Genomic DNA, 113,166 nt, shown 5'->3' with positions numbered 1-113,166 from the left:
GTCGATGCGATCTTGATATTTCCTCCATTGCTCTCGTCGCCGCGCCACGTCAGGACGATCGCGTTCGCCAGCCTCCACGCTTTTTTTTGAAGCTGAGCTTCTCGGCATGAACGAATTCCCAGACCGAACGGTAGTCGACTTTCAACCCGCGTTCGGCGAGCTCGGCCACCAGCCCTCTTAAGGTGAAGTCGCTCGCTCTGATTCGCTGTTGCAGCCACGTGGCATGCTCACCCGAGATCGCCTTGGGCTTATGGCCGCCCATCTGGCCAGGTTCGATGCTGCCTGTCTCCTTCTCAAGCCTGGCCCAATTGATCGCTGTGCTGATCGCGACCCCAAACTGCTTGGCCGCCTTATTGCGAGACATCCCGCCCTTGATCGCGGCGACAACCCGCTTTCGAAGGTCCAGAGAATATGGTGCGCCCATCCGTGCTGGCCTCCTTCCCAGCCAACACGGTGAATCAGAAACACGCTGATTTGGGAATCCCAAATCGATTCAGGCTATTCTCATCCCGCTTTAGGGCGTGTGGATCAGCCGGCTGGCTTCGACGAGCACGGCGACCGCAAGCGCCAGCAGGCCGAGCCGGCGCCAGGACCCGCGCGGCAGCAGCGCGACCAGCAGCAGATAGACCATCGCCGCCCACAGCACCGAGCCGCCATATTTGACGACAAAGCCGGGCAGGCCGAGGCCGCGTCCGAAAAAGCGCAAGGCGAGGCCGAGCGCGATCACCAGCAGCACGGCGCCGAGCGCAAAAGCCGGCGCGGCGGCGCGTGTCAGCGACGATCCCGGCCAATGCCAGCGTCATGCGTGCGCCGCGCCCCGGCAATGCGCCCTCGAACTGTGGGATATCGGGTTTTCCGATTGACTTGCCACGACCGATGCTCAACACCGCCCATCAACTACCAAATCCTGCAATGCTCCGGGGAGGAGATCGATGAGTTCGTCCGCCAGCACGCCGGCCGCGCCGGGCCGTTCCGACATCGAGAGCTCGACCATCCGCGCCATCTCCTGGCGGCTCATTCCGTTCCTGGTGCTCGCTTATTTCTTCTCCTATCTCGACCGCGTCAATCTCGGCTTCGCCGCGCTGACCATGAATGCCGAGCTGAAATTCTCGCCGCTGGTGTTCGCCTGGGGCGCCGGCATCTTCTTCATCGGCTATTTCATCTTCGAGGTGCCGAGCAATCTGGCGCTGGAGAAGTTCGGTGCGAGCCGCTGGATCGCGCGCATCATGGTGACCTGGGGCATCATCTCGGCGCTGATGGCGCTGGTCTCGGGCCCGTGGAGCTTTTATGTGCTGCGCTTCCTGCTCGGCGTCGCCGAGGCCGGCTTCTTTCCGGGCATCATCCTCTATCTCACCTACTGGTACCCGGCGCAGTATCGCGCGCGCTTTCTCGCCGCCTTCGCCGTCGCCGTTCCCGTCTCGACGGTGATCGGCGCGCCCGTCTCGGGGCTGCTGCTCGGCATGCACGGCCTGCTGGGGCTGCAGGGCTGGCAGTGGCTGTTCATCATCGAAGGCCTTCCGTCGATCCTGCTCGGCGTCGTCACCTGGTTCTATCTGACCGACCGGCCGGAGCATGCGAACTGGCTGTCGGCGGAGCAGAAGGCCTGGCTCGCCACGCGGCTCGAGGCCGAGACGGCAGCGAAGCAGGCGGCGGGACACATGACGCTCGGCGAGGCGCTGTCGTCGCCCAAGGTGATCGTGCTCAGCCTGATCTATTTCGGCTTCGTCGGCGCGCTCTACGGCATGCAGTTCTGGCTGCCGCAGATCGTCAAGGCGTTTGGCCTGACCAATGTGCAGACCGGCTTCGTCACCGCGATTCCTTACGCGTTCGGTACCGTCGCGATGATCCTGTGGGCGCGGCATTCGGATGCGACGCGCGAGCGCGTGGTCCATGTCGGCGCGCCGCTGATCCTGATCGCGGTGGCGCTGGCCGCATCCAGCATGATCGGCGATCCGACGCTGACCATGGTCGCGCTGACCGTGGCGGCGATCGGCGTGTTCTGCGTGTTCGGTGTGTTCTGGACCTTGCCGACGGCGTGGCTGTCGGGCACCGCCGCGGCCGGCGCCATCGCGCTGATCAACTCGATCGGCAATCTCGCCGGCTTCGGCGGCCCCTATCTGGTGGGCTGGATCAAGGACACGACCGGCTCGACAACGCACGGGCTGCTCGCGCTGTCGGTGCTGCCGCTGATCGCCGGGCTGCTGGTGTTCTTCGGCCGTCACGAGAGCAAGGTCGAGTTCGCCGGGCAGGCCCCGGCGGAGTGAGGCGGGCCCCGAGGCTGCCTGGAGGCGGCCAGCCGGGCCGCGGAGCATGCCAATGATCGCATGTGCTGGGGCCCAGCGGCCGTTGCGGCCGGCTCTCCCATGACCAACTGCGCAACGATTGAGCAGCTGCGGCAACATGTCTTAACGTTCACGAAGTCATGATTGCTGATGATTATTGACAATCGTCACTCGACAATCGACACTCCTTCGCAACAGCAGCAAGGGGTTATATGATGCTCGTTGATCAGGTTTTCTCTAGCTTTTCCAAGCTGTTGAGTGGCGTGGCGCTGGCCGCGATGGCGGTCTCGCTCGCCGGCTGTGACGAAACGGTCGCCCAGAAAGCCGAGCCGATCCGGCCGGTTCTGGTCGCGTCGGTTCATTACGAGGCCGAAACACCGGAGCGCAGCTTCGTGGGCACCATCCGGCCGCGGCGGATCGAGGCCGATATCGGCTTCCGCGTGGCTGGCAAGGTCGCCAGGCGCCTGGTCGAGGTCGGCCAGACCGTGGAGGTCGGCCAGCCCTTGGCCACGCTCGACGAAGTTGATCTCAAGCTGCAGGCCGAGCAGGCCGAGGCCGAATTCCGCGCCGCCACCGGCGTGCTGGCACAGGCTTCCGCTGCCGAGACCCGCGCCAAGGAGCTCCGCATCAAGGGCTGGACCACGGATGCGCAGATGGATCAGGCCAAGGCGTCCGCCGACGAAGCGCGCGCGCGGCTGAACCGGGCCGAGCGCTCGGTCGAATTGACCCGCAATTCGCTGTCCTATGCAACGCTGGTCGCGGATGCGCGTGGCGTGGTGACCGCCAGCATGATCGAGCCGGGCATGGTGGTCGCCGCCGGTCAGGCTGCCATCCGGGTCGCGCGCTTCGCCGAGAAGGAAGCCGTCGTCGCCATCCCGGAGACCCTGCTCGATCGCGCCAAGAACGGGGTCGCGACCGCGTCGCTGTGGTCCGAGGCGGGCAAGACCTACACGGCGCGGCTGCGCGAGATCGCCCCGGCCGCCGATCCCGCGACGCGCACCTATCTCGCCAAATTCTCGCTGCCGGAAGCGACAGATAATGTCTCGCTCGGCATGACCGCAACGCTCACGCTGTCTGATCCCGCCACCACGCGCGTGGCGCGGCTGCCGCTGTCGGCGCTGTTCAGCGACGGCCGCGATCCCTCCCTCTACGTGGTCAACGACAAGGGCGAGGTCACGCTGAAGCCGGTCAAGGTGAAGGCCTATGACAGCAAGGACGTGCTCGTCACGTCAGGCGTCGACGAAGGCGAGAAGGTGGTCGCGCTCGGCGTCCAGAAGATCGATCCCGCGCAGAAGGTGCGCGTCGTCTCTGCGCTGACGTTCTAGCCGATTGCCGCTCCGGGGTAGATGCTCCGCATCTCCCCGGAATGAAGGAAGTAGCTGTCGTCATTGCGAGGAGCAAAGCGACGAAGCAATCCAGACTGCGTCTGCGGAAAGTGTCCTGGATTGCTTCGCTTCGCTCGCAATGACGATCACTGAGAGTGGACTGGACTAGCGATTTTGGATCATCGGGAGCGTGCCATGAAGCGGTTCAACCTGTCGGCCTGGGCGGTCAGTCATCCGCCACTGGTGCTGTTCCTGATCGTGGCGCTCGGCCTGTTCGGGTTCATCTCCTATGAGCGTCTCGGGCGCGCGGAGGATCCGTCCTTCACCGTCAAGGTGGTCAACGTCTCGATGATCTGGCCCGGCGCGACGGCGGCGGAAATGCAGAGCCAGGTCGCGGATCCCATCGAGAAGAAGCTGCAGGAGCTGCCTTATTTCGAGAAGGTGGAGACCTATTCCAAGCCCGCCTTCGCCGCGATGCAGATCACCTTCCGCGACTCGACGCCGCCGAAGGAGGTGCCCTATCTGTTCTACCTCGTCCGCAGGAAGCTCGCGGATGTGCAGGCCTCGCTGCCCTCGGGCGTGCTCGGGCCGTTCGTCAATGACGAGTTTTCCGACGTCGATTCCATCCTGTTCATGATGACCGGCGACGGCGCCGACTACGCCCAGCTGAAGAAGGTCGCCGAAGGCCTGCGCCAGCGCCTGTTGAAGGTCAACGGCGTCACCAAGGTCAATCTCTACGGCACCCAGGACGAGCGCATCTATGTCGAGTTCAGCCATGCCAAGCTGGCGACGCTCGGTCTCACCCCCCAGGCGCTGTTCGACTCGCTCGCCAAGCAGAACAATGTGACGCCGGCCGGCACGGTCGAGACCTCGTCTCAGCGCGTGCCGCTGCGCGTCACCGGGGCGCTCGACGGCGCCAAGGCCGTGGCCGAGACGCCGGTCGAGAGCAATGGCCGCGTGTTCCGGCTCGGCGACATCGCCACCGTCACGCATGGCTTCGTCGATCCGCCGACCTACAAGGTGCATCAGGAGGGCAAGCCGGCGCTCGGCCTCGGTGTCGTCACCGCCAAAGGCGCCAACATCCTCGAACTGGGCAAGGACGTTCACGCCGCCTCCGATGATTTCATGAAGGCGGTGCCGCAGGGCATCGAGCTGAAGCAGATCGCCGATCAGCCCAAGGTGGTCGAGACCGCCGTCGGCGAATTCGTGCATTCCTTTGTCGAGGCGCTGGTCATCGTGCTGTTCGTGTCGTTCCTCGCGCTCGGCTGGCGCACCGGCATCGTGGTGGCGCTATCGGTACCGCTGGTGCTCGGCATCGTCTTCATCGTGATGAGCGCGATGGGGCTCGATCTGCACCGTATCTCGCTCGGCGCGCTGATCATCGCCCTCGGCCTCCTGGTGGACGACGCGATCATCGCGGTCGAGATGATGGTGGTGAAGATGGAGCAGGGCTGGGACCGAGTCCGCGCCGCATCGTTCGCATGGGAGTCCACTGCCTTCCCGATGCTCACGGGAACGCTGGTCACCGCCGCCGGCTTCCTGCCGATCGGCTTCGCCAATTCGGCGGTCGGTGAATACACGGGAAGCATCTTCTGGATCGTCGCCATCTCGCTGGTGGCATCCTGGTTTGTCGCTGTCATCTTCACTCCTTATATCGGCGTGAAGCTGCTGCCGGACATGAAGGCCCATCCTGGTCACGATGAGCATGCGGTCTACGACACCCGCATGTATCGCGGCCTGCGCGCCGTCGTGCGCTGGTGCGTCACGCATCGCATCACCACCGTGGCCGCGACCGTCGGCGTGTTCGTGGCCTCGATCGTCGCCTTCGGCCATGTCCAGCAGCAGTTCTTCCCGCTGTCGGAGCGGCCCGAGCTGTTCCTGCAGCTGCGGCTGCCGGAGGGCACCGCCTTCAACGTCACCGAGAAGGCCGCGCGCAAGGCCGAGGGGTTCTTGAAGGACGACAAGGACATCGAGACCTTCACCTCCTATGTCGGCCAGGGCTCGCCGCGGTTCTGGCTCGGCCTCAATCCGCAACTGCCGAACGAGGCGTTTGCCGAGATCGTGATCGTCGCCAAGGACGTCGCTGCGCGCGAGCGGATCAAGGCCAGGATCGAGGCCGCCGCTGCCAATGGCGAGATCAACGAGGCGCGGGTGCGCGTCGATCGCTTCAACTTCGGCCCGCCCGTCGGCTTCCCCGTGCAGTTCCGGGTGATCGGTCCCGACACCGCCAAGGTTCGCGAGATCGCCTATCAGGTGCGCGATGTCATGCGCCAGAATGCCAATGTGCGGGACCCGCAACTCGACTGGAACGAGCAGTCGCCCTATTTGAAGCTGGTCGTCGACCAGGACCGCGCCCGCGCGATCGGTCTGACGCCGCAGGACGTGTCGCAGTCGCTGGCGATGCTGATCTCGGGCGTGCAGGTGACCACCATCCGCGACGGCATCGAGAAGGTCGGCGTGATCGCGCGGGCCGTGCCGTCCGAGCGGCTCGACCTCGCGGGCGTCGGCGATCTCACCATCACCTCGCGCAACGGCGTCGCCGTGCCGCTGCAGCAGATCGCCAAGATCGAATATTCGCATGAGGAGCCGATCCTGCGGCGGCGCAACCGCGACATGGCGATCACAGTGCGGTCCGACGTCGCCGACGGCGTGCAGGCGCCCGACGTCACCAACCAGATCTGGCCGAAGCTCGCCGAGATTCGCAGTCATCTCGATCCAGCCTACCGCATCGAGATGGGCGGCGCGATCGAGGAGTCGGCCAAGGGCAATGCGTCGATCTTCGTGCTGTTTCCGCTGATGGCCATTGTCATGCTGACCCTGCTGATGATCCAGTTGCAGAGCTTTTCGCGCCTGTTGCTGGTGTTCCTGACGGCACCGCTCGGCATCATCGGCGCATCGTTTGGGCTCAACGTCGCCAGTGCGCCGTTCGGTTTCGTGGCGCTGCTCGGGCTGATCGCGTTGGCCGGGATGATCATGCGCAACACCGTGATCCTGGTCGACCAGATCGAAACCGACGTGGCCTCGGGCCTGACCCGGCGCGAGGCGATCATCGAGGCCACGGTGCGGCGTGCGCGTCCGGTGGTGCTGACCGCGCTGGCCGCGATCCTGGCGATGATCCCGCTGTCGCGTTCCGCGTTCTGGGGGCCGATGGCCATCACCATCATGGGCGGCTTGTTTGTTGCAACCTTCCTCACGCTGCTGTACTTGCCGGGCCTCTATGCCCTATGGTTCCGCAAGAGCCTCGACGAGCGTGGGGCAGCTGCGCGGGATCATTCTGCAGCGCAGCACGTTGATGGACCGGCCCCGGAGCTTCCCATCGCCCAGGCGGCTGAATAAGGACCGACAAGATCGCGAGCATCATGACGCTGGTTTCCGAACATATCGAGCCCGATACGCGCGAACGCATCCTCGTCGTTGCCGAGCGCCTGTTTCGGCAGATCGGCTACCAGAAGACCACTGTCGCCGACATCGCCAAGGAGCTCCGCATGAGCCCGGCGAATGTCTACCGCTTCTTCGACTCCAAGAAGGCCATTCATGAGGGTGTTGCGCGCACGCTGATGAGCCAGGTCGAGGCAGCGGCTCTCGTGATCGCCGATCGGCTCGGCCCGGCCGCACCGCGGCTGCGCGAAATGCTCGGGACCATCCATCGCATGAATACCGAGCGCTATGTCGGTGATTCCAAGCTGCACGAGATGGTCATGGTGGCGATGGAGCAGAGCTGGGAGGTCTGCGAGGCGCATATGCTGCGGATCACCGAGATCATCGGCCGGGTGATCGGGCAGGGCGCCGCGTCGGGCGAGTTCGCGGTCCGCGAGCTGGAGCTGGCGGCAAAATGTGCAACGACGGCCATGATGCGCTTCTTTCATCCTCAGATGATCGCGCAATGTGCGACAAAACCGGGTCCGACGATCGACGAGATGATCGATTTCGTGCTGGCGGGGCTTGGTTCGAAGGACGCCGCAAGCTAAGTTCTGCGTCATTGCGAGCGAAGCGAGGCCATTCAGGATGGCGTTCGCAGCCTGGATCCTTCGTCGCTTGCACTCCTCGCGATGGCGGAAGGGACGGCTGCGTGACTGAACGGGACCTGCATTTCTACGAACCGAAGAACGGCCACGGCCTCAGGCACGATCCCTTCAACGCCATCATCGCACCACGCCCGATCGGCTGGATCTCGTCGCGCGATCCGGACGGTCACGTCAATCTCGCGCCCTACAGCTTCTTCAACGCCTTTAACTACACGCCGCCGATCATCGGCTTTTCGTCGACCAACATGAAGGACTCGACCGCCAATATCCGGGACACCGGCGAGTTCGTCTGGAATCTGGTGACACGCGATCTCGCCACCCAGATGAACGCGACGGCCGCCCATGTTGCGCGCGATGTCGACGAGTTCAAGCTGGCCGGCGTCACGCCGCTGCCGTGCAAATTCGTCAATGTGCCGCGCGTCGGCGAGAGTCCGGTCGCCTTCGAGTGCAAAGTGACGCAGATCGTTCAGCTGCAGGGCGCCGACGGCGCCAAGACCGAAGCCTGGATGACGTTCGGCGAGGTTGTCGGCGTGCACATCGACAAGTCCCTGATCAAGGATGGCGTCTACCAGACCGCGCTCGCGCATCCGATCGTACGCGCTGGCCGTCGCGGCGATTATTTCGAGATCAAGGACGAAGACATGTTCGAGATGATCCGGCCGGACTGACGCCGTCATCGGCGCGCTGCATCCCGACTGAAGTGGAGACCACCTGACGTGACCGAAGCGACCGTCCATGCCGCGTTGTCTGCGCCGACCGAGCCGCGCGGCGATCTCTGCATCCGTACCTTGGCGATGCCGGCCGACACCAACGCCAATGGCGACATCTTCGGCGGCTGGCTGCTCAGCCAGATGGACGTGGGCGGCGGCGTGTTCGCGGCCAAGATCGCGAAGTCCCGCACCGTCACGGTCGCGATCGAGGCGATGAACTTTCGCAAGGCGGTCTATGTCGGCGACCTCGTCTCGGTCTATGCGCATCTGGTCCGCGTCGGGCGCACCTCGCTGACGGTGCGCCTGGAGGCCTGGGTGCTGCGCCGCAGGGAAGAGCAGCCGATCCTGATGACCGACGGCAACTTCACCTACGTCTCGATCGATGATGACGGCCGGCCGCAGCCGGTCAAGCGCGACGGCGCGGCGACGTCGGCTCAGACATGATCCGGAAAGTGGAAACCGGCTTTCCGAAAAGATCATCATCGCGGCGTGCGGCCAATTGACCGAAGCAGCAGCCGCTGTTTCGGCCGGGTGCGTTGCGAGATCATTCAGTCAACAGTCGTTGTCACGAACCGGGCGTCGATCAAACATAGGATCGACAGAATCGCCTGTTGAATTCCGCGTCATGGACCTCCGCTACGGAGCATCGCAGGAACATTCCTGGTCGGGCTCCGTTATACGCCCCGGAATGAACGACGGGATTTCGCAATGTCCGACACCTATATCATCGAGGTCAGCTCCCAGGCGGCGGGGATCGTCGTGCGGGATCGCGGCGGCTTCCGTTTCTTTGCGGCGTCGCACCGTTTCAATGCGCTCGAGGGCCAGGTGTTTCGCAACGCGCGCGAGGCCGAGCGCGCCGCGATTCGTCTCGTCAGCGGCGAGTTGAGCGCGGCCGCCTGACCTGTCGCGTGACGGGCGCGTCAGTCTTCCGCTGACGACTCGTAGGGAATGCCGCGTTGCACATGCGTCAAGCCGTCATTGCTGCAGTGCGCTTGAACGCCTCGCCGATTGACCCTTGACTCGATCACCATCACCATGGTGCAGCTTGTCCTGAAAGCTTGCCATGGCCGTTCTCTCCCAGCGCCAGACCGACATTCTCAACATCGCGCGCGCCTCCGGCCGCGTCATGGTGGAAGATCTCGCGCGCCGTTTCGAAGTCTCGGCGCAGACGATTCGCAAGGATCTGAACGATCTCTGCGAGCAGCGCGCGCTGACGCGCATCCATGGCGGCGCCATCATCGCGTCGGGGGTCGAGAACCTCGCTTATGAAGCGCGGCGCTTCGTCGCGGCGGACGAGAAGAAGGCGATCGGGACGGTTGCTGCGGCGCGCATTCCCAACGGCTCGTCGCTCTTCATCAACATCGGCACCACCACTGAGGAGGTGGCGAGCGCGCTGTCGTCGCATCAGGATCTGCTGGTCATCACCAACAATCTGAATGTCGCGATGCTGCTCTATCCGCATCCGCGCATCGAGGTGATCGTGGCTGGCGGCACAGTGCGGCGCTCGGATGGTGGCGTGGTCGGCTCGACGGCGACGCAACTGATTGGCCAGTTCAAGGTCGACTACGCGATCATCGGCGCCTCGGCGATCGACGAGGAGGGCGCGCTGCTCGACTTCGACTATCGCGAGGTGCAGGTGGCGCAGGCCATCATCGCCAATGCGCGCAGCGTGATGCTGGTGGCGGATTCCACCAAGCTGCATCGCAGTGCCCCGGTGCGCATCGCCCATCTCAGCCAGATCCAGACCTTCGTCACCGATCGTCCGTTGCCCGATGGGCTCGCCAGCCTCTGCCACAGCCGCGGCATCGAGGTGGTCTCGGCGATGCCGGCCGACGAGGCGGAGGAGGCCGCAGACGCGGCCGAAACAGCCAACCCGGCGGCACTCCGCCGCGCCTGACCCCCGCGCTGATTCCGCTGATTCCACAGGCTGTTTGGGCCGAGATTGGGCACGTTATGCCCAATCTCGGCCCAATATGCGTTTTTCGATTTGCTTTCACTTTCGTTTGTGTTTAACTCGAAAGCGAAAGTGAAATCGCCGCGGTCAAGGCGATTGACGGGGGATGCGTCTGTTGGAGCGGATCTACGACCTCGCCATTGTCGGAGGCGGCGTGAATGGCTGCGGCATCGCGCGCGATGCGGCCGGACGCGGAAATTCCGTTTTTCTGTGTGAGATGAACGATCTGGCGAGCGGAACCTCGTCCTGGTCGACCAAGCTCGTGCACGGCGGCTTACGCTATCTCGAATATTACGAATTCCGCCTGGTGCGCGAGGCGCTGATCGAGCGCGAGATCCTCTGGCAGATCGCGCCCCACATCATCCGCCCGCTGCGTTTCGTGCTGCCGCATCATTCCGGCCTGCGCCCGGCCTGGCTGCTGCGGCTCGGCCTGTTCCTCTACGACCATCTCGGCGGCCGCAAGCTGCTGCCTCCGACACGCTCGGTGAATCTGCGCAGCGATGAGGTCGGCCGTCCGCTGATCGCCGGACGCTATTCCACCGGTTTCGAATATTCCGACTGCTTTGTCGACGATGCGCGTCTGGTCGTGCTGACCGCGCGCGATGCTGCCGACCGCGGGGCCGTCATCCGCACGCGCACGCGGGCGACCGCGATCCGGCAGGACGGCAGCAACTGGCTTGTCACAACCGAGAACACCCAGACCGGCGAGCGCGAGACCATCAAGGCGCGTGCGCTGGTCAATGCCGCCGGCCCGTGGGTGGAGCAGGTGCTTTCGACCGGCGCCGGTGTCAATGCAAAAGCGAAAGTGCGCCTGGTGCAGGGCTCGCATATCGTGGTGCGCAAGCTCTACAATCACGACCGCGCCTACATCTTCCAGAATGCCGACGGCCGCATCATCTTCGCGATTCCGTACCAGCAGGATTTCACGCTGATCGGCACCACCGATCGCGACTATCAGGGCGATCCGGCCAAGGTGAAGGCGACCGACGAGGAGATCGCCTATCTCTGCGCCGCGCTCGGCGAGTACATCGCCAAGCCGGTGGCGCCGGCTGACGTGGTGTGGAGCTATTCCGGCGTGCGCCCGCTGTATGACGACGGCGCCAGCGAGGCCAAGGCGGCGACGCGCGACTACGTGTTCGAGCTCGATACGCCCGGCGGCCTGCCGCTGCTCTCGATCTATGGTGGCAAGATCACCACCTACCGGCGACTGTCGGAAGAGGCGCTGGAGCGCCTGGCGCCGTATCTGAAGGGCGCGAAGGCGGACGAAGGCTGGACCGGCAAGGCCGCGCTGCCCGGCGGCGACATGCAGGTGCAGGCCGTCGCCACGTTGGTCGCCGATCTCAGCAAGACCTATCCGTTCCTTTCGGATGCACATGCGAAGCGCATCGCGCATGCCTATGGTACGCGGGCTAAGACCATGCTCGCGGGTGCGACATCTTTGGCCGATCTCGGCCAGGACTTCGGTGGCACCTTGACGGAGCGCGAAGTCAGGTACCTGATGACGAATGAGTGGGCGTTGACGGCCGAGGACATTGTGTGGCGGCGATCGAAGCTGGGGTTGCGAATGTCGGCGGCTGAGATCGCAGCGCTCGATGCGTGGATCACAGCCCACCGCGAGCGCACTGCCGTGACGGCGCGTGAAGCCGGGGGACGCGCATGAGCGTCACGCTCGATCACGTCTCCCGGGTCGTCGACGGCGTCACGACCATTCGAGACGTTGCGCTGACCCTGGAGCGCGGCACGCTGAGCGTGCTGCTCGGCCCGACTCTGTCCGGCAAGACCTCGATCATGCGTTTGCTCGCCGGGCTCGACAAGCCGACCACCGGCCGCGTGCTGGTCGACGGCAAGGACGTCACCGGGGCCGACGTGCGGCAGCGCTCGGTCGCGATGGTCTATCAGCAGTTCATCAACTATCCCTCGCTCACGGTGTACGAGAACATCGCCTCGCCGCTGCGCGTGCAGGGCAAGCCGCGCGAGGAGATCGAGAAGCGCGTGGCCGAGGCCGCGAGGCTGCTGCGGCTCGAGCCCTATCTGAAGCGCACCCCGCTGCAGCTCTCCGGCGGCCAGCAGCAGCGTACCGCGATCGCCCGCGCGCTGGTGAAGGGCGCCGATCTCGTGCTGCTCGACGAGCCGCTGGCCAATCTCGACTACAAGCTGCGCGAGGAGCTGCGCGCCGAGCTGCCGCGCATCTTCGAGGCGTCGGGGGCGATCTTCGTCTATGCGACCACTGAGCCGTCGGAGGCGCTGCTCCTGGGCGGCCGCACCGTGTGCATGTGGGAAGGTCAGGCGCTGCAGGCCGGCGATACCGCCAACGTCTACCGCCGTCCGGACACGTTGCGCGTCGGGCAGGTGTTCTCCGATCCGCCGATGAATGTCGTCGAGATCCAGAAGCGCGGCGACAGCGTGCATTATGCTGGCGGCGTCAAGGCGCCAGCGGCCGGCCTCTATGCCGATCTGCCGGAGGGCTCCTATCGCGTCGGCTTCCGGCCGCATCAGCTCGGACTGGCCAAGGGCGACGGCAGCCATGGCCGTCATGCCTTTCCAGCGACCGTCTCGGTCACCGAGATCACGGGATCGGAGAGCTTCGTGCATCTGACCCGCGACGGCATGAACTGGGTCGCCGTGCTGCACGGCGTCCATGAATACGAGCCCGGCGAGATTCTCGATGCCGTGCTCGATCCCGCCAATATCTTCGTGTTCGACGCCGGCGACCGCCTGGTCGCGGCACCCAGCAGCCTGTGAGGGAGATGCCGCATGGCCCGCATTGACCTCGTCGATCTCGCGCAATCCTATCACGGCAACGACGCCGACATCGAAAGCTTCGCGCTGAAGCCGGTGACGATGACCTGGCGGCAGGGCGGCGCCTACGCGCTGCTCGGTCCGTCCGGTTGCGGCAAGACCACGCTGTTGAACCTGATCTCCGGGATCCTGACGCCATCGCGCGGCAAGATCCTGTTCGACGGCACCGACATCACCCACCGCACCACCCGCGAGCGCAACATCGCCCAGGTGTTTCAATTCCCGGTGATCTACGACACCATGACGGTCGGCGAGAATCTCGCATTTCCGCTGAAGAACCGCGGCGTGCCCAAAGCCGAGATCGACAAGCGCGTCGCCGAGATCGCGCGGTTGCTCGATCTGACGCCGGACCTCAACCGCAAGGCGACGCGGCTTACCGCGGACGCCAAGCAGAAGATCTCGCTCGGCCGCGGGCTGGTGCGCTCGGATGTCGCCGCCGTGCTGTTCGACGAGCCGCTGACGGTGATCGATCCCGAGCTGAAATGGCAGCTGCGCTCGAAGCTCAAGGCGCTGCATCGCGAGCTCGATTTGACGATGATCTACGTCACGCACGACCAGACCGAGGCGCTGACCTTCGCCGACACGGTCGTCGTGATGCATGACGGCCGCGTCGTGCAGAGCGGTACGCCGGCCGAGCTGTTCGACAAGCCGGCGCACACGTTCGTCGGCTATTTCATCGGCTCGCCCGGCATGAACATTCTCGCCGCCGAGGTGAAGGGCCGTGAGGCCCGCATTGCCGGTCACACGCTGTCGCTGGCACGCAGCTATGATGCGCTGCCGGCCGGCGCCAAGATCGAGATCGGGGTGCGGCCGGAATTCGTCGATGTCGCAGAGCCGGGACCGGGCCTGCTCGATGCCAATATCGAACGCGTCGACGATCTCGGCCGCATCCGCTTCGCGCGGGTCCGGGTCGGCGATGTCAAGTTTGCCGCGCGCCTGCCGGCCGGCGTCTCGCCGCAGGGCTCGGCGATCGGGCTGAAGTTCAACCCGGCCTATGTCCACGTCTATGCCGACAGCCGTCTCGTCGAGGGAGCCTGAGAGATGGACAAGACCATCAACAACAAGGCCTGGTTCCTGGTCCTGCCGGTGTTCCTGCTGGTCGCGTTCTCCGCGATCCTGCCGCTGATGACGGTCGTGAACTATTCGATGCAGGACACGTTCGGCAACAACCAGTTCTTCTGGAACGGCGTCGGCTGGTTCAAGGAGCTGCTCGATCCTTCGACCGATCTCGGCGGCCGCTTCCTGGCCTCGCTCGGCCGCAACCTGATCTTCTCGCTCGCCATCCTGGCCATCGAGGTGCCGCTCGGCATCGTCGTGGCGCTGTCGATGCCGCGCGACGGCTGGACCGTCGCCTTCTGCCTCGTCGTTCTGGCGCTGCCATTGCTGATCCCGTGGAACGTGGTCGGCACCATCTGGCAGATCTTCGGCCGCTCCGACATCGGTCTGCTCGGCTATACGCTCAACGCCATCGGCCTGGACTACAATTACGTCTCCAACGACGCCGATGCCTGGGCCACCGTCATCGTCATGGATGTGTGGCACTGGACCAGCCTGGTGGCGCTGTTGTGCTATGCCGGCCTGAAATCGATCCCCGACGCCTATTACCAGGCGGCGCAGATCGACGGCGCGTCGCGCTGGGCGGTGTTCACCGCGATCCAGCTGCCCAAGATGCATCGCGTGCTGCTGATCGCCGTGCTGCTGCGCTTCATGGACAGCTTCATGATCTATACCGAGCCGTTCGTCGTAACCGGCGGCGGGCCGGGCAATTCGACGACCTTCATCTCGATCGAGCTCGTCAAGATTGCGCTCGGCCAGTTCGACCTCGGCAAGGCGGCCGCGCTGTCGCTGGTCTATAATCTGATTATCCTGATCGTGTGCTGGGTGTTCTACACCATCATGACCAATGCCGGCGCCGAGCGCCGGCCGGCCGAAGGGGGCGCGTGATGAACACGATTCCGGGCCGTCGCGTCATCATGGCGGTGTTCCTGGTCTTCCTGCTGTTGCCGATCTATTGGCTCGTCAACATGAGCTTCAAGACCAACAACGAGATCGTCACGACGATGACGCTGTGGCCGCATCAGCCGACGATCGCGAACTACATGCGGATCTTCACCGACGAGAGCTGGTATTCCGGCTACATCAACTCGCTGAAATACGTCATCCTCAACACGGTGATCTCGATCCTGGTGGCGCTGCCGGCGGCCTACGCGTTCTCGCGCTACCGCTTCCTCGGCGACAAGCATCTGTTCTTCTGGCTGTTGTCGAACCGCATGGCGCCGGCCGCGGTCTATGCGCTGCCGTTCTTCAACCTCTATTCGGCGATCGGCCTGTTCGATACGCCCTGGGCGGTGGCGCTGGCGCATTGCATCTTCAATATTCCCCTGGCGGTCTGGATCCTCGAGGGCTTCGTGTCGTCGGTGCCGCGCGAGATCGACGAAACCGCCTTCCTCGACGGCTACTCGTTCCCGCGCTTCTTCGTGAAGATTCTGGTGCCGCTGATCGCGAGCGGCATCGGCGTCGCCGCCTTCTTCTGCTTCATGTTCTCCTGGGTCGAGCTCTTGCTCGCGCGCACGTTGACTTCGGTCGATGCCAAGCCGATCTCGGCGGTGATGACCCGCACCGTCTCGGCGTCCGGCATGGATTGGGGCCTGCTGGCGGCCGCCGGCGTGCTCACGATCATCCCCGGCGCGCTCGTCATCTGGTTCGTCCGCAATTACATCGCGCGCGGCTTCGCGCTGGGACGGGTGTGATGATGGGGGGCGGTCGCAGCCACGGCTTCGCTGTGCTCCCTCCCCCCTTGCGGGGGAGGGGCGGGGAGGGGGATACCCCTCGGGCGGTCTTCGTGCGGACCCCCACCCCCGACCACTCCCCGCAAGGGGGAGGGGAGTGCATCGTTTTCGGCGCTGCAGCTCGGTCATCATTCTTCGCTTGTGAACCCTGGAGCTGATAGCCATGGACAGCATCGCATGGATGGCCTGGACCGCGCCGACGGCGATCTTCTTCGCTGCGCTGGCGTGTACGCTCGGCGTCATGACGCTCTTGGCCGCGCGCTATCCGGAGGCGGAGCGCGTCGGCGTGCTGCGCATTCCGACCACGCGCGGCGACCGCCTGTTCATTTCGCTGATCACGGCCGCCGTGATCCATCTCGCATGGATCGGCCTGGTCGGCACCGATACGATTGCGACCTTGCCGATCGGCGAGGAAGGGTTTGAGGTTTCGAGCCTGTGGCTCGCGACCGCAATTTCGCTTGCGTCAGCCGTTGCGATCTTCCGCACCGTCTGACGCAGGTGAAAAGGGGCAGATCCGGGGGCAACCCGGACCTGGATACGTCTGTCGCTGCAAGGAGGAAACCATGCGACACTTGAAACCTAGGAAGCATCACCTGAACAAGGCGAGCTATCTTGCGATGACCAGCGCTGTCGCGCTGTTCGCCGCGACCATGACGCTGTCCGCGCCGGCCCGTTCGGACGACGCCACCATCCAGAAATGGATCGACAGCGAGTTTCAGCCCTCGACCCTGTCGAAGGAAGAGCAGCTGAAGGAACTGCAGTGGTTCGCCAAGGCGGCCGAGCCGTTCAAGGGCATGGAGATCAACGTCGTCTCCGAGACCATCACCACCCACGAATACGAAGCCAAGACGCTGGCCAAGGCGTTCAGCGAGATCACCGGCATCAAGCTGAAGCACGACATCATCCAGGAAGGTGACGTCGTCGAGAAGCTGCAGACCCAGATGCAGTCCGGCAAGAACGTCTATGACGGCTGGATCAACGACTCGGACCTGATCGGCACCCACTTCCGCTACGGCCAGACCATCGCGCTGTCGGACTACATGAAGGGCGAGGGCAAGGACGTCACCGATCCCTATCTCGACGTCAACGACTTCATCGGCAAGTCGTTCACGACCGCGCCGGACGGCAAGCTCTATCAGTTGCCCGACCAGCAGTTCGCCAACCTCTATTGGTTCCGCTACGACTGGTTCACCAACCCGGAGTACAAGGCGAAGTTCAAGGCCAAGTATGGCTACGACCTCGGCGTGCCCGTGAACTGGTCGGCCTATGAGGACATCGCCGAGTTCTTCACCAACGACATCAAGGAGATCAACGGCGTCAAGGTCTATGGCCACATGGACTATGGCAAGAAGGATCCCTCGCTCGGCTGGCGCTTCACCGACGCCTGGCTGTCGATGGCTGGCAACGGCGACAAGGGTATCCCGAACGGCCTGCCGGTCGACGAATGGGGCATCCGCATGGAAGGCTGCCGTCCGGTCGGCTCCTCGGTCGAGCGCGGTGGCGACACCAACGGCCCGGCCGCCGTCTACTCGATCACCAAATATCTCGACTGGATGAAGAAGTATGCGCCGCCGCAGGCGCAGGGCATGACCTTCTCCGAGGCCGGTCCGGTTCCGGCGCAGGGCAACGTCGCCCAGCAGATCTTCTGGTACACCGCCTTCACCGCCGACATGGTGAAGCCCGGCCTGCCGGTCGTGAATGCGGATGGCACGCCGAAATGGCGCATGGCCCCGTCGCCGCACGGCGCCTATTGGAAGGAAGGCATGAAGCTCGGCTATCAGGACGCCGGCTCGCTGACGCTGCTGAAGTCGACGCCGCCGGATCGCCGCAAGGCGGCCTGGCTGTACCTGCAGTTCATCGTCTCCAAGACGGTGTCCTTGAAGAAGAGCCATGTCGGCCTCACCTTCATCCGTGAATCCGACATCTGGGACAAGTCGTTTACCGAGCGTGCGCCGAAGCTCGGCGGCCTGATTGAGTTCTACCGCTCGCCTGCGCGCGTGCAGTGGACCCCGACCGGCAACAACGTGCCCGACTATCCGAAGCTGGCGCAGCTGTGGTGGCAGAACATCGGCGATGCCTCGTCCGGTGCGAAGACCCCGCAGCAGGCGATGGATGCGCTCGCAGCCGCCCAGGACTCCGTCCTCGAGCGTCTCGAGAAGTCCAAGGTTCAGGGCGAGTGCGGTCCGAAGCTGAACAAGAAGGAATCGGCCGAGTTCTGGTTCAACAAGTCGGCGAAGGACGGCAACATCGCTCCGCAGCGCAAGCTCGCGAACGAGAAGCCGAAGGGCGAGACGATCGACTATGACACGCTGATCAAGTCGTGGCCGGCCAGCCCGCCGAAGCGCGCCGAGGCGAAGTGATCGCACACCACCGTGACCGCCCGGCTTGACCGGGCGGTCCAGGACACCGCGGCGTTACGGCGCGAGCACGGCCGCCGATGTGAACTGGATGCCCCGCGTCCGCGGGGCATGACGGCGGAGCGGGTCAACACAGTGATCGAAAGGCCGGGAGCGATCCCGGCCTTTTGTTTTGCCCGCAGCCGCGCATGGTTCCGTCCGGGAATTATTCCCGATTAACCAGGGACATATTCCACGGCGCAAGTGCCTTGAAGGCGATGAGGACAGGCTGCACTCTTCCGCAGCGGAATTGTTGCGGTGTTCGCCGCGACTTTGCCCCAACGACGCGAAACAACAAGGCCACGACTGATCCGGCGTCGCGCGATGCGATCGCACGTCCGGACTCGGGATCATCAAACCACGCGGCCAGCGAGGGAGTAGGACCATGGACCAGGCGAATATCGCCAGTCTCGCGAGCACGCTGCCGGAAGCGCTGTCGCCCTGGACCATGTTCCTGCAGGCCGACATGGTCGTGAAGGCCGTCATGATCGGGCTGGCGCTCGCGTCCGTCGCGACCTGGACCGTTCTGGTCGTGAAGACGATTCAGCTCCGTGCGGCGCTCCGCGTGGCGCGCGTTGCGCTCGGCACCGCGGTCACGGCCCACTCATTGGCGAATGCGGCGGGATCCGAATCCGCGCAAGAGGGGGTGGTGGGGCGCCTGCTCGCCGTCGCAGAGGACGAGATCGACAAGTCACGCGGCCTTCCGGCTGATGGCATCAAGGAGCGCGTCGCGTGGCAGTTCGAGCGGGTCGAGGCGGCTGCGGTGGCCCGGATCGGCCGCGGCATCGGCATTCTCGCCACCGTGGGCGCTGTGGCGCCCTTCGTGGGCCTGTTCGGCACCGTCTGGGGCATCATGAACAGCTTCATCGGCATCTCGCATGCCCACACCACCAACCTCGCGGTGGTCGCGCCGGGCATTGCGGAGGCGCTGCTGGCCACCGCCTTCGGCCTGGCGGCCGCGATTCCGGCCGTTGTCATCTACAACCTTTTCGCGCGCGCAACCGGCGGCTATCGCGCGGTCATCGCCGATGCGTCCGTAGCGGTGATGCGGCTCTTGAGCCGCGATCTCGATCGTCAGCACGCGGCCTCGACCGAAGCGCGGCGCGGCGCGATCCGCGCGGTGGATACGTCGCTGCTGTCGATCGCCAATCCGGCGGAGTGAGCGATGGCCGTCAAGCTCGCCAGGCGTCCTGATGAGTTCGAGGAGACGCACGACATCAATGTGACGCCGTTCATCGACGTCATGCTGGTGCTGCTTATCATCTTCATGGTGGCCGCGCCGCTGGCGACCGTCGATATCCCGGTCAATCTGCCGGCGATCTCGGCGGAGCCGCAGCCGCGCGCGGAGACGCCGGTTTTCGTGACTTTCAAGGCCGACCGTTCGCTTGCGGTCGGCGATCAAAGCGTGGCGCAGGCCGACATCGCCGCCGCGCTCGATGCCGCCACGAAATCCGACCATGGTCAGCGCGTGCTTTTGCGCGCCGACCAGACGCTGCCCTATGGCGAGGTGATGGCGCTGATGAACACGCTGCGCCGTGCCGGCTATACCAAGGTGGCGCTGGTCGCATTGGAAGACCGGAGCGCGCAGTGAGCGTCCTGACGCTCGATCCGTTCACGGATGAAGAGCGCCGCGAGCGCACGTTGTGGACCATCGCCGCGCTGGCCGTGGCCGTGCTGCATGTTGGGCTGGCGGCGGGCTATTTGCTGCTGCGTCCTGCGGCCCAAGGGCGCGCCGAGGCGCCGGCCTTCGATGTGGTTTTTACGCCGGCCGTGGTCAGTGATCCCACGCCCGCGACCAATGATGCGCCGCCGGCCGATCCCACGCCGCCGGTCGAGCCACCGAAGGAAGAGCCGGTCAAGGAGGAGCCCGTCGCGCGCGAAGCCGTGGCCGAGCCGGTCCCACAGCCTCCGCCTGATCCGGAGCCGCAGGTCATGGCTCAGCCGGAGCCGGTGCCCGAGGTCGCTCCTGCGCCCGAGCCCACGCCTCAGGTTGCGCTGGCGCCCGAGCCGCCACGCGTCGATGACATCGTGTTGCCGTCGCCGCCGCTGCCAAAGCCGGTCGAGGCAAAGCCGCCGGAGCAGAAGCCCGCCCCGGTGCCCGAGCGCGTCGAGCGCAAACCGGTCGAGAAGAAGGAAACGAAGGAGAAGGCCGAGAAGAAGCCCGCACCGCCGAAGCTGGCTGCGGCGCAGGCGAACCGTCCGTCGCGCGTCGCATCTGCTCCCAACCCCGGCGAGGACAGTGTCGGTGCGCGTGAGGGGCAGGCAAGCTGGAATGCCGAAGTGGTGGCGCATATCCGCCGCTACGTCGCCTATCCGTCCGACGGCAATGGCGCCAGCGGAACCGCGATCGTCAATATCGTTATCGATCGCAACGGGCGGTTGGTGTCGCGCCGGCTCGCTGGCAGCTCGGGCTCGCCGGCGCTGGATCGCGCGGCGCTGTCCATCATCGAACGCGCGGCACCGTTTCCGCGCTTTCCGCCCGTCATGAAACAGGCGCAGGAAACGCGCTCGGTGCCGTTACATATGAGGCCGCGCTGAGCGGCCTCACGATCGTCTGCTCACTTCGAGCATTCGGTGAGATCGGTATCGCGCACCACGAACTGCGCGCCTTCCTTGAGCTCGATGTTCTTGGCCACGCAGGTGCGTCCGGCCTTGTCGGCGAGCTTGATATCGTAGCGGCCTGATTTGACACCGACCAAGGTCATGCGCTCATTGTGGTCGACCTCGCCCTCGTCGTCGTTCTTGCACTGATCGGCGCCCCAGCTCTTGGTGCCGACAGCCGCCAGGTACATCTTCACGATGGTCTGGCCGGTGCGGTTGAGAAAGCGCGGACCGTCCTCGGCAGCGGCGGCCGAGCCGGCCAGCATGAGAACAGCGCAGGTGGTGACGAGACGACGCATGATGAGCTTCCTTGTGTTGAGATCGAAGATGAGTTGCAGCGGCACATCAGGTCCGCGTCAGAAATCCTTGCCGATGCTGGTCTTGACCGCGAGGCCGCGCGAGGCGTTGGTCAGGCCGTAGCCGACGCCGAAGCTGAATTCGAAGCCTTTGAACTTGGTGTCGGCGACCGCATAGAGCGTCTGCATCTGCTGGTTCCATGGCAGGATATGGCCGATGGGTCCGAGATTGGAGAAGTGCTCGATGCCGACGGTCCAGCGGTCGTTGAGGCGTTTGACAAAGCGGACCGACGGCTCGAAGGCCGAGCCGGCGCCATCGATGCCGAAGGTCATGTTGGCGTTGAAGATCAGCTGATAGTCGTTGGGCAGATTGACGCCGATGATCGGCGTGAACATCTGCGCCACCCGCGGCGTGGCTTCCTGTACGAAGCGCGGCGCGCCCGGCTGGCCCGCGCCGGCCTTGTTGGCGACCCATAGATCCGGCGTGAGTCCTCCCTGTGGCGCCAGGATGGTGCGCGACACCAGGCCGAGAAAGACCGTGCGTTCGAGGCGATCACCTTGGATGAAAGTCTGCCTGATCGTCACGCCGCCGGACTGGAATGAGTAGCCGGGCACGCCATTGTCCATCACATTGCCCAGCGTCATCGGCACATTGGCGCGCGCGAAGGCGTAAGGCGAGGTCAGCGCGATCTCATACCATTCGGTCGGCGAATAGCCGATCTCGGTCTCGCCGGTGATCGCGCGCTGCGGCACGCGCTGGCCGCCATTCTGCTGCTGCGGATTGAATGTTGTGACATAGCCGAAGCGCTGCTCGATCTGGAAATGCCCGGGCGAGGCGGGGTCGTTGCCCTGGATCTCCTCGGCTGATGCGCCGAATGGCATGAGTAGGAGGGCAGCAGCGGTCACGCACCATCGCGATTGTCTTTGCTGTCTTGCGATGCCGGCCGACTGCATATCCTTGTGCTCCCCTGCGACGAGGAGCTATCGAGTCGGCGCGGCGAAAACATGCGGGGCGACCGGCTGAAAGGTGACACAATCGGGAAACGATGAGCTGCTGTGTGCCCCATTTTGTCAGCTGCGTTCTTGTATAGCCGCCAATAGGGATGTTTTGGCAAGGTAAGCAGGACTTTTTGACCGGCGCAATGTGGCAGCTAACTCGCGAACGAATCGCAGGGCGGCAATGAATGTGGCGCGGTGCAAACACATTGAGGTCATAGAGCGGGGAAAACATGCATGACCGCATGCATGCTGACTGCCAAATCAGCCAGAGAATGGAGCCTTCCGTGCTCAAAGCTATTGTTCATCGCCGCCGATCTTCCACTCAGTGTGGAAGGCTGGGCGGGATCACAATTCTCTTGCTGTCCTTCATGCTGCTGTCGGATGGACGTGCATTCGCGCGAGAGCAGTCACTGCGCGACGAATTGGAAGCTTGGTGGAAACGTACCCATACCGGCACGAAGGCTGTAGACAAGACCTGCGTGACATCCGAGGCCGGCTGCACGAGGCGCAGGATCGTTCGGAGAAGCGGCGGGAGAGCGACGGCGGCGGATGCGGTGGAGACTGGAGGTCATATCGCACGAGCCAGGCATGTGTCGTTTGGTCGTCCCGTCAACCCGGCCGCGCAGCTCAAGGGCAGTATGGATACGACGACGCGCAGCGAGACGAAGCGGCGGCGCGCCGCGAAGCGAGGACGCGACGTCGCCGCCAACGCCCGCGCCGAGGCCCGAGGGGCGGCCGGCTCCGACCTGGAGCCCCGTCGCGACCGCCCTGGGCGGTATTTCCTGCATGGCCCGAGGTTCTAGTCCCGGCACCCCGCTGGGAAATTCCCGAACGTCTCCCTATTGCACTTGCGAAATCGGAAACTGTCTCATAGGTCAGGGGCATGCGTCCCGCGTCGTCTGCGAAGCCGACGATGCTCGCATGAGTTGTTACTGCGCCATTCATCGCCGCCCCGGTCGGACGGCGGAGACAGAGGATCAATTCGATGAATTGGAAACTGATGATGACGGCGGCCGCTGTGGCCATGACGGCGATGGTCGGCACGGCCACGATGGCGGCCAGCGCGCCGGCCACCTCCAAGCTGCTCATCTCGATCGACCCGGACAAGGACGGCACTGCCGACATGAACGAGGTTCGTGCCGCGGCGGGAGCACTGTTCGATCGTCTCGACCGCGATCATGACGGCACGCTCGATGCCAGGGAGCTCCGCGGCCGCGTGTCGGCCAAGGACCTGAAGGCTGCCGATCCCGACAAGGACGGCACGCTGACCAAGGACGAATATCTCGCGCTGGTCGAGGGACGCTTCAAGGCCGCCGATCCCGACAATGACGGCACGCTCGATTCGAAAGAGTTGAAGTCGGTGGCCAAGCTGCTGAAGTGAGGCGCGCGGGCCGCCGCGAGCCGACCAAACCTGATCAGGAGGGCCTGCGATGGCAAACCGTCGCGGGCCCTTTTTTTCTGAGGCGGATGCGCGACGCGGATTTGAACGCGTATGCGTGTCGTGGGCCGGCAAGTCGCGCGAACAATCCGGTCGCTGAGGTTGTCACAGCCTCTTACAGGCCCGGGCGCGACATCTCGACCGCCAGCCGAACCAAGTCCGGGAGGCTGCGCGCCCCGAGCTTCTGTCGTAGCCGGTAGGTCAGGTTGATGACGGTCTTGTAGCTGATCCCGAGCTGATCCGCGATCGCCTGATAGGATTTCGCCTGCCCGAGCAGCGCGAGCGCCTGACGCTCACGCTGCGTCAGCGCTGTTGCTGCAGTGCCGTCGGCCTCCTTGCGCAATAACGCAATGCGCTTGGCAAGCTGCGGATCGAGATAGGTGCCGCCCGATCGGATCTGATCCAGCGCCTTCGGCAGTTCGTGCGGCGGTGCATCCTTGAGCAGATAGCCGCTCGCGCCGGCGTCGATCGCCGAGCGGACGATTCGCGGGTCGGCGAGCATGCTGAAGACCAGGATCCTGGCCCCGGGGTCGTGCGAGCGCATGCGCTGAATTAGGCCGATCCCGCCCAATTCCTGGCTCTGCAGGCGAAGGTCGACCACCGCCGCGTCCGGGCGCTCGCGCACAAAGGCCTCATAGGCGCTTTGGGCATCATGCGCTTCGGACAGCTCCCCGATCCCGGCCTCGCTCAGCAGCCAGCGGCAGGCCGCAACCACGACCGGGTGGTCGTCAACGAGCAGAACGCGATACATCCGATGAAGGTCTCTTCCTTGGCTACCGGTATCCCCCGGGCGTTCGTCCACCATGCAGGTTCCGTTGCAAACCGGACCCGCGGCGACAATGCGGCCGCTCCGTGGAGACGGCTTGGCAAAATGATTGCCCATCTAAGGTTACGGGAAGATTGTCCCTATGGGGCGAAGAATATTGCCCGTTGCGAGGAACATGGCCGCTATTTACCAATAATAACGTTTGTAATCGTGTCATCCGACCGGCTTCACGTGCTGGCCGCCCAGGGGCGTGGGCGTGCGTGGAAGCGGGAGACAAGAAACTGGGGGACGTCTTGACCAGACTGTCAGCGCTGAAGAGCGCGCTTCTTGCCACGTGTGCGTTGCTACCTGCGGCTGCGTTCGCGCAGCAGACACTCCAGACCATCGAGGTTGTCGGTGTGGCGCCGGTGCCGGGCGCCGAAATCGACCGTGACAAGGTCCCGTCCAATGTCGAGACGATCGGCGCGCGCGAGCTTGATCACAGCCGCGCGCCATCGCTGCTCGACAACATTCTGCGCTCGGTGCCGGGCGTCTCGCTGAGCGACCAATCCGGCAACGCGTTCCAGCGCAATCTGGACTATCGCGGCGCGACGGCATCCCCCGTGCCGGGCACCCCGCAAGGCATTGCCGTGTATCAGAATGGCAGCCGCATCAACGAGGCGTTCGGCGACGTCGTGAACTGGGACCTGATCCCGGAGATGGCGATCGCGCGCATGACCCTGATGCCGAACAATCCGCTGTTCGGTCTCAACGCCACCGGCGGCGCGCTGTCGATCGAGATGAAGAACGGCTTCACCTATCAGGGCACCGAGGCGCAGCTCTGGGGTGGCTCCTATGGCCGCATTCAGTCCGGTGCGCAGACCGGCTGGACCAACGGCAATGTGTCGGCTTACGTCGCGGCGGAAGGCGCGTATGACCGCGGCTGGCGCGACCACTCTTCCTCGTCGCAGGTCCGGCGTATGTATGCCGACCTCGGTCTGCGCGGCGATACGACCGAATTCCATCTGTCGTTCACCGGCGCCGACAACAAACTGGGCTCGGTGGCGGCGACGCCGATCCAGATGCTCAATCAGCGCTGGTCCAGCGTCTACACTTGGCCGCAGTCGACCCGTCTGCAACTCGCCTTCCTGCAGGCAAGCGCCAAGTGGACGCCGACCGATGCCTGGACCGTCCAGGCCAACGCCTATTACCGCGCTTACCGCGCGTCCCATGTCGACGGCAACGGGACTGAGGCCCAGGCCTGCGACGACAACGGGGCGTTTCCCGGGGAATTCTGCTTTCAGGATGATGCCACGGGGGGGGAGTTTCCGATCAATCGCAATAGCGCGTCTGTGAATAACCTGCCGGCCAACACGGCGCTTGGCGCGATCGATCGTAACTGGACCAAGTCGAACAGCTATGGCGGTTCGCTGCAGGCGGCCAACACCGCCCAGCTGTTCGGACATGACAACCATTTCGTGGTGGGCAGCAGCGTCGATCACGGCCGCTCCAACTTCCAGGCGACGTCCGAGCTCGGAACCGTCGATGGCAACTTCTTCGTCACCGGCACCGGCGTCTTCATCGACCAGCCGCAGGCGAATGTGGCGCCGGTGAACCTTGGTGCGAAGAACACCTATGTGGGCGTCTATGCGACCGATACGTTCGATATCACGTCGCAGCTGGCGTTCACCGCCGGCGGTCGGTTCAATTACGCCCAGATCAATCTGCAGGACGAGACCGGGCTCAATCCGGCGCTGAACAGCCGCAATAATTTCCAGCGCTTCAATCCGGTGGTCGGCTTGACCTACAAGTTCACGCCCGGCCTCACCGCTTATGCCGGCTATTCGGAGGCCAATCGGGCGCCGACGCCGCTCGAGCTCGGTTGTTCTGATCCTGCCAATCCTTGCCTGATCGACAACTTCCTGATCGCGGATCCGCCGTTGAAGCAGGTGGTGTCGCGCACGATCGAAGGTGGCCTGCGCGGCGAGATCTCCGGCGGTCGCTCGGCCTATGCGGCGGTTGCTCCCTATCGCAAGGCGCCGCCCTTGGTCGATCATGACGGCTGGCGGCTGCGCTGGGGTATCAGCCTGTTCCGGACGCAGAACTCCGACGACATCATCAATGTCGCCAGCCTGGCGCGTCCGAACGCCGGCTACTTCACCAATGCCGGAACCACCCTGCGTCAGGGCGTCGAGGCCAAAGTCGACCTGACCTGGGACCGTTGGGCCGCCTACGCCAACTATACCTTCGTCGACGCCACGTTCCGCAGTTCGTTCAGCGTCAACGATCCGAATCTCCAGGCCGTCGTCGCCGTGCTGCCCGGCAGCCACATTCCGGCCATCCCCGCGCATCGTCTGAAACTCGGTGCCGACTATGCCGTGACCGACGCCTGGAAGGTCGGCGCCGACATGAACTATATCGGCAGCCAGTATCTGCTGCGCGACGAGGCCAACACCTATCCCAAGGTGCCGGCTTACTGGGTCGTCAATCTGCACACGTCCTATCAGGTGACGAAGAACGTGGAGCTGTTTGGGATGGTGCAGAACCTTTTCAACAAGCGCTATTATTCCGCCGGCACGGTGTTCGATCCGAAAGGCTTCAACAATTCGACGCAGGGAGCCGCCAACCTGGTCAGCTTCACCGATCCACGCAGCATGCTGCCGTCCATGCCGCTCGCCGTCTATGCCGGCATCAAGGCGACATTCTGAAGCGCGGGTGCGCGCAGGGATAACCTGCGCGTGTTCGCCGCCGCGGCCGATCCCCACCGTGGCCAAAGGGCCGGGAGCAATCCCGGCCTTTTTTATTTGTGCCGAAGTTGTTGATGAGCTCTCGGAGCGCTGCCGGTCCGCGAGATGGTGGGCGTTAGCGGGTATCAAGAACTAATTAGTCGCGCGAGATCCTGTCTGTGATCGTGTTTTGCGAGTGGGACAATTTTCGCCCCGAGATGGATTTGATCCCTAGCCCGTCGAGAATAATTCGCCTTGCTCATGCACGGCATTGTTCAGATAAATTCAGAAATAAATAGCTAATCAGTAATTTTGCGTAGCTCGGGGGACGGCAGTTGGATTCGAGGATCAGGAAGCGCAGCGAAGCGGCTGCCGCAGGCGTTGTGCTGCTGTCCGCATGGATGACGACCGGCGGCGCAAAGGCCGAATGTACGACGCCTGGTGTTACCGTCAGTTGCAGCGGGAGCATCACAACGGCCGTCACGGTGTATGACGCGGCAGCGGCCACCGCGACGCCCGCGAGCGGCAGCAACGCCTACACGCCGGCGAACCCGGCTTTCCCCGCAAGGGGCTACAATCCAAATCCGCCGACGGCGATCATCACGCTGGACGCGACGGCCAACCGCAACCTCGTCACTAACACCCAGGCGGGGCTCGCCAATCGCGGCATGATCGCCGCCAACTTCTCCAATGCCGAGAACCCGGCCGTCAACAACGTGGTGATCAACAATGCCGGCTGGCTCAGCCTCACCACCAGCCAGCTGAGCGCCGGCCGGCTGCACGTCGTCGTCGCCGACAGCCAGGTCAACCGGTTTACGGTCAACAACACCGGCACGCTGGCGGCGACGCAGAATGTCTTCAGCACGTTCGATCCGGCCAGGCTCACCGTCTCGACCGGCGCCACCGCGACGGCGCGCTATAACGGCACCAATCTGGCGATCATCTCGGCCCTCTATTCCGACGACAACACCAACAGCTTCGTGCTGAACAACCGGGCCGGCGGGACTGTGTCGGCGACCGGCCATTTTGCCGCCGCCTATTACGGCCGGGCCGCGACGATCATCGCCAACTCCGGCACCATCGCCAACACGGACTGGACGGCGGCGAGCCGCTTCTACGACGGCCATTGGGCGATCGCTGCCTTCGCCGGCGCCGAGTTCAGGACGGTTCCCGGCAGCAACCCGGACACGCCGCTCTATGCGTTCGACAACAATGGCAATGTGACGGTGAGTGAAACCAAGACGCTGAACCTGACCAACACGGCAGGCGGCGTCATCAAAGGCGACATCCTGGCGCTGGATACCAATCCGTTGACCACCGCGGCAGGACGAGCGTCGGGCCAGACATTTCCGCTGACAGGCAGCGGCTCCAATTCGGGTCCGCGCGACAGCGTCATCGCCAATGCTGGGCTGATCCAGGGCAACCTCTATCTCGGTTCGGGCGCGCACAACGTCACCAACAGCGGCACGATCTCCGGAAAGATCGAGGTCGACCAGAGCGCTTCGCGCGGGTCGTTCACCAAGGGGATCGCAGGCACGGCGCCCGGCACCTTCAGTAGCTCGGGGACGGGGACCGATGCGGGCGGCAGGGCCTGTCCGGCCGCCGGCACCAACATCACCGATCCGCTCTGTGCCGCGACCACCGCCCAGGCCGCCAGCTTTTCTGGCGCGCGCAATGTCAGGCTGGTCAACAGCGGCAGGCTGGATGGCGATATCACGATCATCGATCAGAGGGGGGCGTCCAACACCATCCTGCTCAGGGGCACCGGTTTCAGCGGCAATGTCGTGGCTCGGAACGGCACCGGCAGCAACGCGCTGACGCTGGACGGGGTGACGAGCCTCGCCAGTGTCGTCAATTTCGGCATGCTCGATCTGATGAAATCGCAGGTGACGGTCAGCGGCGTCAACGGCGTGCAGCTCGTCGACAATGCCGTGCTGCGCACCACGATCTACGGGCCGGGCGGCACCGCGGCCGTGCCGTCGACCAATCTCGGCAACATCAGTGGCAGGCTGGCCTTTGCAGGCACCGGTACGATTGCCCCGCGGCTTCAGGGCATTGTGCGCGATGGCGATGTCTACCGTGTGGCGACCTCGGTCTCGACAGCGCCGCTCAACGTCGATTTTTCCGGCGCGCTCGTGAGGTTCAATGCGGATAGCGCGACCGGTGCGCTGTTGCTGAAGGCCAATGTGCGGTCACCGGCGAGCATCGCCGGCCTCTCGCCGAGCAGCCGCGCGACACTCGATCATCTGGTCGGCTATAGCGGCGGCAACGCGCAATTGCAGGCGCTGGGCGGCGCGGTCCAGAGCCTGCGCAGCGACGACGAGGTGCGCCGCGCCGGCGACCAGCTGCGCCCGTTCGTCAACGGCGCGCAGATCGAGGTCCCGCTGGCTACCGCCGCGCTGCTGCAGAGCCAGATCGACAACCGCTTGACGGCTGCGGCGGCCGGCGCATCGCCGAACGCGCGCGTCGCCTCGGCCTTCGCCGACGACACCGATCCGCTGACCTCGGTGCTGCTGGCCTTTGCCCCAACCAAAGCGCGTCCGACCTTGAAGGCGCCGGCCGTGGTGCCCGAGCCCGAGCGCACCGTGTGGGGCAGCCTGATCGGCACCAACATCTCGCAGCGCGAGGTCGGCGGGGTCGCGGGCCATGCCGGCAACACCGGCGGGCTGGTGGCGGGCATCGATCAGCGGATCGGCAATGCGTCACGCATCGGCGCGGCGTTCGGCTACGCCTCCAGTGCGATGGACGACAAGACGGCAGCGGGCGATTCGGTCGGCATCCAGCATTATCAGGGCACGGTGTACGGCGCCTATGTTCTGCCGTCCTGGTACGTCAGCGCGTCCGCCGGCGTCGCGCTGCTCGACTACACCACCACGCGCCGCATCGGCTTCGCCGGCTTTGCTGACAGCGTGTCGGGCAGCCACACGGGGTGGCTGACGGTCGGCCGCGCCGAGTTCGGTGTCCCCGTGAAGGTGGATCAGGCCGTGCTGACGCCCTTCGCCGGGGTCACGTTCGCTCATCTCGACCAGCAGGGCTACACCGAGGCCAGCGCGGCCGGGGCTGCGCTCACCATCGCCAAGCAGACCACCAACTCGGTCCGCTCCAATCTCGGCCTGCGCATGACGATTCCGCTTCTGGTCACGTCGACCTACGGCTTCGGCCTGGAGACGCTCGCGGCATGGCGGCACGAATTCGGCGACACGGCGCAGACCATCACGGCGGGCTTTGCCGGAGGCGCCGGCACGTTCTTCGCCGCCGGACCATCGCCCACGCGCGACACGGCCGAGCTCGGCGCCGCGCTGAAGCTGATCGCGTTCGGCGACCGCCAGTCGCTTTCGCTCGGCTACAATGCCGTGGTGGGAAGCGCCTATCTTGAGCAATCGGCGGTGCTGAAAGTTCGCGCCGAGTTCTGAGCCCCCCGCACCGGATGGACGTGCGCGGGCAGCTCGCGAAGAGGCCGGGAGCAATCCCGGCCTCTTCGTTCGTCGTGACGATGCCTGTCGAACAGCAAGCCTGGAGGTTGATTCGTTGCGCCTCTTCGTCCGAAGACGACCGCATGTCGTGATCGGCCATGTTCATGGTGGATGTCGGGAGGTTCTCCCGTGCGTCTCGAGAACAGCTCAGCGCCTCGCATTGGAATTTGCGACGACGGCGCGATGCATGCCGATCGTCATCGTCAACTACGAACTTCCGCCATGAAGCTCGTCGAACTGTTGCGCATCCTTTGCAGCGAGCAACGAGGTGCAGACATGTCCGACCGGCCGTCAACATTCGAACCGATCAACGCATCAGGACCGATGGCCTCGCGTCGGCCGCTGGTCCTCCGTCGCACGCTCGGAGTCATGGCCTTGCTCATTCTCTCAACCGGTCTCGCGATGTGGTGTCCGCTGCGATGCGACGCGACGGCGCGCGATCTCGATGGGCGTTATGCGAACTCGCCGCTCAAGGCCTGGTTCGAAAGTCTTCGCTCGGCCAAGGGGCCGTGCTGCTCGGATGCGGACGGGACCGCGCTGTCCGATATCGATTGGGACATGCAGGATGGCCGCTATCGGGTGCGAATTGAAGGTCTATGGTGGGACGTTCCGGAGGATGCCGTCGTCGCCGGGCCCAATCGCGCCGGCCGGACGATGGTCTGGCCGGTCTATTATCGCCAGCTCGACAGGGGGCTGCGCATCGAAGTGCGTTGCTTTCTGCCGGGAAGCATGACCTGAAGCTGACATCCCAAGCGGCGGTGAGACCGCGAAGCAGGCGGTCTCACCGGGGTTGCGAGGCGCGGGCGCGCGACGCCTGGCGCTATTCCGCGGCCTCAGAGGCCTGCAGCGTCGGATAGTCGGTGTAGCCTTTGACGCCGCCGCCATAGAGCGTCGCGCGGTCGAGCTCGTTGAGCGGCGCGTTCTGCTTGAGCCGCTCGACGAGGTCCGGGTTGGCGATGAAGGGACGCCCGAACGCGATCAGATCGGCGGCGTCGGCATCGAGCTGCTTGTTGGCCAGCGCGAGGTCATAACCATTATTGGCGATGTAGGTGCCCTTGAAGCGCTTGCGCAGCGACGCATAGTCGAACGGCGCCACGTCGCGCGGACCGCCGGTCGCGCCCTCGATGACATGAATATAGACGAGCTTCAGCGCATTGAGCTGGTCGACGATGTAGTCGAACAGCGCCTGCGGATTGGAATCGGAGATGTCGTTTGCGGGGGTCACCGGCGACAGGCGAATGCCGGTCTTGTCGGCGCCGATCGCCTCCGAGACCGCCTTGGCGACCTCGAGCATCAGCCGGGCGCGGTTCTCGATCGATCCGCCATAGGCATCGGTGCGCTTGTTGGCGCCGTCCTTGGCGAACTGGTCGAGCAGATAGCCGTTGGCGCCATGAATCTCGACGCCGTCGAAGCCGGCCTCGATCGCGTTCAGCGCGGCCTGCTTGAAGGCCTGGACGATCCCCGGGATCTCCGCGAGCTCCAGCGCGCGGGGCGTCGAGACATCGGTGAAGGTGCCGCCGACGAAGGTCTTGGTCTTGGCGGCAATCGCCGAGGGCGCGACCGGCGCGCCGCCATTCGGCTGCAGCGAGACATGCGAAATGCGGCCGACATGCCAGAGCTGGATGAAGATGCGCCCGCCCTTGGCATGCACCGCGTCCGTCACCTTGCGCCAGCCGGCGATCTGCTCCTTGGAGTAGATGCCGGGCGTGTCCTGGTAGCCCTGGCCCTGCTGCGAGACCTGGCTGGCCTCGGAGATCAAGAGGCCGGCGCTGGCGCGCTGACCGTAATAGGTGGCGGTCAGCGGGCCGGCGGCCAGGCCTTCGACGGCGCGGTTGCGCGTCAATGGCGCCATCACGACACGATTGGCCAGCGTAACCGGACCCAGCTTGTACGGCTCGAACAGTTTGGATGTGCTCATTGGGTTCTTTCCAGAAGAGAGAGAGGGAGTTGTGGTCATTTGTGCATTGCGGAGGACAGCGCAATGTCATCAGCTATCCGCCGGACGCAGACGAGGCGCGCAACCTTGCCCGGGCGGGCGATCTGATCGTTAAGGAGGCTTCGATCAAAAACCGAACGACGCGTCAGGTGACGCCGAGGAAGTCGCGCTTGCCGATCTCGACCCCGTTGTGGCGCAGAATGCCGTGGGCGATCGCGGCGTGGAAATAGAAGTTCGGAAACGAGACCCGGTTGACGAAGTCCTGGCCCTTCAAGGTCGTACTGACGCCGCCCGCGGCCGGGAACGTGACGTCACGGCCATCGGCGCCCTCGAATTGCGCCGGCGCGAACGTCTTCAGGTAGTCGATCGTCTTGGAAAGCCGCTGGCGCAGCTCGGCAAAGCTCGTCTCGGTATCGGGGGTGCTCGGGACCTCGCTGTGGGTCAGCCGCGCGCAGCCCTTGGCGGCAAAGTCGCAGGCGAGCTGGATCTGCTTCGAGAGCGGCAGCATGTCCGGATACAGCCGTGCGCCAAGCAGCACCTCCGGAGCGATCTTCCTGGCCTCGCAATGGGCTTCGGCCTTGCTGAGCAGGCCCGACAGGCTGCCGAGGATCTGGAGGTAGGCCGGCACGGTCGAATCGTAAAAGGACATGATGCTCTCGCTGAGGGAGGAGACGGCGCAAACGATGCGTGTTCCCGAGATGGTGCGGCGCCCAAGAGAATGCAACTGCATCTTTATCGCGATTTTGGGTGTCGTGCGATTCACCTTGGCGCCCGTCTTCTTCTGGATGGAGCGCGCGCGTCAAAGCCGGCATCGATCAGCCGCGGCTCACCCGGGGGGGGGGGACGAATCTTAATAACTGTCAGTTGTGCAGCCCGGCTGAATGGTTTTTAAGAGGATTGATTCACGCGAAAATTCGTCTGCGATGAGTTGCCCAACCCGGACCGCCGCTTCTTCCTCACTGCCGCGGCAGCGACGGGCGCAACGATTGCAGCGGGTTTTTCGACGCAAGCCGCGAATGCAATGCCGGCCGGCAATCCGAAATTCATGGAGGAAGCGACCCGGCTTGCCATCGAGTCGGTGGAGAAAGGGTGGGGTGGCCCATTCGGCGCCGTGATCGTCAAGGACGGAGAGATCATAGGGCGGGGTCAGAACCGCGTGCTGCTGACCGGCATTCCCGTCTTTCACGCTGAAGTCACGGCGATCATGGACGCGTCCGCGCGTCTCAACCCAAAGGCGCTGCTCGGTTCTGATTATGGGGCCGGCACGATCCTCGAAACGATTCCGCGTGAAGCCGGTTCGCCCGATCCGGTTGAGCATCGCGCACGCATGTTGAAAGGGTGCGAAATCTACATCAACGGCGCGCCGTGCCCGATGTGCATGAGGGCGATCTATTGGTCGCGCATCGACCGCGTCTATTTCGCCGCGAGCCTGAAGGATACGAGCGCTATCGGATTCGACGATGCCTTCCAGTATGAGGATTTCGCCAAGCCGTGGGCGAAACGGCGGATCGAGGTCGCGGAGAACTTCGAGCGGGAGACCGGCCTCAAGGCGTACAAGGCCTGGATGGATAAGAAGGACCGGCATCCCTATTGAGGAAGGGATCAAGGCGACGGCTCGTGTCAGGCGGAGTCTCCGAAAGACGCCTCCTTTTAGCGCGTCGCTGTCGCGGATGCGGGCGCGGCCTGAGCGCGCGGCGTGTTGCCGCGCATCCGCGCCAGCAGCTCTGCCGTCGGCCAGGAATCTGCCGGCAGGCCGAGCCGCAGCTGCATGGTCTTGACCGCGATGCGGCTCTGCTGGCCCAGCACGCCGTCGACCTTGCCGACGTCGAAGCCGGCCTTAATCAGGAGCTGCTGGAGCTCCTTGATTTCGTTGAACGGCAGCTGCGCGACCGGGCCGCTGGCTTTGCGCATCGGCGCGGCGCCGGCGATGCGGGTGGCGAGATAGGCCGCGGTGGTCGAATAGATCAGCGAGTTGTTCCATTCGGTGTAGGCGGCGAAATTGGCATAGGCCAGGAACGCCGGGCCATTGCGGCCCATCGGTAGCAGCACAGACGCTTCCAGCGCATCATTCGGCAGCGGGCGGCCGTCGGCATAGGTCACGCCGAGACCGGTCCATTTGCTGCGCGCAGCCTTGACGGTGAGATCGGCCTGCTCCCAGGGGAACGTCTGCGGCACGCGGATCTCCTCCAGCCAGGGCTCGCCGCGGCGCCATTTGAGGCCGGTGGCGATGTAGTTGGCGGTCGAGCCGATCACGTCGGGCGCGCTGCGCAAGAGGTCACGGCGGCCGTCGCCGTCATAATCGACGGCATAGGTGACGTAATGCGTCGGCAGGAACTGGGTCTGCCCGAGCTCGCCAGCCCAGGAGCCGATCATCTCCGTGGGCGTGAGGTCGCCGCGGTCGATGACTTTCAGGGCGGCAATGGTCTCGTTCTGGAAGCGCTCGCTGCGGCGGCAATCATAGGCCAGCGACACCAGCGACGGCAGCACCGGCAGGTTGCCCATATTGGCGCCGAAATCACTCTCCAGGCCCCAGAACGCCGCGATGACCGCCGGCGGCACGCCATAGTCCTTCTCGGCGCGGGCGAATGCCGCCGCATGCATCTTGATGTGCTGTTGGCCGTTCTGCATCCGGTAGGCTGCCGCCATACGGCCGGCGAACTCGGTGAACAGCTGGCCGAAAACGCGCTGGCCGCGGTCGCGGTTGACGATGCCCTGGTCGTAGGTGAGGTAGTGCGAGGCGGAAGCGATCGCGCGCTGCGACACGCCTTCGGCCACGGCGCGCTGCTTCAGCTCGGCAAGAAAACGGTCGAAGCTCTGGCCGTTATGGCAGGACGCGGCGCGCATGGATGGCGCCGGCTTCGGCCGGGGCGCAGCCGCCTCCGGCACCATTTGCGCCGACGCGCTGACAACCAGCATGAAGGAGGTCGCGAGCGCGCTGAAGGTGACGCGCAAGGCAGTCGAAGAGCTTCGCATCCGGTCTCACCGATGGCTGTCTAATTCCTTGTCGGATGATCGATATCCGATCCGGGGGGCGGCAGGGAAGGGGGCGGGCTGGGCGAATAGCGAATAGCAAGACCCCTATTCGCCATTCGCTACTCCCCATTCGCCTCTCACGACACCTTGGCCAGCGCCGCCTGCGCCTCGCTCTGGATGCGCTTGAGATGCTCGGCGTCGCGGAAGCTCTCGGCATAGAGCTTGTTGACGTCCTCGGTGCCGGACGGCCGCGCCGCGAACCAGCCATAGTCGGTCTCGACCTTGATGCCGCCGAACGACTGGCCGTTGCCGGGCGCCTTGGTGTGCACGACGCGGATCGGATCGCCGGCGAGCTCGGTCAGGTTCAGCTGCTCCGGCGTCAGCGCCTTCAGCGCGGCCTTCTGCGGCGGGCTCGCCGGGACGTCGATCCGCTCATAGACCGGCGCGCCCAGCTCCGACGTCAGCTCCTTGTAGAGCTCGCTCGGATCACGGCCGCGCTTGGCCATGATCTCGGCCGCGAGCAGGCCGAGGATGAGCCCGTCCTTGTCGGTGGTCCAGACTGTGCCGTCGCGCTTGAGGAACGAGGCGCCGGCGCTCTCCTCGCCGGCAAAGCCGAAGCTGCCGGAGTGCAGGCCGTCGACGAACCATTTGAAGCCGACGGGCGTCTCGACCAGCTTGCGCCCGAGCTTGCGCGCGACACGATCGATCAGCGAGCTCGACACGATGGTCTTGCCGATCGCGGCGTCGCTGCGCCAGCCGGGCCGGTGCGCGAACAGATAGGAGATCGCGGTCGCCAGATAATGGTTCGGATTCATCAAGCCGCCCGAGCGCGTCACGATGCCGTGACGATCCGCATCGGTGTCGTTGGCGAAGGCGACGTCGAAGCGCTCGCGCATGCCGATCAGGCTCGCCATTGCGTAAGGTGACGAGCAGTCCATGCGGATCTTGCCGTCCCAATCCGCGGTCATGAAGCGGAAAGTGGGATCGACGAGATCGTTGACGATGGTGGCGTTGAGCCCGTAGCGCTCGATCAGCGGCGCCCAATAGGCGATCGCGGCGCCGCCGAGCGGATCGATGCCGATCTTGACGCCTGCGGCCTTGATGGCGTCGAGGTCGACCGTGTTGGCGAGGTCGGCGACATAAGGCGTGATGTAGTCGTAAGGATGCACCGAGCCGCGCTGCATGGCCTTTTTGTAGCTGATGCGCGATACGCCATCGAGCTCGTTGGCCAGATAGATATTGGCCTGCCGCTCGATCTCCCCGGTGGCATCGGTGTCGGCCGGGCCGCCATGCGGCGGATTGTACTTGTAGCCGCCATCCTCGGGCGGATTGTGCGACGGCGTGATGACGACGCCGTCGGCGAGGTGCTCCGTGCGGCCCTTGTTGTAGGAGATGATGGCGTGCGAAATCACCGGCGTCGGCGTGTAGCCGCCGTCCTTGTCGACCATCACGTCGACGCCATTGGCGCCGAATACTTCGAGCGCGCTGGCGAGGGCCGGCTCGGCGAGGGCATGGGTGTCGATGCCGACGAACAGCGGACCATCGAGTCCGCGCTGCCGTCGGTAGTCACAAAGCGCCTGCGTGGTGGCGAGAATGTGGTTCTCGTTGAAGCCCGTCTTGAGCGACGAGCCGCGATGGCCGGAGGTGCCGAACGCGACCCGCTGGGTCGGCTCATGCGGATCGGGCTTGAGCGCATAATAGGCCGTGATCAGCCGCGGAATGTTGGCGAGCGCGGCATTGGCGAGCGGCTTGCCGGCAGCGGGGTCAATCTTGGCCATGGAGCATCCTTCGCAGGTTCGAAAAACGGCAGCGGCGGCGGTTCGTTCCGCATGGCAGGGCTTGCGGCCACGATTGCCTCCGCTGTCCCGACAACAAGCGCACCATGGCTGCGGCGGGCGCTCCGATCAACGGCGAAAATCAGCCGGCATGGCCGGATAGGCTCCTATCGGCGCGGTGCAGCCCGGCCGGATCCGCCGCTTTGTGCGCGGGCTATTAACCACGCGGCGCTGTCCGAGCCGCCCGCGGCCGCCGCTTAAGCGTGAGTTTAACGCATCCCGATCGAGATGGTGAGCAAAGCAGACGCCCACAGGCGCGCTAGGAGAGTCGTCAGGAGCGGAAAAGTGAGAGCGCTTTGTATCGGCGCGTTGGCCGTGGTGTCAGCGTTGGCCCTCGGGGGCTGCAGTCACCCAGCGACGCCGCAGTTCGCGGTGCCATGTGTGGATCTGACCGGCAGAGCCTGCGCGGACAGTCCGCCCGCCGGCGAGCCGATCGTGCTGGCGCCTGCCGAAATCGCCGGCCAGTCGAGCCATGAATCCGCTCCGGCCGTGGCGCGTCGGGCGAAGTTGCAGCGCAAGCATGCGCGCGCCGCCAAGCGGCGGGCCGCGTCTCACGCCATCGCGGCCAATTCTGCCGGCAAGCCTGCCGCCAAGACCAGTGACAAGACCGCTGACAAGCGGACCGAGACATCCGCGGACAGACCGCTCAATACGCCGGCGCGAACAGCCCGCCCGGAGCCGACGCTGCCGCCTGCAGCCGGCGAATCCGGCGCCAAGCCGCCGCCTGCCGTGTCGGATGTTCTGCCGAACCCCGCCAAGGTGCAAAGCGAGGTCACCGTCGCGGCCGAACTGGCCGAACGGATGACGGCGTTGCGCGTGCCTGAGGTGCCGGCCGACACGCATCTCGTGGCTGTGCTCATGGCGCGTCCGAACGTGCGCGCACTCGCCGATCTCAGCGGCAAGGTGATCGCGATCGACGAGCGCTATGCCAAGTCGAACGCCAAGATCACCGCTGCGATGAACGCGGCCGGGGCGTCCGAGGTTCTGCTGCTGGAAGGCCAGGCCACTGCGATCACCCGGCTGACCAATGGCGAAGTGAGCGCGGCCGTCGTTGCTCTGGCCTCGCCCGAGGCAGCCGAGGCCTTTCCGAAGATCGCAGGTTTCCGCCTGTTCTCGGTCATGCTGACGCCGTAGCCAGGCGCGGCGCGCGAACTACGTCGTGGCCGTGCTGCTCGCGGGACGCGGTAGCGCCGCGCCCTTGACGGCCGCGATGCCTTTCGGGAAGCCGCTGCGGTCGCTGTAGAGCCGTTTGCGGCCGCGCTTCGGATCGTGCTGCGCGGCGACGTCCTTGGCGGCCAGATAGTCCAGCACGGTGATTCCGCCCACCATCACCAGCGCCGCCATCACGGTGCCGGCGCGCGGATTGCTCGGCCTGACCTCGCCGAGCAGGGTCGCCATGTCGAGTCCGTCGCCGGCGACGCGGCTCCACAGGCCAGCCTTCTTCTCCACCGACAGCGTCATCACGCCGGCGAGCAGCTCGCGCACGCCATAGGCGCGCACCAGACCCTCGTGTTCCTCCATGCCGAGCGCGTTGGTGACGCGATGCGGCGCCAGCAGTTCCAGCGTACCGAGCGCGATGCTGAACCAGCCGAGCCCGCGGGCCAGCCGATCCGCCGCCGTCAGCGAACTCGGGCCGGTGGAGATGATCTTGGGGGTGCCCTTGGAACGAACGAGATTCGAGACATGAAACATGCGATGCGATCCCTTATGGTTTCAGCACGACCTTCCCGCAGCTGTCCTGCTTGTCGCGGAAGGCGCGATACATCTCAGGCCCCTGCGCGAGCGGCACGGTATGGGTGATCACGAAGGACGGATCGATCTGGCCGTCGGCGATGCGCTGCTTGAGGTCGTCGGTCCAGCGGTTGACGTGGGTCTGGCCGGTGCGGATCGTCAGCCCCTTGTTCATCAGCGCGCCCATCGGCACCATGTCGGAGAAGCCGCTATAGACGCCGGGGATCGAGACGACGCCGCCGGGACGGCAGACATAGATGATCTCACGCAACGCGTGGGGCCGGTCGTTCTCCAGCATGAACGTCTGTTTGGCCCGGTCGAGCACGCTGTCGGGTTGCGCCATGCTGATATGGCTCTCGAAGCCGACGCAGTCGATGCACTTCTCCGGGCCCTTGTTGTCGGTCAGCTCGTTGAGCCGTCCAACGACGCTCTCCTTGTCGAAATTGATGGTGATGGCGCCGCCGGCTTCGGCCATGGCCAGCCGCTCCGGAATCCGATCGATCGCGATCACCTTGGTGGCGCCGAGCAGGATGGCGCTGCGGATCGTCATCTGTCCGACCGGGCCGCAGCCCCACACCGCGACGGTGTCGTCCGGCTCGATGTCGCATTGCGCGGCCGCCTGCCATCCGGCCGGGAAGATGTCGCTCAGGAACAACGCCTGTTCGTCGGTCATCCCGTCCGGCCCCTTGATGTGGGTGGCGTCGGCAAACGGCACGCGGAGATATTCCGCCTGACCGCCAGGATAGCCGCCGGTCGGATGCGTGTAGCCGAACAGTCCCGCGGTCGTGTGCCCGAACACCTTCTCGGCGAGATGCTTGTTGCGGTTGGTGGTCTCGCACACCGAGTAATTGCCGCGCCGGCACTGCTCGCACTCACCGCAGATGATGGTGAAGGGCACGACGATGCGGTCGCCCTTCTTGAGCTTGCCATTGACGCCGGAACCGACCTCGACGACCTCGCCCATCGTCTCGTGGCCCATGATGTCGCCGGGCATCGTCGCAGGGATGTAGTTGTGAAACAGATGCAGGTCCGACCCGCAAATGGCGCAGCTCGTGACCTTGATGATCGCGTCCCTGTCGTGCTCGATTTCGGGATCGCTCACCGTGTCGCAGCGGATGTCCTCTTTGCCATGCCAGACCAGTGCCTTCATTCCCATCTCCGCGTCCTGAACGGCCCTCGGAGAAAGTCGGTCATGCGCGGATGGTTGCTATGGACCAGGGATTTTTCGCCAGGCGCTGCCCTGCGCCTCCGAGCATGCGGCTGCGCGCTTCGGCAGCACATGGCAGCCGTGATCCGGGCCGCTGATATCGGACATTCGTGTCGTGTCGAAGCGCCCCGTCAGGCTGCGGCTTTGCCGGTTTTCCTGCCCGCGGCCTTCGCGGGCTTGCTGACGGACTTCTTGCCGCTCTTGCCGTCCGGCTTTGCGGGCGCTGCCGCGGCTGACTTTTCGGACTTCTGCGGCTTTTCGGGCTTCTTGGGCAGCTCGGCCGCGGCGGCCTGACGCATCGCGCGGGCATAGCTGTCGGCGACGTTGTCCGCCGAGATCAGGAGCCGGCGCGCCGCGGCATTGGCCTGCTCGGCCACTTCGCGGGCGAGCATCTTGTAGCGCTCCTTGGCGTCCTTGTCCTTGGCCTTCATGGCCAAGCCGCTGAAGCGGTCCCGCCGCTTCTTGGCCGCCGCCAGAATGGTCTTGTTCTGCTGCTTGGCCAGTTGCCGGATCACGGCATCAAGATCGGCATCCGCCATCGTCGTCCCCAAACTCCCGAGAATCAGCGCTCCAGGCGCCCCGGAGCGCGCGGACTATGCTATCGGCGCTGCCGCTTTGCAATCGGGGCTGAACAGCTGCGCGGCACCCGGCGCCTCGCGCCGGCCGACCAGACCGGCCGCGGCCGATGCCTCCGAATTCTGAAAAGCGTGAGATCGACTTGCATAGCGGGCGGCGGCAACGTCCGCCGCGGGCAGGCCCGCGGCACGGCGTTCTCCGGCGTTCGACCTGGACCTGCCGACGGTGTCATGTGCAGGGGGAAGCGCTGTCATATCGCTAAGGACGGACTAACGGGGCCTGCGAAACCTCGGTGGAAACGCCTGGTAACGAATTCTCGGCAATTGCGTCAATTCGGATGAAAGGGATCATCAGCAATATGGCCCGCATCAGAGTTCTGCGTTTGGAGTGTTGCGGTGCTGTCCGGACATCGATACCTCGGGCTCCTGTCGCGGTTTCGCCGCAACGAGAGCGGGAATATCGCGATCATATTCGCGCTCGCATTGTTGCCGATCCTCACCTTCGTCGGCTCCGCGATCGACTATTCGATGGCGGTGCGTGCCAAGGCCAAGCTGTCCGCCTCGCTCGATGCGGCGATGCTCGCCGCAACCGGCTATACCGCGATGCGCGGCACGGCGGCGGACGCCAAAACATCTGCCACCAACATGTACAATGGCCAGATGTCGTCGCATAAGCTGACCTCGAACTCGCTGAACATCACCGTCACGGACAGCGTGACGGCGCGAACCGTGACGGGCACGGCATCGGTGGTCGTCAATACGGCGTTCATGTACATGTTCGGCTTTCCGACAATGACCGTGACGGCCTCCTCGTCGGCGTCGGCGTCGTTTCCGACCTATATGGATTTCTACGTCCTGGTCGACAACTCGCCGTCGCAGGGCCTCGGCGCGACCACGACCGACATGACGACGCTGCAGAACGCGACCTCGGACAAATGCGCCTTCGCCTGTCACGATACTTACACGTCGAGCACGAAGAAGACGCTGCAGACCAACAGCTACTACCAGATCGCCAAGAACAAGGGCGTGACGATGCGGATCGACGTCGTCAGGTCGGCAACCCAGTCGCTGACCGATACGGCCACGGCCAGCCAGGTGGTCAGCAACCAATACCGCATGGCAGTCTACAGCCTGGGGAGCGATTGCGGCTCGCTTGGCCTGACGACCGTGGCCAGCCTGTCGTCGAGCATGTCGTCGGTGAAGTCCTCGGTCGGCGCGCTCGACCTGATGACGATCCCCTATAGCGGCTACAATAACGACATGTGCACCGATTTCGATGGTGCGATCTCGGGCATGAATGGCGTCATCCCGGCCCAGGGCGACGGATCATCGACCAGTCCGCAGAAATGGCTGTTCTTCGTCTCCGACGGGGTCGCCGACTATTCCTATCCGACGACGTGCAGCAAGACCGTGCTCTCGGGCGGGCGCTGTCAGGAGCCGTTGAACACCACGACATGTGATACCCTGAAGGCCCGTGGCATCAAGATCGCGGTGCTCTACACCACCTATCTCGCGATCACCAACAACAGCTGGTACACGACCTACATCGGGCCGTGGCGGGATTCGATCGGCGGCATCATGAAATCCTGCGCCAGCCCGGGCTATTACTACGAGGTCGATTCCTCGGGCAGCATCGGTAAGGCGCTGACCGCGCTGTTCCAGCAGGCCATCGCGTCGGCGCATCTGACGAAGTAGCCGAACGCTTGCCGAGCATTCAGGCCGGCAAGGCGAGCAGGTGCTGCAGCGCCGCGGCATCCTTGAGCACGGCGAGCGTTTCGCGGCGGGACAGGTAACCGATCGCCTCAGCGAAACCGCCGGCCTGGGCGATCCGCGCCCGGGCGGTGGCGAGATCGATATCGATGTCGCCGGGCCTGCGCTGCGGCGACGCGGGCAGGGCACTGACATGCTGGCGGCAGAGCTCGGCGTCCTGCCGGAGCGCGTGCAGCGCGGCGTCGCGCGGTCGCCGCGGCGCCTCGCCAAGCTCCCTGGCGCGGATCAGCACCGGCGCCGGCTCCCGGTCCTCCGGCGTGGTGAACAGGCGCGCGCCGCGGCCGCGGCCGGCGGTCAGCAGCCCGATCGGGATGGCGAGCACGAGTCCTGCGATCACGGGCGACATCCAGGCCAGCAGCGGGACGGAGACCGCATAGGCGGCGGCGGCCATGAACACGCCGCAGACCGAGGGCAGCGCGAATTTGCGGAAGATCTCCTGCCGGCTGACGCCGCCATCGCTGCGTCGCTGCACCTGCCAGCCGGCGTCCCGGCCGAGCAGAATGTCGATCACGGCGACCGACTGGAAGATCATCATCGACGGCGCGATCAGCGCCGACAGCAATGTTTCGGTCAGCACCGCGGCGCAGAGCCGGAGACCGCCACCAAAGCCCCGGCGCCTGTCCGCCGTGAACAAGGCAGCCAGGCAGGCGAACAGCTTCGGTATCATGAGCAGGCCGAGCGTCGCGCCGAACACCTGGGCGGCGAGCACCGGATCCTGGGCCGGCCAGTTCGGAAACAGCGCAAAGCCTTTCGGGAAGTATTCGGGCCGGACGAAATTGGCCTGCAGCGAAATCAGGATGCCGAGCACCAGGAAGGCGAGCCATAGCGGAGCGGTGACATAGGCGCCGATGCCGATCAGCAGATGCAGCCGCGACACCCAATGCAGCCCGCGGGCCGGCAGCACCGCCAGATGCTGCAGATTGCCCTGGCACCAGCGCCGGTCGCGCGCGGCATAGTCGATCAGTGACGGTGGCACCTCCTCGTAGCTGCCGCCGAGAGTCACCGTCATGTAGATGCCCCATCCGGCGCGGCGCATCAGCGCGGCCTCGATGAAATCATGACTGAGGATGTGTCCGCCGAACGGCTTGCGGCCGCGCAGCTCGGGCAGGCCGGCGTGCTGCGCGAAAGCGGCGACGCGGATGATGGCGTTATGGCCCCAATAATTGCCTTCGGCGCCGTACCACCACGCATTGCCGGAGGCGATGACGGGCCCGTAGAGCCGGCCTGCGAATTGTTGCAGCCGCGCGAACAGGCTGCTGCCGTTGACGATCACCGGAAGCGTCTGGATCAGCGCGGCCTGCGGCGCCTGCTCCATCGCATGGGCGAGCCGCACCATTGTCTCGCCGCTCATCAGACTGTCGGCGTCGAGGATGATCATGTGGTCGTAGGCTGCGCCGAACCGCCGCACCCATTCGGCGATGTTGCCGGATTTGCGCGCGAGATTGTTGGCACGGTGCCGGTAGTAGACGCGATGGGCGGGGCAGGCGTCGCGCAGCGCCAGGAACGCGGCCTCCTCTCCGATCCAGATGTCGGGGTCGGTGGTGTCGCTGAGCAGAAACCAGTCGAAGCGATCGGCCGCGCCGGTCGCGGCCGCGGATTCGATCATCGCGCGCAGCCGTACCATCACCGCGTCCGGATCTTCATTGTAGGTCGGCAGCAGCATCGCGGTGCGGCTCGACAGCGCGGGCAGGGGACCAGCGAGGTCGATCGAGATCGTCTCCCGAGGCCGTGCCAAGGTCACGGCAAAACCGGCCAGCGCCGTGATGAAGGCAAAGCTGATCCAGGCGATCAGGATGCAGAACAGCACGAGCACCAGGCCTTCGAGCACGGTCACGCCGCCGACCTCGACGACCTGGTACATCTTGGCGCAGCCCACCGCGGTCAGCGCGGCGGTACCGGCCAGAACCAGCGCGCGACGGACCGCGACACCCGGCCCGCTGCTGAGCGCAGGACGGCCCGGCACGGGCTGATCGAGCGGCGCAGCCACCATCTCGCAGGGCGCCTCGGAGGGCAGGAAATCCGTTCCCGTCTCGTCACGAAGCCTGTGCGATCGTCTTGAGCTTACGGCGTCCATCGATAGATCCAGCTCTCGGAAATGAGCTTGTCGCTCGCGAACAGCTCGGCCCGCAGCTCGACCGGCGCGTCCCTGGCGGCGCATTGAAAGCTCAAGCGCCATCCGCCGGTCTCGGGATTGGGCTGGGCGACCACGTTGGTCACGTCGGTCTTCTCGGCGCTCAAGACGCCCTTGACGGTGCCGGGATCGAGCCCCTTGAGCGCATCGCCTGCGAGTTCGAGCACGAACAGCCGTCCCTCGCCCAGCGCGGCCACGCCGGTGCGGGTGAAGCGCGCCAGCGCATGCGGTTTCGGCACGTCGGGGCCCCAATGCAGGCGATAGGTCATGTTGTGCTCGCCCTTGGCGGCGAGCGGCGTCTTCGGCCGCCAGAAGGCGGCGATGTTGTCATGGATCTCCTGCCTGGTCGGGATCTCGAACAGCACGACGGCGCCTTCGCCCCAATCGCCGATCGGTTCGATCCACAGGCTCGGTCGCCGCTCGAACCGCGATTCCAGATCCTGGTAGGCGGCGAATTGCCGCTCCCGCTGCATCAGGCCGAAGCCGCGCGGATTGAGATCGTTGAAGACGCTGACCTGCAGGTCGCGCGGATTGCTGAGCGGACGCCAGAGCTGCTCGCCCTTGCCGTTGAACATCGCAAGCCCGTCGGAATCATGCACCGTGGGCCGGAAGTCGTCGCTGTCGCTGCGATCGTTGGGCCCGAACAGGAACATGCTGGTCATCGGCGCCAGCCCGGCATGACCGATCTCGACGCGCGGATACAGCGACGCCTCGACATCGAACACGGTGGTGTCGCCGGGGCGGATCGTGAAGCGGTAGGAGCCGGTCGCGCTCTTGCTGTCGAGCAGCGCGTGCACCACCATCGCAGTGGCGCCGGCGGTCGGCTTCTCCAGCCAGAACGCCTTGAAGACTGGAAACTCCTCGCCCTTGGCCTCGCCGGTGTCGATCGACAGCCCGCGCGCTGACAGCCCGTAGATCTCGCCTTTGGCGACCGCGCGAAAATAGCTCGCGCCGAGGAACACGGAGACCTCGTCATAATAGTCCGGCCGGTTCATCGGCGTGTGCAGCCGAAAGCCGGCGAAGCCGAGATCGGCCGCCGGAAACGCCGGCACTTGCGGGCCGAACGCGAAGTCTTCCGGACGATAGGTCACCGGCTTGGCCTGGCCGTCCGCGACCTCGTAGATGTCGACGCGGTCCTTGTAGATGAACCCGCGATGAAAGAACTGCGCCTGGAACGGCAGCTTCTCGTCGCGCCACAGCGCGTGCTCCGGCAGAAAGCGGATCGAGCGATAGGCATCGTAGTCGAGCTTCGCCAGCGCATCCGGCAGCTTGTCGTCGGGCGCGGCGTAGGGCTTGGCCGCGAGGTTGCGCGCGAGATCGCGGACATAGGCGGCGCTGAACGGCTGGCCCGCAGGCGCCGCGACCGCGACGCTCCGCGCGACAGATGCGGCGATTGGGATCGCAGCCGCAGATTGAATGAACTGACGGCGATTCAACTTATTCTCACTTTGCTGCGTGGGCGCCGAAGCAACCGTTCAGGCGACGTCGGGTTCCACCGGAGTCGGCGACCTGCCGCTCTCACCAATGGATCATCGTTGCCGAACGGCACATGAACGACGACAGCGCGGCGCGTCAGGCGCGGATAGGATGCGCTCATGAGCAGGGCGTTGAGCCGCAGACTCCTGCTTCAGAGGTGCTTCGTTGTCAGACGATACCGATCCGGCGCGGGGACCGGTGAGGCGCGAGCCCGGCCTCGCCCGATCGCCGGCGCAGCCAGTTGCGAAGGCTGACGATCTCCGGACAATCGGCCGTCCCGTCGGGAGCGATCAGCCAATCACCCACGCCAGTTTCCCCGCGAATTCGGTCGCAGCGGTAGCCCGGATGGTGACCGAGGCTGCGGGCAATCAGCACGTCGACCTTGCCCTCGACCAGCTCATGCAAGCCGGCGGGCTGCAGCACGCGCAAGCCGATCTCGGTATTCCCGGCCCGGAATGCGTCCAGCTCGAGCCGGCGCAGGTCGAGGCCGCCATGGACGCCCAATTGCAGCAGCACCGCGCCCTGCGGCTTTAGTTGCGCAGTCGCGTCGGCGATGCGACGAAAGCCGTCCGAAATTCCGGGCAGGTAGCTTTGACCGGCTGCGGTCAAGATGAGTTGTTTGTGCAATCGCTCGAACAGGCGGACGCCGAGGCGAGCCTCCAGCGCCTTGACCTGCTGGCCCACGGCCGCGGGAGTCACATGCAGATCCTGGGCGGCGCGCTTGAAGCTGAGATGTCGCGCGGCAGCTTCGAATGCGCGCAACGCGTTGAGCGGCGGAAGCGTATAGGTCATCGCATCGAGTTTGACACTGATCGGCCGTGGCTTTGCAATAGATTTTCTACGGCGGGACCACAGCAAATCTGCTTTGAGCCGGCCCGGCCTCCACAGCTACGTTCCGCTCCTCATGTCATTGGTGCCTGCAGAGCGAGGCGCGAGAGCCTCTAGAGGAGAGATACGCCATGGTCGAGACCATTCACTGTTTCTACGAGGGGCATCGCGATGCGATGGAAGCTGTCATGCGCCATCGCCTCGACCTCGCCGAACCGCTGCTGCGCGACCGCGCGCATGTGTCCGGCATCGCGCAGGTGAGGCAGGAGGTGATGGACGAGTTCGATGTCGTGCTCACCCAGATGCCCTATGTCGGCGGCACCGCAAGCCGCATGACCGACTTCTTCATGCGCCTGATCGGCTTCATCGCCATCAGCCGCGTGCTGCGGCGGCACGGCGTGTCACCCTCCCTGATCGGCGACATCGAACGGGAAACCTACAGGGCGCAACTGCTCATCGAGCCCGCAGCGGATCGCCTTGCCGAAGGGCGTCAATTCATGTCGCCGGAGAACCGGAGACGTTTGCGGGAGCAGGCCGCACACAGCGCTTCAGAAGCTCATCAGCGCGAATTTCCCGATGATTTCGTCTATGAGTTTGTCGAGCCTGGCCCGGGCGACCGGTTCGAGTTCGGAATCAATTACAAGTCATGCGGCTTCTGCAAGTTCGCGGCGCGTCACGGCGATCAGGCGATCCTGCCGAACATCTGCGGGCTCGATGTCGACGCCTATGCCGTGCGCGGCATCCATCTCGAAAGGACGCAGACGCTGGCTGGCGGGGCGAGCCATTGCGATTTCAGATTCTCGTCATTGCAGTCGGACGAGAGCAGGGAGCAATGACGCGGATGGCAGGGCGATCGCATATGGAAAACTGACATCGTCTCTGCGGCCATCCTTCGAGACACCCGCCTCCGGCGGGCCCTCAGGATGAAGGCTTGGTTTGCGGCACGAGATTGGCCCCTCATGGTGAGGAGCGCCTCTTCGGCGCGTCTCGAACCATGAGGCCCCGAACTGCTGCACAATCATATGCAATAGCCCTGACGTGGATGGGGGCCGCAGAGCCAGTGTCGTTCCGGAGCGCGCTCCAGAAGGAGGGGCAAGACAGCGTCTGCCCTACAGCTCCCTTGCATTGCTGAACGCGAACGAACTCACGCGCCGTGTCGTCTCGTCCAGGATCAGCGTCCGGGTGATCGGCGGCTCCGCGCGCTGGGCGCAGTTCTCGCGCTCGCACAGCCGGCAATTGACGCCGATCGGCGTGCCCTCGGTCTTCTCCAGGTCCATGCCGGCCGCATAGACGAGACGTGAGGCGTGGCGGATCTCGCAGCCGAGTCCGATGGCGAAGCGCGGCTGCGGCAGCGGATGCGGCGCGACCGGACGGCGCACCATCTGCGCGATGGAGAAATAGCGCGAGCCGTCGGGCAGCTCGATGATCTGCTTGAGAAGGCGGTCCGGCGTGTCGAAGGTCGAATGCACATTCCACAGCGGGCAGGTGCCGCCGAATTTCGAGAACGGGAAGGTGCCGGACGAAAACCGCTTGGAGACGTTGCCGGCATTGTCGACGCGCAGCATGAAGAACGGAATGCCGCGCGCATTGGGGCGCGACAGCGTGGTCAGGCGATGGCAGACCTGCTCGAAGCCGGTGTTGAAGCGCTGTGCCAGCACGTTGATGTCGTAGTTCAGCGCTTCGGCGGCGGCGAGGAAGGGCCCGTAGGGCATCATGACGGCGGCGGCGTAATAGCTGGCCAGCGTCATGCGGTAGAGCCGGCGCGATGTGTCGTCGAGCGCGCCGGCGCGGCCGATGATGATCTCGAACTGCGGCAGGCATTCAGCCATGCCGAGCTGGACCGCGAGCTGAAAGGTGCGGCCGGGTCCGTCGACAAGTTCCGAGATCAGCAATTGGCGGCGATGTCGGTCATAGCGGCGCAATGTCTCGCGCATGACGTCGACCGGCATCACCCGGGTCTGCACCGAATGCTTTTCGCGCAGTCGCGCCGCGAGCGCCGCATAGAGTCCTTCGGCGGGCACGTCGAGCGCGTCGCGCAGGCCTTCTGCCTGCTGCTCGAGCTCGGCGAAGTAGTTGCGGTTGGCCTCGATCAGGTCGCGCACCCGCTCGATCGGGTTGGCCTCGAAATGGCCGCCGCCCGCGTTGCGGTCGGCCATCTGCGCCGCCACCAGCGTCTCGCCGCGGCGCGCTTCGGCATAGGCGGCATACAGACGCTGCAAGGCGTGGGTGATGCCGGGGCACAGCTCGGCGAGGTCGCGCAACTCCTGTTTCGGCAGCTCGATCTGGCGGAACAGCGGGTCGGAGAAGATCTCGTTGAGCTCGGCAAAGAAGCGGTCCTCGTCGGCGGTCGCAAGATCGCGCAGGTCGAGGTCGTAGGTCTCGGCCAGCCGGAGCAGGATCTGGGCGCTGACCGGCCGCTGGTTGCGCTCGATCAGGTTGACGTAGCTTGGCGAAATGCCGAGCCCCTCGGCGAGCTGGGTCTGCGACAGGCCGAGCTGCTGGCGAATCCGCCGGAAGCGCGGCCCGACGAACAGCTTCTTTCCGGATTCACCCGGCATCGTGATCTCCTGACAGGCCGGAAGACCCAGTTTTGTGACAAGATTTACAAAATGACACTTATGACAAGTGATGATGTTACATGACATCACCATTCAAAAACAAGGGGACTAGCTCTGGAGGTCGGTTTCGCGTTTATCTGCTGTCACGCAATTCGCAATGCACTGTCAAAGTTGTGACGTTGAAGGAGGGTCTCATGACCAGCAATTTCTGGGTGATCGGCGGCGAGTTCGGCTCGATGAATTTCCACAAGCTGGTGGAAGGCTCGGCCCAGGTGAAGGGTCCGTTCAAGTCGCGCAAGGAAGCCGAGGACTGCTGGCGCGAGGTCTCCGAGGAGAACCGGCATAAGGCTGGCGTGCGGTTCTCGATCGTCGAGGAACCGCAGCGCGCCCCCGCGGCCTGAACCGACGCGAGGCATTGCCAGGTATTTGAATAAGCTCGAGGAAGAGCCCAAGGACGGGGCGGTCTCAGCCGGGTCACCGGAGGAGGCCGCCCACGTCCGTTCTGGTTACGATGCTGTGCTTATAACCCATTGAAGATCAAAGGGGATTGCAGAATACTGGGTTACTGCTAGGTTAACCGGGTGGGAACCTGGCAGAACCAGGGCCAAACTGTGAAAGCGTCAGCGATGTCCGAGGCCCCCGAGAGCAGCACCGAACCGCGTCCCGTGCGCCTGCGCGAGGCGCTGCGACAAGCCCGGATCGAGGCCGCAGACCGCACCGGGGTGGTGGTCGATCTGCGCGATGCCGAGGTGGCGCGGCTGGAGATTCTCAACGACGCGCTCGATCCGCTGTTCAATGAGATCCCGGGCCAGATCGATTTGTTCGATCGCGGCATCAGCCAGGGCGAGACGCCGCGCTTGTGGATCGACATTGTCGCCCATGTCGTGATGGGCCGCGACAAGCGGCAATATCGCTTCGTGCAGGACACAAGCAACGGCCGCATCGTGCTCGCCGAATCGCACGAGGCCGGCGCCATTGTGAAGGCTGTGACCGACTATGTTGCGCGCCGCATGGTCGAGCGCGAGCGCGCCTTCAGCCTGGCTCGCGCGCAGGCTCCGATCGCCGAGGAGAAGCCGCGCCAACGCAGCAAGGTCTGGACGTTTGCGCTCGGCTTTGTGCTCGGCGCGCTGTCGCTGTTCGGCGTCGCGCTTTATGAGAGCCTGAAACCGATCTATTTCTGAACCCGCGTCAGAGCAGCCGAACCTGCCGGATCTCGCGCACCCGCAACGCATCGTTGACGCTGCGGACCGTCATGTCGCAGCGCCAGTGATTGCCGGCGCGGGAGATGGCGAAGATGTTGTAGGCGGCGGCCGGATAGTGGCCGTGTGCGATGGAGGAGGCCGACGGCACGCCGACGGTCGGAATCTTGCGCTCGGGGCCGTCGATCCAGATCGTCGAATGCACGTGGTCGTGGCCGTGCAGGATCAGCTCGACGCCGTGGCGCGCGAGCAGGGCGATGAGATCCTTGGCGTCGGTCAGCCGCTTCATGCGATTGGCCGAGCGCAACGGATGATGCACCAGCAATACCCGGAACAACTGCTCATGGCCGATCGACTGCAGCAACTGCTCCAGCGCGGCGAGCTGCGCGCTGCCGAGCCGGCCGGTCGCCATGAACGGGCCGGAGGGCACCGCGGATGACAGGCTGATCAGCGCCAGCGGCCCGCGCCGGCGCAGCGAGGGAAAGGTCGCCGGTCCCTCCTGCGGGGCATCGCCGCCGAAATAGGCGGAAAAACTCTCGGCGAAACGCAGCCGGGTCGAGCGCACATAGGCGTCGTGGTTGCCGGGAATGGCGGTGACCTTGTCCGGCGGCCCGACCGTCTTGAGCCAGGCCTGGGCGAGCGGGAATTCCGACTCCAGGGCGAAATTGACCAGGTCGCCGGTGACGGCGATCTGGTCCGGCATCTGCGTATGCAGGTCCGACACCAGCAGATCGAGAATGTCGCGCCGGTGATATTTGTAGCGGTTGCGGGTCCAGTTCAGATAGCCGAGCGCGCGCTTGCCGGCGAGCTCCGACAGCCGCGGCCGCGGCAGCGGCGCGAGATGCGGGTCGGACAGATGCGCGAGCGTGAACGCGGCCATCACCGGCCTCGGCGCCGAATGCGGATGCGAGCGCGCCAAATCGTCATGTCGTGCTATCCCTCATGCTGCCGGCTCTCATGGCAAGCCCCGCGGGGAAGCGCAAGGACAACCAGGACTTCGAATTCTGATGACAACACATCTCAGCAGCTTGCGGATCCGGTTCGAGCCGCTGCTCCGGCGCGGCTTTCACCTGTATTGGCGGTTCGCGCGCGGCATGACCCTGGGCGTGCGCGGCGTCGTGCTGGATGCCGACAATCGGGTGTTCCTGGTCAGACATGGCTATGTCGCCGGCTGGCACCTGCCGGGCGGGGGTGTCGAGGTCGGCGAGACCTTCATGGAGGCGCTGACGCGGGAATTGTTCGAGGAGGGACGGATCAAGCTCTTGGCTGAGCCGGAGCTGCACGGCATTTTCCTCAACAGCCACGTCTCGCCACGGGACCACGTCGCCGTGTTCGTTATCAAAAGGTTCACGCAGGACCGGCCGCCAACGCCGAACAGCGAGATCGTCGAGACCGGCTTCTTCGCCCGCGATGCGCTGCCCGAGGGAACCACTTTGGGGACGCTGTCCCGCCTGCGCGAGGTGCTAGACGGCGTTAAGGTCATTCCCACCTGGCGGCCGGAACAGCCCGCTCAGGCCGGCTCATTATGAAATTCTGCACCGAATGCGGGCAGTCTCCCCGGGGTGGGAGAGGGGTCTATGATATCACCATCGATGCGGATCGCGGTGCTGGTGCCCTGCTATAATGAGGAGGCGGCCGTCGCCGCCGTGGTCAGGGACTTCAAGCAGGCGCTGCCGACGGCGACCGTCTACGTCTACGACAACAATTCGAAGGATCTCACCATCGAGGTCGCGCGCGCGGCCGGCGCCGAGGTGCGCAGCGAGCGGCGGCAGGGTAAAGGCCATGTGGTCCGGCGGATGTTCGCCGATGTCGATGCCGACATCTACGTGCTGGTCGATGGCGACGCCACCTATGATGCGCCGAGCGCGCCACGCATGATCGAGCGGCTCGTGGCTGAGCATCTCGACATGGTCGTGGGACTGCGGGTCGACCAGGAGCAGGCCGCCTATCGCATGGGCCATCGCACCGGCAATTGGATGCTGACGCGCTTTCTCGCCGAAGTGTTCGGTCAGGCCTTCAAGGACATCCTGTCCGGCTACCGCGTGTTCTCGCGGCGCTTTGTGAAATCATTTCCCGTTCTCTCCGACGGTTTCGAGATCGAGACCGAACTCAGCGTTCATGCGCTGGAGCTGGCCCTCCCGGTGGCCGAAGTCGCAACGCCGTATTATGCGCGGCCAGAAGGTTCGGTCTCCAAGCTCAACACCTGGCGCGACGGCTTCCGCATCCTCGGTACGATCCTGAAGCTCTATCGCTCGGAGAAGCCGCTGCGCTTCTTCACGGCGATCGGCATCTTCTTCGCGCTGGTCTCGATCGGGTTCGCGATCCCGGTTTTCGTCACCTTCATCGAGACCGGGCTGGTGCCGCGGCTGCCCACGGCCGTGCTGTCGATGGGCCTGATGATCATGGCGCTGCTGTCGGCCTCGTCGGGCCTGGTGCTGGATACCGTCACCCGCGGCCGTCGCGAGATGAAGCTGCTGGCCTATCTGTCGCATGCGCCGCTCGGGCGGCCATCCGCCTGAGGCCGCTTCATCACATCCCCTCACGTCGCATGGCGGACGCTTGTATCCGCCCGCCAGTCCCGTCATGGTTCGGGCTCGCTCAACGCCCTGCAAAGAGATCATTGCTTCCATGCCCATCCTCAACAGCATCGCCGCTCTCGCCGACGATATGGCCGCCTGGCGCCACGATTTTCACGAGCATCCGGAGTTGATGTATGAGGTGCACCGCACGGCGGGCATCGTCGCCGAGCGGTTGCGTGAATTCGGTTGCGACGAGGTCGTCACCGGCATCGGGCGCACCGGCGTGGTCGGCGTGATCCGTGGCCGCAAGACGGAGTCGGGTCGCATCATCGGCCTGCGCGCCGACATGGACGCGCTGCCGATCGAGGAGGCCTCGGGCGTTCCCTATGCTTCGAAGACGCCGGGGCTGATGCATGCCTGCGGCCATGACGGCCACACCGCGATGCTGCTCGGCGCTGCCAAGCATCTCGCCGAGACCCGCAATTTCGACGGCGCCGCGATCGTGATCTTCCAGCCGGCCGAGGAGGGTGGCGCCGGCGGCAAGGCGATGGTCGATGACGGCCTGATGACCCGCTGGGGCATCCAGGAGGTCTACGGCCTGCACAACGCACCAGGCGTGCCCGAGGGAGTCTTTGCGCTGCGGCCGGGCCCGATGCTGGCCGCGTCCGACGAACTCGAGATCACCGTTCATGGCAAGGGTGGCCATGCCGGTGCCGGCGTCCACAAGGCGGTCGACAGCGTGCTGATCGCCGCGCACATCATCACGGCGCTGCAGTCGATCGTGTCGCGCAACGTCGATCCGATCAAATCGGCGGTCATCTCGATCTGCATGGTCGAGGCCGGCAAGGCCATGAACGTCATTCCCGAAACCGTCGAGCTGAAGGGCACCGTGCGCACGCTCGATCCCGAGGTGCAGGACCTGGTCGAGCGCCGCATCGCCGAGGTCGCCGATGGCATCGCGCGGACTTATGGCGGCACGGCCACCACGAAATACACCCGGCTCTATCCGATCACGATGAATCATGCGCGTGAGACCGTAATCGCTGCCGACGTCGCGCGCGACGTGGTCGGGGCGGAGCGCGTCGTCGATCAGGCGCCGCCTCTGATGGGCGCCGAGGATTTCGCCTTCATGCTGCAGGCCCGCCCCGGCGCGTTCGTGTTCCTTGGCATGGGCGACGGCAAGGACTGTCACCATCCGGCCTACCGCTTCAACGACAACATTCTCGGCCACGGCGCATCCTATTGGGTGCGGCTGGTCGAGAAGACGATGCCGGCGGAGTGACGCCGGCCTCGTTGCCTCAGAGCATGATCGGGAAAAGTGGGAGCCGGCTTTCCGAACTGATCAGAATCTAGCGGCGGGCCGTTAGCTGCCTGGACGACTGCCGCCACTGCCGCGGGCTGCAGCCGGTCCAGCGCGCAAAGGCGCGGGAGAAGGCTGAAGCTTCGGAATAGCCGAGCAGGAAGGCGATGTCGCCCAGCGGCAAATGGGCCTGGCGCAGATAATGGCGGGCGAGATCGAGGCGCGTCGCCTCGATCAGATCGGAGAAGGTGGCGCCGAACTCGGCAAGGCGGCGCTGCAAGGTCCAGGACGTGGTCGACAGCGCCTCGGCGACCTCCTCGAGATGCAGCGCGCCGGCGGACAGCCGCCGCCTGATCTCGCCGCGAACGAGGTCGAGAAATGCCGGCGTGCCGCACGAGCCGGCCACGCCGGCAAGATCGGTGGTCAGCCGCTGCAGGCGCGACAGATCGGCCTGCGGCATCGCGCGGTCCAGGCCGCGGTCGCGAAACACCAGCGCGTTGGTCGCTTGCGACCAGCCGACGTCGGCATCGAACGCCGCTTCATGGTCGCGCCAGGACGCGGGACGGGCATGCTCGAACAGCACCATCTCGGGCGCCCAGCCCGACGGCAGGCAGGCGCGGAAGACATTCGCGAACATGCCCATGGTCAGCTCGGCATCCTGCCGGCGATCGACGATCGAGCCGTCGAGAATGCGATATTCGAGTCGGAGCAAGCCGTCACGTCGGGTGAGCCGGGTCTCGGTCGCCTGCTGATGCCAGGGAAACCACAGCGCGAGGTGCTCGATGGCCGAGCCGAGCGTCGGGGCCGCAAGCGCGATCTCGCCGATCAGACCGAGCATCTGCGGCCGGTAGCGCTGGCCGAACCACAGTCCGAAATTGTCGTTGCCGGTCTCCTGCGCGGCGTCCTCCATCATCGCGACATAGTCGGCGAGGTCGAGCGCGCGGCGGGTCTGGCCAAGGCAGTCCGCATCGATGCCGATTCGCTCGAACACCGCTTCGGGGCGACCTCCCGTGCGGGCGATGAAGTCAGCCACGCCGGTCGCTGCGGCGGCCAGAATGTTCCGGCTCCGATCCCGTGGAAGCTGGCTGTCGGCTGCAAGATGCTGGGCCATGAGATCCTCGCCTTTGAGGAAATGCGCCGTCGGTTCACACCTCGTAGTTATGCAAGTCACATGCCTGCCGAAGCAAGCCCTCAAAGGAGCCTCCGCGCGAGGACATCGCGCGGAGTTTTGTTGGCGACGACCTCACGAGGCGGCCGGATCAGTCGGCCAGGGCGCGGGCCTCGTTCAGGGCGATGTCGAGCAGATTGTCGTTGGCCGCGCTGCTGCGCTTGCCCGCCGTCAGACGATAGAGCAGCAGGCCGGCGGCGAACAGCACCACGAAGGCCGCGAACACCTGCAGGTTGAACCAGATCATCGTGAGCAGCGAGAGCGTCGCGCACACCAGCGCCACGGCCGGAAGCACCGGATAAAGCGGCGCCTTGAACGGCCGGACCAGGGTGGGCTCGGTCGCGCGCAGGCGGAACAGCGCGGCCATGCTCATGATGTACATCACGAGGGCACCGAACACGCTCATGGTGACGATGTTCGCCGTCAGCGTCTGCCCGGCGAATTGGATCAACTCGTCGGAAAAGATCGCGGCGATGCCGACCACGCCGCCGGCGAGGATCGCCCAATGCGGCGTGCGGCAGGTCGGATGCAGGGCCGCAAGCTTTGCCGGCAGGAAGCCGGCGCGCGACAGCGCGAAGATCTGGCGCGAATAGCCCATGATGATGCCGTGAAACGAGGCAATCAGGCCGAACAGGCCGATCCACACCAGCATGTGCAGCCAGCCCGAATTCTCTCCGACGACGATCTTCATGGCCTGCGGCAAGGGATCGTTGATGTTGGCGAGCTTCGACCAGTCGCCGACGCCGCCGGCCATGATCATGGTGCCGAAGGCGAGCACGACGAGCGTCAGGATGCCGGCGATATAGGCCAGCGGGACGGTCTTGGTCGGATTCTTGGTCTCCTCGGCCGCCATGGCGGCGCCTTCGATCGCCAGGAAGAACCAGATCGCGAAGGGAATGGCCGCGATGATGCCGCCGATGCTCGTCAGCGAGAACGTGCTTTCACCGGCCCAGCCATTGGCGGCGAAATTGGCGAAGGAGAAGCCGGGCGACACCACGCCCATGAATACCAGGAGCTCGGCGATCGCCAGGATCGTGACGAACAATTCGAAAGTCGCGGCGATCGAGACGCCGGCGATGTTGAGCGCCATGAACACCACATAGGCGCCGAGTGCGGCGGCTTTCGGCGACAGCGCCGGAAACTGGACGTTGAGATAGGCACCGATCGCGAGCGCAATCGCGGGCGGGGCGAACACGAACTCGATCAAGGTCGCAAAGCCCGCGACGAAGCCGCCGAGCGGGCCGAAGGCGCGATAGGAATAGGCGAACGGGCCGCCGGCATGCGGGATCGCGGTGGTCAGCTCGGTGAAGGAGAAGATGAAGGTCGTGTACATCACCGCGATGAAGATCGTGGTGACCAGGAAGCCGAGGGTGCCGGCCTTGTCCCAGCCATAGCTCCAGCCGAAATATTCGCCGGAGATCACCAGCCCGACCGCGATGCCCCAGAGATGGAGGCCGGTCAGGCTCTTCGAAAGCGTCGGTTTGGTCTCGTCACTCATGTCCACGCGCTCCTGTCGGTTTGTGATGGGTGATCTCTGTTGTCGAGTGTGTCGTCTCGATCGCGCTGTCCGGCGCCGCTTCCTTGAGGCCGATGCCGGTGACGCCGATCCGCAGCGCTTCGCGCACCAGCCAGGCCAGTCTGTCCGCGGCCCGCTGCGCTGACAGGCCGTGGCCATGAATGTTCGAGATGCAGTTGCGCGCGCTGTCGCGCAGGCCGGGCGCCGGATTGAGGGAGAGATAGACGCCGAGCGAGTCGGCCGCCGAAAGCCCCGGGCGCTCGCCGATGAGAACGGCCACGAGCCGGGCGCGCATGGCGGCGCCGACATCGTCGCCCAGCGCCACGCGCGCCTGCGAGGCCAGCACGATTGGACCGATCGTGAGGCCGGCAAGACGCGCCTCGGTCGCGATCACCACGTTGGCTGCGTGGCGTTCGAGCGCATCGGCGGAGAGCCCGTCGGCGATGACGAAGACGAGATCGAACGGGCCTGATGGCAGCTGTGAGGCTGCGCCTGTAGCGAGGCGGCGTCCGAGGTCGGGCCGGCGCAGATAGCTGGCGCGGTCCGGCGCCGCGCTGGCCACCTTGATCACCTCGCGCGGCGCCAGCGCGCCGGCGATGCCGTCGAAATTGACCTTGCCCCACACGGCGTCGCGCGCGAGCGCATGCGCCATCTGGAATTCCAGCCTGGCCTGCGTCGGCAGCCCGTCTCCGCAGCGTCCGAGCGCGACGCGGGCGCGTGTCATCCGGCGCAACATGGCGAACGCATCGTCCCTCATGCCCGCGCTCCGTGTCCGATCAGCCGGGTTACGGCCGGGGCGCTGCCCGGCAGCGGCGGCACGCGGCCGTGCTCGTCGAGCAGGCCCATGCGCGCCAGCCAGGCCTCGAACTCAGGTGCCGGGCGGCGGCCGAGCAAATGCCGCAACCGCATCACGTCGTGATGCGACAGGCTTTGATAGTTGAGCATGATGTCGTCGGCGCCGGGCACCGCGATCAGGAAATTGACATTGGCCGCCGCGAGCAGCAGCGCCAGATCGTCCATGTCGTCCTGATCGGCTTCGGCGTGGTTGGTGTAGCAGACGTCGCAGCCCATGGGTACGCCGAGCAGCTTGGCGCAGAAATGATCCTCCAGCCCGGCGCGGATGATTTCCTTCGCGTCGTACAGATATTCCGGACCGATGAAGCCGACGACGGTATTGACCAGCAGCGGCGAGAAGGCGCGCGCGACCGCGTAGGCGCGGGCTTCGACGGTCTGCTGGTCGAGGCCGTGATGGGCGTCGGCGGACAGCGCCGCGCCCTGGCCGGTCTCGAAATACATGACATTGCTGCCGATCGTGCCGCGCTTCAGCGACAGCGCGGCGTCCTGCGCCTCCGCCAGCAATGCGAGCGTCACGCCGAAGCCGGCATTGGCAGACTCGGTGCCAGCAATCGATTGAAATACGAGATCCAGCGGCGCGCCGCGCTCGATCGCCTGGATCGAGGTCGTGACATGGCTGAGCACGCAGGATTGCGTCGGCACCTCGAATTTGCGCCTGATGTCGTCGAGCATCGTGAGCAGGCGAATGCAGGCCTCGACATTGTCCGTCGCCGGATTGATGCCGATCACGGCATCGCCCATGCCGAACAGCAGGCCGTCGAGGGTGCCGGCTGCAATCGCCTGGGGATCGTCGGTCGGATCGTTGGGCTGCAGCCGTGACGACAGCCGGCCGGGCAGGCCGATGGTGGAACGAAACGCGGTCACCACCCGGCACTTCGCCGCGATGGCGATCAGATCGCCATTGCCGCACAGCTTGGAGACGGCCGCGACCATTTCCGGGGTGAGGCCGGGCGCGAGCGTGGCAAGCCGGTCGGCATCCGCCTCCCAGGACAGCAGCCATTCGCGAAACTGCCCGACGGTCAGCGCGGCGACGGCCGCGAATGCTGCCGCATCGTGGCTGTCGAGGATGAGGCGCGTGACCTCGTCGGTCTCGTAGGGAATCAGCGGCTCGTCGAGGAAACGTCGCAGCGGCACATCGGCCAGGGCCATCCGCGCCGCCACCCGCCGCGCGGCGCTGTCGGCCGCGACGCCCGCCAGTTCATCGCCGGAGCGGCGGGGCGAGGCGCAGGCCAGCAGCGTCTTGAGATCATCGAAAACATGAGTTTCGCCGCGATGGCGCGACCGGAATGCACCCGTCATCTTCGACCTGCCGCTGTGTCAGAGAGATCCAAAGCGACCGGGATGGCGGCCGCAGCGCTCATGACGGGGCGAGGTTAGGCGATGGCGGCTCCGGAAACTTGACATCTCAGCACAATCTTCGATCATACCGTCTAAATGCTCAGAAATTCAGCAGGTGATCTGGAGGGCTGAGCGAATGCGGTGAAAGCGACGGCGCCACGGCATGGACCGCGCCGCGCCGGGATGCTATCTCGCCACCCCACATGAGTGACCTCTCCATCACGATATCAGCCGAGAAGCCGGGCGATGCGCAGGCGATCGAGCGGCTGCATGAGCGCACCTTCGGCCCCGGCCGCTTCGTGCTGAGCGCCTATCGGTTGCGCGAGCACGTCGATCATCTGCTCGAATTGTCGTTCACCGCCCATATAGGCACCTTGCTGGTCGGCTCTGTGCGGCAGCTGCCGATCTGCGTCGGCGACACCAAGGCGCTGATGCTTGGGCCGCTGACGGTCGAGCCGCCGTTCCGCAAGCACGGCATCGGCCGCATGCTGATGGAGCGCTCGATCGCGGATGCGCGCGTGCAGGGCCACCGCCTGATCCTGCTGGTCGGCGATGCCGCCTATTATGCGCGGGTCGGCTTCAAGCCGGTGCCGAAAGGCCGCGCGACGATGCCCGGGCCAGTCGACTACAACCGGTTGCTGGTGAACGAACTGGTCGAGGGCGCCTTCGACGGTGTTTCGGGAGAGATCCGTCCCGATTGGGATTACGCGCGCTAAGATCTTCCGTCATTGCGAGCGAAGCGAAGCAATCCAGGGCCGAGCGAGGACTCTGGATTGCTTCGTCGCTTCGCTCCTCGCAATGACGAAGGAGGGAGCGCAGGTTGGTCGGCTTCTGCGCTCCTCCGAGTTCGTGATCAGAACTTCAGATTGGCAAATATCCGCACCCCGATGCCGGGCAGCAGAACCTGATCCTTGGTGTAGGACACGGAGTTGCGGATCTTCTCGTTCAGCAGGTTGTTGCCGACCAGGCCGACCAGCATCTCGCGCGCGCCGAACATGTTCGGATCGAGCTTGGTCCGGTAGCTGACCTCGGCCTTCAGCAGATTGTAGCCCGGAGTTGGCGTTTCCGCGATCGGGGCGACCTCGTTCTGGGCGAAGGCGTGCAGCAGGTTGACGCGTGTCAGCCAGTTCGCATCGCGCCAGAACAGGCCGCCGCCGATGCGCAGCGGCGGAATCCGCGGCACGTTGGTGCCGTCAGGGAATGTCGCCCGGACGACGTCGAACTGGTTCTCGATGCCCCAGATGCCGGTGCCCAGCGGAGCGACATCGAACTGGCTCTGGAACTCGGCGCCGCGGAACAGCGCGTTGCGCTGGGAATAGACCGCCTGGTTGAGATTAGCGCCCGCAGTGCCGCAGGAGTCGAAATCGTCACTGCACATCACGCCGGTGAGACGGCGATAGATGAAATTGCTGAACTGCGTGTAGTAGGCGGTCGCCTCGAAGCGGAACGGACCGGTGGCCTTGCGCAGGCCGACCTCGACGGTCTTGGCGGTCTCGATCGTCAGGTTCGGGTTGCCGATGTCGAAGGTCGCGGTTGCATCATGACCGCCGCGCGAGAACAGTTCGGCCGCCTTCGGCGCACGCTCGACATATTGGGCCGTGATGCTCGCCACCAGATCGCCCGGCAGATCCTGCAACAGGCCGACGCTTGCGCTCTTCGGCGTGTAAGACGGGTTGCGGGCGATGTTGGCTTGCGGCACGCCGTTCGGAAGAAAGTCCGCCGGGAAGTCGGGCGTGGAGCCGTTCAAGGAGACGTGCTCGATGCGGCCGGCGACCTGCGCCCTCGTCGTCGGCGTGAAGGCGAGCTCATTGAAGACGTAGCCGGCGACGCGGTTGTTGGTGTTGGGCCCGAACAGGCCGTTGAACACGGTGCCCGGATTGTCAGGGCTCGGCGCGTTGAGCTCCTGGTGACCGGCCTGTATGCCATATGCCGTCGTCAGCGTGGCGAAGCGCAGATTGACCGGCATCATCTGCATTTCGACGCGGATTTCCTGCTCGCGGTTGGTGAAGGTCTGGCGGACGCCGTCGGTCGCCGGATTGGTGACATCGGCGAGTCCGATCTCATTGTGCCGGTAGTCGGTTGCACCGGCCCAGAAGCGGATCGCGTCGATCGCCGCCGAGTCCGGCCGGTACTCGCCCTTCGCGGTGATCTTGGTCTGATGCGCATCGATGCGCGTCCGGTTGTCGGATCCGTCGGTTCCCGGAATGTGATAGAGTGCGTCGGTCTGCGTGATAGCCGCGCCGATGAAGCCGCCGCTGAAGAAATAGCTGCCGCCGATCGATGCGCCGTCATTCTGCACGGCTGAATTGGGCTGCCGGCCGTTCACCGGGCGGGTCTGGTCAAACAGGTACGGATAGCCCGGAATGGAATAATCACCGGTCTTGCGGCCATAGGCGTCGGCGTGAAGGGCAAAATTGCCGCCGCCGGCATCGAGCAGCACGCCGCCTTCCACGCCGCGATCGACCGAGCTGAAGGAGGTGCGCGTCTCGGCCGTGACGCAGGGCGCGGCACCCGCGGCCGGGGCATTCGCCGGCAGGCCGTAGGTCTGGAACGGCGTGGTCGAGCACGTCGGCAGCGCCTGTGGGACGCGATTATTGGTGGCGCTGACGACGCCGCCGATCGACGTCGAGCCGTAGCGCAGCGCCGCCGGACCGCGAACGACTTCGATCTGATCGCTGGTGAGCGGATCGATCGGGACGAAATGGTCCTCGCCGAGATCCGAAGCGCCGCCACCGCCGATGCCGTTCTCGACGATGCCGACGCGGTTGACATCGAGGCCGCGGATGATCGGCCGGCTCGATGCGCCCGGTGCGAAGCTGGAGCCGGTGATGCCCGGCTTCGAGTTCAGGAGATCGCCGAGCGTGGCGGCGCCGGAGCGGCGGAGCTCCTCGTTCGGCACCACTGTGACGGTGGCGAACTGATCCGTCACGACCGGCAGCACGCCCTGCTGGGGTGGCGGCGGGGCGGCTGGTGTTTCGCGCGCGGGCGCCGGCGTACGGGTGCCGCCGCGCGCCACGCGCGTGGTCGGATTGGGCCGCGGCACGACCGGCTTGCGCGCCCGGATCGGGCTCGGCGCGGTGACATTGACCTCAGGCAGTTCGGCCGCCGGCTTTGGATCATCGGCGCGCGCGGAGGCGCTGAAAAAGCACAAAATGGCTGCGGCGCTGCAGCCTGACATCAAAGCTCTCGGCAACATTTTCCATTCCTGATTCTGATCAGGCGTCCCACATCGTCGCTGGTGGGATGCGCCTGTCGCCGGCTTGCGCCGGCCCCATTCGTGCATGCTGTCGCTGCGCGCGTGCGCGCAGCGGTGGCGATGTTTCGCGTGGCTGAGATCAGGTGGTGGGAGGGGCGCGCGGCTGGAACGCTGTGCTGACCGGCACGGCCGCGAGCGGAACGGTGATCGCGTCGGGCAGACGAAATGCGACGGGGTCGGGAAGGTTGAGAACCGGCGTCGGCGACAGCAGGATCGACTGCGCCATCGCCATGACAGCGCAGATGGCGCAGCTGTCTGCGGACGGCTGCTGATCGGGATCTGGACTTGCGGGCGAGCCGGTGTGAACGCTGGTGATATTGACCGCTGCGGCATCCTGAGCCTGCGCCGCGAGCCAATGAACATGACCGAAGGCGAGCGCGAACTGCAGCAGCAGCGCACACAGCGCCAGCCGCGAGCCATGCTTGATGTTCGCGCGAAACCAGCTCATGGCCAGCGTTGGCTCATGTCGATCAGCCACCCTATTCAGCCGAGAGGCTCAGCCGTTGTAATAAAGTAACATCGCAGGGGGGATCAGGAACTGTCAATCAGCCGACGACAAATGGCCACTGAATCGGCCTAGCTGTGCCTTCAGCGCCACGCTGAGGCGTCCGGATGCGCATGAGGAAGTGCACCCGAACGGTTGGCCTCAGCGTCCCTCGCGGACCCAGGTCGCGGCGAGCGCGCCGAGCAGCAGCAGGAGGCCGATGACGCCGGCGAACATCGGCAGCACGCCGACGCCCTTGACCACGCTGGCATCGCGCATCCGCACGCCCATCCAGCCATCGCCGCTGAACAGCGTCGACGAGCGGACCGGGACGATGCGCGGCATGTCGATGCCCGATCCATCGCCGATGCGGCGGGCGTCGCCGCCGGTCGCCTGCGCCAGCGGCTTCAGCGTCTCGGTGGTGGAGGTGACCTCGGAGAACTCCTTCGGATTGGTCGGCCCGACATTGATCAGCGCCTTCAAGGTGCCGTCGGTGGCCTGCCACAGGCCGAGCTCGTTGGCCGGCAGGGTCGCGCGCCATTCGCCGGGGTCGCCCTGGCTCAAGGTCAGTTCACGGGTCTGGCCCGACGGCGACGTCACGGTCACCGGCGGCACGGTGTCGCCCATGGTCTGGCGGATGACGGCGAGGTCCTTGCCCTGGATCTGCAGCCGCAACGCCTCCTCGTCGAGGTCCGGCTGCTGCATCAGCCAATGCGACATGCGCCGGAGCAGATCGAGATGCGGACCGCCGCCTTCATAGCCGCGCGCCCATAGCCAGATGTGGTCGGACAGCAGCAGCGCGACGCGGCCGGCGCCGAAGCGCGACAGCAGCAAGAGCGGCTTGCCATCGGCGCCGGTCATGACCGGCGGGCTGACCGCATTGCGGGTCTCGACGGTGCGGAAGAAGCGGCTCCAATGCGGTGGCTCGGAGGCCGAGCCTTCGAGCCCGCGCGTCACCGGGTGGCGTTTGCCGGCGTCGGAGAGATGCGCATAAAACGGCTTCTCGGTCACGCCGACCGGCTCGGCCGGGAGCACCGAGTCCAGCGGCGTGCGCCAGATGCTGGTGTTGGAGGCGTAGTCCGGCCCGGCCGAGACCAGCACTGCGCCGCCATTCCTGACGTAGCGCGCGATATTGTCGAAATAGGCGATCGGCAGCACGCCCTGGCGGGCGTAGCGATCGAAGATGATCAGCTGGAATTCGTTGATCTTCTGCTGGAACAGCTCGCGGGTCGGAAACGCGATCAGCGACAGCTCGTTGATCGGCGTGCCGTCCTGCTTCTCCGGCGGCCGCAGGATGGTGAAGTGGACGAGGTCGATGCTGGCGTCCGACTTCAGCAGGTTGCGCCAGGTGCGCTCGCCGGAATGCGGCTCGCCCGACACCAGCAGCACGCGCAGCTTGTCGCGCACGCCGTCGATCGACACGACAGCACGGTTGTTGACGAGCGTGAGCTCGTTGTCGAGCGGGGAGGCCTCGATCTCGACGATGTTCTGGCCTTCATGCTTGATGTCGACGTCGACATTGGCGGCCTGACCGCTGGTCAAGGTGCGCTCGCTGATGACCTCGCCGTCGCGGCGGATCACGACCTTGGCGCTGGCACCGCTGACGCCCTGATCGTCGAGCCGGAAGCTGATCGTCTGCGGCTGGCCGACGATGCCGAAGCGCGGTGCGGCGGTGATGGCGATGCGGCGGTCGCGCTCGGCCTTCTGTCCGGTGATCAGCGCCTGCAGTGGCGCCTGGAAGCCGAGGGCCGCGACATTGCCGGGAATGTCATGCACGCGGCCGTCGGTGATCAGGAAGGCGCCGGCGACGCGATCGACCGGCACGTCCGACAGCGCCGAGGTCAGTGCGCCGAACAGATGCGTGCCGTCGGTCTCGCCATCGGCCTGGCCGGCATCGACGACGCGGACCTCGAGGCCCTTGATCTTCTTCAGGCTGTCGACCAGCGCCTCCTGGGCCGCCTGCGTCTGCTTGTTGCGGTCGCCGAAATTCTGGCTCGGGCTCTTGTCGACGACGACGGCGGCCACCGAGCTCAACGGCTCGCGGTCCTCGCGCGTGAACTGCGGATTGGCGAGCGCCAGCGCGATCAGGGCGAGCGCGGTGACCCGGATCCAGGCCGAGCGCGAGCGGCCGAGCAACAGCAGCGCCGCGATGACCACGATCGCGCCGATCGCGAGCCACAGCACCAATGTCGGAACCAAAGGCGTGAACGCGATGCCGTAGTTCATGAGGCAAACTCACAATTGTCGCCATGCCCGGCTTTATGCCGGGCATCCACGTCGTGCGGCACCCGCGACCCGCCATGGATGGCCGGGACAGGCCCGGCCATGACGGCGAAAAGCATCGAACGACGGGTCTGCATCTCCTGCATCCTACTGTCCGAGCCGTTCGATCAACGCCGGTGCGTGCACCTGGTCGGCCTTGTAGTTGCCGGTCAAGGTGTACATCACGATGTTGACGCCGGCGCGGAAGGCGAATTCGCGCTGCCGCGGCTCGCCCGGCACCATCGGCAGCATGGCCTGGCCGTCGGGACGGAGCGCCCAGGCGCCGGCGAGATCGTTCGAGGTGATGATGATCGGCGACACGCCGTCGCCGCCGCGTGCCGGGCGGGCCGCGCTGTCCTCGTCGTCGTCCTTGGGCAGCGCCTCGACCCAGGTCTGCCCTGCGGTGAAGCGGCCGGGGAAGTCGCGCAGCAGATAGAACGTCTTGGTCAGCACATGCTCGCGCGGCACCGGCTCGAGCTCGGGCACATCCAGCGAGGACAGGATGTCGCGCAGCGACTGCATGCCAGGCGTCTGCTGGGCACCGTTGTCGCCGGGAGGCGCCTCGACCGCGTCGCGGGTGTCGAAGATCACGGTGCCGCCTTGCTTCATATAGGCGTCGATCTTGTTGATCGCATCCTGCGGCGGCTTCGGCGCGCCCGGCACGATCGGCCAATAAATCAGCGGAAAGAAGGCGAGTTCGTCATGGGCCGGATCGACGCCGACAGGGTCGCCGGCCTCCAGCGCGGTGCGCTGCGCCAGGAACAAGGTCAACCCGGTCATGCCGGCCTTCACGATCGCATCGACATCGGCATTGCCGGTCACGACGTAAGCGAGCCGCGTCTGCGACACCGCACGCATGGCGAAATCATCGCTGACCGCATCGGCGCGCGCGGCGGTCGGCAGCGCGACCGCGAGCAGCGCGCCGGCTGCGAGCATCACCAAGGCGATCGCCGCGGGCGCGGCGCGCCGCCGGCGTGCCAGCGCGGCCAGCCCGCCGCCGAGCAGCGCGACGATCACCGCGTCGATCAGGAACAGCAGCAAGGCGGTCGACAGCAGGATGCCCCGGAGATCCCGCGGCTCCGCCGTCGTGTAGCTGGCACGCTTGGCGCGCAGCGCAGAGGTGTCGAGCTGCAGGATGCGATCGGCGGGGCTGAGCGTGTTCACTGCGGTGGGTCCCTCGGCTGGGCCGTAGAAGCCGGGTGGATGATCGAGCGAAGCCCGGTCGTTGAAATCGGCCGGCAGCGGCTTGGCCGTCGAAGGCGGCGGTCCGAAGGCACCGAAGCCGTCGAGGATGTGCAGTGGCGCCAGCGTCGCCTTGGCGGTCTCGCCGGCAGGACCCGGACCCGGCGTCGAGGTGTAGCCGGACATGTCGACGATGCGGCGGAGCATCTCGACCATGGCGCCGGACATCGGCAGATCCGACCAGCGCATGTCGGCGCTGACATGGAACAGCGCGATCAGGCCCTTGCCGCGATGTTCGCCGGTGACCAGCGGCGTGCCGTCCTCGAGCGAGGCCCAGCTCTTGGTCGCGAGCACGGCGTCGGGCTCGGCCAGCACCTGACGGCTGATCGTGACGTCCTTTGGCACGCTGATGCCGGCGAACGGGCCATCTGCCGCGAACGCGGCGAGATGCTGCGGCTTCTCCCAGGTCAGGCTGCCGCCGAGCGTGCGGCCGCCACGCCGCAGCTTGACCGGCACGAGGTCGTCATCGCCTTGCGCCAGCCGGGGGCCGGCGAAGCGCACCAGCACGCCGCCATTCTCGATCCAGCCATTGAGGCGATTGCGCAGCTCCGGAGACAGCGTGCCGACATCGGCCATCACGATCATCGGCACTTTCTGGTCGAGAAACTGCGTGATGATCTGCTGCGGCGCGCCGCGGTCACCCAGCCTCAGATCGGCGAAGGGCGACAGCGCACGGGTCAGATAGAAGGTCGGTGCGAGCAGCGGCTGGGCGGTGTCGCTGGTGGCGCCCGAGACGATGCCGACGGCGCGGCGGCGCCAGCGCTTGTCGAGCAGCTGCACGGCGCCGGCCGAGCGCTCGCCCGCGATCTCCAGCCGGGTGATGTCGTTGCGCAGCTCGACCGGCAGGTCGAAACTGGCTTCCGCGTCGTGCGCACCGGCGGCGAAGCTGAATTGCGCCTCGCCGAGCGGCGAGCCCTTGGCATCGAGAGCGCGCACCACGCCTCCGGGGATCGAGAGATCGGCGCGCAGCACCTTCACGGTCATCCGGGCGGCGGCATTCTCGGCGCCGGCGAGCGCCAGCGGCGACAGGGTGCCACCTTCGAACACGGTCAGGCTGCGATCGCCGATGGTCTTGGCGAGACCGGTCACGAACTCACTGCCGCGGCCGGGATCGACGCCGTCCGAGAACCACAGGATCTCGGCGTCGCCCGTCGCCTTGAGAAAGCGATCGAGCTGCGGCAGCGCGTCGGCGCGCTCGGTGGTATAGGCCTTGGGCGCAATCTGGCGCAGCGCGACGCGGGCCGCGCCGGCCGGCATCAGCGTGAGATCGCGCGCGGGCTCCGACAGCGGCACGAGGGCGACACCACGGCGGTCGGCATCGGCATTGGCGATGATCTCATCGGCCGCCTTGATGCGCGTCTCCCAGCTTGCGGCGGCGCTCCAGCTGTCGTCGAGCAGCAGCACCAGCGGCGCTTTGCTGCCGACGGCTTCGGTGCGTGGATTCCAGATCGGGCCGGCCGCCGCAAAGATCACCAGCGCCGCCGCGATCAGCCGCAGCAATGTGAGCCACCACGGCGAGCGCGACGGCGTCTCTTCTCTCGGCGTGATGTCGAACAGCAGCCGTGTCGGCGGAAACTCGATGCGCCGCGGCCGCGGCGGCATCACCCGCAGCAACCACCACAGCACCGGCAGGCTGATGAGGCCGGTCAGCAGCAACGGTTCGGCGAATGACAGCGGCAGTCCCATCATGCGCCGAGCCCTCTCGTGCCTGCGCCCACTTTGACGCTGCCGCGGGTGCCGACCTTGCTCGTCGTCATGCCGGCGTGCAGGAATAACAGCAACTCGGCCGCCGAGCGGCTGGTGGTGTGCGTCGTGAACAGCCAGTCGAGCTTGGCGGTCTCGGCGCGGATCTGGTCGCGATGCAGCGCGACGCGGGCGACGTAGTCCTGCGCCCAGCTCTCGGCGCGGCCGGCGGTGATCACCTCGCCACCTTCGGGCTCGACGAACTCGACACGCCCGGAATAGGGAAAGGTCTCCTCGGCGGGATCGACCACTTGCACCATCGTGCCATGCGCGCCCGACGCCGACAGGCCGGCGAGCATCGTGCTGATCTCCGGGATCGGCGACCAGAAATCCGACAGCACCACGATCTCGGCTAGCGCCGATGGCACGAAGGAGGGCGGCAGGCTGGGCCGCGCCGTCTCATCATGCAGCATCGCCTGCGCGATGCGGTCGATGACGCTGCGGCTCCCGGTCGGATTGAGCAGGCCGGGAATGCCGACGCGTTCGCCACCGGCGACCAGCAGTTCGGCCAACGCAAACGTCACGATCAGCGCACGTTCCAGCTTGCTGTCGCGCGCGCCCTTGGAGGCGAAGGCCATCGAGGGGGAACGGTCCGGCCAGATCCACACCGTGTGCGCGGCCTCCCATTCCTGCTCGCGGACATAAAGATGGTCATCGCGTGCGGAGCGGCGCCAGTCGACGCGCTGCGACGGCTCGCCGGAGACGAAGCGGCGATATTGCCAGAAGCTTTCGCCCGAACCGGCGCGGCGTCGTCCGTGCAGGCCGTGAATCACGTTGGCGGCGATCTGCCGGGCTTCCAGGACCAGGCGCGGCAGCGAGGACGCCAACGTCCGGCTTTCGCCGTCGGCGCGCCGGATTGCGAGGATCTCCTTGTCGGCGTGCCCTGTCGCTGCGGCCATCAACCAATCCGGCTCTTCAGTTGCCGGATCACGTCCGGAATGGTGCGGCCTTCGGCGCGGGCGGGGAAGGTCAGCGCCATGCGATGCTTCAGCACCGGCTCGGCGAGATCGAGCACGTCATCGATCGACGGCGCAAGGCGGCCGTCGAGCAGCGCGCGTGCGCGCACCGCGAGCATCAGCGATTGGCTGGCGCGCGGACCAGGGCCCCAGGCGATCATCTTGCCGGCATCGCCGGCCTCGGCGCCGGGACGCGCCGAGCGCACCAGCGTCAGGATCGCCTCGACGACGGAATCGCCGACCGGCAGCCGCCGCACCAACCGCTGCGCCGCGATCAGCGCATCGGCGGTCATCGCGCCCTTGGCCGCGCTCTCCTCGGCGCCGGTGGTCTCGAACAGGATGCGGCGCTCGGCGTCGCGGTCGGGATAGTCGACGTCGATCTCCATCAGGAAGCGGTCGAGCTGCGCCTCCGGGAGCGGATAGGTTCCTTCCTGCTCCAGCGGGTTCTGCGTCGCCAGCACGTGGAAAGGCTTGGGCAGATCGTGCCGCGCGCCTGCAACCGTGATGTGCTGCTCCTGCATGGCCTGGAGTAGCGCCGATTGCGTGCGCGGGCTGGCGCGGTTGATTTCGTCCGCCATCAGGAGCTGCGCGAACACCGGTCCGGCAATGAAGCGGAACGAGCGCTTGCCCACGGTGCTCTCGTCGAGCACCTCGGCGCCGAGAATGTCTGACGGCATCAGGTCGGGTGTGAACTGAACGCGCTTGGCGTCGAGGCCCAGCGTGACGCCCAATGTCTCAACGAGCTTGGTCTTGGCCAGGCCGGGTACGCCGATCAGCAAAGCGTGGCCGCCGGACAGGATCGTCACCAGGGTGTTTTCCACCACGCGGTCCTGGCCGAAGATGACGCCGGAGATCGCCTCCTTTGCCGCGCGGACCTGACCGGAGACCTGTTCGGCGGATCGGACGATCGCATCCTCGAGCTTCTCGGCACTCTCAGCCATTCCCGTCGCTCCTTCTGCCCCGCATTTTCAACCGTCCGGCGGTTGTTCCGCTCCAATTTGTCAGGAGGCGGCTGCCAATCTATGCGAAGGCGCTGTATTCGTTGAGTTAAACTATCCCCATATTATCGGCATTACGGGGTATTGACGGCATCACGATATGGCGACCTTACATGACGTGCACGGCCGCCAGGAACTTTTGCACAGACGAGCGCGATGAATTCTTGCACCAATCGTGCCAAGGCGAACGCAAACTCGGGGCAAACCATGGCGAAGCAAGGGCAGAGTACCGATAATGGACTCGATCGGTTGACCTCGGCCGTGACACAGGCCGGCGCATCGGGAAAAGGCCTCCCGCCGGTGCATCTGTGGAATCCGCCATTCTGCGGCGATATCGATATGCGAATCGCCAACGATGGTAGCTGGTACTACATGGGCACGCCAATCGGCCGTCAGGCCCTGGTGCGGCTGTTCTCGACCATCCTCAAGCGCGAAGGCGACCGTTATGTCCTGGTCACGCCGGTCGAGAAGGTCGGCATTCGCGTCGATGACGCGCCCTTCATGGCCGTAGAAATGCGGAAAGAGGAGCATGAGGGCGGCGCGCGGCTCCACTTCCGAACCAATGTCGACGATTGGGTCGTCTGCGACGCCGAGCACCGGCTGCGCTTCGAGCCGGGCGAAAGCGGCGGATTGACGCCCTATCTGCACGTCCGCGCCGATCTCTGGGCCAAGGTGACGCGGTCGCTCTATTATGAGCTTGTTGACATGGGTCAGGAGCGGATGATCGATGGTGATGTCATGTTCGGGGTGGAGTCGGGCGGTGCGTTCTTCCCCATGGCCAACGCAGAAGAGGTGAGGGCGGCGCTTTGAACGAGCCCATGGTGGTGAGGACGACGACGGTCGAGGTGAATTCGGCCGAGTTCTTTGCGCGTGGCCGGGAGCGGCTGCGCTTCGACGTTCCAAAAGCCCTGCTTGATCCGGACGTCATTCCGACCAGCGGCGATTCCGGCACCGATCGCATGCTCGAAATCATCGCTCGCGAGCAGCCGATCCGGCCCGCAGCCGTGCTGATCCCCGTGGTCGATCATCCCGAGCCGACCGTGCTCTTGACCCAGCGCTCGCCGAATCTCAGCAGCCATGCCGGCCAGATCGCGTTTCCCGGCGGCAAGATCGACGTCACCGACGCCTCGCCGCTCGATGCGGCCTTGCGCGAGGCGGAGGAGGAGGTCGGGCTCGACCGCAGCTTCGTCGACCCGATCGGCTATCTCGACGTCTACGGCACCGCGTTCGGCTTCCGCATCCTGCCGACCGTGGCCCGCGTACGGCCCGGATTTACGCTCAAAATCAACGAAGGCGAGGTCGACGATGCGTTCGAAGTGCCGCTGGCCTTCCTGATGGACCCCACCAATCATCAGCTGCATTCCAAGGAATTTCGTGGCATGGAGCGCTCGTACTACGCGATGCCGTTTGCCGAGCGCTACATCTGGGGGGCGACAGCGGGGATCCTGCGCGTGCTCTACGAACGGATTTATCTGCCATGATCCGACCCGTGTTGACGGAAGTCGGAATCTTCCTCATTCCTTTCGCAGTTTATATTGTGTTTTTGATCGCGACCCGGTCCGGGCTCCTGGTGCCTGCCTCATGGCCGCTGCACCTGGTCGCAAAATTGACGGTGGCGGCGTTGTTGCTGGTGATTGCAAGTCTGGTCCTGCTGGCGGAATTCTCCGGCGCGCCGCCGCATTCGACCTACGTCCCCGCCCATATCGAGAACGGCAGGCTCGTTCCCGGAGCTGAGAAATGACCGAGGTGCGGGTGCTGAGCGCGCCCTGGCTCTCGTCCGGTCCGGCCGCGCGCGTGCTGGCGCTGCTCAACAGCGACGGCGAGGAGGCCCGGGTGGTCGGCGGCGCCGTTCGCAACGCGCTGCTCGGCATCGATATCGGCGATATCGACATCGCGACCACGGCCCTCCCGGCGGAGGTGATCCGCCGCGCCAAGGCCGCCTCGATCAAGAGCGTGCCGACCGGTATCGACCATGGCACCGTGACCTTGGTGCTGGAGGGGCATCCATTCGAGGTCACGACCCTGCGCGAGGATGCTGAAACCTTTGGCCGCAAGGCCAAGGTCGAGTTCGGCCGCGACTGGATCGGCGATGCGCATCGGCGCGACTTCACCATCAATGCGCTGTCCGTGGGGCCGGACGGCGTCGTGCACGATCATGTCGGCGGGCTCGCCGACATCGCGGTGCGGCGCGTGCGATTCATCGGCGATCCGGCACAGCGCATCGCAGAGGATTATTTGCGTATCCTGCGCTTCTTCCGCATCCATTCGGCGTTCGGCCATGGCGTGCCCGACCGTGACGGCTATCTCGCCTGCATCGCCGGCCGGGCCGGGCTCGCCACCTTGTCGGCCGAGCGCGTGCGCATGGAGATGCTGAAGCTGCTCGTCACCGAGGGCGCGGTCGGCGCGGTCACTGCGATGACCGATGGCGGACTGCTGACCGCGATTCTCGGCGGCGTCGCTTATCTGGGCCCGTTCGCGGCGATGATCGAGATCGAACGCACGCTGGCGCTGCCGCCGAGCGCGGTTCGGCGCCTTGCGGCCCTCGCCGTCGCCGTCACCGAGGATGCGCGCCGCCTCGGCGCGCGGTTGAAGCTCTCCAATGCCGAGACCAAAGCGCTCGACGGCATGGGTCACCGCTGGTGGCGGCTTGCGACCGCCGACGAGGCGCGCGCGCGGCGCCTTCTGTATCGTCTCGGTGAGACCGTCTATCGCGACCGTCTGATGCTGGGCTGGGCTCGCGCCGGGCGTGATCTCGATGCGCAACGCTGGCGCGAGCTGGCGCTGTTGCCGCAGCGCTTCACGCCGCCGAAGCTGCCACTGAAGGCGGCCGATTTCATCGCGCGCGGCGTCGCGGAAGGGCCGCTGCTTGGCCATGTGCTGACGCTTGCGGAGGATGCCTGGCTCGCGGCCGACTTCCCGCTCGACGACGCCTCCCTGAATGCGATCGCCGATCAGGCCGCGGCGCGCGTCAACCGCGACGGGCGCAACTGAAGGTCGGGCACCGGGGTTTGTTGCTGCACAGCAGCGGCGTCACGGCTCCCGGCTCTGACAGCGGCTGAAGCCGTCGCGCAGAATATCCTCGGGCAGATCGCGGCCGATGAACACCAGCCGGCTGCTTCTCGGCTCGCCGTCCTTCCAGGGGCGTTGATGATCGCCTTCGAGCAGCATGTGAATGCCCTGCACGACAAAGCGATCGGGATCGTCGCGGAAATCGAGGATGCCCTTCAGACGCAGGATATCCGTTCCGAACAACTGCACCGTCTGCTGGATCCACGGAAAGAATTTCTCCGGTACGAGCGGGATGTCCGTCATCAAGGACAGGCTTTTGACGTGGGAATCGTGCTCATGGTCGTGCTCCTCGGCGAGGAAGTTCGGCTCGAAAGCGAGGATCCTGTCGAGGTCGAACGCGCGGCGATCGAGGATCTGCGCGAGATCGAGCGCGCAGCGCTGGGTGCGATGCAGGGTCGCGTAGGGATTGATCGAGCGGATGCGGGCCTGGATCGTATCGAGCTCCGCCTCCGAGGCGAGATCGGTCTTGTTGAGCAGCACCACGTCGGCGAATGCGATCTGCTCCTGCGCCTCATGCGCGCGGTCGATGTCTCCGAGCAGGTGCCTCGCGTCGATCACGGTGACGATGGCATCGAGCCTGGTGTCGCGGCGGACGTCCTCGTCGACGAGGAATGTCTGCGCCACGGGGGCCGGGTCGGCGAGCCCGGTGGTTTCGACGATGATGCCGTCGAACTTGCCGCGCCGTTTCATCAACCCCTGCAGGATCCTGATGAGATCGCCGCGCACGGTGCAGCAGATGCAGCCGTTGTTCATCTCGAAGATCTCTTCCTCCGCGTTCACGACCAGATCATTGTCGATGCCGATTTCGCCGAACTCGTTGACGATGACGGCGTAGCGCCTGCCATGCGTCTCGGTCAGGATGCGGTTCAGCAAGGTTGTCTTTCCCGCACCGAGATATCCGGTGAGGACGGTGACGGGAGTCTGTTTGAGGGCGGCGGTCATGTTCGTCTCTTCGGCGTCTGGGGTCGTTGGCGTCTGGGGTCGTTGGCGTCTGAGGTCGTTGAAGTCTGCGTCGCAAGCGAGCCGTCCGGTCGTGACGGGGCCATCGCAAGCGAGCCCCCGCTGCTGTCATCGCGATCCGGTGCCGACCGCTCGCTGGCCGGAGGGCCGGGTTCGGTCCCGCCGTTGCTCGCCCGGGGGACGGCGCGGCTTTCGCTTGACGTTGGTTATGTTATAACATTACAAATTCTCCCGCCAGAGAGGATCCATGAGCAAATCCGAAATCATCCGCAGACCTCGTTTTGGAAGTGTCGGCGTTGCGAGCGACGGCCCGCGCTCGCCCAAGGGGACGGGTGAGGTCGTTCGCGGGATTGATTTCCGATCGAAGCGGCGCGAACGGATCTATGATCCGGACAAGATCTGGTCGGGCGAGCACACGATGCAGGACTTCATCGAGGTCTGAAGCGGATCGGGGTGCATGTCGCGGGGGCGTCCTTCGCTCGCGCGTCGTTGCCGTGGTGCACGACTCGGCGGCATTGCCGTCGGGAAGCGTCGATTTGATCGCGCGCGGGGTTGCGGCGGCAGCGCTTCTCGGTCATGAACTGGCTCTCGCAGAGGATGCTTGGCGTACGGCGGATTGTCCGGGCGAGGAGGCATCGCTGATCGCGACCGCCGGTCAGGCGGCGGCGCGTGTCAACCGCGACGGACGTGCATGAATTTTCTCGCAGGCTTTGCCGATATCTCGCTGCTGCAGCTCCTGCTCGTTGCTTCCGTCGCTTTATTCGCTTCGATCATCGGCGGTCTCGCCGGCTACGGCACGGGCGCCCTGATGCCGCTGGTGCTGGTGCCGATGGTGGGCGCCGAGCCGGTCGTGCCGATCATCGCGATCTCCGCGATCCTCACCAATCTCAGCCGCGTCGTCGCCTATATCAGCCATGCCGACCGCACGCGCGCCGGCATCGTCATCGCCGCGGCCGCGGTCACCACGGCGCTCGGCGCCTACGGCTATACCCGCCTGACCAATGCCGGCGCGGCCTTCGTGATCGGCACGATGCTGATCATGAGCGTTCCGCTGCGCCGAATTCTGCGCAAGCGTGAGGTCAGGATCGGCAATGGCGGGCTGGCTGCCGGCGCTGTCGGATATGGGGTTCTCGTCGGCGGCACGTCCGGCTCCGGCGTGATCCTGCTGTCGCTGTTGATGGCGGCCGGCCTCGAGGGCGCCGCGGTCATCGCCACCGACGCGATGATTTCGGTGGCGACCGGCGTCATCAAGATCTCGGTGTTCGGCCTTGCCGGCGTCGTCACCGCGCAGGTGCTGGCGTTCGCGCTTCTGATCGGCGCGATCGCGGTGCCCGGTGCCTTTCTCGCCAAGGCCTTCGTCGCGCGCATGCCGGTGCACATCCATGCCGCGATCCTCGACGCCGCCGTCATCACCGGCGGCGTCGCGATGATCGCATCGGCGCTGCGGCACCTGCTTCCCGCAGCATAGCCGTCCCGTCGTCCGGGCCGACCGAGTTGGCCCGGACGATTGTGCTCAGCTTCGGATGAAAGCGAGCAGATCCGCGTTGAACGTGTCAGGATCGACCTGGGCGAGGCCGTGGGCGCCGCCCTTGTAGATCTTGAGCTGTGCGTCCTTGACGATCTTCGCAGTCTTCGCCGCGGAGGCCGCGATCGGCACGATCTGATCGTCGTCGCCGTGAATGACGAGCGTCGGCTTGTCGATCTTCTTGAGGTCGGCTGTGTAGTCGACTTCCGAGAACTCGTGGATGCAGTCGTATTCGCCCTTGATGCCGCCCTGCATGCCCAGCCGCCAGAACTGTTCGCGCAGCCCCTCGCTGACCTTGGCGCCCGGCCGGTTGAAGCCGTAGAACGGGATCGTCAGATCTTTGAAGAACTGCGCGCGGTTGGTCGCGGTGCCCTTGCGGATGTCGTCGAACACCTGGAGCGGCGTGCCTTCGGGATTGGCCTCGGTCTTGAGCATCAGCGGCGGCACGGCACCGACGAGGACGACCTTGGCGACGCGCTTGGAGCCGTGACGGCCGATATAGTGCGCGACCTCGCCGCCGCCGGTCGAATGACCGACCAGCACGAGGTTGGTCAGATCGAGCTTCTCGATCAGCTCGGCGAGATCATCCGCATACTGATCCATGGTGTTGCCGTCCCACGGTTGATCGGAGTTGCCGTGGCCGCGCCGGTCGTGGGCGATGACGCGAAAACCCTTCTGGCCGAAGAACAGCATCTGGGCGTCCCAGGCGTCGCCGGCGAGCGGCCAGCCATGCGAAAACAGAATCGGCTGGCCCTTGCCCCAATCCTTGTAGGCGATCCTGGTGCCGTCCTTGGTGGTGATGAAGGAAGGCGTGCTGGCGCGCTGCGCGCCGCGGTCGGCCGAAGACTTCGCCGTTGCCGGGGTCGATGCCAGCAGCGGTGCCGTCGCCAGCGCCGCGCCGGCTGCCAGTGCCCCCCGCCGGGATAGCGATGCTTGATCGGATTCCTTGAAGCTCATGGCCGTACTCCTAAATATCGTTCACGATTAAATCGTGCACGATATTCATGGGTGAATGAGGGCTTGATGTCAAGCGCTTGCGATTAGATCGTGTACGATATAAATCGAGACGGGGAGACCAAGGTCGCGAGGCACGATGGCTGGCAAGACGATGGAGCGCCCGGACAGCCCGGAGGTGAAGCTCGACGAGCTGCTGTGCTTCGGCATCTATGCCGCAGGTCACGCCTTCAACCGCGTCTACAAGCAACTGCTCGACGATCTCAACGTGACCTACCCGCAATATCTGGTGATGGTGCTGCTGTGGGAGCGGGACGACCAGACCGTGGGTGAGCTCGGCTCGCGGCTGTTCCTGGAATCGAACACGCTGACGCCCTTGCTGAAGCGCCTCGAGGCGCTCGGCTACATCGCGCGGCGACGTGATCCCTCGGACGAGCGCCAGGTGCGGATCAGCCTGACGCCGGCAGGCGCGGCGTTGCGCGCCAAGGCCGCGACCGTCCCGGCCTGCATCCAGGCCGCCTCCGGATTGACCGCAGCGCAGGCGCGCCAGCTGCTGATCGGCGTGACGGCGTTGCGCGCGGCGCTCGACAGCTACAAGCCGGAGTGACAGTCCGCCAAGCGGCGCAGACGGGGCCGGAGATCGCCGATCACCGTCGGTATTGCGCGTCGCTCACATGCTCCATCCAGGTGACCGGACTGCCATTCAGCGACTCCTGGATCGCGATGTGGCTCATCGCGGTGGTCGCCGTCGCGCCATGCCAGTGCTTGAGCCCCGGCGGAAACCAGACGACATCGCCGGGACGAACCTCCTCGATCGCGCCGCCCTCGCGCTGCAGCCAGCCGAGCCCGGAGGTGATGATCAGCGTCTGCCCGAGCGGATGGGTGTGCCAGGCGGTGCGGGCGCCGGGCTCGAAGGTGACGTGGGCGCCATTGGCGCGGGCCGGGTCCTGGGCCTGAAACAGCGGGTCGATGCGGACCGCGCCGGTGAACCACTCGGCCGGACCTTTGCCGGAGGGCCGCGAACCGGCGCGCTTGATGTCGATGTCCATGATCTCACTCCTGCTGGGCCGCGGGCGCGGTTGCGCCCTTGGCGGAGATGGGTGCGGCGATGGCGCTGGCAATGCCTACTCCGCAGCGATCGTCACCTCGACGGATCCGGGGACGTCGAGCGCCGCCACGCTGCCGTCGATCCTGCCGAGAACGATGATGCCCGGCGACGGAATTGGTTTCCCGTCGTGGCGATAATAGATCGCGATGTCCGGTCCCGGCGACCAGTAGATCAAGTCGCCGATGGCGTAGTCGCTGCGCCGCGCACCGCCCTCGGCGAGGGTGCGGGGCAGGCGGGCGAACTTCTCGCGGCCGAACAGGTCGTTCATGGTGAAGGACAGCGGCAGCAGCGCGAGAAGGTTCCGCGCCGTCGGGCTGTCGACCAGCGTGGCCGAGACCGTCTTGCCGTTGATGGTCAGGCGAAGCGTCATGGTTTGTCCTGTCGGGCGCGGTGGTTTGTCGCCGCCTCTGCCGCGGCGCGGTGCGTGAGCGCCAGCGCGAGGCTGGCAGCGAGCAATGTGGTCGTGAGCGCCCGGATCATGTCAGGGCTGCAGCAGCACCTTGATCGTGCGGCGCTCATCCATGGCGCGATAGGCGTCCGCAACCTTTTCGAGCGGCAGCGTGAGATCGAACACCTTGCCGGGGTTGATCGCGCCGCTCATCACCAGGTCGATCAGTTTCGGCAGATATTTGCGCACCGGGGCCGGACCGCCATGCAGGTGGACATGTGCGAAGAACAGCTCCTCGCCGTTCAGCTCGACACCGTGCGGGACGCCGACATAGCTGACATGGCCGCCGGGACGCGCGGCGTGGATCGCCTGCAGCATCGATTGCTGCGTGCCGACGCATTCCAGCACCGAGTCGGCGCCGATGCCATCGGTCATGTCCATGATTTCAGCCACGCCCTCGTCGCCGCGCGCGGTGACGATGGCGGTCGCCCCGAATTCCACAGCGAGCTTCTGCCGGCTCTCATGCCGGCTCATCGCGATGATGTGCTCGGCGCCCATCTGCTTGGCCGAGAGGATGCCGAGCAGGCCGACCGCGCCGTCGCCGACCACGGCGACCGTCGCTCCTCGCTTCACACTGGCGGCATCGGCCGCGAACCAGCCGGTGCCGAGCACGTCGGAGGTGGTCAGGATGCTCGCCAGGTGCTCGGGCGAGGGGACGCCGGGCGTCGGCACCAGCGTGCCGTCGGCCTGCGGCACCCGCAGGATCGGCGCCTGGGCGCGGCTGATGAACTCGCGCTTCACGCAGGACGATTGATAGCCGAAATTGCAGTGCGGACAGGTATTGTCCGACGTCGCGAACGAGCCGACGACGAACTGGCCGGGCTTGATCCTGCGCACGGCACTGCCGACCTCCTCGACCACGCCGCAATATTCGTGGCCCATCGGCGTCGGCCCGTTGAGCGCCTGCAGGCCGCGATAGGGCCACAGATCCGAGCCGCAGAAGCAGGTGGCGGCGATGCGGATGACCGCATCCTTCGGCTCGATGATATCCGGCGTTTCGCGGTCCTCGAAACGCAGGTCACGTGGACCATACAGAACAGCGCCGCGCATGGCTTGGTCTCCTCACAGGGGGCTTGCCGCCATGGCTCATTTAGCGCGCGCCTCGACCGGCACTAGCCGCTATAATCGGTATGCACTTATAAGCAGGATTGATGAATGCAGGGCGGCAGACTGGACGATCTCCTGGCCTTCGTGGCGGTCGCGCGCGAGCGCAGTTTCACCAACGCGGCGGCCAAGCTCGGCGTCTCGCAATCGGCGCTGAGCTATACGATCCGCGAGCTCGAGGCGCGGCTCGGCGTGCGGCTGTTGACGCGCACCACGCGCAGCGTGGCGCCGACCGCGGCAGGGCTGCGTCTTCTCACCATCGCAGGCCCTCGCCTGGAGGAGATCGAGGCGGAGCTCGCGGCAATCCGCGAATTGCGCGACAAGCCGGCCGGCACCATCCGCATCACGGCCACCGAATATGCTGCCGAAGCGATCCTGCTGCCGAAGCTCGCGAAGCTGTTGCCGGCCTATCCAGATATCAAGGTCGAAATCGTTGTCGACTACGGCCTCACCGACATCGTGGCCAAGGGCTTCGATGCCGGCGTCCGCAGCGGCGAGCAGGTCGAGAAGGACATGGTGGCGGTGCGGATCGCGCCGGATATGCGCATCGCCGTGGTCGGCGCACCGTCCTACTTCAAGGCGCGCCCGATTCCGAAGAAGCCCCAGAACCTGATCGGCCACAATTGTCTGACGCTTCGTCTGCCCACGCATGGCGGCCTGCATGCCTGGGAGTTCGAGAAGGGCGGCCGCGACCTGCGGGTGCGCGTCGAGGGGCAGCTGACCTATAATGCGACCTCGCAGATCATGAAGGCGGCGCTCGCAGGCCTTGGCCTGGCTTATGTGCCTGAAGGCTGGGCGCAGCCGCACATCGCCAAAGGCCGCCTCAAGCGGGTGCTCGAGGATTGGTGTCTGCCTTATTCAGGCTATCATCTCTATTACCCAAGCCGCCGCCAGCAGTCGGCGGCCTTCGCGCTGCTGGTCGAGGCGCTGCGCCATCGCGCCTGACACCATCATAAATAGCTGCGGTATTTCGTCTCGATTAATCGAACTGGCTCATAGGTGCATGCGAAGCCGGACGGCTAATGCGAGGCGGACGCAGGCGATAGATGTTGCGCCTCATTTGAAGTCCGTCCGCGCGGCTGTGGTTGCGTGCTGCCCGGACGATCCCGAGGAGCGATGCAATGGAAGTGAACATCAACGGCAAGCGCCATCAGGTGACGATGGCCGACGACACGCCGCTGTTGTGGGTGATCCGCGACGAGTTGGGCATGACCGGCACGAAATACGGCTGCGGCATCGCGCAATGCGGCGCCTGTACGGTGCTGATCGACGGCCAGGCGACACGCTCCTGCGTCACGCCGGTCGGCAGCGTCGCCGGGCAGCAAGTCACCACGATCGAGGCGATCAGCGACGACGCGGTCGGCCGCAGTGTCGTTGATGCCTGGGTCGCAAACCAGGTGCCGCAATGCGGCTATTGCCAGTCCGGTCAGGTGATGGCCGCCACCGCGCTGATCAAGCAGACGCCGAAGCCGAGCGAGCAGGACATCGCCGCCGCCATGGTCAATCTGTGCCGCTGCGGCACCTACAATGCGATCGCCGCCGCCGTGCGGCAGGTCGCGCAGGGCTGAGGGCAAGCGCACGTGAACAAGATCATTCGCGATCACTCCTCCACCACGTCCGCCGGTCGCCCGGTCAATCTCTCGCGCCGCGGCTTCCTCGGTGCCGCCGCCGGCGCGCTGGTGCTCGGCTTCGATCTGCCCGGCACCAAGGCCGTCGCGCAGGGCGCGGCGCCAGCGGCCAAGGCGCCGAACGTCGCGGCGTTCCTGGAGATCCGTGCCGACAGCACGATCCTGCTGCGCAGCCCGTTCATCGAAGGCGGGCAGGGCATTTCGACCGCGATGGCTCAGATCGTCGGCGAGGAGCTCGATGCCGATCCGGCGGTTTTTACGGTGGAATGCGCGCCGCCGGGCGCGGACTATCTGGTCGTGGGCGGCGCCCGCTTCACCGGCGGCAGCTTCTCCGTACGCTCGAGCTACGCAACGATGCGCCGCGTCGGCGCCTCCGCGCGCCAGATGCTGCTGCAGGCTGCCGCCACGCGGTGGCGCGTGCCGCTTGATACTCTGACCACCGAGCCGGGCCGCGTGCGCCACGCTGTCTCGAACCGGACGCTCGCCTATGGTGAGCTCGCCGCCGACGCTGCGGCGCTGCCGGTGCCGGAGACGGTCGCGCTGCGGGCCGAAAAGGACTTCCGCTGGATCGGCAAGCCGTTCGCGCGGCTCGACGCGCGCGACAAGTCCACCGGCAAGGTGACCTATGGCATCGACCTCAAGGTCGACGGCATGCTGCAGGCCGCGGTCCAGCACGCGCCCCGCCGCGGCCTCGAGCCTGGCGCCTTCGCCAATGAGGCCGAGGTGAAGGCGATGCAGGGCGTGCATTCGATCCATCGCCTGCCCGGAGCGGTCGCCGTCGTCGCCGAGCGCTGGTGGTACGCGCGGCGCGCGGTCGAGACGCTGAAAGTGACGTGGACGGAGCCCGCGGCCGGCGCGCAGGGCGTGGTGCCCGCGAACTTTTCGTCGGAAGGCCGCAAGGCGCAGCTCGCGGCCACGCCGGGGCCGGGCTTCGATGCGGAGAAGGTCGGCGACGTCACGGCTGGCCTTGCGGGAGCCGGGCGCGTCATCACTGCGAGCTACGACGCGCCTTATCTGGTGCATGGCCAGCTCGAGCCGCCCTCGGCGATCGCGCGCTGGAATGCCGACGGCACGCTCGATCTGTGGCTGCCCAACCAGGCGCCGGAGATGTTCCAGGCTGCCGCGGCGAAAGTCGCCGGCATCACGCCCGACAAGGTCAAGCTGCACTCGCCGCCGCTCGGCGGCTTCTTCGGCCGTCACTTCGTCTATCCGCCGGCCAATCCGTTCCCGCAGGTGATCCAGCTCGCCAAGGCCGTCGGCCGTCCGGTGAAAGTGATCTGGAGCCGCGAGGAGGAGTTTTCGCGCGATGCCATGCGCCCGCTCGGCTTCGCGCGCTTCAAGGGTGGCCTCGACAAGGACGGCATTCCCGTCGCGATCGAGGCCGAGGCCGTCGGCGACGGCCCGCTGGCGCGCTGGTTCGGCCGCAAGCCGGATACGGCGGATTCCTCAGCTGTCGAAGGCATTGCCGAGAAGCCCTACGCGATCCCGCACCGGCGCGTCGCCCATGTGCTGGTCGAAGATCCCAACGTGCTCGGCTTCTGGCGCTCGGTCGGGCATTCGATGAACGACTTCTTCTACGAGACGTTCTTCGACGAGCTCGCCGATGCCGGGCGGCAGGATCCGTATCAGTTGCGGCTGCGCCTGCTCGCTGACAAGCCGCGCCACAAGACGCTGCTCGAAGCCGTGGGCGAGCTCTCCGGCGGCTGGAAGCGCGGCCCGTTCACCGCCGCCGACGGCAGCAAGCGGGCGCGCGGCGTGGCGATGGCCTCGCCGTTCGGCAGCGAGGTCGCGACCATCGCCGAGGTGTCGCTGAAGGACGGCGCGGTGCACGTGCACGACGTCTGGGTCGCGATCGATCCCGGCCGCATCGTCAATCCGGCCGTCATCGAGTCGCAGGTGAACTCGGCGGTCGCGCTCGGCCTGTCCTCGGCGCTGCTGGAGGAGATCGTGTTCGTTGAGGGCGCGCCGCAGGCGCGGAATTTCGACGCCTATCCGATCCTGCCGCCGGACCGGATGCCGCGCGTGCACGTCCGCATCGTCGAGAGCGGCGCGCCGATGGGCGGCATCGGCGAGCCTGGTTTGCCGGGCGTGCCGCCGGCCGTGGCCAATGCGGTGGCGGCCCTGACCGGGCAGCGCATCCGCAGCCTGCCGCTGTCCAAGGTGAAGTTCGAGGAGGCCGCCGGGCGCACGTAAGGCAACGCTGGAGCTGCGTAGCCGGTGCGCTCCCTCTCCCCGTTCTTACGGGGCGCGACGAGCTTCGCTCGCGCTGAGAGGGGCGGGGTGGGCAGCCACACGGGTGGTGCATCTGGGGCCGCCGACGCATGACTCCGATGGAGCTGCGACTGTCACGTCGTATGTGCCATGCCCCTCACCCGGATTGCTGCGCAATCCGACCTCTCCCCGCGAAGGGCGGGGAGAGGTTGCGCAGGCAGCGCCGGTTTTTTCACTTGGCGTTTGCTCGATCGGTGCAAGCTCGTCTGAGCGGAGTCCATTCATGCAGCGCGGCTATCTCGATCACCTCAAGGCCTTCAAGGCCGTCGGCCGCGAGCGCTCCTTCACCAAGGCCGCCGCCAAGCTCGGCGTCTCGCAATCCGCCCTCAGCCATACCATCCGCGAGCTCGAGAGCCGGCTCGGCGTGCGGCTGCTGACGCGCAACACCCGCGGTGTCAACCCGACCGAGGCGGGCGAACGCCTGCTGCGCACCGTGGCGCCGCGGCTCGACGACATCGAAGCCGAGCTTGCGAGCCTCAGGGACTTCCAGGACCGGCCGGCCGGCACCATCCGGATCAGCGCCGGCGATCACGCCGTCCGCGCCATCCTGTGGCCGAAGCTCAAGCGGCTGCTCGCGGCCTATCCGGACATCAATGTGGAGTTGGTTTCGGACAACAAGCTCGTCGACATCGTCGAGGAGGGTTTCGATGCCGGCGTGCGCCTCGGCGAGCAGGTTGCCAAGGACATGATTGCGGTGCGCATCAGCCCCGACATCCGCTTTGCTGTGGTCGGCGCGCCGTCCTATCTGGATGGCCGCTCTCCGCCGGAACGGCCCGATGATCTCGTTGGTCACCGCTGCATCAATCTGCGGCTGTCGACCCATGGCGGTCTTTACGCCTGGGAGTTCGAGAAGCGGGGCAAGGAGCTGAAGGTGCGGGTGGAGGGGCAACTCGCCTTCAACAGCATTTTCGAGTTCTATGAGGCGGCACTCGCCGGTTTCGGCCTGGCTTACGTTCCGGAAGACATGGTGCTGGCGGATGTTGCCGGCGGCCGACTGCGACGCCTGATCGAGGATTGGTGCGTGCCCTGGACCGGCTACCATCTCTATTACCCGATCAGCCGCCAAACCTCGGCCGCGTTCGATCTGGTCGTCGATGCGCTTCGCCATCGCCGCTGAGGCCTGTCCGCCGGTCTGATGATGGTCACGCCACGCGGGCGCCGCTCTCCGGATCGGCGGGCGCGATCGGCCTGGTCTCGGCGCGCGCGACGATGGCGTCGAGCGTCGCGACGGCCCGGCTGGTCATCTCGTCGATCGGCGGGACCATGCCGCCCGAGGCGAGCTCGACCCGGTTGCGGCCCCTCTGCTTGGCACGGTACAGCGCGCCGTCGGCGACGCGCAGGATCTCCGGCAGATCGATGCCGGCCTCGGGATAGGCGGCGACGCCGACCGAGATCGTCACCCGCGGCAGCATGCCGTCACCATAGCTGATGTTGAGCGCCTCGACGCGGGCGCGCAGCTCCTCGGCGCGCAGCGCGGCTTCCTCGATGGTGCAGTTCGGCAGCAGCACCACGAACTCCTCGCCGCCGAGGCGGCACGGCACCTCGCCGTCGGCGAACGTCGCCTTGAGGATCTCGCCGATGTGGCGCAGCACGGTGTCGCCGGCCTCGTGGCCGTGATTGTCGTTGAACGACTTGAAGTGATCGATGTCGAGTGTCACGACGCTGACCGGCGTGCGGCTGCGCGCGGCGCGCAGCAATTCGCGGCGAGCGGTCTCGATCAGGTAGCGGCGGTTGTTCAGCCCGGTCAGCGCATCGCGCAGCGACTGATCGCGCAGGCCCTCGCGCAGCTTCACGTTGGCGATGGCGATCGACAGATGCTCGGCGCAGGCGAGCCCCAGCCTTGCGCGATCGGCAAAACGCGCCTTGGCCTCGGCCTCGGTCTCCTGGCCCGTGGAGTTGTATTCGACATGCAGCAGGCCGACGGTCTCGCCATGGGCCAGGATCGGGATGCAGCAATAGTTCTCGTTGACGCCGTCATGCACGTGGTCGCAGCGGAATTCGACCTCGCTGGTGCCGTGGATGTAGACGTGGCCGCGGCGCAGGCTCCAGCAATCGTCCGGATGCAGCGCGCGCGTCGTCGAGCTGCCGTTCCATTCGGCGGCGATCTCGAGCACGTCGCGGCTGTCGGCATAGATGTAGAGCGCGCCGGTGCATTCCGGCATCAGGCCACCCAGCACTGTCGAGATCATCTGGTACAGCTCCGGCTCGGACTTTGCCGATTGCAGCCATTCGCTGAGCTCCGACAAGGTCCGTGTCGCTGCGTTGAGCCGTTCGTTCTCGACCAGACTCGCGCGGAACACCGCCAGCGCCCGCGCCATCAGGCCGAGCTCGTTGGTGTGATCGGCATAGGGGATCTCGGTCTGCAGCTCGCCCTTGGCGATCGCCTCCATGCTGCGCGTGATCCGGAAGATCGGCATCGAGACGTCGTGAATCACGAAGAGCAGCGTGGCAAGCCCGATCATGATACTGACGCCGTTGACCGACCACAGCACACAGCGAAAGATCTGCGCGTCCAGCGTTGCGCTGTTGATCGCGCTGTCCGCGCGGTGATCGGCGAGCCTGATGCCGTGCTCGACCGCATCGACCACGGCCTGGAAGAGCGGGGGCGTCTCGATGTTGACGACACGCTCCAGACGGTCGCGGTTGGCGCCGACCTCCGGCTCCAGCATGACCGCCTGCTGCTTCTGATACATGTCCCATTTGTTGACGAACTGGTCGAACGCCATCCTCATCGGCGCGTCGTCGCCGATGCTCTCCTTGAAGCGCGCGATCTTCGCATCGACCTCGGTGGTGCGGCGGCGGAGCTCCTGCTCGGCCGCGGCACGCGGCTCGGCCGCCGTGGACAATGCGGCGCGGATCGCGACGAGGTGGGTGTGGGCGACATCGACGTTGAGATCGGCGAGGGCGCGGATCTCCGGCAGCCGGTCGCGGTTGATGCTCTCGACCGCGTCCTGCAGCGCCGACAGCCGCATCGTCGCCAGCACGGACACGCCGGCCAGAATGGCCAGCAGCAGGAAGACCGAGGTCAGGAGCGAGTTCCTGATCGACACGCTCAGGGAGATCTGCGGCAGATTGAGAGCCATGACACCGACGCTGCACCAATGGCTTGCGATCGGTCGAAGCGGCGCGCACGGACTGGCGCCTTTCCCCTCCAAGCCCCGCAGCAACTACACCCGGGGGCGGATTGCGATTGGGTTACGGCGGCTCCGTAGAGCACCGGGGGGCGGTACCAATGGCGCGGCTGGTTAAGGTCGCGTGTCGCTGCAGAGTGAATTTCGTACTAACGATGCAGCCGGGCACGGGGATCGGTGATCGATTCTGAAGAGATGGGCAATCGCGGCACGGTCGTCTGCTAATGAGTTCCTCCATCATGCCCGGGCTTGTCCCGCCTGCGCGGCCGAAGCCGCTCCGGCGCGGCGAAGGCGGGACAAGCCCGGCTATGACGACGTGAAAACAGACCAAAGCCATACGCAGAGCGCCTGATACGACAGTCCTAAGGCGCGGGGCGGATGCCCCGGGCCAGGTGCAGCCTTGTCGTGCTTGCTACGATGATCGCGCCGTCCGAGTCAGCCCCACTTCATCTCGCCCTTCGCCACCTTGGCGCCGATGTCGAGGGCGACGCCCATGCCGAGGCCCGGGAATTTCGCCTCCATCGCGGCCTTCAGCGCCGCGGCGTCCTTGGCCTTGGCGAGTTCGTCCTCGAACGCGATGAGATAGGCCTTGGTGTGCCGAACGCCGGACAGGTCCGTTGTGGCGTCCGCGACGGCATGGCCGGCGACCACAATGGCCGGAGCGCGCGCGGCGATTGTGTCGAGGGTCGCGATCCAGGCGGCGCGCTGCTCCTTGCTCGGGGTGTCGGCGGTCCAGACATGGACGCCCGAGAAGATCATGACGCCGCCGAACACGGCCTTGAGCGAGGGCACCCAGAGATAACGCCGGTTGGCGAGCCCCTCGGCAGCGACGATCTCGATCGTCTCGCCATCGACCGACAGCGACGGGCCATCGAACGGCTCGGGCAGAACGATGTCGGCCATCGTCTGCGGGCCGTTCTCCTTTAGCTGCGGACCCCAGACGGCGAGCTTCTTCTCGACGTTGCCCTTGATCGCCTCGACGGTCGCCGTGGCGGCGATCACCTTCGCGCTGGGAAAAGCCTCGCGGATCGGCTTGAGGCTGAAGTAGTAGTCAGGATCCGACTGGCTGACATAGATCGCGGTCAGCCTCTTGCCGCTCGTCTTGATCGCGGCCGCCACCGCGCGGCCATCCGGATAGCTGAAGCCGCCATCGATCAGCAGCGCTTCGGTCGGGCCCGACAGCAGCACGGGCGCGCGGAAGAAGCCGTTCGGGGCGGCCGGAAAATGCGTCCAGCTCAGCTTGCTGTCGGCGGCATGGCCCGTCACGGACGCGTCGAGAATGGTTGCGGCGGTCCCTGCAAGGGCTGTCGTCATGATCTGTCTCCGTGTCGGCATCTCAGTCTCCTTGGTGTTGTGAAAGGATGAAGCCAGGCGGCAGACCGCGCTCCGGCCGTGGACGACGGCCGGGTGATTTGTGCCGGGCGTGGGCTGGTTGGCTCAGGCCGCTCCGAGCTGCGCGAGCAGGCCGTCGATCGGCTGGTACAAGACGTTGCCGGGCAGGGGCTTCTGATCCGTGCCGTCCCCGGCCAGCAGGGCCGGTACGCCTGAGAAGCCGTGGCGCCGCATCAGGGCCTGCGCGGTCTGGATGCGGCGGCCATAGGCTTCGAGGAGCAACGGGTCGCGCGCCAGCATGCGTTCGGCGGCCTCTGCGAAGCCGAGCGATCGAAGGAGCTCGCTGACGCCCGCGGCGCTCACGATGTCCTGGCCCTGCACATAGCGCGCGAGCTGCAGCTCCTTCAGCGCCGTGAGCTCCCGGGCGGGCTCGGTGACGTGGACCGCCGTCAGGCCGAGGGACGCGGCGGTCGAGTCGAACGCGCCGCCGGCGCCGAGAATGCGGGTGCGGTAGGCGTCGGTAAAGCGCTGCCCGGTCAGCTTGGCGATGCGCTGATCGTTGCTCCAGGCATATTCGGCAAATTGCGTATCCATCCGGCCGGCGCCCCGGCCCGCGAACAGGCCGGTGGGCAGCAGCTCAAGCGCAACCGTATCGCGGGCGGCGAGCTTATCGAGCACCGGGCCGGCCCCGTAGCACCAGCCGCAAAGCGGGTCGAACAGATAGGTCAGTCGCATCTCCAGAACCCTGTCTCGGATCGCCATGGCGCTCACATAGCCCGATCTGCTTTGTTGAGAAAGGCAGCATAATCGGACAGACTGTATGCTAAAGGCTGACAATCACATCGGGGCAACATGGAGCCGATCAATCTCAACCGCCTCGTCTATTTCGCGGCCGTGGTCGATGCCGCGTCCTTCACCCGCGCGGCCGGCCGGCTTGGGATCAGCAAGGCCGTGGTCAGCCAGCAGGTCGCCCAGCTCGAGCGCGAGCTCAGAACCGACCTGCTGGTGCGGACCACGCGCCGGGTCGAGCCGACCGAGGCCGGCCGTCTGCTGCATGCCCGATGCGCCGCGATCCTGCGCGAGGCGGAGAGCGCGATGGCCGAACTGGCGCAGACCAACGCCGCGCCGATGGGCCTGCTGCGGATCGCCGCGCCGAACGACTACGGCACCTGCACGCTCGCGCCGATCGTGACGGCATTCTCGCGGGCCTATCCGGCCTGCCGGGTCGAGCTGATCCTGTCCGACAGCAAGATCGACCTCGTCGCGAGCCAGATCGATTTCTCGATCCGCGTCGGATGGCTCGACGATTCCACCCTGCAGACCCGGCGGATCGGCAGCTTTCGCCAGTTGCTAGTGGCCGCTCCGAACGCAATCAAGCGCGTCGCGCATCCGCGCGACCTGGCCGCGCTGCCCTTCATTGCGAATGCGGCGCTGAAGGAACCGCTCACATGGCAGTTCACGAAAGGGAGTGCCACGCGGGAAATCGTTCAGATGAGCCAGACGCTGACCATCAACACGACGCCGGCCGTGCTCGCCGCGACCCTGGCCGGCGGCGGCCTTGCGGTGCTGCCCGATTTCCTGATCGGCGACGATCTCGCGGCCGGTCGCCTCGTGCCCATCCTGCCGTCCTGGACGCTGCCGTCCGGCGGCATCCATGCGGTGTTTCCGGCGGCGCGCTTCCGTGCGCCGAAGGTGACGGCGTTCGTGGCGATGCTGATGGACGAGCACAAGCGCCAGGCTGCAAAACGCCCAAGCCCGCGATGAGCGCGGCGTGCCGGATCACCGCGCCGGCACGAGCTCTGTCAGCGAGCGGATGATGCGGTCGGGCTTCACATGGGTGCCTTCGGGCAGGCCGTCGCCATGGACGTCGATCCAGATCGAATAGATGCCGAGCCGCTGCGGCGCCTCGATCTCCCATTCCAGATTGTCGCCGATCATCCAGGTGTCCTCGGGACCGACGCCGAGCCGCTCCATCGCGTGCAGATAAGCGCGTTCCTCGGGCTTGCCGAAGCCGTGCTCGCCCTCGATCTGGATGTGGTCGAAGCGGTGCGCCAACGCGAAGCGCTCGATCTTGGCGCGCTGCTGGTCGGCGGCGCCATTCGTCACCAGTGCGAGCCTGACGCCGCGCGCCTTGAACGTATCGATCGCCTCATGAGCGCCGGGGAAGATGAACATCTGCTCGTCGCGATAGGCGGTGAAGCGGTCGGCGATGCGGATCGCAAGCTCGTTCGGCAGTGCCGGGCCGTGGCTTGCCAGCGCAGCGAAGCCGCCCTTCACGACCTCCTGCCGCGCCTGGATCAGCTTCATCCGCCATTCGGCGCCGGCGACCGACCAGAAGCTGCGCGCCGAGCCGACGATGGCCGCCGCCACGGCCTGTGGCGCGTGCGGCAGGAGTTCGTCGGCGAACTCGGTGGCGACGATATTCCAGGCGATCTCTGGCCGGCCATAGGCCGAGAGAATTGTGTCGTCCATGTCGATTAACATGGCGCGGGGGAGGGGAGCGGTCATATCGGATTTACGCGTCGAGAGAACGAGAGTTTCACGGCCATTTCACCTCGGGGGGCATCGAGGACAGGATCGACTCGACGTTGCCGCCGGTCTTCAACCCGAAGGTGGTGCCGCGGTCATAGAGCAGGTTGAATTCGACGTAGCGGCCGCGTCGGATCAGCTGCTCCTCGCGGTCCGCCTCGGTCCATGCTGCGCCGAAATTGCGCCGGACCAGCTCCGGATAGACCTTCAGGAAGGCGCGGCCGACATCCTGGGTGAAGGCGAGATCGGCCTCCCAGTCGCCGGAATCATGATGGTCGTAGAAGATGCCGCCGATGCCGCGCGGCTCCTTGCGATGGGGCAGATAGAAATATTCGTCGCACCAGCGCTTGTACTTGTCATACGGGGCCACCGTGGCGTGCGCATCGCAGGCGCCCTGCAATGCCGCGTGGAAGGCGAGCGTGTCCGGATCCTCTTGATTGCGGCGGCGGTCCAGCACCGGGGTGAGGTCGGCGCCGCCACCGAACCAGGCCTTGGTCGTGACGACGAAGCGGGTGTTCATGTGCACCGCCGGCACGTGCGGCGACCACAGATGCGCGATCAGGGAGATGCCCGAGGCCCAGAACCGCGGGTCCTCGGACGCGCCGGGAATCTGGCTGCGGAATTCCGGGGCGAACTCGCCATGCACGGTCGAGCAGTGCACGCCGACCTTTTCGAACAGCCGCCCGTGCATCATGCCCATGACGCCGCCGCCGCCCGGCGCGCCGCTATGGTCGGTGCGCTGCCAGGGCGTGCGCACGAAGCGGCCGGGCTGGCGCGGATGGAGCGCGGCCGGCGCCTCGTCCTCGAGCTGTTCGAACGCGGCGCAAATCTGGTCGCGCAGGCTCTCGAACCAGGCGCGGGCGCGGGCCTTGCGATCCTCGATGGCGGCAGTGGTCATGAACCTTCCCCTGGCACATTGTCGTTCACGCTGCTGTCAAGAGAGGGTGACAGCTGTTGGTGACAGCGCTGTTATCGCTGCAGGTGAAGTCCTACCACAAGTGATCAGGCCTGCGGACCGAAATAGGTGCAGGTCTCGCGGCAGCTGTCACGGTGGACGCTGACCTTGGTGACGTGGCCGATGGAGCGGACGCGCTCATAGATGAAGCGTGACAGGTTCTCCAGCGTCGGCAGCCCGATCGCCTCGATCTTGTTCAAGAACTTATGGTCGAGCATGGCTTGGATCTCGCCCAAACGCTGTGTCAGCAGGCCGAAATCGACGACCATGCCGGTCGTCGGGTCCGGCGTGCCGCGCACCGTGACCTCGGCGCGGAAGGAATGGCCGTGGATCTCCTGGCTGGCTTCCCCGAGCGTCGTATGCGCCAGCGCATGCGCGGCCTCGAAGGTGAACGATTTGGTCAATTCCCACATCGGAAGGGTCGAAGTCCTCTATCTGATGCCGATCATCTTGTGCGTCTGCAGGCTGAGCCGCCATTGCGGATGATGCTGGCAGTATTGAATCGCGCGAGCCGTGTTCGCAGCCGCCTCCGGCCCGTCCATCGGCTGCAGCGAGAAGCGCTGAAAGGCGAGGTCGACGAACCGCTCCGGCTCGGCGCCGTCCTGCGGATAGACCAGCTTCAGCTCATGGCCCTGCTGCAGCTTCAGCTCTGCGCCGGCTTTCGGGCTGACGCAGATCCAGTCGATGCCGTCCGGCGGAATGAGCGTACCGTTGGTCTCGATCCCGACCGCGAAGTCCAACGCATGGAGTGCCGCGATCAGGTCCGCATCGACCTGCAGCAGCGGCTCGCCGCCGGTGAGGATCGTATAGCGGTCGGCCGCACCGCCTGTCCATTGCCCGGCGATGGCCGCGGCAAGTGCAGCGGCATCCTCATAACGCCCGCCGAACGTTCCGTCGGTACCGACGAAATCGGTGTCGCAGAACCGGCACGTCGCGGTTGCGCGATCGGCCTCGCGCCCGCTCCATAGGTTGCAGCCGGCGAAGCGGCAGAACACGGCGGCGCGCCCCGCCTGGGCGCCTTCGCCCTGCAGGGTCATGAATATTTCCTTCACCGCGTAGCTCACGCTCACGCTCCTTCAGATTGCAATTGGACGAAATGTCCAACCTGGCGCAGTGCTTCGCCCGCGGCCATCGCGGCGGCCATGGCGACGTTGAGCGAGCGCAGGCCGGGCCGCAGCGGAATGCGCAGCCGCGCGTCGGCGATCTCCACCACCGTGTCGGGCACGCCGGCGCTCTCGCGCCCAAGCAGCAGGATGTCGTCCGCCTTGTAGCTGAAATCCAGGTAGGAGGTTGCCGCCTTGGTGGTGAACAGCAGCAGCCGGTGGCCCTGCGCGGCCCGCCAGTCCTCGAAGGCGCTCCAGGAATCGTGCCTCCGCCATGCGAGATGATCGAGATAGTCCATGCCGGCGCGGCGAAACTGCCGGTCCGAGACGGCGAAGCCGGCCGGCTCGATGATGTGGGCCGCGAGCCCGAGGCAGGCGCACAGGCGCAGAATCGTTCCGGTGTTTTGCGGAATGTCGGGCTGATAGAGCGCGATCTGCATGCGAATTGGTCTTAAGAATTGGGCGGAACATCCGCTTGGTGAGCGGGAATTGGTGCATGGCGTGCTGCGGGGCCGATAGCGGGCTTGCGCTCGTATCGCAAGGGTGCCAATAGAACGATTCTGGACGGCTTGTTCCCCACCAGGGGCGGTGGCATGAGCTGTTTTCTGCCGCCGCGGGGGACGCGGGCGCCGGCAGGCATCTCCCGATCACGTGCATTCCAACGTCGAGCGGGGCGGTTCCACCGGCTGCAACGAAGAAAGGGTTGGAATCGTGACAGCGTCTACTGCGGATCATCCGACACGCCGGGATTTTCTTTATGTCGCCACGGGCGCAGCCGCGGCGGTCGGTGGCGTGGCCACCCTGTGGCCCTTCATCTCTCAGATGAATCCCGATGCCTCGACCATCGCGGCCGGTGCGCCGATCGAGGTCGATCTTTCGCCGATCGCCGAAGGACAGGACATCAAGGTGTTCTGGCGCGGCAAGCCGATCTACATCTCCCACCGCACCAAGAAGCAGGTCGAGGAGGTCCGTAAGGTTCCGGTCTCGAGCCTGATCGATCCGGCGACCGACCAGTCCCGCACCAAGGACGGTCATGAGCAGTGGCTCGTCGTGATCGGCATCTGCACGCATCTCGGCTGCATCCCGATCGCCCATGAAGGCAATTACGACGGCTTCTTCTGCCCCTGCCACGGCTCGCAATACGACGCCTCCGGGCGCGTCCGCCAGGGACCGGCGCCGCTCAACCTGCCTGTCCCGCCCTATCAGTTCGTTTCCGACACCAAGATCCAGATCGGCTGAGCGGACGTTACGTCCGCAAGCTCAAGCTCGATCGTGCAAGATAATTCTTTCAGGAACGCATCATGAGTGGACCTTCGAACTATCAGCCGAGCCATCCCGCCTTGAAGTGGCTCGAGCAGCGACTCCCCATCATCGGCCTGGTCCACTCGTCCTTCGTTGCCTATCCGACGCCGCGGAACCTGAACTACTGGTGGACGTTCGGCGCGATCCTGTCGATGATGCTGGGCGTGCAGATCATCACCGGCGTCATCCTGGCGATGCATTACACGCCGCACGCCGATCTCGCCTTCAAATCGGTCGAGCTGATCGTCCGCGACGTGAACTATGGCTGGCTGATCCGCAACATGCATGCCTGCGGCGCATCCATGTTCTTCCTCGCCGTCTATATCCATATGTTCCGCGGCCTCTATTACGGGTCGTATAAGGCGCCGCGCGAGGTGCTCTGGATCCTCGGCGTCATCATCTATCTCCTGATGATGGCGACCGGCTTCATGGGCTACGTGCTGCCGTGGGGCCAGATGAGCTTCTGGGGCGCCACCGTGATCACCAATCTGTTCTCGGCCGTGCCCTATTTCGGCGAGAGCATCGTGACCCTGTTGTGGGGCGGCTATTCGGTCGGCAACCCGACCCTGAACCGCTTCTTCGCGCTGCATTACCTGCTGCCGTTCCTGATCGCCGGCGTGGTCGTGCTGCACGTCTGGGCCCTGCACGTGGTCGGCCAGAACAACCCGGCCGGCGTCGAGCCCAAGACCGAAAAGGACACGGTGCCGTTCACGCCCTACGCGACGATCAAGGACTTCTTCGGCGTCACCTGTTTCCTGATCTTCTATGCCTGGTTCATCTTCTACATGCCGAACTATCTCGGCGAGGCCGATAACTACATCCCGGCCAACCCGGCGGTGACGCCGGCGCACATCGTGCCCGAATGGTACTACCTGCCGTTCTACGCGATCCTGCGCTCGATCCCGAACAAGCTCGCCGGCGTGGTGGCGATGTTCTCCGCGATCATCGTGCTGGTGTTCCTGCCCTGGCTGGACTCGGCCAAGACCCGTTCGAACAAGTACCGTCCGCTCGGCAAGCAGTTCTTCTGGATCTTCTTCGTCGTTTGCATCGGTCTCGGCTATCTCGGCGCGCAACCGCCGGAGGGCGTCTATGTCGTGCTCGGCCGCATCCTGACGGTGCTGTACTTCGCCTACTTCCTGATCGTGCTGCCGCTGCTCGCCCGGATCGAGCGGCCGCGGCCGCTGCCGAACTCGATCGCCGACGACGTGCTGGCGAAGTCAGGCCGCAAGGCGGTGGCCACGGCGGCGGTTGCACTGGTTGCCGCATTGTCGCTGCTCGCCGGCAGCACCGGCGACGCCCGCGCCAGCGAAGGTCAGGAGAACCCGCCGTCGGCGAAGTGGTCGTTTGCCGGTCCGTTCGGCACCTTCGATCGCGGCGCCGTGCAGCGCGGTCTCAAGGTCTATAAGGAAGTCTGCTCGAACTGCCACTCGCTGCAATATGTCGCGTTCCGCAATCTGTCGGAGCCCGGCGGCCCCGGCTACACGCCGGCGCAGGCGGCGGCCTTCGCGGCCGAGTACAAGATCAAGGATGGTCCGAATGATGCCGGCGACATGTTCGAGCGTCCGGGCCGTCCGGCGGACTATTTCCCGTCGCCGTTCCCGAACGAGCAGGCGGCACGTGCGGCCAATGGCGGCGCAGCTCCGCCGGACCTGTCGCTGATCGCCAAGGCCCGTTCCTACAAGCGCGGCTTCCCCTGGTTCCTGATCGACTTCTTCACCCAGTTCCAGGAGCAGGGCCCGAACTATGTCAACGCGTTGCTGCAGGGCTATGAAGAGACCCCGCCGCACGGCGTCACCATCCCGGAAGGTTCGTACTACAACAAGTACTTCCCCGGCCATGCCATCAAGATGCCGCCGCCGCTGTCGGACGGTCAGGTAACCTTCGATGACGGTTCGCCGGCTACCGTGAAGCAGTACGCCCACGACGTATCGACCTTCCTGATGTGGACCGCGGAGCCGCACATGGAAGCCCGCAAGCGGCTTGGCTATCAGGTGTTTGTGTTCCTGATCATCTTCGCCGGTCTGATGTACTTCACCAAGAAGCGCGTCTGGGCCGCCGCGCATTAGAGACGCACGGGCCATCGCGGCATGAGATCGAAAAAGCCCCCAGCTGGGGGCTTTTTGTTTTGGCGGTCGGCTGGTCGCCGCCAATTGCGTGACCTGGCGGAGGAGGGACGCATGACATCATGGCTGGCCTTTGCAGGTGCGGCAGTGCTCGAGATCGCCGGCTGCTTTGCGTTCTGGGCGTGGCTGCGGCTCGGCCAGTCGCCGCTGTGGCTGCTGCCGGGCCTCGCTGCGCTCGCCGGCTTCGCCATGCTGCTCACCATCGCCGACAGCCCGTTCGCCGGCCGCGCCTATGCCGCCTATGGCGGCATCTACATCACCGCGGCGCTGCTGTGGGGCTGGCTGGTCGAGGGCCATCGCCCGGATGGCTGGGACGTCACCGGCGCGGTCATCTGTCTGATCGGCATGGCCGTCATCCTGTTCGCCCCGCGCGCGATGCCGACGTAGCGTGCCGATGTTGCGACCCGGATGTCGCCCCACTCATCCGGCTCTCGATATGCTCACGTTCCAGCGAAGCCGACCGGCTGCAGTCGCGCGCGACACATATTTGCGGTAAACCGCATTCCCAACACCCCAACAGAAAATGCGGAGGACCACATGGGCACACTGATCAGCTTCAAGCGCCCCGACGGCCAGGAGGCCAAGGGCTATCTCGCCAAGGCCGCGCAGGCCGATGCGCCGGGAGTCGTCGTCATCCAGGAATGGTGGGGCCTGCAGGACCAGATCAAGGGGATGTGCGACCGCTTTGCGATGGCCGGCTTCAACGCGCTGGCGCCCGATCTCTACAAGGGCACGGTGGTGCCGTATCACGACACGGACGCGGCCGGGCGCGAGATGAACTCGCTCGATTTCATGGATGCGACCACGCAGACCGTGCGCGGCGCCGCGCAATATCTGGCCCGCAATGGCGCCAAGGTCGGCCTGACCGGCTTCTGCCTCGGCGGCGCGGTGACGATCATCGGTGCGACCAAGATCGATGAGCTCACGGCCGGCGTCGTGTTCTACGGCATTCCGCCGGAGCAGGCGGCCAAGCCCGCCGACGTCAAGATCCCACTGCAGGCGCATTTCGCCAATAAGGACGATTGGTGCACGCCGGCGCTGGTCGATGGGTTCGAGGCGGCGATGAAGGCGGCCGGCAAGTCGCTCGAGCTCTATCGCTACGACGCCGAGCATGCCTTCGTGAACGAGCAGCGCATGACCGTGCATGATCGCGCCGCCGCCGAGCTTGCCTGGGGCCGCGCCACGGCGTTCTTCCACAAGCATCTCGGCTGAGCTGAACGCGGCGGGCCACGCCCATCGGAAAAGATCGCGCCGCGTGGCTCAGACCGCGCGGGCGGTCTAGATCTCGGTCGACGACGGCTCGGCCTCGTCGGCAGCCGGCACGGTGTCTGTCGGATCGAGCGGGTCAGCGATGGTCGGCCCGTCGACGGAGCGCCGCCGACGCTTCGTCCGCTTCGCCTGCGCTTCGAGGAAGCAATCGAGCAGCGTCTGCTGCTTCGGGAGCGCATGCGACACTGAAGGCTGTTTGCCGCGGGCCATGTTAACCAAGGTAATTCAATATGGTTAACCAATCATTGCCATACTATTGCAGGGAAACAACGGTGCTGCCCCCGGGCCCGGCCAAGTTATGTAACTTTTTCGGCTCACGGCAACCAAGAGTGGGTGATTTATGCTCGCTGCACGCGCGCAACATGAGGTTGTGAGGTACGTCACACCCCTTGGCTGCAGCTTTCGCGCCGTCGGAACCCGCTTTATGCCCGCGAATCACCATTGATTCGCGGCCGGCTGAGCGCCGACCATCATCGCCCGGAATGGGGCTCGTTCGTTCAATGGGCGCGATCGCCTCGTCTCCGTTGCGTGGCTGAAACAATCTGAGGTAGTAGTTTCTGTCCTTCTGCTGACGGAGAGAGGCGTGCGTGTGGCCTTTGCGCTCGCCGGGCTGGGCGGCCTGAACGCCCATGGCGCCGGCTTTCTCGACACCGCCCGGGCCTGGGGCGTCGCGCCCGATCTGGTCACGGCGACCTCTGGCCAGATCCTGGTGCTGTCGGCCTGGCTGCAGGGCCTCGATCTGCGCCAGCAGCTGATCTCCACGGATCGCCTCCGCGATCAGACGTCGCAGCTGCGCACCTTGATGTTCGGCTATCCCGGCGTGTTCCGCCCGGCCTATGCTGAGGCACTGGCGCGCTTCGTCGCCTGGCCGGACTGGCGCGACGGCCCGTTCAACGTCCTCGCCGACCGGCTGCTGCCGGCGCAGCAATATGTCCCGGTGCGCAGCGAGGCCGACTTCGCGCAGGCCGCCGCGACCTTGAACGGGACGTCGATCGGCGTCGTGTTCAACACCTACGATCCCGAGGCCGGCACCGGACTCCTCTACGGCAACGACGCCGCGCGCGCGCTGCTGCCCTCCGAGAAGTCGATTGCCAACACCCACGCGGCGCAGGCGCGGCAGTCCGCGGCCAAGCTTGACCTGCGCTACGCCTCCGATGTCGCGGCCGAGCGCGCCATCCATCTGATCACGCCGGAGGCGATCAAGGCCGCGCTGTGGCTGTCGCTGTACGGCTTCACCAGGCTGCCGCAGGGACAGATGGACGGCGCCTATCACCGCGCCAGCATCATCTCCGAGTTGCACGGCTTCGACCGCGTTTTCGCCGTGCGCCCGCTCGCCAATGGCTGGCGGGGCGAGGCGCCGCAGAACTGGTTCGAGGTGCAGGACTGGACCACCGAGATGTGGTTCTCGGTCGGCTACAAGGCGGAGGTTGATGCGCTCAAGCGCATCAACGACCTGATCGCGGCGGGCGTCATCACCGATCCCAAATACAAGCGCGTTGATCTGGTCGAGATCCAGCCGGAAACGCCGGCCGGCTATTTCAACTACTTCGTCGAGCGCGGCGAAGTATACGAGAATGCGGTCATCGCGACTGAGCTGAAGTTTGCGGAGCTCGGGCTGACGAAGCCGCGTCCGTATTAGTACGGTACGAAATCCTGCGCTACGTTCGTCCGAAAGGCGTTTCCGTTCAACCAAACTTAAGACGAAATTGATTGGCTGGACGCGTCACGCTTCTGCGCGGCGGTCTGCTCTCGCTCACGGTCTAAGCTCATCTCTATCCGGCTGATATGTGCGCAACGACGCGTTCGCTCTCGCGACATCTTGGTCTCGTGCAAGGGCGCTGTGAACGATCGCGCTCGCCGCTTTCTCCAGGATTCTGCAATGAACAATCTCAAGATCAGGTCAAAGATCATCGTGCTGTTGCTGCTGCTTGGGCTGGTGAGCCTCGGCAGCGTCGTCTATTCAGGCTGGTCGATGAAGTCGATCGACAATCACTACTCGGACTTGATCGATCATGAGGACAAGGCGGCCGTTCTCAGCTCCCGATCGGGCCGGGTGCTGATGGCGGTGCTGGCCAATGCCTATAGCCTCGCATTTGAGTCCACCGACGCCGGCAATGCGCGTGTGCTGAAGGAACTGCGAGATAATCAGAAGCTCTATCTTGATCAGCTGGACGAAATCGCCCGGCTGGTTCCGGCCGTTGCCAGCCAGGTGTCCTCGACGCAGTCGACTGTGCGATCAGCGTTCGATCGCTGCAAGCCGGCGATCGACCAGGCGGGGTCGACCACGGATGAGGCCGGGACCTACGCCGCCGGCGTCGCCTTGAAGAAGACCTGCGAGCCGACGATGCTCAGCGCGCTCGCGACGCAAGGGCAACTGACGGAAGTCTTGCGGAATCGCTCGGCCCAGGTGTCGGACGGACTGACGGGAACTACGCATCAGACGATTTTCATCGCATCGGCCGCAACGCTGGCCGGCCTCGTGATCGCGCTCGTGGTATCTTTCTGGGTGTCGACATCGACCATCAGCCGTCCGATGGCCGAGGTCACCGATGCCATCGTCCGGATGGCGGGGAATGATTTCAGCGTCACCCTGTCGCACAGTGGACGCAGCGATGAAATCGGCCAGTTGGCGAAATCCTCGCTCGAACTGCGCGAGACCCTGGTGCGCGCGCGAGAGATCGAGGCGCAGGCGGCGCAACAGAAGCAGGAGGCCGAGCAGCGGCGTAAGTCGGACATGCAGAAACTGGCCGCGAGCTTCGAGGCGGCGGTGGGCGACATCGTCCGCACCGTATCGACGGCGTCATCGGATCTCGAAGTCGCTGCGACCGGTTTGAGCCGCACCGCAGACAGCACGCAGTCGCTGTCCTCGGTGGTGGCCGTCGCTTCCGAGCAGGCCTCCGCCAACGTGCAGAGCGTGGCCTCTGCGACGACGGAGATGTCCACCTCGGTCGGCGAGATCGCCCGCCAGGTCCAGGAGGCGTCGCGCATCGCCGACGAGGCGGTGAAGCATGCCGAGAAGACCGACGGCCAGATCAGCGAGCTCTCCGACGCCGCCAACCGCATCGGCGACGTCGTCAAGCTGATCACGGACATTGCCGGCCAGACCAATCTGCTGGCGCTGAATGCGACCATCGAGGCGGCGCGCGCCGGCGATGCCGGCCGCGGCTTCGCCGTCGTGGCGCAGGAGGTGAAGGCGCTGGCGGCGCAGACTGCGAGCGCCACCGGCGACATCAGCGCGCAGATCACGGCGATGCAGGGCGCGACACAAAATTCGGTCGCGACCATCAAGGAGATCGGCGGCACCATCAACCGCATCGCCGAAATCTCCGCCGCGATCGCGGCCGCCATCGAGCAGCAGGGCGCGGCGACTCAGGAAATCGCGCGCAACGTCGATCAGGCCGCCCAGGGCACCACTCAGGTCGCCTCCAACATCACCGAGGTCAATCGCGGCGCCGGCGAAACCGGCGCGGCGTCCAGCCAAGTGTTGAACTCGGCACAATCGCTGTCGCGGGAGAGCAGCCGGTTGAAGAACGAGCTCGACCGGTTCCTGGGACAGCTCCGCGCGGCGTAGAAACCGGACCTCTGTTCGCCGCCTTGGCATCGACGAAAGGCTCCCGAGAGGGAGCCTTTCTGCGTTGGCGCAGCATGGTCTCTCGCGCGAGATCCAGTCTGAGACACCGCGGGCCTCCGCCGCCTTCGTGGCGCGCGGCGAGATCTGTGAGGCTGGCGTCGTGGCGATTGCGCTGAAGTTTGCCGAACTGGGGCTGGTGAAGCCAACACCGCCGGCTTAGCTCGCGAACAGACCGCGCCGAATGCGTCCGCCCCGTTAGAGCCGCGTGGAGTCTGCATCGGGACGATCCACGGCCGGATGTCCAAGCCTCTGCCGTGCTTTCCGCAGGGTCTCAGAGGGTAGCTCACCCATCTCCCGGCGATAATCCGAGGCAAACCGACCCAGATTGCCAAAGCCGCATTTGAACGCGACCGATACGACGCTCGTCTTTGCATCGGGCTTTCCGAGAAGTTCTGACGCGCGCCGCAGTCGCACGCGCTTGGCGAAATGGCCGGGTGATCCGCGTCCGGTTTCCGAAAACTCTCGAAAGATCGATCTGGCGCTGACGCTGGTGATGCGAGCGATCTTCTCCATGTCGAGCGGCTCGTTCCAATGAGCCTCGATATACGACTCGACCATGTCGACAATGCTGCGATTGACGCGACGTGGGACGATATGCAGCCGATCGCTGAAATTGTGCCGGTGGGCCAGGAGCAGGCGGGTCATCAAGCTCCGCTCGAGCTCTGCGATCGCGAGGGGGGAGTAGTTCTGCCCGAACTTCTGCAACTCGTCCGCAGCCTTGAAAACGTCCTGCCGAACGAAAGCCATGACAGCCGGATCCGGACTGTCCTCCTCGAAGACCAATTCTCGATCGCTGCCATCGCCAAGGATCGCTCTCAACAGTCCCTGCAGGGGAGCGAACTCGACCCTCAACACCAGCTGGCGATATCCTGCGGGAAACTCCAGATCCAGTCTCGAACGTCCAGAGACGATCGGACTCCAGGCGGCAATCGGGTGGCCTGCTTTACCTGTCCGATAGGCTGCTGTCCCCCGGATCGAAAAGAACTGCCTGACGATCGTCGATTCCGGAAATGACAGCGACGCAGCGCCGTCATAGGCGCAGAACGCCAGCCCCGTGGCGCTCAGGGCCGCGAGGTTGGCCGCAATGCCGAACTCGGCATCGTGAATGTCGAAGCGATCGACGCCGTAGATGCCCATCATACGATCGCGCGCGAACTCGCAGTCTCGCGATCGAAATAACGGATAGCGATCTAGATACGAGATGTCGCGCAATCGGCCCCGCCCAGTTTGCATCCTTACGCGGCGCCGCGATCAACGTCTGTGCGAATCGGCGGCGTTGCGTAAGCACATTGCTGTGCATAATCGCGAGGTTCTTGTTCCTCGTCAACGAGCCAGGGTGACGCAAGGTTCTACAGGAGATCGGGCTTCCATCCGTAGTTTCACGGATCGCTCCGTATGCGGAGGATCCGGCAGCTACACGACTGCGTGCAACGCTGGCGGCCGGCCGTGCCGGATGTTTGTACCGTCCGCGTGCACAACCGGCGGTACGCGCGATGCGAATGTGTCAGTGAAGTTAATGGCGCTGGCAGAAATCGGCCTTTCTGTCGGCGATCGGACAAATACTTTCATAAATTGAATCAAATAGGTTCCAGCTGTTCTGAGGTGGAGGCACGCTGTGGTGGCATCCATGATTCCAGAGCTTTGCAAGTCCGGATATCGCAGCCGCAGTGGCCGCGCCGGAGGACGGAGTGAAGATAATGTTCGGCCGCAGGACGATGAAGGGAGACGCGCAGGCATTGATCGATGCGATCAGCCGCTCCCAGGCGATGATCGAGTTCAACATGGACGGCAGCATCATCACCGCGAACCAGAACTTCCTCGATACGCTTGGATACCGGCTCGAGGAGATCCAGGGCAAACATCATAGCATGTTCGTCGCACCGGACGAACGGGACAACGCCGCCTATCGCGCGTTGTGGGCGTCTCTGAACCGCGGCGAATTCCAGGCCGGTGAGTTCAAGCGGATCGCCAAGGGTGGACATGATGTCTGGATCGAGGCGTCCTACAATCCCATTCTCGACGGCAACAAGCAGCCGTTCAAGGTGGTAAAATTCTCGACCGACATCACCGCGAAGAAGCTGCGCAGCATGGCGGAGTCGTCCAAGATCGCCGCGATCAATCGCGCCCAGGCGGTGATCGAGTTCAAGCTCGACGGGACGATCGTGACCGCCAACCAGAATTTCTGCGACGCGCTCGGCTATCGGCTCGATGAGATGCAGGGTCGGCACCACAGCATGTTCATCGAGGCGTCACAACGCGAAACCTCGACATATCGCGCGTTCTGGGCGGCTCTCAATCGCGGCGAATATCAGAGCGGCGAGTATAAGCGCATCGGCAAGGGCGGCAAGGAGGTCTGGATCCTCGCCACCTACAACCCTGTCCTCGACGCGTTCGGCAAGCCCTTCGGCGTCGTGAAATTCGCAACAGATGTCACCGCGCAGAAGCTGAAGAACGCAGATCTGGCCGGCCAGATCGACGCCATAGGCAAGTCGCAGGCCGTGATCGAATTCAACATGGATGGCACGATCATCACGGCGAACGACAATTTTCTACATGCGCTTGGCTACACCTTGGCCGAAATCAGCGGCAAGCATCACAGCATGTTCGTCGAGACCGCGGAGCGCGACAGTGCAGCCTATCGCGAGTTCTGGGCGGCTCTCAACCGCGGGCAATATCAGGCGGCTGAATACAAGCGAATTGGAAAAGGCGGCAAGGAGGTCTATATCCAGGCGTCCTATAACCCGATCCTCGACCTCAACGGCAAGCCGTTCAAGGTGGTGAAATATGCGACGGACGTCACTCGCCAGGTGCTGATCAGGATCGGCAACGAGCGCGTTCGCGCGATGATGGAATCCGTTGCCGCGGGCTCGGAGGAACTGAACGCCTCGGTGCGCGAGATTTCCGAAGCGATGACCAAGTCGCGCGAGACGGCGATCGGGGCGGTGGGGCAGGTGACTGCCGCAGACGGCCAGGCCCAGCGCCTGTCCGACGCTGCTCAGGCGATGAGCGGCATCGTCGAGATGATCAACAACATCACCGGGCAGATCAATTTACTCGCACTAAATGCCACCATCGAATCCGCGCGCGCCGGCGAAGCCGGACGGGGGTTCGCCGTGGTCGCATCCGAGGTCAAGAGCCTCGCCAACCAGGCCAAGCAGGCGACCGACAAGATCGCCCAGGAAATCGAGAACCTCAACGGCATCTCCGGAGACGTCGTGACGGCGCTCGGCTCCATCAAGCAGGCGATCACCAATGTCAGCGAATACGTCACCTCGACCGCGGCCGCGGTCGAGGAGCAGAGCACGGTGACGAACGAGATGTCATCCAGCATGGCCCGCGCCGCGGCAGAAGCGCAGGCCCTGACGGCCAGGGCCGTGGCCTAATAGCCGCCAACGGCGGATAGGCTGCGGAGCCGCGCTTCGCGCGGTGCTGGAAAGGCGAAGGGACGAGCTGCAACAATTGGCGCGCGCCGCCGCCAGTCCTGGCTGCGGCTCCTGCGCGAAATCCGGGCATGTTGTTCACCCTCCCCCTCCAGGGGAGGGTTGCAGTGGGGCGAGCCCTCGCGGTGCTCGGAGGTCGAGGCGGAGCAATGGCGGTGGAAGGTTTGCCACAGGAGTCAGCCCGGTCTGTGGCCCCGCCGCCCTTGACCCTGGCCGCCGGCCGTGGTCATTTCCGCCGCATGAGCACCCTCGTCCGCCCAGCCCGTCTCTGGTGGCGCACCTTGTAAAAGGTGGCCGGTGCGATTTGTCTGACATTCGATCGCAGAGGGGCCGCCACGCAGCGGCGGCTTCTGGTTGGTCCTGTGTGGCGTTTCCTCGGCAAGTTTCGTAAGAGAAGCTCCGAGAGGACCCATGAACAGGACCGTTTTCGCCCTTCCGGCCCGCAGTGACTACCGCACCTCTGGCGGGCTCGCGATCGCGCGCGCCGTTGAGCAGTTTTCCGGCGGCGCCAGCCGGCTCGACGATCTGATCGACCTGCTCGACCGCCGCCGCGGCGTGGTGCTGTCCTCCGGCACCACCGTGCCCGGCCGCTACGAGAGTTTCGACCTCGGTTTCGCCGATCCGCCGCTGGTGCTGGAGACCAAGGGGACCGATTTCACCCTGCAGGCGCTGAACCGCCGCGGCGAGGTCCTGGTTGCCTTCCTCAAGGACACCCTGCGCGAGCCCTGCGTGGTCATCACCGCGGCTTCGCCAGCGCGGCTCGCCGGCCACATCGTCCGCGGGCCGGCCCCGGTCGAGGAGGACCAGCGCACAAGGCGCGCCAGCGTGATGTCGCTGGTGCGGGCCATGATCGCGACGCTGTCCGCCAATGATGATCCGCTGCTCGGTTTGTTCGGCGCCTTCGCCTACGACCTCGTGTTCCAGATCGAGGATCTCGTCCAGAAGCGGCCGCGCGAGAAGGACCAGCGCGACATCGTGCTGTACGTACCGGATCGCTTGCTGGCCTATGATCGCGCCACCGGCCGCGGCGTCGTTCTGTCCTACGATTTTGCCTGGAATGGCCAGTCCACGGCGGGCCTGCCACGCGACACCGATGCCAGCCTCTATCTGAAGGAGCCGCGCCAGGGTTTTGCGGATCACGCCCCTGGCGAGTACCAGGCCACGGTCGAGAAGGCGCGTGCGGCGTTCGCTCGCGGCGACCTGTTCGAGGCGGTGCCCGGCCAGCTATTCGCCGAACCCTGCGACCGCTCGCCTGCGGAAGTGTTCCAGCGGCTGTGTCGCATCAACCCGTCGCCCTATGGCGCGCTGATGAATCTCGGCGACGGCGAATTCCTCGTCTCGGCCTCGCCGGAGATGTTCGTGCGCTCCGACGGCCGCCGTGTCGAGACCTGCCCGATCTCCGGCACGATCGCGCGCGGCCGCGACGCCATCGGCGATGCCGAGCAGATCCGCCAGCTCCTGAACTCGGAAAAGGACGAGTTCGAGCTCAACATGTGCACCGATGTCGACCGCAACGACAAGGCGCGCATCTGCGTGCCCGGCACCATCAAGGTGCTGGCGCGCCGGCAGATCGAGACCTATTCGAAGCTGTTCCACACGGTGGACCACGTCGAGGGCATGCTGCGGCCGGGTTTCGACGCGCTCGACGCCTTCCTGACGCACGCCTGGGCGGTGACCGTGACCGGCGCGCCGAAACTGTGGGCCATGCAGTTCGTCGAGGACAATGAGCGGTCGCCACGGCGCTGGTATGCCGGCGCCATCGGCGCGGTGAATTTCGACGGCTCGATCAACACCGGCCTGACCATCCGCACCATCCGCATGAAGGATGGGCTCGCCGAGGTCCGCGTCGGCGCCACCTGCCTGTTCGATTCCGATCCCGCGGCGGAGGACCGCGAGTGCCAGGTCAAGGCGGCGGCGCTGTTCCAGGCGCTGCGCGGCGATCCGCCGAAGCCGCTGTCGTCCACCGCGCCGGACGCGACCGGCTCCGGCAAGAACGTGCTGCTGATCGACCACGACGATTCGTTCGTTCACATGCTGGCCGATTATTTCCGCCAGGTCGGCGCCAACGTCACCGTGGTGCGTTATGTCCATGCCTTGAAGATGCTGGCCGAGCGCAGCTGGGATCTGATCGTGCTGTCGCCCGGGCCAGGTCGTCCGGAGGACTTCAAGATCTCGACGACGATCGACGCCGCGCTCGCCAGGAAGCTGCCGATCTTCGGCGTGTGCCTGGGCGTCCAGGCGATGGGCGAGTATTTTGGCGGCCAGCTCGGCCAGCTGGCCCAGCCGGCGCATGGCAGGCCCTCGCGGGTCCAGGTGCGCGGCGGCCGGCTGATGCAGGGACTGCCGAACGAGATCGTCATCGGCCGCTACCATTCCTTGTTCGTCGAGCGCGACAGCATGCCCGAGGTCTTGACCGTCACGGCGGCGACCGAGGATGGCGTCGCGATGGCGATCGAGCACAAGACGCTGCCGGTCGGGGGCGTGCAGTTCCACCCGGAATCGCTGATGTCGCTCGGCGATGCCGTGGGGCTGAGGATCGTGGAGAATGCGTTCCGGCTCAATCAGCCGGGAAGTTGATCACTGCCGTCATTGCGAGGAGCGCAGCGACGAAGCGATCCAGTTCTTTCTCGCGGCCCCTGGATTGCTTCGCTTCGCTCGCAATGACGGCAATCACATAGAGTGGATGAGAGCACGATGACGTTCGATCTGGACATCAAGAACACGGTCCGCACCATTCCGGACTATCCCAAGCCCGGCGTCCTGTTCCGGGATATCACAACGCTGCTGGCGGATGCGCGCGCATTCCGCCGCGCGGTCGACGAACTGGTGCATCCCTGGGCCGGGTCGAAAATCGACAAGGTCGCGGGCATCGAGGCGCGCGGCTTCATCCTTGGCGGTGCGGTGGCGCATCAGCTCTCGGCCGGATTCGTGCCGATCCGCAAGAAGGGCAAGCTGCCGCACAAGACGGTCAGCATGTCCTATGCGTTGGAATACGGCACCGACGAGATGGAGATGCATGTCGACGCGGTGCAGCCCGGCGAGCGGGTGATCCTGGTCGACGACCTCATCGCCACCGGCGGCACGGCGGAGGGCGCGGTGAAGCTGCTGCGGCAGATCGGCGCCACCGTGGTGGCGGCCTGCTTCATCATCGACCTGCCGGATCTCGGCGGCGCGGCCAAGTTGCGCGCGCTCGACGTTCCCGTGCGAACACTGATCTCGTTCGAGGGCCATTGAGCACGGCCGGCCTCACGACCGCTGCATCAGGACCTCCCTCTCGATCTCGCGCAGCGCATAGTAGTTGCGCCGGATCCATTGGTAGAGCTCGGTGGAGGGGTCCTTCTCCTGGCGCAGATAGCCGGTGAAGGAGAACGAGAAGCGCTCGACATAGGTCCGCAGGAAGGCGGGCAGCGCGCCGATGCGCAGATGCTTGCCGCGGCTGTAAGTGTCCGGAAGGTCCTCGCGCAGCACATGGTCGTTCTCGACCACGATAAGCTGGGGCCGCGGAATCTGCCGTCGCAGGGCCTCATAGGCGCGCACCGACACCCGGTCGCCCTCGGCGCAGTACAGCACGATCGGGACCACGCCCCGTCGCGCGGCCTCCTTCAAAAAGCCGATCTCCTCGGACATTTTGAAGAATTCCTCGAACGAGTAGTAGCCGAGGTCGATCACCTTGGCGATGCCGTCGTTGAGGATCACGCGATCCATCAGCTGGATCTTGCCGTAGGTGTCCTCGATGGTCGCGGTTTCGGTGACCCGGGGCAGGAAGTCGAGCAGCGACGGCTCACGCAACGTGACGTCGAAGGCGAGCACCTCCCCGTCCTTGAGCAGCAGGAACTCGCTCAGCACCCGCGCGAGCAGCGTCTTCCCGGACTGCGGCCGGGGCGAGCAGACGATGTAGACGGGCGTCGCGGGCATCAGACCTATATCAGGTCAAATGCGCTGGCGATAAAGTCCCATCGTTCACGGCCGCGCTATTTTTCCCCGGCCGGCCGCGGCGTCGGCGCCTTGGTCGATCCGACGATGTCGGTGAGCTTGATGCGGTCGTATTCGCTCCAGACATTGGCGAGCCAATGCCGGACATAGCCGCGCAGCACGAAGGAGTAGTTGGCGGCCTCGTCACGGGGACCTTTGTTGGCGACGAATTTGAGGAACGGCACCGAGGCGACCTCGACCTGCTCGAATGCCATCTCGTTGAGCTTGGGAATGGTCAGCTCAGTCGCGTCCTTGATGCGGTGGAAGTAGGAATTGTAGGTCGATTGGTCCCACTCGAAGAAGCTGGTGTTGTTGATGAAGTTCTTCACCAGGAAATATTTCGCGCCGATCATGTAGCTCGCGGTCTCGGCGATCTCGTCCAGCGAGGCGATCGACGAGCCCAGGATGTGGAACACCGCGAAGGTGATCTGGCCGGAGCGGGCGGCGTCGAGAAAGCCGATATCGCGCAGCGCCGCGAGCGTCGGCGACATCAGGCCGGCGCGGACGTCGATCACGGTCACCGAGGGCGCCACCGCGCTCAGCGTGTCGAAGATCTTCATCTGGTCCGGCGTCGAATTCATGTCGACGATCTCGGTGATTTCCGGGTGGAAGCGCTTCAGGGTGCCGCGCGGATGCTCGGTATCGAACGCCCGGGTGGGCACGTTGTTGGCGCTGAAATAATCGAGCAACGTCCGCGACACCGTGGTCTTGCCGACCCCACCCTTGTCCGCGCCCACCACAACCACTGCCGGTTTCGCCATGGAAAGTCCTTCAGCCTTGAGGCCGGCCAGCGGGCCGGCGCATTGCATTCTGCTTTGGGCGCGAACATGGCAGAAACGCTGAAGAATTCAAATTCATTGCAGCACGGGAGCGGCGAATTTTGCGCCTTTGCTGCAACAGACCGACGTAATCGGAAGCATTCCGGCCGAAATCGCGCTCCAGCTAGGACACACTTGAGAGGGAGTGGCAGGACAGCCGCACGCTGTGCGCGATCAATGTGCGAACCCTGCCTCGGTCCGCCGGGTCAATGTCTGCCCCAGGGGCCGGAGGCCGGCGTGGTCCAGGGACCCTGAGGGGCGTCTGCTGGCGCGGGAGAGCCGTTCGATTGGCTCGCATCGCCCCAGGGGCCTGATGGGGGCAGCGGAGGCGGAGCATTCTCGTCCGTCGGTGCAGCGTCCCCCTCAGGGGACTCGGACGGCAGCGCCAGCGGGCCCGGATCATGGCCGCCGGCGAATTTGATCAGCGCCTGGACCCGGGCATCGACCGAAGGGTGCGTGGCGAACAGATCGGAAAACCCCTCGCGGGGATTGTCGACGCACAATTCCATGACCGCTGAGGTCGCGCCGGGCAGCTCGCCGCGGCCTTCGATCTTGCGCAGTGCGCTGATCATGGCGTCGGGGTTCTTGGTGAGCTCGACCGCGCCGGCGTCGGCGAGATATTCGCGGGTGCGCGACAGGGCCAGCTTGACGACCTGGGACAGCAGCCAGGCCAGCACGATCAAGACGACGGCAACGATCACCACGATGATCGCACCCCCGCCGGAGCCCTTGCGATCGGAATCGGACGACGAAGAGGAGGAGGACGAGGAGGAGCGGCCCCAGCCGCCACCCCAGCTCATATTGGTGAACAGGCGGAAGAACAATTCGCCGAAGAAGCCGACCACGCCGGCGATGATCACCGCCACCACCATCAGCTGGACGTCGCCGTTGCGGATATGGGTCAGCTCGTGACCCAGCACCGCCTCGATCTCCTGGTCGTCCAACGCAGCCAGCAGGCCGGTCGTGACCGTGACCGCATATTGCCGCGGGTTCAGGCCGGTGGCGAAGGCGTTCAGCGCCGGGCTGTCCATGATCTTCAGCTGCGGCATGGTGATGCCACGCGAGATGCAGAGGTTTTCGAGCAGATTGTACAGCCGCGGCTGCTCCTGGCGGGTCACCGCGTGGCCCCCCGTCACCGCATCGATCATCTTCTGGTGGAAGAAATAGGCGATCACGATCCAGGCGGCCGCGCCGAGCGTGGCCCAGGGCAGCGCCTTGATCAGGTCGCGCGTGGCGGCGTTCGTGTAATAGGCGACGCTGCCATCGCCGTTGATCATCACCTCGGCGATCAGCGCGCCGGCGAACACCAGCACATAGATCAGCAGGAACAGGCCGCCGAGCAGCAGCACCGAACGGGTCTTGTTCGATGCGATATGGGTGTAGAGACCGTAGGCAGCCATGGCATCGGCCTTTCAGGCGCGAAGGTGCTGGCTCAGAACTTCACGCTCGGCGCGGCTTCGAGCTCCGTCCGGCTGGCGCCGAGGTCGAAGAACTCCTTGCGGGTGAAGCCGAAGGTGCCGGCGAACAGCGCCGCCGGCATCTGCTGGATCCCGGTATTATATTCCGACACCGCATTGTTGAAGAACCGCCGGCTGGCGGCGATCTTGTTTTCGATGTCGGACAGCTCGCCGGCGAGCTGCTGGAAATTGGCATTGGCCTTGAGGTCCGGATATGCCTCCGAGAGCGCGATCAGGCGGCCGAGAGCGCCAGACAGCTGGCCTTCGGCGGCAGAGACCTGGGCCGGGCCTTGCGCTGAGATGGCCGCATTGCGGGCCTTGATGACCTCGTCCAGGGTTCCACGCTCATGCGAGGCGTAACCTTTCACCGTCTCGACCAGGTTCGGAATCAAATCGTGACGCTGCTTGAGCTGGACGTCGATGTCGGCAAAGGCCTGGCTGACACGCTGGCTGAGCGCCACCAGACGGTTGTAGGCGCTGAAAGCGAACAGCACGAGAACGACGAGGATGCCGAGGATGATCCAGCCGGACATGAAGGGCTCCGAAGGCGAGGGCGGAAGGGCAAGGCGGCCGCCAGGCGGTGGCGCCGTCGGTCCTCAGGCGGACCGGCGTGCATTGGTCGCAGCAGGGGGCGCGACCGTTCAAGCGCCGCCGGGGCAGGGCGTCCGTTCGGTGGTCGCCCGCAGCTCCGAGGCCTCTGGCCTGCGATGCCGCCGGTTCAATAGGGGCGGGCGACGCGCCATTGCTGGGAGGAATCGGTGCCCTTGATGTCGCCGGGGGCGCTGTCGAGCTGCGACGTGTAGAGCGGGCGATAGCGATAGGCCCACATCTTCTTGCCGTCGCTGCGGGTGATGATGGTGAAATCGCCGCTCGCCACGGCGTTGTCGGGCGCGATCAGCGGCGGACGCTTCTGCGCGCATTCGCCGTCGCAGGTCGACTTGTTTCCGGTGTTGTCGCGCTCGGTATAATAGAGCGTCATGCCCTTCGGATCGGTCAGGACCGGGCCGTTCTTGCCGATGATCGCCTTGGCCGGCGGACCTTCCTGCTTCGGTGGCGGCGGTGCCGAGGACTCACCGCCATGGCCGCCGGCGAAGGCGGTTCCTGCCGAAACCAGCAGCATTGCAGCGATCGTCATCGTCCTGAACATCGACACGCGTTCCCTTGTGAGCAGCGCCTTCAGCGCCCGTTACAGCTCACCGTAGCAGGAACGGATTTCTCGCGGGTTTCGCGAAGTCGACAAAATGAGCGACCAACGCCATGCGACTTTAACCATGTCGGGTCGCGGATCTCGGGCTAAGGCGGCGTCACGCCGTCGCCCCAGTCCCAGCGCCGGGCCGCGGCAAAACCAGGCTTGTCGCGACGGGGAATGCTGACGGCGGCCGCGGTGCCATCCGCGCGGCACAGCTTGGCCGTTGCTCCGATCTTGGTGACCAAGGGCGGTGCGAGCACGCGGGCAGCGGGGCGATGTGCGACCGGTGCACGGGTCAGGGCGATGAAGCTGAACTTCTCGTCCTCGAACGGGACGTCAGCGCCTTTCAGTTCGCGATGCGCCCGCGAGCGTGCCAGCCGCTGGACGAAGTGGCACCAATCCGGTGCGATCAACGGGCACGCCGCCGCATGCGGGCAGGGGGCGGCGACATGGGCCCCCGTCGCGATCAGGCGGTCGCGCGCGGCGATGATGCGCTGATAGCCGGCGGGGGTGCCGGGCTCGACGATCAGGAGCGTGCTGTTGGTTCGCGTCCACAGCGCATCGATGGTCGCGGCGCGCTCGGCCTCCGTCAGCTCGCCGATCATGTAGCTGGCGATGACGAGATCGGCGCTCTCCGCACGGTCCAGCAGCGCCCGCGCCGGCCCCAGCGCGTAAGCGAGGGCGCGGAGGCGCGTCGCGTCGTCCGCGAGCGCCACGGCCAGCGAGCGCAAGGCGGGATTGGAATCGACGGCGCTGTACGACGACAGCGAGGAAAATGCTTCCGCCGCCGCGAAGCTCGCGGTGCCCGGGCCGGCGCCGACATCGAGCAGCGAGGTCGGGGCAAAGTCCGGGCTCACCTGCATCACGGCGTTCAGGCTGGCCGCGACCGCGGCATAGGTCGCTGGCATCCGCACCGTCGCATAGGCAATCGCGTCGGCCTCGCTCGTGATCGTTCCGGAATTGCCGCCGCTGCGATAGGCGTCCGAGATGCGGCCGGCGCGCTCTCCTGCGTCGCGGCGCGACTGCCCGTGCAGTCTGGCTTCCAAGGCGGACTTCAGCGCCGCCGGCAGATCAGGAGAGATCATCGGTGCTCTCCACGCGTCATCCCGGGCGCCGCTCGCGCGGCGATCCGGAACGACGGAGCAAGATCACGCCACCTGCTGGTCGAGGATCTTCACGGCCTCGTCGAGCGCGACCGAGACGAGCTGCGACACGCCGCGCTCGGCCATGGTGACGCCGAACAGCCGGTTCATGCGCGCCATGGTGATCGGGTTGTGGGTGATGATGATGAAGCGGGTCTCGGTCGAGCCCTTCATCTCATGCAGCAGGTTGCAGAAACGTTCGACGTTGTGGTCGTCGAGCGGCGCGTCGACCTCGTCCAGTACGCAGATCGGCGACGGGTTGGTGAGGAACACCGCGAAGATCAGCGCCATC

General features: G+C 65.5%; 103 protein-coding genes and 1 pseudogene (2 of these 104 cut by a window edge). 55 read left to right on the top strand and 49 right to left on the bottom strand.

Annotated elements, in window-relative coordinates; genetic code table 11:
* Positions 1–424, bottom strand: a protein-coding gene (locus ACVIJ6_RS01560; protein ID WP_456771184.1) for an IS630 family transposase whose coding sequence is annotated in 2 segments (ribosomal slippage) — positions 1–87 and positions 89–424 — 939 coding nt in all (it extends 516 nt beyond the left edge of the window). Because the reading frame shifts where the segments join, the coding sequence is not laid out codon by codon here.
* A gap of 93 nt (positions 425–517) precedes the next feature.
* Positions 518–775, bottom strand: a pseudogene (locus ACVIJ6_RS01555) (DUF2809 domain-containing protein); the annotation flags it as partial.
* Positions 776–932: 157 nt separating this feature from the next.
* Between ACVIJ6_RS01555 and ACVIJ6_RS01550 the strand changes: the two are divergent.
* The 18 genes from ACVIJ6_RS01550 (at position 933) to ACVIJ6_RS01465 (ending at position 20,818) form a co-directional block, all read left to right on the top strand.
* Positions 933–2,264 carry an MFS transporter gene (locus tag ACVIJ6_RS01550; RefSeq protein WP_456771183.1) on the top strand — a complete coding sequence of 444 codons (1,332 nt, stop codon included), beginning with the start codon at positions 933–935 and terminating at the stop codon, positions 2,262–2,264.
* Between the two features lie 233 nt (positions 2,265–2,497).
* Entirely contained in the window at positions 2,498–3,607 is a 1,110-nt protein-coding gene (locus ACVIJ6_RS01545) for an efflux RND transporter periplasmic adaptor subunit (protein ID WP_456771182.1), read from the top strand.
* Positions 3,608–3,802: 195 nt separating this feature from the next.
* Positions 3,803–6,943 (top strand): efflux RND transporter permease subunit, encoded by a 3,141-nt coding sequence (locus ACVIJ6_RS01540; protein WP_456771181.1) that lies wholly within the window; start codon positions 3,803–3,805, stop codon positions 6,941–6,943.
* Between the two features lie 23 nt (positions 6,944–6,966).
* Positions 6,967–7,575, top strand: a complete 609-nt coding sequence (locus ACVIJ6_RS01535; RefSeq protein ID WP_456771180.1) for a TetR/AcrR family transcriptional regulator — start codon at positions 6,967–6,969, stop codon at positions 7,573–7,575.
* Between the two features lie 101 nt (positions 7,576–7,676).
* Positions 7,677–8,300 (top strand): flavin reductase family protein, encoded by a 624-nt coding sequence (locus tag ACVIJ6_RS01530; protein ID WP_456771179.1) that lies wholly within the window; start codon positions 7,677–7,679, stop codon positions 8,298–8,300.
* 48 nt (positions 8,301–8,348) lie between these two features.
* Entirely contained in the window at positions 8,349–8,786 is a 438-nt protein-coding gene (locus ACVIJ6_RS01525) for an acyl-CoA thioesterase (protein ID WP_456771178.1), read from the top strand.
* Positions 8,787–9,050: 264 nt separating this feature from the next.
* A complete protein-coding gene (locus tag ACVIJ6_RS01520; protein ID WP_012042427.1) occupies positions 9,051–9,242 on the top strand; it encodes a hypothetical protein in 192 nt (63 codons plus the stop codon).
* A gap of 163 nt (positions 9,243–9,405) precedes the next feature.
* Entirely contained in the window at positions 9,406–10,239 is an 834-nt protein-coding gene (locus ACVIJ6_RS01515; RefSeq protein ID WP_456771177.1) for a DeoR/GlpR family DNA-binding transcription regulator, read from the top strand.
* Between the two features lie 163 nt (positions 10,240–10,402).
* A complete protein-coding gene (gene glpD, locus ACVIJ6_RS01510; protein ID WP_456771176.1) occupies positions 10,403–11,956 on the top strand; it encodes a glycerol-3-phosphate dehydrogenase in 1,554 nt (517 codons plus the stop codon).
* On the top strand, positions 11,953–13,038 hold the full coding sequence (locus ACVIJ6_RS01505) for an ABC transporter ATP-binding protein (protein WP_456771175.1): 1,086 nt from the start codon (positions 11,953–11,955) through the stop codon (positions 13,036–13,038). The genes glpD and ACVIJ6_RS01505 overlap by 4 nt, the downstream gene beginning before the upstream one ends.
* A gap of 12 nt (positions 13,039–13,050) precedes the next feature.
* Positions 13,051–14,133, top strand: coding sequence for an ABC transporter ATP-binding protein (locus tag ACVIJ6_RS01500; protein WP_012042431.1), 1,083 nt, complete (start codon positions 13,051–13,053; stop codon positions 14,131–14,133).
* Between the two features lie 3 nt (positions 14,134–14,136).
* Positions 14,137–15,039, top strand: a complete 903-nt coding sequence (locus ACVIJ6_RS01495) for a carbohydrate ABC transporter permease (protein ID WP_456771174.1) — start codon at positions 14,137–14,139, stop codon at positions 15,037–15,039.
* Positions 15,039–15,845, top strand: a complete 807-nt coding sequence (locus tag ACVIJ6_RS01490; RefSeq protein WP_012042433.1) for a carbohydrate ABC transporter permease — start codon at positions 15,039–15,041, stop codon at positions 15,843–15,845. Before ACVIJ6_RS01495 ends, ACVIJ6_RS01490 begins: the two co-directional genes overlap by 1 nt.
* Positions 15,846–16,047: 202 nt before the next feature.
* Positions 16,048–16,377: a DUF2160 domain-containing protein gene (locus ACVIJ6_RS01485; RefSeq protein ID WP_456771173.1), complete on the top strand. Its 330-nt coding sequence runs from the start codon at positions 16,048–16,050 to the stop codon at positions 16,375–16,377.
* A 124-nt stretch (positions 16,378–16,501) separates the two neighbouring features.
* Complete coding sequence (locus ACVIJ6_RS01480) at positions 16,502–18,244, top strand: ABC transporter substrate-binding protein (protein WP_456776867.1); 1,743 nt, start codon at positions 16,502–16,504, stop codon at positions 18,242–18,244.
* 421 nt (positions 18,245–18,665) lie between these two features.
* Positions 18,666–19,442 carry a tonB-system energizer ExbB gene (gene exbB, locus ACVIJ6_RS01475; RefSeq protein ID WP_012042436.1) on the top strand — a complete coding sequence of 259 codons (777 nt, stop codon included), beginning with the start codon at positions 18,666–18,668 and terminating at the stop codon, positions 19,440–19,442.
* Positions 19,443–19,445: 3 nt separating this feature from the next.
* Positions 19,446–19,871 carry a TonB system transport protein ExbD gene (exbD, locus tag ACVIJ6_RS01470; RefSeq protein WP_456771172.1) on the top strand — a complete coding sequence of 142 codons (426 nt, stop codon included), beginning with the start codon at positions 19,446–19,448 and terminating at the stop codon, positions 19,869–19,871.
* Complete coding sequence (locus tag ACVIJ6_RS01465; RefSeq protein WP_456771171.1) at positions 19,868–20,818, top strand: TonB family protein; 951 nt, start codon at positions 19,868–19,870, stop codon at positions 20,816–20,818. Before exbD ends, ACVIJ6_RS01465 begins: the two co-directional genes overlap by 4 nt.
* A 20-nt stretch (positions 20,819–20,838) precedes the next feature.
* Here ACVIJ6_RS01465 and ACVIJ6_RS01460 read toward each other — a convergent pair whose 3' ends face one another.
* Complete coding sequence (locus ACVIJ6_RS01460; RefSeq protein WP_456771170.1) at positions 20,839–21,180, bottom strand: hypothetical protein; 342 nt, start codon at positions 21,178–21,180, stop codon at positions 20,839–20,841.
* Between the two features lie 57 nt (positions 21,181–21,237).
* Entirely contained in the window at positions 21,238–22,083 is an 846-nt protein-coding gene (locus ACVIJ6_RS01455; RefSeq protein WP_456771169.1) for a hypothetical protein, read from the bottom strand.
* A gap of 449 nt (positions 22,084–22,532) precedes the next feature.
* On the opposite strand from ACVIJ6_RS01455, the gene ACVIJ6_RS01450 reads away from it, so the two are divergent.
* On the top strand, positions 22,533–22,979 hold the full coding sequence (locus ACVIJ6_RS01450) for a hypothetical protein (RefSeq protein WP_456771168.1): 447 nt from the start codon (positions 22,533–22,535) through the stop codon (positions 22,977–22,979).
* 221 nt (positions 22,980–23,200) lie between these two features.
* Positions 23,201–23,557, top strand: a complete 357-nt coding sequence (locus ACVIJ6_RS01445; RefSeq protein WP_456776866.1) for an EF-hand domain-containing protein — start codon at positions 23,201–23,203, stop codon at positions 23,555–23,557.
* A 172-nt stretch (positions 23,558–23,729) separates the two neighbouring features.
* Here ACVIJ6_RS01445 and ACVIJ6_RS01440 read toward each other — a convergent pair whose 3' ends face one another.
* Positions 23,730–24,365: a response regulator transcription factor gene (locus tag ACVIJ6_RS01440; RefSeq protein ID WP_456771167.1), complete on the bottom strand. Its 636-nt coding sequence runs from the start codon at positions 24,363–24,365 to the stop codon at positions 23,730–23,732.
* A gap of 308 nt (positions 24,366–24,673) precedes the next feature.
* Between ACVIJ6_RS01440 and ACVIJ6_RS01435 the strand changes: the two genes are divergently transcribed.
* The 3 genes from ACVIJ6_RS01435 to ACVIJ6_RS01425 all read left to right on the top strand — a co-directional run bounded on the left by ACVIJ6_RS01435 (position 24,674) and on the right by ACVIJ6_RS01425 (position 31,296).
* The gene (locus tag ACVIJ6_RS01435; RefSeq protein ID WP_456771166.1) at positions 24,674–27,067 is read left to right on the top strand and encodes a TonB-dependent receptor; all 2,394 of its coding nucleotides are present in this window, start codon (positions 24,674–24,676) and stop codon (positions 27,065–27,067) included.
* A gap of 353 nt (positions 27,068–27,420) precedes the next feature.
* Positions 27,421–30,498 (top strand): autotransporter domain-containing protein, encoded by a 3,078-nt coding sequence (locus ACVIJ6_RS01430; RefSeq protein ID WP_456771165.1) that lies wholly within the window; start codon positions 27,421–27,423, stop codon positions 30,496–30,498.
* Between the two features lie 429 nt (positions 30,499–30,927).
* Positions 30,928–31,296 carry a hypothetical protein gene (locus tag ACVIJ6_RS01425; protein ID WP_456771164.1) on the top strand — a complete coding sequence of 123 codons (369 nt, stop codon included), beginning with the start codon at positions 30,928–30,930 and terminating at the stop codon, positions 31,294–31,296.
* A gap of 82 nt (positions 31,297–31,378) precedes the next feature.
* On the opposite strand, the gene ACVIJ6_RS01420 is transcribed toward ACVIJ6_RS01425, so the two are convergent.
* Both ACVIJ6_RS01420 and ACVIJ6_RS01415 read right to left on the bottom strand, forming a co-directional pair.
* On the bottom strand, positions 31,379–32,476 hold the full coding sequence (locus ACVIJ6_RS01420; protein WP_456771163.1) for an alkene reductase: 1,098 nt from the start codon (positions 32,474–32,476) through the stop codon (positions 31,379–31,381).
* A gap of 163 nt (positions 32,477–32,639) precedes the next feature.
* Complete coding sequence (locus tag ACVIJ6_RS01415) at positions 32,640–33,143, bottom strand: DUF1993 domain-containing protein (protein WP_456771162.1); 504 nt, start codon at positions 33,141–33,143, stop codon at positions 32,640–32,642.
* 372 nt (positions 33,144–33,515) lie between these two features.
* Here ACVIJ6_RS01415 and ACVIJ6_RS01410 point away from each other — a divergent pair, with 372 nt between their 5' ends.
* Positions 33,516–34,088, top strand: coding sequence for a nucleoside deaminase (locus ACVIJ6_RS01410; protein WP_456771161.1), 573 nt, complete (start codon positions 33,516–33,518; stop codon positions 34,086–34,088).
* A 56-nt stretch (positions 34,089–34,144) separates the two neighbouring features.
* Here ACVIJ6_RS01410 and ACVIJ6_RS01405 read toward each other — a convergent pair whose 3' ends face one another.
* Both ACVIJ6_RS01405 and pgm read right to left on the bottom strand, forming a co-directional pair.
* Positions 34,145–35,383, bottom strand: coding sequence for a lytic murein transglycosylase (locus ACVIJ6_RS01405; protein WP_456776865.1), 1,239 nt, complete (start codon positions 35,381–35,383; stop codon positions 34,145–34,147).
* A gap of 221 nt (positions 35,384–35,604) precedes the next feature.
* A complete protein-coding gene (gene pgm, locus ACVIJ6_RS01400; RefSeq protein WP_456771160.1) occupies positions 35,605–37,245 on the bottom strand; it encodes a phosphoglucomutase (alpha-D-glucose-1,6-bisphosphate-dependent) in 1,641 nt (546 codons plus the stop codon).
* Positions 37,246–37,737: 492 nt separating this feature from the next.
* On the opposite strand from pgm, the gene ACVIJ6_RS01395 reads away from it, so the two are divergent.
* A complete protein-coding gene (locus ACVIJ6_RS01395) occupies positions 37,738–38,436 on the top strand; it encodes a hypothetical protein (protein ID WP_456771159.1) in 699 nt (232 codons plus the stop codon).
* Positions 38,437–38,454: 18 nt separating this feature from the next.
* Here ACVIJ6_RS01395 and ACVIJ6_RS01390 read toward each other — a convergent pair whose 3' ends face one another.
* From ACVIJ6_RS01390 to ACVIJ6_RS01380, 3 genes are all read right to left on the bottom strand, one after another.
* Complete coding sequence (locus ACVIJ6_RS01390) at positions 38,455–38,994, bottom strand: hypothetical protein (RefSeq protein ID WP_456771158.1); 540 nt, start codon at positions 38,992–38,994, stop codon at positions 38,455–38,457.
* A 13-nt stretch (positions 38,995–39,007) separates the two neighbouring features.
* Positions 39,008–40,183 (bottom strand): zinc-dependent alcohol dehydrogenase, encoded by a 1,176-nt coding sequence (locus ACVIJ6_RS01385; RefSeq protein WP_456771157.1) that lies wholly within the window; start codon positions 40,181–40,183, stop codon positions 39,008–39,010.
* A 188-nt stretch (positions 40,184–40,371) separates the two neighbouring features.
* A complete protein-coding gene (locus ACVIJ6_RS01380) occupies positions 40,372–40,779 on the bottom strand; it encodes a hypothetical protein (protein WP_456771156.1) in 408 nt (135 codons plus the stop codon).
* A 432-nt stretch (positions 40,780–41,211) separates the two neighbouring features.
* Between ACVIJ6_RS01380 and ACVIJ6_RS01375 the strand changes: the two genes are divergently transcribed.
* The gene (locus tag ACVIJ6_RS01375) at positions 41,212–42,510 is read left to right on the top strand and encodes a TadE/TadG family type IV pilus assembly protein (RefSeq protein WP_456771155.1); all 1,299 of its coding nucleotides are present in this window, start codon (positions 41,212–41,214) and stop codon (positions 42,508–42,510) included.
* Between the two features lie 19 nt (positions 42,511–42,529).
* Here ACVIJ6_RS01375 and mdoH read toward each other — a convergent pair whose 3' ends face one another.
* The 3 genes from mdoH to ACVIJ6_RS01360 form a co-directional block, all read right to left on the bottom strand.
* Positions 42,530–44,659: a glucans biosynthesis glucosyltransferase MdoH gene (mdoH, locus tag ACVIJ6_RS01370; RefSeq protein ID WP_456771154.1), complete on the bottom strand. Its 2,130-nt coding sequence runs from the start codon at positions 44,657–44,659 to the stop codon at positions 42,530–42,532.
* Entirely contained in the window at positions 44,647–46,152 is a 1,506-nt protein-coding gene (locus tag ACVIJ6_RS01365; RefSeq protein WP_456771153.1) for a glucan biosynthesis protein G, read from the bottom strand. The genes mdoH and ACVIJ6_RS01365 overlap by 13 nt, the downstream gene beginning before the upstream one ends.
* 208 nt (positions 46,153–46,360) lie before the next feature.
* Positions 46,361–46,984 carry a LysR family transcriptional regulator gene (locus ACVIJ6_RS01360; protein WP_456771152.1) on the bottom strand — a complete coding sequence of 208 codons (624 nt, stop codon included), beginning with the start codon at positions 46,982–46,984 and terminating at the stop codon, positions 46,361–46,363.
* A gap of 167 nt (positions 46,985–47,151) precedes the next feature.
* Between ACVIJ6_RS01360 and ACVIJ6_RS01355 the strand changes: the two genes are divergently transcribed.
* Positions 47,152–47,856 (top strand): L-2-amino-thiazoline-4-carboxylic acid hydrolase, encoded by a 705-nt coding sequence (locus tag ACVIJ6_RS01355; RefSeq protein ID WP_456771151.1) that lies wholly within the window; start codon positions 47,152–47,154, stop codon positions 47,854–47,856.
* Positions 47,857–48,129: 273 nt separating this feature from the next.
* On the opposite strand, the gene ACVIJ6_RS01350 is transcribed toward ACVIJ6_RS01355, so the two are convergent.
* Complete coding sequence (locus ACVIJ6_RS01350; RefSeq protein ID WP_456771150.1) at positions 48,130–49,578, bottom strand: helix-turn-helix domain-containing protein; 1,449 nt, start codon at positions 49,576–49,578, stop codon at positions 48,130–48,132.
* A 194-nt stretch (positions 49,579–49,772) separates the two neighbouring features.
* Here ACVIJ6_RS01350 and ACVIJ6_RS01345 point away from each other — a divergent pair, with 194 nt between their 5' ends.
* Together ACVIJ6_RS01345 and ACVIJ6_RS01340 are read left to right on the top strand one after the other, a co-directional pair.
* Positions 49,773–49,979, top strand: coding sequence for a DUF4170 domain-containing protein (locus ACVIJ6_RS01345; protein ID WP_006612464.1), 207 nt, complete (start codon positions 49,773–49,775; stop codon positions 49,977–49,979).
* Between the two features lie 225 nt (positions 49,980–50,204).
* Positions 50,205–50,759, top strand: coding sequence for a hypothetical protein (locus ACVIJ6_RS01340; RefSeq protein WP_456771149.1), 555 nt, complete (start codon positions 50,205–50,207; stop codon positions 50,757–50,759).
* 7 nt (positions 50,760–50,766) lie between these two features.
* Here the strand turns inward: ACVIJ6_RS01340 and ACVIJ6_RS01335 are convergent, their stop codons facing one another.
* Positions 50,767–51,657 (bottom strand): metallophosphoesterase family protein, encoded by an 891-nt coding sequence (locus tag ACVIJ6_RS01335; protein ID WP_456771148.1) that lies wholly within the window; start codon positions 51,655–51,657, stop codon positions 50,767–50,769.
* A 127-nt stretch (positions 51,658–51,784) separates the two neighbouring features.
* Here ACVIJ6_RS01335 and ACVIJ6_RS01330 point away from each other — a divergent pair, with 127 nt between their 5' ends.
* From ACVIJ6_RS01330 to ACVIJ6_RS01320, 3 genes are all read left to right on the top strand, one after another.
* Complete coding sequence (locus ACVIJ6_RS01330; RefSeq protein ID WP_456771147.1) at positions 51,785–52,306, top strand: NUDIX domain-containing protein; 522 nt, start codon at positions 51,785–51,787, stop codon at positions 52,304–52,306.
* 48 nt (positions 52,307–52,354) lie between these two features.
* A complete protein-coding gene (locus tag ACVIJ6_RS01325) occupies positions 52,355–53,296 on the top strand; it encodes a glycosyltransferase family 2 protein (protein ID WP_456771146.1) in 942 nt (313 codons plus the stop codon).
* Between the two features lie 109 nt (positions 53,297–53,405).
* On the top strand, positions 53,406–54,578 hold the full coding sequence (locus ACVIJ6_RS01320) for a M20 aminoacylase family protein (RefSeq protein ID WP_456771145.1): 1,173 nt from the start codon (positions 53,406–53,408) through the stop codon (positions 54,576–54,578).
* A 67-nt stretch (positions 54,579–54,645) separates the two neighbouring features.
* On the opposite strand, the gene qhpR is transcribed toward ACVIJ6_RS01320, so the two are convergent.
* From qhpR to ACVIJ6_RS01300, 4 genes are all read right to left on the bottom strand, one after another.
* Positions 54,646–55,707 (bottom strand): AraC-like transcriptional regulator QhpR, encoded by a 1,062-nt coding sequence (gene qhpR, locus ACVIJ6_RS01315; RefSeq protein ID WP_456771144.1) that lies wholly within the window; start codon positions 55,705–55,707, stop codon positions 54,646–54,648.
* Positions 55,708–55,855: 148 nt separating this feature from the next.
* Positions 55,856–57,262, bottom strand: coding sequence for an ethanolamine permease (gene eat / locus ACVIJ6_RS01310; protein ID WP_456771143.1), 1,407 nt, complete (start codon positions 57,260–57,262; stop codon positions 55,856–55,858).
* Entirely contained in the window at positions 57,255–58,037 is a 783-nt protein-coding gene (gene eutC, locus ACVIJ6_RS01305) for an ethanolamine ammonia-lyase subunit EutC (RefSeq protein WP_456771142.1), read from the bottom strand. Before eutC ends, eat begins: the two co-directional genes overlap by 8 nt.
* Positions 58,034–59,434, bottom strand: coding sequence for an ethanolamine ammonia-lyase subunit EutB (locus ACVIJ6_RS01300; protein WP_456771141.1), 1,401 nt, complete (start codon positions 59,432–59,434; stop codon positions 58,034–58,036). Before ACVIJ6_RS01300 ends, eutC begins: the two co-directional genes overlap by 4 nt.
* 242 nt (positions 59,435–59,676) lie before the next feature.
* On the opposite strand from ACVIJ6_RS01300, the gene ACVIJ6_RS01295 reads away from it, so the two are divergent.
* A complete protein-coding gene (locus ACVIJ6_RS01295) occupies positions 59,677–60,189 on the top strand; it encodes a GNAT family N-acetyltransferase (protein ID WP_456771140.1) in 513 nt (170 codons plus the stop codon).
* 137 nt (positions 60,190–60,326) lie between these two features.
* Here ACVIJ6_RS01295 and ACVIJ6_RS01290 read toward each other — a convergent pair whose 3' ends face one another.
* From ACVIJ6_RS01290 to ACVIJ6_RS01265, 6 genes are all read right to left on the bottom strand, one after another.
* A complete protein-coding gene (locus ACVIJ6_RS01290) occupies positions 60,327–62,651 on the bottom strand; it encodes a TonB-dependent receptor (RefSeq protein ID WP_456776864.1) in 2,325 nt (774 codons plus the stop codon).
* Positions 62,652–62,808: 157 nt separating this feature from the next.
* Positions 62,809–63,177, bottom strand: a complete 369-nt coding sequence (locus ACVIJ6_RS01285) for a DUF2946 family protein (protein WP_456771139.1) — start codon at positions 63,175–63,177, stop codon at positions 62,809–62,811.
* A gap of 198 nt (positions 63,178–63,375) precedes the next feature.
* On the bottom strand, positions 63,376–65,439 hold the full coding sequence (locus tag ACVIJ6_RS01280; protein ID WP_456771138.1) for a hypothetical protein: 2,064 nt from the start codon (positions 65,437–65,439) through the stop codon (positions 63,376–63,378).
* A gap of 144 nt (positions 65,440–65,583) precedes the next feature.
* Positions 65,584–68,406, bottom strand: coding sequence for a DUF4159 domain-containing protein (locus ACVIJ6_RS01275; protein WP_456771137.1), 2,823 nt, complete (start codon positions 68,404–68,406; stop codon positions 65,584–65,586).
* Positions 68,403–69,359: a DUF58 domain-containing protein gene (locus ACVIJ6_RS01270; protein WP_012042476.1), complete on the bottom strand. Its 957-nt coding sequence runs from the start codon at positions 69,357–69,359 to the stop codon at positions 68,403–68,405. Before ACVIJ6_RS01270 ends, ACVIJ6_RS01275 begins: the two co-directional genes overlap by 4 nt.
* The gene (locus ACVIJ6_RS01265; RefSeq protein ID WP_456771136.1) at positions 69,359–70,357 is read right to left on the bottom strand and encodes an AAA family ATPase; all 999 of its coding nucleotides are present in this window, start codon (positions 70,355–70,357) and stop codon (positions 69,359–69,361) included. Before ACVIJ6_RS01265 ends, ACVIJ6_RS01270 begins: the two co-directional genes overlap by 1 nt.
* Positions 70,358–70,621: 264 nt before the next feature.
* On the opposite strand from ACVIJ6_RS01265, the gene ACVIJ6_RS01260 reads away from it, so the two are divergent.
* The 4 genes from ACVIJ6_RS01260 to ACVIJ6_RS01245 are packed head-to-tail and all read left to right on the top strand — an operon-like array spanning position 70,622 to position 73,405.
* Positions 70,622–71,224: a DUF1285 domain-containing protein gene (locus ACVIJ6_RS01260; RefSeq protein WP_456771135.1), complete on the top strand. Its 603-nt coding sequence runs from the start codon at positions 70,622–70,624 to the stop codon at positions 71,222–71,224.
* Positions 71,225–71,232: 8 nt separating this feature from the next.
* A complete protein-coding gene (locus ACVIJ6_RS01255) occupies positions 71,233–71,895 on the top strand; it encodes a CoA pyrophosphatase (RefSeq protein ID WP_456771134.1) in 663 nt (220 codons plus the stop codon).
* Entirely contained in the window at positions 71,892–72,155 is a 264-nt protein-coding gene (locus ACVIJ6_RS01250; protein ID WP_012042480.1) for a DUF6111 family protein, read from the top strand. The genes ACVIJ6_RS01255 and ACVIJ6_RS01250 overlap by 4 nt, the downstream gene beginning before the upstream one ends.
* Positions 72,152–73,405 carry a CCA tRNA nucleotidyltransferase gene (locus ACVIJ6_RS01245; protein ID WP_456771133.1) on the top strand — a complete coding sequence of 418 codons (1,254 nt, stop codon included), beginning with the start codon at positions 72,152–72,154 and terminating at the stop codon, positions 73,403–73,405. The genes ACVIJ6_RS01250 and ACVIJ6_RS01245 overlap by 4 nt, the downstream gene beginning before the upstream one ends.
* A 39-nt stretch (positions 73,406–73,444) precedes the next feature.
* Here the strand turns inward: ACVIJ6_RS01245 and ACVIJ6_RS01240 are convergent, their stop codons facing one another.
* A complete protein-coding gene (locus ACVIJ6_RS01240; protein ID WP_456771132.1) occupies positions 73,445–74,425 on the bottom strand; it encodes a CobW family GTP-binding protein in 981 nt (326 codons plus the stop codon).
* A gap of 265 nt (positions 74,426–74,690) precedes the next feature.
* On the opposite strand from ACVIJ6_RS01240, the gene ACVIJ6_RS01235 reads away from it, so the two are divergent.
* Both ACVIJ6_RS01235 and ACVIJ6_RS01230 read left to right on the top strand, forming a co-directional pair.
* Entirely contained in the window at positions 74,691–74,885 is a 195-nt protein-coding gene (locus ACVIJ6_RS01235; RefSeq protein WP_456771131.1) for a hypothetical protein, read from the top strand.
* Between the two features lie 249 nt (positions 74,886–75,134).
* A complete protein-coding gene (locus ACVIJ6_RS01230; RefSeq protein WP_456771130.1) occupies positions 75,135–75,911 on the top strand; it encodes a TSUP family transporter in 777 nt (258 codons plus the stop codon).
* Positions 75,912–75,956: 45 nt separating this feature from the next.
* On the opposite strand, the gene ACVIJ6_RS01225 is transcribed toward ACVIJ6_RS01230, so the two are convergent.
* The gene (locus ACVIJ6_RS01225; RefSeq protein ID WP_456771129.1) at positions 75,957–76,925 is read right to left on the bottom strand and encodes an alpha/beta fold hydrolase; all 969 of its coding nucleotides are present in this window, start codon (positions 76,923–76,925) and stop codon (positions 75,957–75,959) included.
* A gap of 151 nt (positions 76,926–77,076) precedes the next feature.
* On the opposite strand from ACVIJ6_RS01225, the gene ACVIJ6_RS01220 reads away from it, so the two are divergent.
* Positions 77,077–77,529: a MarR family winged helix-turn-helix transcriptional regulator gene (locus ACVIJ6_RS01220; RefSeq protein ID WP_456776863.1), complete on the top strand. Its 453-nt coding sequence runs from the start codon at positions 77,077–77,079 to the stop codon at positions 77,527–77,529.
* Between the two features lie 40 nt (positions 77,530–77,569).
* On the opposite strand, the gene ACVIJ6_RS01215 is transcribed toward ACVIJ6_RS01220, so the two are convergent.
* From ACVIJ6_RS01215 to ACVIJ6_RS01205, 3 genes are all read right to left on the bottom strand, one after another.
* Positions 77,570–77,965 (bottom strand): (R)-mandelonitrile lyase, encoded by a 396-nt coding sequence (locus tag ACVIJ6_RS01215; RefSeq protein WP_456776862.1) that lies wholly within the window; start codon positions 77,963–77,965, stop codon positions 77,570–77,572.
* An 81-nt stretch (positions 77,966–78,046) separates the two neighbouring features.
* Entirely contained in the window at positions 78,047–78,400 is a 354-nt protein-coding gene (locus tag ACVIJ6_RS01210) for a cyclophilin-like fold protein (RefSeq protein WP_456771128.1), read from the bottom strand.
* 111 nt (positions 78,401–78,511) lie between these two features.
* Positions 78,512–79,528 carry a zinc-dependent alcohol dehydrogenase family protein gene (locus ACVIJ6_RS01205; protein WP_456771127.1) on the bottom strand — a complete coding sequence of 339 codons (1,017 nt, stop codon included), beginning with the start codon at positions 79,526–79,528 and terminating at the stop codon, positions 78,512–78,514.
* 105 nt (positions 79,529–79,633) lie between these two features.
* On the opposite strand from ACVIJ6_RS01205, the gene ACVIJ6_RS01200 reads away from it, so the two are divergent.
* The 4 genes from ACVIJ6_RS01200 (at position 79,634) to ACVIJ6_RS01185 (ending at position 84,598) form a co-directional block, all read left to right on the top strand.
* Positions 79,634–80,527, top strand: a complete 894-nt coding sequence (locus tag ACVIJ6_RS01200) for a LysR family transcriptional regulator (protein ID WP_456771126.1) — start codon at positions 79,634–79,636, stop codon at positions 80,525–80,527.
* A 176-nt stretch (positions 80,528–80,703) separates the two neighbouring features.
* Positions 80,704–81,150: a (2Fe-2S)-binding protein gene (locus ACVIJ6_RS01195; protein ID WP_456771125.1), complete on the top strand. Its 447-nt coding sequence runs from the start codon at positions 80,704–80,706 to the stop codon at positions 81,148–81,150.
* Positions 81,151–81,162: 12 nt separating this feature from the next.
* Positions 81,163–83,403, top strand: coding sequence for a molybdopterin cofactor-binding domain-containing protein (locus ACVIJ6_RS01190; RefSeq protein WP_456771124.1), 2,241 nt, complete (start codon positions 81,163–81,165; stop codon positions 83,401–83,403).
* 301 nt (positions 83,404–83,704) lie between these two features.
* The gene (locus tag ACVIJ6_RS01185) at positions 83,705–84,598 is read left to right on the top strand and encodes a LysR family transcriptional regulator (protein ID WP_456771123.1); all 894 of its coding nucleotides are present in this window, start codon (positions 83,705–83,707) and stop codon (positions 84,596–84,598) included.
* Between the two features lie 25 nt (positions 84,599–84,623).
* On the opposite strand, the gene ACVIJ6_RS01180 is transcribed toward ACVIJ6_RS01185, so the two are convergent.
* From ACVIJ6_RS01180 to ACVIJ6_RS01170, 3 genes are all read right to left on the bottom strand, one after another.
* Positions 84,624–86,564 (bottom strand): diguanylate cyclase, encoded by a 1,941-nt coding sequence (locus tag ACVIJ6_RS01180; protein WP_456771122.1) that lies wholly within the window; start codon positions 86,562–86,564, stop codon positions 84,624–84,626.
* 483 nt (positions 86,565–87,047) lie between these two features.
* Complete coding sequence (locus tag ACVIJ6_RS01175; protein WP_456771121.1) at positions 87,048–87,947, bottom strand: MBL fold metallo-hydrolase; 900 nt, start codon at positions 87,945–87,947, stop codon at positions 87,048–87,050.
* Between the two features lie 102 nt (positions 87,948–88,049).
* Positions 88,050–88,679 carry a DsbA family protein gene (locus ACVIJ6_RS01170; RefSeq protein ID WP_456776861.1) on the bottom strand — a complete coding sequence of 210 codons (630 nt, stop codon included), beginning with the start codon at positions 88,677–88,679 and terminating at the stop codon, positions 88,050–88,052.
* A 117-nt stretch (positions 88,680–88,796) separates the two neighbouring features.
* Between ACVIJ6_RS01170 and ACVIJ6_RS01165 the strand changes: the two genes are divergently transcribed.
* Complete coding sequence (locus ACVIJ6_RS01165; RefSeq protein WP_456771120.1) at positions 88,797–89,708, top strand: LysR substrate-binding domain-containing protein; 912 nt, start codon at positions 88,797–88,799, stop codon at positions 89,706–89,708.
* Positions 89,709–89,723: 15 nt separating this feature from the next.
* Here ACVIJ6_RS01165 and ACVIJ6_RS01160 read toward each other — a convergent pair whose 3' ends face one another.
* The 5 genes from ACVIJ6_RS01160 to ACVIJ6_RS01140 all read right to left on the bottom strand — a co-directional run bounded on the left by ACVIJ6_RS01160 (position 89,724) and on the right by ACVIJ6_RS01140 (position 92,971).
* Complete coding sequence (locus ACVIJ6_RS01160) at positions 89,724–90,452, bottom strand: HAD family hydrolase (protein WP_456771119.1); 729 nt, start codon at positions 90,450–90,452, stop codon at positions 89,724–89,726.
* A 31-nt stretch (positions 90,453–90,483) separates the two neighbouring features.
* The gene (gene hemF, locus ACVIJ6_RS01155) at positions 90,484–91,371 is read right to left on the bottom strand and encodes an oxygen-dependent coproporphyrinogen oxidase (RefSeq protein WP_456771118.1); all 888 of its coding nucleotides are present in this window, start codon (positions 91,369–91,371) and stop codon (positions 90,484–90,486) included.
* 104 nt (positions 91,372–91,475) lie between these two features.
* Positions 91,476–91,841, bottom strand: a complete 366-nt coding sequence (locus ACVIJ6_RS01150; protein WP_041750538.1) for a 6-pyruvoyl trahydropterin synthase family protein — start codon at positions 91,839–91,841, stop codon at positions 91,476–91,478.
* An 18-nt stretch (positions 91,842–91,859) separates the two neighbouring features.
* Positions 91,860–92,492: a 7-carboxy-7-deazaguanine synthase gene (gene queE / locus ACVIJ6_RS01145; RefSeq protein WP_456771117.1), complete on the bottom strand. Its 633-nt coding sequence runs from the start codon at positions 92,490–92,492 to the stop codon at positions 91,860–91,862.
* A gap of 2 nt (positions 92,493–92,494) precedes the next feature.
* Complete coding sequence (locus ACVIJ6_RS01140; RefSeq protein WP_456771116.1) at positions 92,495–92,971, bottom strand: tRNA (cytidine(34)-2'-O)-methyltransferase; 477 nt, start codon at positions 92,969–92,971, stop codon at positions 92,495–92,497.
* A 268-nt stretch (positions 92,972–93,239) separates the two neighbouring features.
* Between ACVIJ6_RS01140 and petA the strand changes: the two genes are divergently transcribed.
* The 4 genes from petA to ACVIJ6_RS01120 all read left to right on the top strand — a co-directional run bounded on the left by petA (position 93,240) and on the right by ACVIJ6_RS01120 (position 97,168).
* Complete coding sequence (petA, locus tag ACVIJ6_RS01135; protein WP_085972692.1) at positions 93,240–93,770, top strand: ubiquinol-cytochrome c reductase iron-sulfur subunit; 531 nt, start codon at positions 93,240–93,242, stop codon at positions 93,768–93,770.
* Positions 93,771–93,832: 62 nt separating this feature from the next.
* On the top strand, positions 93,833–95,899 hold the full coding sequence (locus tag ACVIJ6_RS01130; protein ID WP_456771115.1) for a cytochrome c1: 2,067 nt from the start codon (positions 93,833–93,835) through the stop codon (positions 95,897–95,899).
* A gap of 111 nt (positions 95,900–96,010) precedes the next feature.
* A complete protein-coding gene (locus tag ACVIJ6_RS01125) occupies positions 96,011–96,343 on the top strand; it encodes a YnfA family protein (RefSeq protein ID WP_456771114.1) in 333 nt (110 codons plus the stop codon).
* Between the two features lie 150 nt (positions 96,344–96,493).
* A complete protein-coding gene (locus ACVIJ6_RS01120) occupies positions 96,494–97,168 on the top strand; it encodes a dienelactone hydrolase family protein (protein ID WP_456771113.1) in 675 nt (224 codons plus the stop codon).
* Between the two features lie 66 nt (positions 97,169–97,234).
* Here the strand turns inward: ACVIJ6_RS01120 and ACVIJ6_RS01115 are convergent, their stop codons facing one another.
* Complete coding sequence (locus ACVIJ6_RS01115) at positions 97,235–97,411, bottom strand: hypothetical protein (RefSeq protein WP_456771112.1); 177 nt, start codon at positions 97,409–97,411, stop codon at positions 97,235–97,237.
* Positions 97,412–97,808: 397 nt separating this feature from the next.
* On the opposite strand from ACVIJ6_RS01115, the gene ACVIJ6_RS01110 reads away from it, so the two are divergent.
* The 3 genes from ACVIJ6_RS01110 to ACVIJ6_RS01100 all read left to right on the top strand — a co-directional run bounded on the left by ACVIJ6_RS01110 (position 97,809) and on the right by ACVIJ6_RS01100 (position 101,016).
* Complete coding sequence (locus ACVIJ6_RS01110; RefSeq protein ID WP_456771111.1) at positions 97,809–98,864, top strand: hypothetical protein; 1,056 nt, start codon at positions 97,809–97,811, stop codon at positions 98,862–98,864.
* Between the two features lie 240 nt (positions 98,865–99,104).
* A complete protein-coding gene (locus tag ACVIJ6_RS01105) occupies positions 99,105–100,796 on the top strand; it encodes a methyl-accepting chemotaxis protein (RefSeq protein ID WP_456771110.1) in 1,692 nt (563 codons plus the stop codon).
* A 64-nt stretch (positions 100,797–100,860) separates the two neighbouring features.
* Positions 100,861–101,016, top strand: a complete 156-nt coding sequence (locus ACVIJ6_RS01100) for a hypothetical protein (protein WP_456771109.1) — start codon at positions 100,861–100,863, stop codon at positions 101,014–101,016.
* A 35-nt stretch (positions 101,017–101,051) separates the two neighbouring features.
* On the opposite strand, the gene ACVIJ6_RS01095 is transcribed toward ACVIJ6_RS01100, so the two are convergent.
* Positions 101,052–101,993 (bottom strand): helix-turn-helix domain-containing protein, encoded by a 942-nt coding sequence (locus tag ACVIJ6_RS01095; RefSeq protein ID WP_456771108.1) that lies wholly within the window; start codon positions 101,991–101,993, stop codon positions 101,052–101,054.
* Between the two features lie 560 nt (positions 101,994–102,553).
* On the opposite strand from ACVIJ6_RS01095, the gene ACVIJ6_RS01090 reads away from it, so the two are divergent.
* The 3 genes from ACVIJ6_RS01090 to ACVIJ6_RS01080 all read left to right on the top strand — a co-directional run bounded on the left by ACVIJ6_RS01090 (position 102,554) and on the right by ACVIJ6_RS01080 (position 107,530).
* A complete protein-coding gene (locus ACVIJ6_RS01090) occupies positions 102,554–104,239 on the top strand; it encodes a methyl-accepting chemotaxis protein (RefSeq protein WP_456776860.1) in 1,686 nt (561 codons plus the stop codon).
* Between the two features lie 468 nt (positions 104,240–104,707).
* Positions 104,708–106,873: an anthranilate synthase component I gene (locus ACVIJ6_RS01085; protein WP_456771107.1), complete on the top strand. Its 2,166-nt coding sequence runs from the start codon at positions 104,708–104,710 to the stop codon at positions 106,871–106,873.
* A 117-nt stretch (positions 106,874–106,990) separates the two neighbouring features.
* Positions 106,991–107,530: an adenine phosphoribosyltransferase gene (locus ACVIJ6_RS01080; protein WP_456771106.1), complete on the top strand. Its 540-nt coding sequence runs from the start codon at positions 106,991–106,993 to the stop codon at positions 107,528–107,530.
* A gap of 12 nt (positions 107,531–107,542) precedes the next feature.
* On the opposite strand, the gene ACVIJ6_RS01075 is transcribed toward ACVIJ6_RS01080, so the two are convergent.
* The 7 genes from ACVIJ6_RS01075 to smc form a co-directional block, all read right to left on the bottom strand.
* Positions 107,543–108,211: a hypothetical protein gene (locus ACVIJ6_RS01075; RefSeq protein ID WP_456771105.1), complete on the bottom strand. Its 669-nt coding sequence runs from the start codon at positions 108,209–108,211 to the stop codon at positions 107,543–107,545.
* A gap of 56 nt (positions 108,212–108,267) precedes the next feature.
* Positions 108,268–109,029, bottom strand: coding sequence for a P-loop NTPase family protein (locus ACVIJ6_RS01070; protein WP_008965306.1), 762 nt, complete (start codon positions 109,027–109,029; stop codon positions 108,268–108,270).
* Between the two features lie 263 nt (positions 109,030–109,292).
* Positions 109,293–110,486, bottom strand: coding sequence for a M48 family metallopeptidase (locus tag ACVIJ6_RS01065; RefSeq protein ID WP_456771104.1), 1,194 nt, complete (start codon positions 110,484–110,486; stop codon positions 109,293–109,295).
* A 32-nt stretch (positions 110,487–110,518) separates the two neighbouring features.
* The gene (locus tag ACVIJ6_RS01060; protein ID WP_012042516.1) at positions 110,519–111,076 is read right to left on the bottom strand and encodes a LemA family protein; all 558 of its coding nucleotides are present in this window, start codon (positions 111,074–111,076) and stop codon (positions 110,519–110,521) included.
* A gap of 185 nt (positions 111,077–111,261) precedes the next feature.
* A complete protein-coding gene (locus ACVIJ6_RS01055) occupies positions 111,262–111,690 on the bottom strand; it encodes a COG4315 family predicted lipoprotein (protein WP_456771103.1) in 429 nt (142 codons plus the stop codon).
* Between the two features lie 146 nt (positions 111,691–111,836).
* Positions 111,837–112,817 (bottom strand): small ribosomal subunit Rsm22 family protein, encoded by a 981-nt coding sequence (locus ACVIJ6_RS01050; RefSeq protein ID WP_456771102.1) that lies wholly within the window; start codon positions 112,815–112,817, stop codon positions 111,837–111,839.
* A 63-nt stretch (positions 112,818–112,880) separates the two neighbouring features.
* Positions 112,881–113,166, bottom strand: the 3' end of a protein-coding gene (gene smc / locus ACVIJ6_RS01045) for a chromosome segregation protein SMC (protein ID WP_456771101.1). It continues 3,179 nt past the right edge of the window; only the last 286 of its 3,465 coding nucleotides appear in the window; the start codon falls outside the window, past its right edge; the stop codon is at positions 112,881–112,883.

The sequence above is a fragment of the Bradyrhizobium sp. USDA 4369 genome, assembly GCF_054056435.1.
Note: the sequence above shows the minus strand (reverse complement) of the source record. Positions and strands in the feature narration are given on the sequence as shown.

What these genes read in the sequence shown, in the direction of transcription:
- ACVIJ6_RS01415 (WP_456771162.1), bottom strand. Translation starts at nt 33,143, where the DNA reads ATGTCCTTTTACGATTCGACCGTGCCGGCCTACCTCCAGATCCTCGGC.
- ACVIJ6_RS01220 (WP_456776863.1), top strand. Translation starts at nt 77,077, where the DNA reads ATGGAGCGCCCGGACAGCCCGGAGGTGAAGCTCGACGAGCTGCTGTGC.
- ACVIJ6_RS01340 (WP_456771149.1), top strand. Translation starts at nt 50,205, where the DNA reads ATGTCCGAGGCCCCCGAGAGCAGCACCGAACCGCGTCCCGTGCGCCTG.
- ACVIJ6_RS01165 (WP_456771120.1), top strand. Translation starts at nt 88,797, where the DNA reads ATGGAGCCGATCAATCTCAACCGCCTCGTCTATTTCGCGGCCGTGGTC.
- ACVIJ6_RS01200 (WP_456771126.1), top strand. Translation starts at nt 79,634, where the DNA reads ATGCAGGGCGGCAGACTGGACGATCTCCTGGCCTTCGTGGCGGTCGCG.
- ACVIJ6_RS01550 (WP_456771183.1), top strand. Translation starts at nt 933, where the DNA reads ATGAGTTCGTCCGCCAGCACGCCGGCCGCGCCGGGCCGTTCCGACATC.
- glpD (WP_456771176.1), top strand. Translation starts at nt 10,403, where the DNA reads ATGCGTCTGTTGGAGCGGATCTACGACCTCGCCATTGTCGGAGGCGGC.
- ACVIJ6_RS01385 (WP_456771157.1), bottom strand. Translation starts at nt 40,183, where the DNA reads ATGAAGGCACTGGTCTGGCATGGCAAAGAGGACATCCGCTGCGACACG.
- ACVIJ6_RS01095 (WP_456771108.1), bottom strand. Translation starts at nt 101,993, where the DNA reads ATGGGCATCTACGGCGTCGATCGCTTCGACATTCACGATGCCGAGTTC.
- ACVIJ6_RS01150 (WP_041750538.1), bottom strand. Translation starts at nt 91,841, where the DNA reads ATGTGGGAATTGACCAAATCGTTCACCTTCGAGGCCGCGCATGCGCTG.
- ACVIJ6_RS01250 (WP_012042480.1), top strand. Translation starts at nt 71,892, where the DNA reads ATGATCCGACCCGTGTTGACGGAAGTCGGAATCTTCCTCATTCCTTTC.
- ACVIJ6_RS01075 (WP_456771105.1), bottom strand. Translation starts at nt 108,211, where the DNA reads ATGCCCGCGACGCCCGTCTACATCGTCTGCTCGCCCCGGCCGCAGTCC.
- ACVIJ6_RS01520 (WP_012042427.1), top strand. Translation starts at nt 9,051, where the DNA reads ATGTCCGACACCTATATCATCGAGGTCAGCTCCCAGGCGGCGGGGATC.
- ACVIJ6_RS01425 (WP_456771164.1), top strand. Translation starts at nt 30,928, where the DNA reads ATGGCCTTGCTCATTCTCTCAACCGGTCTCGCGATGTGGTGTCCGCTG.
- ACVIJ6_RS01355 (WP_456771151.1), top strand. Translation starts at nt 47,152, where the DNA reads ATGGTCGAGACCATTCACTGTTTCTACGAGGGGCATCGCGATGCGATG.
- ACVIJ6_RS01540 (WP_456771181.1), top strand. Translation starts at nt 3,803, where the DNA reads ATGAAGCGGTTCAACCTGTCGGCCTGGGCGGTCAGTCATCCGCCACTG.
- ACVIJ6_RS01050 (WP_456771102.1), bottom strand. Translation starts at nt 112,817, where the DNA reads ATGATCTCTCCTGATCTGCCGGCGGCGCTGAAGTCCGCCTTGGAAGCC.
- ACVIJ6_RS01160 (WP_456771119.1), bottom strand. Translation starts at nt 90,452, where the DNA reads ATGACCGCTCCCCTCCCCCGCGCCATGTTAATCGACATGGACGACACA.
- ACVIJ6_RS01480 (WP_456776867.1), top strand. Translation starts at nt 16,502, where the DNA reads ATGACCAGCGCTGTCGCGCTGTTCGCCGCGACCATGACGCTGTCCGCG.
- ACVIJ6_RS01280 (WP_456771138.1), bottom strand. Translation starts at nt 65,439, where the DNA reads ATGAACTACGGCATCGCGTTCACGCCTTTGGTTCCGACATTGGTGCTG.
- ACVIJ6_RS01380 (WP_456771156.1), bottom strand. Translation starts at nt 40,779, where the DNA reads ATGGCGGATGCCGATCTTGATGCCGTGATCCGGCAACTGGCCAAGCAG.
- ACVIJ6_RS01070 (WP_008965306.1), bottom strand. Translation starts at nt 109,029, where the DNA reads ATGGCGAAACCGGCAGTGGTTGTGGTGGGCGCGGACAAGGGTGGGGTC.
- ACVIJ6_RS01185 (WP_456771123.1), top strand. Translation starts at nt 83,705, where the DNA reads ATGCAGCGCGGCTATCTCGATCACCTCAAGGCCTTCAAGGCCGTCGGC.
- ACVIJ6_RS01230 (WP_456771130.1), top strand. Translation starts at nt 75,135, where the DNA reads ATGAATTTTCTCGCAGGCTTTGCCGATATCTCGCTGCTGCAGCTCCTG.
- ACVIJ6_RS01535 (WP_456771180.1), top strand. Translation starts at nt 6,967, where the DNA reads ATGACGCTGGTTTCCGAACATATCGAGCCCGATACGCGCGAACGCATC.
- ACVIJ6_RS01270 (WP_012042476.1), bottom strand. Translation starts at nt 69,359, where the DNA reads ATGGCCGCAGCGACAGGGCACGCCGACAAGGAGATCCTCGCAATCCGG.
- ACVIJ6_RS01405 (WP_456776865.1), bottom strand. Translation starts at nt 35,383, where the DNA reads ATGGTGCCGGAGGCGGCTGCGCCCCGGCCGAAGCCGGCGCCATCCATG.
- ACVIJ6_RS01085 (WP_456771107.1), top strand. Translation starts at nt 104,708, where the DNA reads ATGAACAGGACCGTTTTCGCCCTTCCGGCCCGCAGTGACTACCGCACC.
- ACVIJ6_RS01300 (WP_456771141.1), bottom strand. Translation starts at nt 59,434, where the DNA reads ATGACGGGTGCATTCCGGTCGCGCCATCGCGGCGAAACTCATGTTTTC.
- ACVIJ6_RS01235 (WP_456771131.1), top strand. Translation starts at nt 74,691, where the DNA reads ATGAGCAAATCCGAAATCATCCGCAGACCTCGTTTTGGAAGTGTCGGC.
- ACVIJ6_RS01260 (WP_456771135.1), top strand. Translation starts at nt 70,622, where the DNA reads ATGGCGAAGCAAGGGCAGAGTACCGATAATGGACTCGATCGGTTGACC.
- ACVIJ6_RS01180 (WP_456771122.1), bottom strand. Translation starts at nt 86,564, where the DNA reads ATGGCTCTCAATCTGCCGCAGATCTCCCTGAGCGTGTCGATCAGGAAC.
- ACVIJ6_RS01170 (WP_456776861.1), bottom strand. Translation starts at nt 88,679, where the DNA reads ATGCGACTGACCTATCTGTTCGACCCGCTTTGCGGCTGGTGCTACGGG.
- ACVIJ6_RS01335 (WP_456771148.1), bottom strand. Translation starts at nt 51,657, where the DNA reads ATGGCCGCGTTCACGCTCGCGCATCTGTCCGACCCGCATCTCGCGCCG.
- ACVIJ6_RS01175 (WP_456771121.1), bottom strand. Translation starts at nt 87,947, where the DNA reads ATGCCGACACGGAGACAGATCATGACGACAGCCCTTGCAGGGACCGCC.
- ACVIJ6_RS01490 (WP_012042433.1), top strand. Translation starts at nt 15,039, where the DNA reads ATGAACACGATTCCGGGCCGTCGCGTCATCATGGCGGTGTTCCTGGTC.
- ACVIJ6_RS01120 (WP_456771113.1), top strand. Translation starts at nt 96,494, where the DNA reads ATGGGCACACTGATCAGCTTCAAGCGCCCCGACGGCCAGGAGGCCAAG.
- eat (WP_456771143.1), bottom strand. Translation starts at nt 57,262, where the DNA reads ATGAGTGACGAGACCAAACCGACGCTTTCGAAGAGCCTGACCGGCCTC.
- ACVIJ6_RS01130 (WP_456771115.1), top strand. Translation starts at nt 93,833, where the DNA reads ATGAGTGGACCTTCGAACTATCAGCCGAGCCATCCCGCCTTGAAGTGG.
- ACVIJ6_RS01330 (WP_456771147.1), top strand. Translation starts at nt 51,785, where the DNA reads ATGACAACACATCTCAGCAGCTTGCGGATCCGGTTCGAGCCGCTGCTC.
- ACVIJ6_RS01320 (WP_456771145.1), top strand. Translation starts at nt 53,406, where the DNA reads ATGCCCATCCTCAACAGCATCGCCGCTCTCGCCGACGATATGGCCGCC.
- ACVIJ6_RS01390 (WP_456771158.1), bottom strand. Translation starts at nt 38,994, where the DNA reads ATGTTTCATGTCTCGAATCTCGTTCGTTCCAAGGGCACCCCCAAGATC.
- ACVIJ6_RS01065 (WP_456771104.1), bottom strand. Translation starts at nt 110,486, where the DNA reads ATGGCTGCCTACGGTCTCTACACCCATATCGCATCGAACAAGACCCGT.
- ACVIJ6_RS01515 (WP_456771177.1), top strand. Translation starts at nt 9,406, where the DNA reads ATGGCCGTTCTCTCCCAGCGCCAGACCGACATTCTCAACATCGCGCGC.
- pgm (WP_456771160.1), bottom strand. Translation starts at nt 37,245, where the DNA reads ATGGCCAAGATTGACCCCGCTGCCGGCAAGCCGCTCGCCAATGCCGCG.
- ACVIJ6_RS01105 (WP_456771110.1), top strand. Translation starts at nt 99,105, where the DNA reads ATGAACAATCTCAAGATCAGGTCAAAGATCATCGTGCTGTTGCTGCTG.
- ACVIJ6_RS01295 (WP_456771140.1), top strand. Translation starts at nt 59,677, where the DNA reads ATGAGTGACCTCTCCATCACGATATCAGCCGAGAAGCCGGGCGATGCG.
- ACVIJ6_RS01195 (WP_456771125.1), top strand. Translation starts at nt 80,704, where the DNA reads ATGGAAGTGAACATCAACGGCAAGCGCCATCAGGTGACGATGGCCGAC.
- ACVIJ6_RS01350 (WP_456771150.1), bottom strand. Translation starts at nt 49,578, where the DNA reads ATGCCGGGTGAATCCGGAAAGAAGCTGTTCGTCGGGCCGCGCTTCCGG.
- ACVIJ6_RS01485 (WP_456771173.1), top strand. Translation starts at nt 16,048, where the DNA reads ATGGACAGCATCGCATGGATGGCCTGGACCGCGCCGACGGCGATCTTC.
- ACVIJ6_RS01205 (WP_456771127.1), bottom strand. Translation starts at nt 79,528, where the DNA reads ATGCGCGGCGCTGTTCTGTATGGTCCACGTGACCTGCGTTTCGAGGAC.
- ACVIJ6_RS01495 (WP_456771174.1), top strand. Translation starts at nt 14,137, where the DNA reads ATGGACAAGACCATCAACAACAAGGCCTGGTTCCTGGTCCTGCCGGTG.
- ACVIJ6_RS01410 (WP_456771161.1), top strand. Translation starts at nt 33,516, where the DNA reads ATGCCGGCCGGCAATCCGAAATTCATGGAGGAAGCGACCCGGCTTGCC.
- ACVIJ6_RS01345 (WP_006612464.1), top strand. Translation starts at nt 49,773, where the DNA reads ATGACCAGCAATTTCTGGGTGATCGGCGGCGAGTTCGGCTCGATGAAT.
- ACVIJ6_RS01140 (WP_456771116.1), bottom strand. Translation starts at nt 92,971, where the DNA reads ATGCAGATCGCGCTCTATCAGCCCGACATTCCGCAAAACACCGGAACG.
- exbB (WP_012042436.1), top strand. Translation starts at nt 18,666, where the DNA reads ATGGACCAGGCGAATATCGCCAGTCTCGCGAGCACGCTGCCGGAAGCG.
- ACVIJ6_RS01460 (WP_456771170.1), bottom strand. Translation starts at nt 21,180, where the DNA reads ATGCGTCGTCTCGTCACCACCTGCGCTGTTCTCATGCTGGCCGGCTCG.
- mdoH (WP_456771154.1), bottom strand. Translation starts at nt 44,659, where the DNA reads ATGGACGCCGTAAGCTCAAGACGATCGCACAGGCTTCGTGACGAGACG.
- ACVIJ6_RS01265 (WP_456771136.1), bottom strand. Translation starts at nt 70,357, where the DNA reads ATGGCTGAGAGTGCCGAGAAGCTCGAGGATGCGATCGTCCGATCCGCC.
- ACVIJ6_RS01285 (WP_456771139.1), bottom strand. Translation starts at nt 63,177, where the DNA reads ATGAGCTGGTTTCGCGCGAACATCAAGCATGGCTCGCGGCTGGCGCTG.
- exbD (WP_456771172.1), top strand. Translation starts at nt 19,446, where the DNA reads ATGGCCGTCAAGCTCGCCAGGCGTCCTGATGAGTTCGAGGAGACGCAC.
- ACVIJ6_RS01125 (WP_456771114.1), top strand. Translation starts at nt 96,011, where the DNA reads ATGACATCATGGCTGGCCTTTGCAGGTGCGGCAGTGCTCGAGATCGCC.
- ACVIJ6_RS01505 (WP_456771175.1), top strand. Translation starts at nt 11,953, where the DNA reads ATGAGCGTCACGCTCGATCACGTCTCCCGGGTCGTCGACGGCGTCACG.
- ACVIJ6_RS01545 (WP_456771182.1), top strand. Translation starts at nt 2,498, where the DNA reads ATGCTCGTTGATCAGGTTTTCTCTAGCTTTTCCAAGCTGTTGAGTGGC.
- qhpR (WP_456771144.1), bottom strand. Translation starts at nt 55,707, where the DNA reads ATGGCCCAGCATCTTGCAGCCGACAGCCAGCTTCCACGGGATCGGAGC.
- ACVIJ6_RS01440 (WP_456771167.1), bottom strand. Translation starts at nt 24,365, where the DNA reads ATGTATCGCGTTCTGCTCGTTGACGACCACCCGGTCGTGGTTGCGGCC.
- ACVIJ6_RS01360 (WP_456771152.1), bottom strand. Translation starts at nt 46,984, where the DNA reads ATGACCTATACGCTTCCGCCGCTCAACGCGTTGCGCGCATTCGAAGCT.
- ACVIJ6_RS01080 (WP_456771106.1), top strand. Translation starts at nt 106,991, where the DNA reads ATGACGTTCGATCTGGACATCAAGAACACGGTCCGCACCATTCCGGAC.
- ACVIJ6_RS01290 (WP_456776864.1), bottom strand. Translation starts at nt 62,651, where the DNA reads ATGTCAGGCTGCAGCGCCGCAGCCATTTTGTGCTTTTTCAGCGCCTCC.
- ACVIJ6_RS01090 (WP_456776860.1), top strand. Translation starts at nt 102,554, where the DNA reads ATGTTCGGCCGCAGGACGATGAAGGGAGACGCGCAGGCATTGATCGAT.
- ACVIJ6_RS01255 (WP_456771134.1), top strand. Translation starts at nt 71,233, where the DNA reads ATGGTGGTGAGGACGACGACGGTCGAGGTGAATTCGGCCGAGTTCTTT.
- eutC (WP_456771142.1), bottom strand. Translation starts at nt 58,037, where the DNA reads ATGAGGGACGATGCGTTCGCCATGTTGCGCCGGATGACACGCGCCCGC.
- ACVIJ6_RS01055 (WP_456771103.1), bottom strand. Translation starts at nt 111,690, where the DNA reads ATGTTCAGGACGATGACGATCGCTGCAATGCTGCTGGTTTCGGCAGGA.
- ACVIJ6_RS01325 (WP_456771146.1), top strand. Translation starts at nt 52,355, where the DNA reads ATGATATCACCATCGATGCGGATCGCGGTGCTGGTGCCCTGCTATAAT.
- ACVIJ6_RS01225 (WP_456771129.1), bottom strand. Translation starts at nt 76,925, where the DNA reads ATGAGCTTCAAGGAATCCGATCAAGCATCGCTATCCCGGCGGGGGGCA.
- ACVIJ6_RS01420 (WP_456771163.1), bottom strand. Translation starts at nt 32,476, where the DNA reads ATGAGCACATCCAAACTGTTCGAGCCGTACAAGCTGGGTCCGGTTACG.
- ACVIJ6_RS01445 (WP_456776866.1), top strand. Translation starts at nt 23,201, where the DNA reads ATGACGGCGATGGTCGGCACGGCCACGATGGCGGCCAGCGCGCCGGCC.
- ACVIJ6_RS01500 (WP_012042431.1), top strand. Translation starts at nt 13,051, where the DNA reads ATGGCCCGCATTGACCTCGTCGATCTCGCGCAATCCTATCACGGCAAC.
- ACVIJ6_RS01060 (WP_012042516.1), bottom strand. Translation starts at nt 111,076, where the DNA reads ATGTCCGGCTGGATCATCCTCGGCATCCTCGTCGTTCTCGTGCTGTTC.
- ACVIJ6_RS01275 (WP_456771137.1), bottom strand. Translation starts at nt 68,406, where the DNA reads ATGATGGGACTGCCGCTGTCATTCGCCGAACCGTTGCTGCTGACCGGC.
- ACVIJ6_RS01210 (WP_456771128.1), bottom strand. Translation starts at nt 78,400, where the DNA reads ATGACGCTTCGCCTGACCATCAACGGCAAGACGGTCTCGGCCACGCTG.
- ACVIJ6_RS01240 (WP_456771132.1), bottom strand. Translation starts at nt 74,425, where the DNA reads ATGACCGCCGCCCTCAAACAGACTCCCGTCACCGTCCTCACCGGATAT.
- ACVIJ6_RS01245 (WP_456771133.1), top strand. Translation starts at nt 72,152, where the DNA reads ATGACCGAGGTGCGGGTGCTGAGCGCGCCCTGGCTCTCGTCCGGTCCG.
- hemF (WP_456771118.1), bottom strand. Translation starts at nt 91,371, where the DNA reads ATGACCACTGCCGCCATCGAGGATCGCAAGGCCCGCGCCCGCGCCTGG.